The organism is Mycolicibacterium sp. 624, from assembly GCF_040548615.1.
In the GTDB taxonomy this organism is placed as follows: domain Bacteria; phylum Actinomycetota; class Actinomycetes; order Mycobacteriales; family Mycobacteriaceae; genus Mycobacterium.
On sequence record NZ_JBEPRZ010000004.1, the window covers coordinates 514,854 to 627,032 of the forward strand.

Below are 112,179 nucleotides of genomic sequence, written 5' to 3' on the forward strand. Positions count from 1 at the left end.
AGGACCACCGGGGCGGCATAGCCGTCGGCATGCGCCCGTAGCCAGTTCACCGCGGTGACGCACCACCGGTCGCCGGGGTTCAGCCCGGGGAATCGGTACTCGGGTCGCGGCGTCGACAGGTCGTTGCCGATGGAGCGCTGGTGGGCCAGGAACTCCGTGGTGACGACGGCGCAGATGGTGTGGCTGCCGGCATCCTCGGGGCCCGTGGAGCAGCAGCCGTCGCGGTAGAAGCCGGTGAGCGGGTCGGTACCGCAGGGCTGCAGTGGTTCGCCCAGGACGTTGCGGTCAGCCATCGGTTCAGTATCACAGAGCCCGCGCTGCGCCCTGTGATGACTTCCGTCGAACCGGCCACCTGCGCGGCGCGCTACCGCGACGATGTCAGCCATGGCCGATGAAGCGCTACCGACGCTCACCGACGACGACCGAATCGCATTGCAGGGCTGGGTGCGCGCAACCGGCCTCGGATCCCGCGTCACCGATGTGGCGCCGCTGGCAGGCGGAACCCAGAACATCGTGGTGCGGCTACGGATCGATGACCGTCCGATGGTGCTGCGCCGGCCACCGCTGCACCCCCGTCCGACGAGCGACAAGACGATGCTGCGCGAGATCGCCGTCCTGCGCACGCTCGCCGGAACGTCGGTGCCGCATCCGGGATTCATCGCCGGCTGTGAGGACCTCGACGTCCTGGGCGTGGTGTTCTACCTCATGGAGGAGGTGGACGGGTTCAACCCGGGCAACGAGATGGCACCGGCCTACGAGGACCCGCGGATGCGCCACGACGTCGGGCTGGCGTACGCCGCCAGCCTCGCCGAGTTGGGCAACGTGGCCTGGGCGGGCAGCCCCCTCGCCGCAATCCGCCGTCCGGGATCGTTTCTGGCGCGCCAGGTTCCGCAGTTTCTCGGGCTGCTGGAGAGCTACCGCCACGAATCGTATGACCCGGCGTCACTGCCCGCGGTGACCGAGCTGGCGGATTGGCTGGAGAGCAACCGGCCCGATGATGGCGAGCCCGGCATCATGCACGGCGACGCCCACCTCAACAACGTGCTGCTGCACCGGGAGCGACCCGAGCTGGCCGCGTTCATCGACTGGGAGATGTGCACCATCGGAGATCCGCTGCTCGATCTCGGCTGGATGATGGTGTGCTGGCCCACCGAGCCCGACACCATCAACGCGGGCTCGCAACTGTCGGCGCTGGGTGGGCTTGCTGATCGGAGCGAACTACTCGCCGCCTACACGGCCGCGGGCGGCCGTCCCACGTCACGCCTGGACTGGTACGAGGCGCTGGCGTGCTTCAAACTCGGCATCGTCATCGAGGGCACCTGGTCGCGCTATCTGGCCGGGCGGGCGAGTCGGGACGCGGGGGAGCGGCTGCACACCTCGGCGGCCTCGCTCATCGATTTGGGTATCGCGGTGGCCAAGGGCGACAACCCGTTCGCCTGACCTCAGCGGTACGCGTCGAATCCGAGTTTGACGGCAAGTGCCAGACCGGCCATCGCGATGAGCAGGCGTAGCGGTGTTGCGGGGGCGCGACGTACGACCACCGGTCCGAGCCGCGAGCCGATCAGGCAGCCAATGCCGAGCGGGACGACGGCCGCCCAGCTGACCGGACCGAACACCAGGAACACCAGCGCCGCAGCACCGTTGGCGGTGCCGAGGACCACGTTCTTGGTGGCGTTGGCACGCGCCAGCGACTCGCTGCCCATGGCCAGAAAGAGCGCGAGCAGCAGCACGCCCGCGGCGGCCCCGAAGAAGCCGCCGTAGACGCAGATCGTCAGGATCGTCGCGCCGAGCAGGACGGTGCGACCCGTGCTGCGGGGTCCGGTTCGCACGGTGCGACGACGAGGCAGCGCGATCACAATCGCGGCGCCGGCGAGCAGCACCGGCACAGCTCTCTCGAACCCCTCCGAGGGAATCGAAAGCAGAAGCACAGCGCCCGCCGCGCCCCCGGCCAGAGCGGTGGGCACCACCTTCTTCAGCCGTGCGCCCTGACCCTCGAGTTCGGGCAGTGATCCCGACACCGAGCCGACACCGTTGAACACCAGCGCGACGGTGTTCGTGACGTTGGCCGTCACAGGGGGCAGGCCCACCAACAGGAGAGCGGGATATGTCGACACCGAGGCCAGGCCGGCGATACTGCCGGCAAGACCGCCGCCGATGCCGGCGAGCGCCAGGAGTATCACGTCCCACCAACTCAGCGCCGCCATTGGCGATGAACACTAGGCGATCAGTTGCGGGTGGCGCGAGGCGGCGCAACGGCATGAGCGCGCGCGTGCGCGACGGCGTCGTCGAGGGAATCGATCAGATGGTTCTCGTGACGCAGGGACTCAAGGACGCCGACGGCGGTCAGCAACGGCAGATGGTCGGGCTGCACGCCCTTGACGATCACCGTGATCCCGCGCGCCTCGAGATCGTCCACTATCCGCGCGAGTGTGTGCGCGCCTGTGGCGTCGAGCATCCCCAGCTGCGACATCCGGATCACCACCACCCGTATGTCGTGGTGGTCGGCGTCGGTGATCACATTCGAGATCCGTTCTGCCGCACCGAAGAACATCGCGCCGTCCAGTCGCAGCAGCGCGATGTGCTGGTCGCCCGGCTGCGGTGGCGCGGGGAGTTCCTCTCGGTGCACGCTGCTGCGTCGAGCCACGGTACGGAGCGCGAAGAACGCCGCCACCAGCACGCCTATCTCGACCGCCTCGACTAGGTCGAAGCACACCGTCACGACTGCGGTGAGCACGAACGTCAGCGCATCCGACCGCGTGGACCGCATGATCTTGGAGATGGTGCCGGCCGAGATCATGCGAAACGACGTCACCATCAGCACGGCCGACAGCGCCGCCAGGGGAATGGCCGATACCGGCCCGGTCGCGAGGTAGACCACGCCGAGAAGCAGCACAGAGTGCACGATCGACGCCAGGCGGGTGCGCGCACCCGATCGCACGTTGACCGCTGTGCGCGCGATGGCCCCGGTGGCCGGCATGCCGCCGAAGACGCCCGAGGCGACCGACGCCAGTCCCTGGCCGACCAGCTCCCGGTCCGGGTCGTAGGGGCCGGTTGGTGACATGGTCGCGGCGACCCGTGCCGACAGCAACGATTCGATGGCAGCCAATGCGGCGATCGCCAGGGCCGCCCCGAGAAGGGGTTGTATCGCCCCGAGGTCGGCATGGGGAAGCACGGGCGTCGGCAGGTGCGACGGCAGTGCGCCGATCCGTGCCACCGGCACTGCCAGGACCCCGACCAGGATTGTTGCCGCAACCACGGCGAGGAGTGATCCAGGGATCGATCGATGCAGGCGGGGCAGCCCGATCATCAGCGCGGCCGCCAATGCGACCACCCCAAGCGACCATCCGGCAGTCGACCAGTCCGGGGACGTCGCGACACGCCACGCCGCGATGAGCGGCCGCTGACCCTCCTGGCCTGTCTGCCCAAAGGCGGCGGGCACCTGCTGTAGGAAGATGATCGTGGCGATCCCGAGGGTGAACCCCTCGATCACGGGCCAGGGGATGAATGTCACGGCGCGTCCCAAGCCAGTGATGCCGGCCGCGAGCACGATCAGTCCGGCCAGCACCGTCACCAGTGCGACGCTGCCGATCCCGTACGCAGCCACGATCGGTGCGAGCACAACGGCCATGGCTCCGGTGGGCCCGGAGACCTGGACGTGTGAGCCACCGAATACGGCTGCCACCACCCCGGCGACAACGGCTGTCACCAACCCGGCGGCCGCTCCGACGCCCGAACTGATGCCGAACGCCAGGGCCAGAGGCATGGCCACCACGCCCACGGTGACCCCTGCCAGCGCATCGCGTCGCCACGACCTGCCGACATCGGCGTAATCCGACCGCTGCGGTAGCAGGCGTGCGGCGCGCCGCGCCGTGATCATCGAGAGGTTGTTCCGATGGGCGGTAGCGACTGCACAGCGTCGAGGTGGTCGCGGCTGGCGGCGAGGGTGTCGGTGAGGAACGTCCGCGCGATCTGCAGCAGCTCGAAGATCTTGGGGTGTGCAAGGCGGTAGAAGACAGCGTTGCCGTTTCGTTCGGCCGTGACGACATGATGCCGGCGCAACACCGCGAGGTGCTGTGACAGCAGGGTCGGTTCGATGTCGGTGACCGCCAGGATCTCGCTGACCGGGGTGGGTTCAGTCGCGGCCGACAAGATCTCCAGCACCCGAATTCGCGCCGGGTGGGCCAGTGCCTTGAACAGGTTGGCCTTGATCTCGTACAGCGGCTGCTCTGCACCGGTGGGAAAGGGCACGAACCAGATCCTTCGTATGATGGATTGAACGAAATATCAATCCACTATATGGGACAGCCGCGGGAAACGGCACTCACGTCCGAAATCCGGTTGCGTCGTCGGTCGGCGAGCGCCTAGCATCGCGAACGTGCCGAAGCGACTCGTAGTAGCAACCCGCAGCGGGGTCTGATCCAGACCGACCCCCCGCTGTGGGTGGTCGCTACTTCGTCGGTCGTTTCCTCTGGCAAGAGAAGACCGGCACATGTACTCCACCTCATCGACACACACCGCAACCAGCGCAGCCCCTCTGTTCGCGGCGCAGTTCGACGCGCCGCTACCCCCGGACCTGCGCGAGGAGGCTCGAACGATGACCACAGAGGCCTTTCAAACCACCTACGCCCCGACGTCTGGACCCGTGCGGCTCGGCCACTGGCAGTGCACCGATGCCGAGCGTGGTGGCACCCATCTGGGGCCGCAGGCCCGTCACTATGAGGCCACCATCTGCGTCGGCGAGCGCATGGGCACGTCGACGGCGACCGCCTCGGGACCCGTCGCGGCGCTGACCGAGATGCTGCACCAGCGCGGTATTGCCGTCGAGATGCTGAAGTTTCATCAACTGCATGCCGACGGTGGCGTCGCGACGTTCATCCGCGGCACCGACGGCAGCCACGACGCCTGGGCGATGGGGCTGTCAGATGACCCGATTCAGTCGGCGTTGCGCGCGCTCGTCGCCTGCGCCAACCGGCTGCAGGACTAGCCGCCCGCAGCCTGCGCTGCGTTCCGCTCCTGTGCCTCTCGAACGGCGCCTCCGTACTGCGCCACCCATTGCGCAAGGGCCGTCAGCGGACCGTCGGCAAGGGAGGCGCCCAGCTCCGAGAGTCGGTACTCGACGCCGCGGGTGCCCGGGACGGTCGCCCGATCGATCAAACCGCTCATCGCCAGTCGTGTGATGGCCTGACTGAGCACCTTGTCGCTGATGCCTCCGATGCCGGCCAGCAGGTCCCGACGTCGACGAGGGCCGGAGCGCAACGCGGACAACACAACCGGGTCCCAGGCGTGGGCGACGAGATCGGTCGCCAGACGGAGCTGGCAGTCCGCCACGAAGGGTTCACAGTGACTGTCCACGATCGTTCGTCCGCTCCCGTCGTGCAGCCGCGGTTCTCGCCTACCAATTGGTAGGCGAGCGGTCCCTAGCGTAGTTCGCGCAACGTCATCGCAGCCACGATAGGAGATCGGCACCATGCGCATCGGAATTCTGGGAACGGGCGACTTGGCCGCCACACTTGGGCAGGCATGGGCACGTTCCGGTCATCACGTGATCATCGCCGGCCGGTCGCAAGCACGGGCTGAACTGACCGCCAATGTGATTGGTGATCAGGCGCGAGCCTTGGCTGCCGAGGATCTCGCCGCGCAATCGGACGTCATCGTGATCGCAGTGGCGTGGGAGGGTCTGGACAACGCACTCACGGTCGCGCAGGCCCCCGAGGGCGCGTTCGCCGGCAAGACCGTCATCGACTGCACCAACGCGCTCGACTTCACCACCGGGCTGCTGATCCTCTCGACAGGCTCAGCGGCACAACACATCTCCCATGTCGCCACGGGTGCACACGTCGTCAAGGCGCTGCACCTGTACGCCGGGCAGAGCTGGCTCGACCCGCACGTCAGCCAGCCGAGAACTGTGGCGATCTGCGGTGACGATCAGCGGTCACTGGACACCACGTCGGCCCTCATCGGGGACCTGGGGGCGTCCGCCGCTGTGATCGGCGGACTCGATCACGCCCGTCAACTCGAGGATGTCGCCGGGTTCGTCATTTCCGTTGTCGCCGCGGGACACAACCCCGCCACCGCGGTGCCGTCAGTACATCCGGCAGCGTGAGTCAGTGCAGCGGGCGAAGGACTATCGGCATGCCGTCCATCGGGATCGGCATGCCGCCGTAGTCCCAGTGCGCCTTGTAGCCGGGGCGAGCCAGCTCGAGGCGGTACTTGCGCAACAGCCGGTGCATGACGGTCTTGATCTCCAGCTGGCCGAAGACCATGCCGATGCACTTGTGCGCGCCACCGCCGAACGGGGCGAACGCATACCGGTGCTGCTTGTGCTCATTGCGGGGTTCGGCGAACCGGGCCGGGTCGAACTTCTCCGGATCCGTCCACAGCTCGGGGAGGTGGTGATTCATCGACGGCCACGTCACCACCGTCGTGTTGGCCGGGACGTGGTGACCGCACAGCTCGGTGTCGCGCACGGTGGAGCGCACATTGAACGGTAGTGGCGTGACCAGGCGCAGCGACTCGTTGATGACAAGGTCGAGTGTCTCGAGTTTGTCGAGCGCCTCGATGTCGAGCGGTCCGTCACCCAGGCGGTCGGACTCGTCGCGGACCCGGTCCTGCCACTCCTGGTTGGCGGCCAGGTAGTAGGCCATGGTCGTCAGGGTGGATGTCGAGGTGTCGTGCGCGGCCATCATCACGAAGATCATGTGGTTGACGATGTCCTGGTCGGAGAAGCTGTTGCCGTCCTCGTCCTCGGTCTGACAGAGCACCGTCAGCATGTCGGTGCCGTCGGACCCGCGCTTCTCCTTCACGCGAGCGGCGAAGTAGTCGTCCAGCACCTTGCGTGCCTGAAGCCCGCGCCACCACTTGAAGGGCGGTAGGCCCGTGCGGATGATCGCCCCGCCCGCGCGCGTGGTGGTGGTGAACGCGTGGTTGACCTTGGTCACCAACTCCGTGTCACCGCCGTGTTCGTGACCCATGAACACCACCGAGGCGATGTCGAGCGTCAACTCCTTGACGGCCGGATGGAACAGGAAACGCGGGTCGTTGGCGACCCAGTCGTTGGCGACGACGTCCGAGGCCACGCGGTCGATGTGCTCGACGTAGCCCGTCAGCCTGCTGCGCGTGAACGCCTCCTGCATGATGCGGCGGTGGTACATGTGCTCGTCGAAGTCGAGCAGCATCAGGCCGCGGTTGAAGAACGGGCCGATCACCGGATGCCAGCCACCCTGGCTGTAGTCCTTGTTGCGATTGGAGAACACCGTCTGCGTGGCGTCCGGCCCCAGGGCCAGGATCGACGGCAGGGCGGGCGAGTGTGCGTAGTGCACCGGGCCGTGCTCGCGGTAGACCTGCAGCATGTAGTCGGGGCCGCTGCGGAACGTCTCGATCATGTGGCCGAGCACCGGTAAGCCGGCGTCGCCCATCACGGGCTTGAGGTCGCTGCCTGCCGGCGGCTTGGCGAGTTCGAACTGCGGCCAGTCGCGTTTGCGGAGGCGCTTCTCGACCGCACCCATTCCGGGGAGGTTGTTGATCGACGGTGTGAGCCGTCGTTTCGCCTCGCCGAGGAGATACTCCGGGGTGTTGATGGTCGCCATGAAAGCTCCTGCGCGTCTGTGGGCTGGGTGGCCGGGCTGTGGTCGATCTCACTGAACCTGCGAACTAAGCCCATCCTGACCGTCACACTTGACGCATGTCAAGTTTTGAACTGGCGCGTCGCGGGTGCGAAGGTTGACGGGATGAGTGTCGAATCCGTACCCGGCGAGGCGCGTCGCAGCCGTGGTGACCGGCAGCGTGACGCGATCATGTCGGCTGTGCGCGAGCTGCTTGAGGTGAAGGCGTTCGCCGACCTCTCGGTCAGCATGATCAGCGAGCGCGCGGGTGTCGCGCGGTCGGGTTTCTACTTCTACTTCGACTCGAAGTACGCGGTGCTCGCGGTGATCGTGGCCGACGCCCTGGACGAACTCGACAAGCTCACCCACGACTTCGCGCCACGCGAACCCGGGGAGACCCCCGCCGAGTTCGCCAAGCGCATGGTGGGAAGCGCCGCGGCGGTGTTCGCGAGCAACGATCCGATCATGCAGGCCTGCACGCTGGCCCAGAACACCGACGCCCAGATCCGCGAGATCATGAACGACTTCGAGGACACGGTGATCGACAAGATCGTCGGACTGGTCCGCCAGGACTCAGGTGCGCGTCCCATCACCGACGATCTGCCCGCGCTGGTTCGCATGCTCACCGCGGCGACCGCCATGACGCTGTCGCACGACAGCGGTTTCGTCGGACGGGGGACCGATCCTGTCCGGGCCATCGACGTGGTCGAGCGGCTCTGGCTCAACGCACTCTGGGGCGGTAACGAGCATCCCCACCCGTAACCGCCGGTATCGTCTGCGCCATGACGGCGAAGTTTGCAGGTAAACGGTGCTTCCTGACGGGGGCCGCGAGCGGCATTGGGCGGGCGACGGCACTCAAACTCGCCGCTGAAGGTGCCGAGTTGTTCCTCACCGACCGCAACGAGGAGGGGCTCGCCGAGACCGTCGCCGATGCCCGTGCCCTCGGCGGACAGGTCAGTGCACACCGGGCCCTCGACATCTCCGACAACGACCAGGTGTCGGCGTTCGCCGCGGACATCCACGCGGCGAACCAGAGCATGGACGTCGTGATGAACATCGCCGGGATCTCGGCGTGGGGCACGGTGAGCCACTTGAGTCACCGCCACTGGGAGCAGATGGTGTCGGTCAACCTGATGGGGCCGATCCACGTCATCGAGGCGTTCGTGCCGCCGATGGTCGCGGCCGGTCGCGGCGGCAGCCTGGTGAACGTGTCCTCGGCGGCGGGAATTGTCGCGCTGCCATGGCACGCGGCCTACAGCGCCAGCAAGTACGGCCTGCGCGGCCTGAGCGAAGTCCTGCGCTTCGACCTCGCGCGGCACCGGATCGGGGTTTCCGTCGTGGTGCCCGGCGCCGTGAAGACGCCGCTGGTGCAGACCGTCGAGATCGCAGGTGTGGACCGTGACCACCCGCAGGTGGCGAAGTGGGTCGACCGGTTCGGCGGGCACGCCGTGTCGCCCGAGCGCGCGGCCGACAAGATCCTGGCGGGCGTCGCGCGCAACCGCTACCTGATCTACACGTCGTCTGACATCCGCGCGCTGTACGCCTTCAAGCGGTTCGCGTGGTGGCCCTACAGCGTCGCGATGCGTCGGGTCAACGTCATCTTCACCCGCGCACTGCGGCCCCCGCGGGCCGGCTAGCCCTCACCGCTTGCCCCAATCCCACGGCGGCGCGCTGAGGTTGGTCTGACCGGTGATCCGCGTCTCGCCCCAGTCCTTGTGCAGTTCGATCTCGGTGGAGCCGTCGTCGGCGAGGTGCTTGCGCATCGCGGCCGAGTGGGTGACCACCACGACCTGAGTGTTGGCGGCCGCCGCGCGGATCATCGCCGCCAGCGGTCCGACGAGATCGGGATGCAGCGAGGTCTCGGGCTCGTTGAGCACCATGAGCGACGGCGGAGCCGGGCTCAGCAGGGCAGCGCCCCACAGCAGGAATCGCAGTGTGCCGTCAGATAATTCGGCCGTCCGCAACGGCCGCAGCATGCCCTTCTGGTGCAACTGCAGCTCGAACAGCCCGTCGGTGACCGCGACCGACACCGTGGCGTCGTCGAACGCGTCGGCCACAGCCCGAGCCAGGTCGTCGAACCCGGCTTCGATGATGGTCTGCACGGCGGCCGCGAGGTCGGCACCGTCATCGCTCAGCACCGGTGTCCGGGTACCGATCCGCGGCTGTCGGGCGGGCGCGTCGGCGTCGACCCGGAAACCGTCGTAGAACCGCCAACCGCGCAACCGGTCCCGGACGGCCGCGAGTTCGGGTAGCGCCCCGGGGTGGGCGTACTCGGCGAGCACGCTGCGGTAGGCGGGCAGCGAGCGCGTGATCTCCTCGAAGCCGCGGCCCGACTCCGAGGCGGCCTCCGCGTAGTCCCGGCCGCGGCTGACCAACGTGGCGCTTGGCCGCAGCCGCGGACCGGCGAACACCACCTCGCGCTTGATCTCGGGGTCGCGCGCGAACGAGGAACCGGGGCCGGCGAACTGCGGCAACCCGAGGTCGATCAAATAGCCGAAGTCGTCGGAGGCGAAGCCGAGTTCCAGTGCGACGGGGCGGGTTCGGGTGGTGCCCTGCGCGCTACCCGTGCGGCGGGCGCCACCGAGGCCCTCGGGTCCCGCCCACAGCACCGACTCGAGGCCGCCTTCGCGCGCCAGAGAGCCGATCACCTCATTGCGGGCGCAGTCGGCGAGCAGACGCAACGACCGGTACACCGAGGACTTGCCGGTGCCGTTGGCGCCGGTGACGACTGTGAGACGGGTCAGGGGGATGACGACCTCGCGAAGTGAGCGGTAACCGCGTACGGCGACGGTGTGGAGCACTACTGCACCGTAGTTGGCTGCTCAGACATCGCTGGGTGACTCAGGGGCGTCGGGTGACTCAGAGGCGTCGGGCATTGCGAGTTCCAGCCGAACCCCGAGCAGGCGCACCGGTCGATCGAGGTCGAACTGGTCGAACACCGCCAGTGCGGTGTCCACGATCGTCGGCCCGTCGGTGGTCGGCGCCGCGAGCTTGCGGATCTTGGTCCGGGTGAAGAAGGTCTTGGTCCGCACCGTCACGGCGACTCGGGTCACGATGCGGCCCTGTTCGACGATCTCGGCGAGCGTCTGGATGGCCAGCTGCCTTATCGCGGAGTCCATCTCGGCGCGGTCGGTCAGGTCGGCGGGGAACGTCACGACGTGGCTGCGTGACCGCGGGACCCACGGTGCAGCGCTGACCGTCGTGTCACCGCCGCCCTTGGCCAGCAGCAGGATGCCCAGGCCGGTGGACGGACCGAACGTCGACGTCAACAGGGTGGGGTCGGTGGCGGCGAGATCGGCGACGGTGGTGATGCCAAGTCCCTCAAGGCGTTTGGCTGTTTTGGGGCCGACACCCCACAGGGCGTCGACGCCGCGGTCGCCCATCACCGTCATCCAGTTCTCGTCGGTGAGCGCGAAGATGCCTGCCGGCTTGCCGAACCCCGTTGCCACCTTGGCCCGCTGCTTGTTATCGCTGATGCCCACCGAGCAGGACAGGCCCGTCTCGGCCGATATCACCGTGCGGATCCGCTCGGCGAGGTCGAAGGGATCGGTGTCGGCACCGGCGTCGTCAGAAGAGTCCAGCCCGAGATAGGCCTCGTCCCAGCCCCACACCTCGACCGGATGGCCGAGATCGCGCAGCAGCCCCATGACCTCCTCGGACGCCTCGTCGTAGGCGGCCGAGTCGGACGGCAGGAACGTGGCGTCGGGACACTTGCGGGCCGCGATGCGCAACGGCATGCCTGCGTGAACCCCAAACTCGCGTGCCTCATACGACGCGCACGTGACGACCTTTCGGGGCTCGGTCGGGTCGCCGCTGCCGCCCACGATGACAGGCAGGCCCACCAGCTCGGGATGGCGACGCAGTTCCACCGACGCCAGAAACTGGTCGAGATCGACGTGCAGGACCCACTTGCTCATCGGAGCCCGTCGCTCTTCGCGCGAGCGCTCATGGGAGCCCGTCGCTCTTCGCGCGAGCGCTCATCGGCCGCACAGCTTGCGGGCCAGGTCCTCCCACGCATCGGCCTGCAGGTCCAGGTCGCGGTCGAGGTCGGTGATTTGATGGGCGACGTAGTCGGCGTCGAGGAGGGCCATCAGCGCATCGGCCTGCGCGTCGAGATCGCCCGTGGTGCCCGCCTTGCCCAGCAGCATCCTCACGTGCGTGCGATGCAGGGTGGCGGGGGAGTTGAACCGCATCGCGGGATCGCGGCTGACGTCGGACAGCAGTGCGAAATGGTTCCACACGAACTGCAGCCGCTCGCGCCCGTAGGCGATCAGGCGGTCCAGCGGCGGCGCGTCCGGGCCCAGCGGCGGGGGCCCGAACATGAAGGCCCGCTGCTCGGCCTGCTCGTCCTCGTCGAGTAGTACGAGCATCAGCCCGGAGCGGCTGCCGAAACGCCGGAACAGGGTGCCCTTGCCGACTCCCGCGGCCGTCGCGACGTCGTCCATGGTGACGGCGTCGGCACCGCGTTCGGCGACGAGGCGGCGGGCGGCGTCGAGGAGCAGAGTGCGATTACGGGCGGCGTCACCCCGCTCGGTCGGCGCTGCGTCAGTGACCGGCAGGTTGGTGAATCCGGCCGACTCGTCGATGGCACTCACGTTCGCACTTTAACTCAGCCGGAATAATTCGGACCGCGGTCCGGTTGGGCTGTGCGAGCATCGCAGTGGCCAAATGAGAGGAATCTGGGGATATGTCTGAAGGCAGCGACGTCAAGGTCTTGGTACTGCTGGGGAGTCTGCGGCGGGAGTCGGTCAACCGGCAGCTCGTCGAACTCGCCACCGAGGTCGCGCCCCCGGGCGTCACCCTGGAGTTCTTTGACCGCCTGGGTGAGCTTCCGCACTACAACGAGGACATCGACGGTGACGACGTCGCCGAGTCGGTGCAGGCCCTGCGGGCCGTTGCGGCCGACGCTGACGCCGCGCTGGTCGTGACCCCGGAGTACAACGGGAGCATTCCGGGCGTGCTGAAGAACGCGATCGACTGGCTGTCGAGGCCGTTCGGCAACAGCGCGCTGAAGGGCAAGCCCGCGGCAGTCGTCGGCGGGGCATACGGCCAGTACGGCGGGGTGTGGGCGCACGACGAGGCGCGCAAGTCATTCGCCATCGCCGGACCGCGGGTGATCGAGGACCTGAAGCTCTCCGTGCCGTTCAAGGCGCTAGATGGCAAACACCCGCGAGAGAACGCCGACGTGGCCGCCGACCTTCGTGACGTCGTCGCGAAGCTGGCCGCCGAGGTCGGCTGACACCGCAGCAACTCGCAGCAACTCAAAGGCCGCCGACACGCCCAAAAGGGACACGTCGGCGGCTTTGCTGTCGGGCGCGCAATCGTGTAGTTGTCAGTGCCCGGTGATAGACCTGTGGTCATGATCGGACACACGAGGGCGGTGTGACGTGCGACACGCCGGAGGAAAACCGCGTCGCGGCGTGTGCGACCTGGGAATTCCATCAATGTTGTTCAGAACATCTTGTATGTCTTCTGATTGTCGGACACTAGGTGTAGTGTCTTGACCACCGACAGGCCCCCACAGTTTCGAAGCGTTTCAGGGCCAGCCGGAGGCTCACGATCCGGCTGCGTCTGGTCCCAGACCCAGTCGGATTCGCAGTCTCCGACGGCTGGGATCGTGGGAATTTCGAGGGTCCGCGGCTCGCTGAAGTTCAGTGAGATGCAGGTCCCGGGTCAGTTGCCAGTCCAAGTTCAGATCACGTCGCAGTTCCGCGTCCCAGATTCCACAGAGGAGCCGTACCGAGATGACCGTCACCGTGTACACCAAGCCGGCATGTGTGCAGTGCAACGCCACCTACAAGGCGCTCGACAAGCAGGGCATCGCCTATGAGCTGGTCGATATCACCCTGGACACCGAGGCCCGTGACTACGTCATGGCGCTGGGTTACCTCCAGGCGCCCGTCGTGGTCGCAGGTGCCGAGCACTGGTCGGGCTTCCGCCCGGATCGCATCAAGGCACTGGCCGGTGCGGTCGCGGTTGCGGCATCGGACGCGGTCACGGCCTAGCGGACGCGCACACCACGGAGCGCAGAGGGCAGTCATCACGGCGGTAGAAGGGAGCGATCTCGTGAGCAATCTCGTCTACTTCTCCAGCGTCTCGGAGAACACTCACCGGTTCGTCGAGAAGCTGGGTCTGCCCGCCATCCGCATTCCGCTCCGCGAGCGCATCGAGGTCGCCGAGCCCTTCGTCCTGGTCTTGCCCACCTACGGCGGCGGGCATGCGAACGAGCCCGATCCCGACGCCGGGGGCTACGTCCCCAAACAGGTCATCGCATTCCTCAACAACAAACACAACCGGTCGCTGATTCGCGGTGTCATCGCTGCGGGCAACAACAACTTCGGCGCCGAGTTCGCCTACGCGGGTGAAGTGGTCTCCCGTAAGTGCGGCGTGCCTTACCTCTACCGATTCGAACTGATGGGAACCCCGGACGACGTGGAAGCCGTCCGTGCGGGTCTCGCCGACTTCTGGAAGGACCAGACATGCCACCAACCGTCACAGCTGCAGAGCCTGTAACCACCGGGGCTCACGCGTTGCCGGGCGAGACGGACTATCACGCCCTCAACGCGATGCTGAACCTGTACGACGCGGACGGCAACATTCAGTTCGACAAGGACCGGGAAGCTGCGAATCAGTACTTCCTGCAGCACGTCAACCAGAACACGGTGTTCTTCCACAACCAGGACGAGAAGCTCGACTACCTCGTCCAGAAGGACTACTACGAGCGCGAGGTCCTCGACCAGTACTCGCGCAACTTCGTCAAGTCGCTCCTGGATCGCGCGTACGCCAAGAAGTTCCGGTTCCCGACGTTCCTGGGCGCGTTCAAGTACTACACCTCCTACACGCTGAAGACGTTCGACGGGAAGCGCTACCTGGAGCGCTTCGAGGACCGTGTCGTCATGGTCGCCCTCACGCTGGCCGCCGGCGACACCGAGCTGGCCGAGAAACTCGTCGACGAGATCATCGACGGCCGGTTCCAGCCGGCCACCCCGACGTTCCTCAACTCGGGCAAGAAGCAACGCGGCGAGCCCGTGTCGTGCTTCCTGTTGCGCATCGAGGACAACATGGAGTCCATCGGTCGCTCCATCAACTCCGCGCTGCAGCTGTCCAAGCGCGGCGGTGGAGTCGCATTGCTGCTGAGCAACATTCGCGAGCATGGCGCACCGATCAAGAACATCGAGAACCAGAGCTCGGGTGTCATCCCGATCATGAAGCTGCTGGAGGACTCGTTCTCCTACGCCAATCAGCTCGGGGCCCGCCAGGGTGCCGGCGCGGTGTACCTGCAGGCGCATCACCCCGACATCTACCGGTTCCTCGACACCAAGCGCGAGAACGCCGACGAGAAGATCCGCATCAAGACGCTCTCGCTGGGCGTGGTCATCCCGGACATCACCTTCGAGCTCGCGAAGCGCAACGAGGACATGTACCTGTTCTCGCCGTACGACGTCGAGAAGGTCTACGGCGTGGCCTTCGCCGACATCTCGATCACCGAGAAGTACTACGAGATGGTCGACAACGCGCAGATCCGCAAGACGAAGATCAAGGCGCGCGAGTTCTTCCAGACGCTGGCCGAGCTGCAGTTCGAGTCCGGCTACCCGTACATCATGTACGAGGACACGGTGAACCGGTCGAACCCGATCGAGGGCAAGATCACGCACAGCAACCTGTGCTCGGAGATCCTGCAGGTGTCGACGCCGTCGCTGTTCAACGAGGACCTCACCTACGCCAAGGTTGGCAAGGACATCTCGTGCAACCTCGGCTCGCTGAACATCGCCAAGGCGATGGACTCGCCGGACTTCGCGCAGACCATCGAGGTGTCCATCCGCGCGTTGACCGCGGTGAGCGATCAGACGCACATCTGGTCGGTGCCGTCAATCGAGCAGGGCAACAACGACTCTCACGCCATCGGCCTGGGACAGATGAACCTGCACGGCTACCTGGCCCGCGAGCGGATCCACTACGGCTCCGAAGAGGGCATCGACTTCACCAACATTTACTTCTACACAGTGCTCTTCCACGCGCTGCGGGCGAGCAATAACATCGCGATAGAGCGCGGCAAGGCCTTCGGTGGCTTCGAGCGGTCGAAGTACAAGTCGGGTGAGTTCTTCGACAAGTACACCGATCAGGTGTGGGAGCCGGCCACCCCGCGGGTGCGCGAGCTGTTCGACAATGCGGGCATTCACATTCCGACGCAAGAGGATTGGGTGCGGTTGAAGGAGTCGGTGCAGAAGCACGGCATCTACAACCAGAACCTGCAGGCCGTCCCGCCGACGGGGTCGATCAGCTACATCAACCACTCGACCAGCTCGATCCACCCGGTGGCGTCGAAGATCGAGATCCGCAAGGAAGGCAAGATCGGCCGCGTCTACTACCCGGCTCCGTACCTGACGAACGACAACCTGGAGTACTACCAGGACGCGTACGAGATCGGCTTCGAGAAGATCATCGACACCTACGCCGCGGCCACCCAGCACGTCGATCAGGGATTGAGCTTGACGTTGTTCTTCAAGGACACCGCCAGCACACGCGACGTGAACAAGGCGCAGATCTACGCCTGGCGCAAGGGCATCAAGACGCTGTACTACATCCGGCTGCGCCAGATGGCGTTGGAGGGCACTGAGGTGGAGAATTGCGTCAGCTGCATGTTGTGACGATTGGTCGCTGACCGCGGAGATTCCGTGACCGCCGAACTGAAGGCCGGCGGCCTGATTTACGGGGTCCGGCTTCGATCGGAGTCTCACTACCGCTATGTCGGTCTCACGACAAAAACTGCGCAGGTGCGGCTTCGGCAGCACTTCAAGGTCGCTGCCGCCCGCAGGAAAACGCCGTTCTACGACTGGTTGCGCAAGCAGGATCGCCGCAACGTGATTGTGGTTCAGTTGGACTGGGCGGACGGGCTCGACGAGCTTGGCGAGGCCGAAATTGCATGGATAGCTCTCCTTCGATCTGAGGGGCATCCTTTGCTGAACCTTGCGGACGGCGGACTTGGACCGACGGGCGTGGAATGGACCAAGGAGATGCGCGCGGCAGCGAAGATCCGATCGACCGGCCGTAAGGTTCCTAGCCGATTCGGTGACGAGAACCCGTTCTATCAACGGGAGCACTCCGCCGAGCAACGGGCGAAGTGGTCAGTCGTACGTAAGGGCACAAACGTCGGCGCTGACAATCCGAATTACGGGAAGTTTGGCGCCGACCACCCCAGTTTCGGTCATGTGATGTCGGAAGACGCGAGGGCCAAGCTTTCCGAAAAGAGGAAAGGCGCTGGGAACCCCAATTTTGGGCGAAGTGCGAGCGAAGAAACGCGCGCCAAGATGTCGGCAGTTCGAAAAGGCCGCCCTATGCCGTCGAGTCGACGCAGTGCTCACACCCGCCATCACACGAACAACGGCGTGTTTAAGGACACCTGCCAATACTGCCGCGACGATCAGGCGGCTGGGCAGCCGCGGTCATCGGACTGAGGTTGGGAATGCCCGTGATTTTTTGGGGACTGCTTCGGCCCCTCCAGATACCTTTGCGCTCACGGTCTTTCGGCACGCACGTTTCCATTGCCTCCCGTACTGCCGAACCGTGCTGAGGGTGCACGGCGACGTAGGTCCGGGTATCGAGAGTGGCGGTTGACAAACCGACACCGCGGGCCAATTCGGCTTCTACACTTCGGCGCATGGCCACACTGCGTGATCTGAGCACCTGGTTGCCCGCACTGGAAGCGCAGCTGCGGCACGCGCCGACTGGTGTCGACGTCGTCGAGTTCAGGGGGAGCCTCGGGCCGGGCGGGGCCGGCGGGACGCTACTCATGGATGGCAAATCCCAACAGCACGGCGCACTGATCAACAACACGCCGAACGGCAACGGCACCACGGATCGGTCCCATCGCGACGTATTTCACGAGCTGTTCGCCATTGCCAAGCGGTTCGAGGTCGAGCGGGCAGGTGTGGTCCTGCGGTCCAGCCGATCGGGCCTTCGTGAAGTGGATCTGATAGAGCTGCCGGCCTGTGTCGAGGACCCAGATTCCGGTGCCTGGCCCCTGCCTGGCGTGCTCGTCTTGAAGGAGGGGGCTCTCCCCGGCCTCTATCGTCGCCAGCCCGACTTGACCATAACGGTTGCTCCCGCCCTCGGAGCTGATCCGGCCGCACTGAGCCGGCTGATCGCCCAGCAGATCCCCGACGCCACACCTGCTGATGCCAAACAGTTGGCGGCGGTGGAAGCGCAGCTCGGAGTTCCGCTGACCGACGAGGTCAGGGCCATCTACCTGACCGCTGGGAGTGGCAACATCAGGTGTAGCGACGGCTCCTACGGGATGGAGATTATTCCGCTCGACGACATCGATACCCGGCACTCGTTCAAGCCCGAGCCACGCAAGTCGGTCTGGTGGTATGCGGCAGCGATGTCACTCGGGCCTGATCCGGCGGGCCGGATCCAACCGTTGGGATGGTCACCGCTGTGGTTCCCCGTCGGGCACGACTCGGGTGGAAACATCTACGCCGCCGACCTCGCGCCCGCTCAGCGCGGGCATCGCGGTCAAGTCGTCTTCCTGGACCACGAGTGTCCTGCCGGGGCGACGTACTACAGCGAGTCATTCACCGAACTGCTTGTGCACGGCCGCACAGGCGACTTGAGCGGACCGGTCGAGGAGGGGACGACCGCGTCCATTGAAGACTGGAACGCGGACACCGAGGTGCTCGGTATCGGCGGGAGCGACTCTCCCGTCGACCTCGGTCCGCTGCTCGATCATCCCCGGATCCACGCCATCTACGCCGCCGCCGGGGCATTGGCCGACCCGCAGCAGCTCACTCGCTTTCCCGCGCTGGACTACGTGGCGATGGGAGCGGCCGAGTGGCGCATCCTGCTGGACGCCGGACTCGTCCCGCCGCAGTTGCTTGCCGCCGAAATCAGTGATGGTGACCACGACCTCGCGGCGACGGTCATGACGGCAAACGACCTGCTCGGGCTGTGCGGGCGTCCGCTCATCGAGATGACGCGGATGCGTGGGTGGCGAAAGAGGCCATTGGTGGACCGTCTGCGCGAAATGCGTTGGAATATCTAGAGATAAATTGTATCGGCAGTTCCGGTGGAAATCTGGGCTCAACCCTCTGGAAGAAATGACCTGTGCTCGGGACTGTGGGGTTCGTCTTGGCGCCACAGACGCCCGCACTGAGAGCAGACGACGTCGAGTCGTTGATGCGGGAGGAGATAGCTGTCCAGCAGGTCAGACAGCACGACTCTGTCCGACGCGTCAGGCAGATGCGAAAAGTGCTGGGCCATCCAGGAGTCGCGCCGGTCGTTCCGTATCGCCGCGACGTAGTCGGCAGCGGCGTCGGCCCAGGACTCCAGGGCTGTCTCCTCGTCGCTGCTACTGATTATCCAGAATTCGTCTGGCGGTGGGCTCGCATTCTGAGAGACGACTTTCCCGCAATGACACCTGAACTGCATTCGGCGAGTGTGGCACCCGGCGCACCGCTGAAGCGACCGATTAAGCGTGTCGCCCGAGGCCGACCCACACGATCAGATTTCCACCCAGGATGGTTCCGATCCCAGCGCGGCATTGAACTCCGTGATCTGCGCCGGGGTTGTGTATGTGATGTGCAGATCCTCGCTGTCCGATGAGACGTAGAAGCGTTCCGCGCGTTCGGGTGGGGCGAAGATGGGTGCGAGCTGTTCGATCAGCCCATCGGGCAGGTACTTGGCATACCTGGTGAAGGGCAGCGAGTATCGGGTGGTGCCCGTCTCGAATTCGATGACGGCATTGGATACCGGTTCCAAGCTGGGACGCTGTGGGTTGTCGTCGGTCATGTCACACCTGATCTGACGCAACGGTCCGTTGTATCCGCTGATGCGGGCGAACTCGCGCACGATCTCGAATGCATCGTCGTCGTAGAACTCCACCTGGTTGGTGAAGAACGCGAGGTGGCGAAGTGGTGGATCCCGATCGTCCCCCAGCATTTCCAGAACCCTCCCCACGGGGTGGAAGCCCATGTCCTCGAATATGTCAGTGTGTTCGGCGCACTCGACGACCTCGTCATCGTGTACTTCGCCGGGCTCGAGAACCCCGGCGGTTTCCAGCAACGCGAACGTGGACAGTAGTTGTTCCCGCAGTTCGGGCGCCAGTGGGTGCCGCCACCGGGGCGAATCCGCTTGGTGCGGTTCGGGTGGCCAGAATGGCGGCTCTTCGTTGCGAGCCTCGTGAAACGTCTTGTAGGCCTGCCGGACACACCAGAGACCAAACGCCAGAACTCCCCAACCGAGCAGCTGGTTCGGCATGGGGGTATTGGGAATCGATTGACTCGCGAGCCAGCCCATGTAGAGACCGATGCCCAGGTAAAGCGGCGGACCAATCCAGCGCAGCCGGTACAGCATTAGGTTGAACAGTCTCATCCCCCGCGAGTTCACCGCGCAATCATGCCCGACCAACGGACACGTCAGTACGCATATTCGGGATGCAGCGGCTGTCGCTGGGAGTTCGCGCGGCGGCGTCGGTCAGCCGCACCACGGCGTACCTTCGGTAGCCGCTCATCGCGTCCATCTGCGCGGGCACTACGGCACCGTGGATGTGGTGGTGGCGCAGCATACGAACGGAGATACGGAGGACCCGCCGATCGGTGTCACGGACGGGTGTCGTTCATAGCAATGACGTGCCGTCTGGGTCCGGTTCAGATCAATCCGACGGCGCGGGTGGAGTTTCCCCCGTTTGCGCCATGTCGTGCAATGCGTCGGCCACCAGAGACTTGATCCCTGCCAGTGCCTTGTATGGGGTGGGGGCCAGGAACGACAGGGACGGGAATTCGGCTGACAGCCCGACGAACTCACAGTCCCCGTCCGACCACTGCGCCTCGTACTGGTAATGCTCCGGTCTTCGTCCGTCGGGGCCGTGCACATCCGGGCAATCGGCGAGACAGCATCCGCAGACGGGGGTGTTGCCATCTCCGACGAGGAGGTTGGTGGTGTTGACGCACTCGCAGTCCGGACACTGGCACGGCATCAGCGGCTCACTGTCGTCGAGCACCTTCATGGCGTCGAGGATATTGGGGGGGGACCGACACGGAGCAGACGGTTGGTGTTCACACCACGGTGTCAGAGACCATGTTCGGATGTCGACAACCGTTGAGGTAATCCTCATCACCGCTCTGGTCCTCGGCATCGTTGTCGCGATGTTCGGCTTGATCTACGCCTGGGAGAGGTGGGTCAAAGGCACTCGACTGGAGCAGCGCATCGATCGCTTCTTCGATCGCGTCAGCGACATGTTCGACCGGTAGCGTCACGCCGCGATGATCCTGGCGTTCGGTCAGGACATGGTGCGATCGGTCGCGGGTCCTGCAGATGGCATCACATCGGTGCGCCGACAAGGGCGAACAAGTTTCGGATTGTGGCCGCCGATAGTCCATCTCGCCTGTCGCGCGACACGCTATGGTCGCTCAACCGGGTCGGTATTGGCGCCCGCGTCAGGGAGGAGCAGTCGGTGACCCAGACGCCCGCCGGTTGGTACAACGACCCCGAGGGATCGCGAGGCCAGAGGTGGTGGGATGGCCAGCGGTGGACCGCTCACCATCTTCCATCGCCGCCGATGCCGCAGCACATCCAGACGGCCGGGTCGAACCCCGCCACCGGAATGAGCTCGGGTACGAAAGCGGTGATCGCCCTGTTTGTCGCCGCTGGAGTGGGGCTCATCAGCGTGGGAGCGAGTGAGGTTGTGAAATCCGAGAGCCGCAAGTGGCACGACTACGGCTACGAGGTCGGTGAGAGCGCCGGGAGCCTCGTCAAAGAAGGACATGGCAACGCGATGGTCTGCAAGGCAGCTATCGACACACGCCTCCGACTCCAAGATGACGGAGACGGCATAGATTACCCGGCCGCCATGGGCGGCTGTCTCGACGCCATCCACGATGCGGGATACAACTGAGGCTCTCGACTGCGGGGTGAACCCGTTGCTGGACAACATTCGATGGCTCAATCTCTTAGCGCTTGAACCCAATTCGTGGCCACAAGGTGCCTACGCTCACCCGTATCAGTCGATGAGAGAGTGCAGAATCAGTTCTCGCGAGTCTGCTCCGCACGCAGTGACTTAAGGCGGCGCTCCTCGCGCAGCACCTCTTGGAAGCTCTCGCGTTCCGCGACGAGCCACTCGGGCTTCTCCTCGAGCAGCGCATTGATCTGCTCGGTGGTGAGCGCATCTGTGACTCCGCTGCGCGCGAGCCCGGCGATCGAGACACCGAGCTTGGCTGCCACCAGGTTCTTCGGGTGCGGCCCGTTCTTGCGGAGGTCCTTGAGCCACTGCGGCGGGTCCGCCTGCAGGGCGGTGAGCTCGGCGCGGGTGATCGGGTTCTCCTGGAACTCGGCAGGCGTCGCCGGCAAGTACACGTCCAGCTTCTTCGCCGCTGTGGCGGGTTTCATGGACTGCGCGTTAGGCCTGCTCATGGCACAAGCGTATCGGTAGCCTGATGCGGTGACCTCGCTCCGCCTCACCGTCGGGTACGTACCCGGCGTGACACCCGCGAAGTGGGCTCGGACCTGGGCGGAGCGCCACCCTTCGGTGCCGCTGCAGTTGCGGGCCGTCGCCGCGGCAGACGCTGCCGACGGCGTGCGGGCCGGCACCGTCGACGTGGCTTTGCTCCGGCTGCCGGCTGACACGTCCGGGCTGGCCGTCATCCCGCTCTATGAGGAGACGACGGTGGCCGTGGTGCCGGCCGATCACATTCTCACCGCCGTCGACGAGATCGCCGCCGCAGATCTAGACGGCGAGCCGATGCTGCTCCCACTTGACGACGTCGTCGACTGGGTGGGCGCTCGCGGCACCCCGGTCGATGATCGGCCCGAGACCACCGAGGACGCAATAGAACTCGCTGCCGCGGGGATCGGTGCGCTCGTCGTCCCGCAGTCGCTGGCGCGGCTGTATCACCGCAAGGACCTCACGTACCGCCCGATCACCGATGCGCCCACCTGCCCTGTGGCGCTCGCCTTCCCGGACGGGCCGCAGGCGGAACTGGTCGAGGAGTTCATCGGGATCGTGCGGGGCCGCAAACCGAGCTCGTCGCGTGGTCAGACCGAGCCGGTGCCGAAACGCACGGCACGGGAGAAGACGCTCGCGAAGCAGGCCGCCCGCGCCGCCGCGGGCAAGGTCGCCCGCAAGTCGAGTCCGGCCAAGCGCGGTCGACGCTAACGCAACGACGCGGCAGCGGAGTGCGTCTAGCTGGCGCACCGGACGATTCGGGAATTGCGGGCCTGCGCGCACGGTTCGTGCACATATGACAACTGGTGGTGATGTTGCGTCCTTCGGTCCTAACGCGCCTGGATATGTGTGGAAGTCGACCGCAGACGTCGCACCGATCGAAGTGTTTCCCGGAATCACCGTCCAACCGCTCTGGAAGGGCGCCAACGGTGCCCATGCCGCTGTCACAACGATCTCTCCAGGCGCGGTCTGGGTCGGCGAAGACCTCCATGACCCAGGCCCCGAAGAGGTCTACGTGGTCTCCGGTGTGCTCAACGACGGCGTCAACGACTACGCCGCAGGCACGTTCCTGCACGCGCCGGCCGGATCGTGGCACGTACCGCAATCCACGGAGGGTTGCGTGTTGTTCCTCTTCTACCCGGAAGGCTGACGTTTCCCGGGTCAGGCGTCAGCGCTATGGCGCTGGGGGCGCCGGTGGGGCTGGCAGTTCCGCTGGAGCCGGCGGTGCCGGTGCCGGATCCGGCATGTGCCCTGGCTCGTCGGGGAGAACGGTGTCCGCGCGCACCTCGTACGTGTCCAGACTCGTGATCTTGTCGTCGACCCAGCCGCCCGGGTAGTACGTGCAGTTGGTGCCCCAATAGGAGTCGGAGCAGCTGCTGGTTGCGTTCTTATAGTGGCGGGGAACCCCGATGACCCGGCGGCGCGTCCACGACCCGTCCGCTCGGATCGGGTCGTCGCAGATGAAACGGTTCTCCGAGCCCAGGAAGCCCCACGGACGGCTCTCGCAGTTCGCCGGCATCTCGGCATTGGCGGCGGGCGCGAGGATGGTCGCTGCGCCGATGAACGTTCCGAGTCCGAGCAAGAGAAGCGTACGGCCGGTGCCGATGACGGTCATGGCGATCCTTTTCGAGTGTCGAGAATTGAAGGCGTGCGATGTAACTGCGACGTCAGCATTAGGGGGCTGGCGGGGCCGCCGGTGCCGGTGCCGGATCCGGCATGTGCCCTGGCTCGTCGGGAAGGACGGTCTCCGCACGCACCTCGTAGGTGTCGTGGCTCGTGTACTTGTCGTTGACCCAGCCGCCCGGGTAGTGGGTGCAGTTGGTGCCCCAGTAGCCGCGCGAGCAGCTGCTGGTTGCGTTCTGATAGTGGGCGGGAACCCCGATGAGTCGTGTCCGCGTCCACGACCCGTCCGGTCGGATCGGGTCGTCGCAGATCTGACGCGTCTCTGAGCCCAGGAAGCCCCACGGGCGATACTCGCAGTTCGGACGAGGTTCGGCATTGGCAGCGGGCGCGAGGATGGTCGCCGCGCCGATGACGGTTCCTAGTCCGAGCAAGAGAAGCGTACGGCCGGTGCCGTTGACGGTCATAGCGGTCCTTTTCACGTGTCCAAAAATTTAAGGCAGCGTTAATTTACCTGATCGTGATGTTTGCTGTTTGCGAATCGACACGCGAATTAGTGACTTAGGTCGCTTGTGGCGCCTGGGTTGGCGTTGGCTCGACGGAGAAATTCGCCAGTTGATTCTTCGTCGGCCGCACGATTGGCGCTCCCGGGAAAGCGCCTTCGGACGACGGGAGGAGACTCTTGCGATGTCGGGCCGAGCCCAATGTCAGGCGGTGCCAATTGTGAATCTGGCGACGCCCCACCTGTGCTTTGCGTCGTCAGATTCACACTCGGCGAGCCGAACTCGGCTAGGTGTGCTGCGGGCCCTGTTCCTTCTTGTACATCGCCCGCAGCAGCCGGTCACGGAACGCGGCGTTGTCGATCAGCTTCACGCCGGCTCTGGCCAGCGTCGGCTGCCCAATCAGCTTGTGCATGTAGCGGCCGCGCCGGTACTCCCGGCCCCACGCCGCCTCCATCCGCTGCGCGTAGTTCGTGAAGTCGTTGGGACCACCGTTGGTCAGCGCCGCGATCGCGCATTCGCCTGCGGCCAGCCCGGATTCGAGTGCCTTGGAAATGCCCGCGCCCGACGCCGGCTTGCCCGCGCCCAACGCGTCACCGGTGAACAGCACACCCGGCCGCCACGGCGGCCATGCGGTGAAGCCCATCGGCAGACGCCACGCCCGCACGCTCTTGTTCTTCTTGAGTTCCTCGATGGCAGGCAGCTCCCAGTCGCGCGGCAGCGAGCGCAGAAACTCGCCGAGGAACTGCGTGGCGTTGATCGACTGCCAGTTCTTGTAGCTGTTGACGTAGCCCAGGCCGATGTTGAACAGGCCGTTGCCCATCGGGAACACCCAGCCGTAGCCGGGCAACTGGTCACCCTCGAAGACGAGCTTCAGATAGATGTCCAGGGAATCGGAGTCGGCCCGGTTGGCGTGCATCTCCGAGCGGATCGCGATCGCCGAGTAGCCGTTGTACTCCGAGTCGACCTTCAGGGCTCGCTTGATGGGGGAGTAGGCACCGTCGGCGGCGATGACCGCATCGCCGTGGATCTTCTCGCCGCTCTTGAGCACGACGCCGATCACGCGACCGCTCGCGTCGAACTCCGGGCCGGCGACCTCCGCTCCCTGGCGGACCTCGGCACCTGCGGACTCGGCGTGCTTGAGCAGCACGGTGTCCAGGTGGGTGCGGCTCACGGTGTGCCCGTGATCGGGCATACCGGGGCGCTTCGGGAATGACAGCTCCCAGGCGCTGGGGCTGAACACCGTCACCCGGTTGACCCGGTGATAGGTGGCGACCTCGTCGGCCAACCCCATCTTCTGCAGGTAACTCACTGCGCGTGCGGTGAGCCCGTCGCCACAGGGCTTGTCCCGTGGGAACTCGGCCTTGTCGAGGACGATCACCCTCGCACCGGTTCGCGCCGCCTGCCACGCCGCGGCAGAGCCAGAAGGCCCTCCGCCGGCGATTACCAGGTCGTATCGCTGGGTCATGCGCCTCTCTCTTTTGCTCGTCGGCCCTGGATCAATGTTACTCGGCGGTATTGATCCGGGTCCGGGCGAGCGGCGCGGTCTTGGCAGGTCAGGCGGTACCAGCGGGTACAGTAAACGCGTGCGTCGACCGTCGATCCCTCGTCCGGGTGCCCAACCCGGTGTGAAGGTCGATGCGCGCAGCGAGCGGTGGCGTGAGCACCGCAAGAAGGTCCGCAGCGAGATCGTGGACGCCGCTTTCCGTGCGATCGACCGCCTCGGGCCCGAGCTGAGCCTGCGTGAGATCGCCGAGGAGGCCGGCACCGCCAAGCCGAAGATCTACCGGCACTTCACCGACAAGTCGGACCTGTTCCAGGCGATCGGCGAGCGGTTGCGCGACATGCTCGGAGCGGCCATCTTCCCGCAGATCGACCTCGCCTCGGATTCGGCACGCGAGGTGATCCGCCGCAGCGTCGAGCAGTACGTCCTGCTGGTCGACCAGCATCCCAACGTCTGCCGCTTCCTGATTCAGGGCCGGTTCGCCGAGCAGAGCGAGTCGACCATGCGCGCGCTCAACGAGGGTCGCGGCGTCACGCTGGCGCTGGCCGCCATGTTCAGCAATGAACTGCGTGAGATGGAACTCGACCGCGCCGCCATCGAGCTCGCCGCGTTCACCACATACGGTTCGGCCGCGGCCGCGACGGACTGGTGGCTGGGCCCCGAAGTCGACAGCCCCCGGCGGATGCCCGCCGAGGAGTTCATCGGCTACATGACGACGATCATGCTCGGCGCGATCAAGAGCACCTGCGAGCTGCTGGGCATCAAGATCGATCCCGAGCTGCCAGTGCACGAGGGTGTCCGCCGCCGCGAGTCCGTCGCTTGACCCGGTCGCTGCGCTGACCCGCTGACTCGCGACTGCGCACTCGCTATTTGAGGCGTTCGCCTCATGCGGTGATCACGGTGCCCCGGCGAGCATCGGAGTATGACAAACACAACACCCGCCGCCATCGTCGCGGCGCTCAACGAACAACCTGAACTCCCCGCGGGGGCAGACGAACGCTTCGCCGGATTCGGCATCATGGGGCTGCCCTTCGCCAATGGCCACTACCTGGGTTTGCGTCAGTTCCCGACCGCGACGTTCGCGCCTGCCTACGCCTCGGTGTGGCACCGCGACCCCGCCGGCACCTGGACGTTCTATGCGACGACGCCGGGTCAGCAGAGCTGCGCGCGGTACTTCAGTTCCTCGACGTCGACCGACGCGGTGCAGTGCGATATCGACGTCACCTGGGTGACGGCGTGGGCCCTTCGCATCCGGATCGACGGATTGTTGGACTGGACCGTTCAGCTCGGCGAGACCCCGGCCACCCGGTTGATCAGCCGAGTGGGGCGACGCCTGCCGGAGCGGGCGTGGACCAATCGCACGGCACTCGGTGTCATCAGCCGGGTCGCGGGCCGCGCCCTCGGCGTCGGTGAGATGCGCCTGGCAGGGTCGGCCTCCAACGGCCAGTCCTTCATGGTCGCGCCGCGGACGGTGTGGGCCGTGACCGCGTCCCACGCGACGCTGCGGGGCGAGCCGCTCGGTCCCACCGGACCGCTTCAGACTCAGGCGCGGTTGGGGGACTTCCGGCTACCCCAGCGGGGGATCGCGGTGGTCGCCAACGGGCACTTCGAGAACTTCGACCCGGACCGCCACCGGAGTTCTGAGCGCACAGTCGAATTGGGCTGATCAGGCTGAGTCGATGCGCACTACCAGTCACAATCGGCTGATGGTCCCGCTCGCCGCCCGGCCTGCGACGCCCAGCCGCGCCGAGATACTGGCCGCCTTGTCGGTGGCGGTGGATCTGGGGCTGGGCCAGCCTGCTGAGCACATGCTGCGGTCGGCGCTCATCGCCACCCGCATCGCCGATCGGCTCGGGCTCAGCCGTGCGGACCGCGACACCGCGTACTACACGACGCTCATCATGTGGATCGGCTGTCACGCCGACTCGCATGAGTACGCGCAGTGGTTCGGTGATGACATCGCGGTTCGGCACGACTCGTACCTGGTCGACTGGTCGGGGCTTCCGTACCTGCGCTTCCTGATGGGCAACGTGGGTCGCGGGCGACCGCTGCTGGCCCGCGTCAACGCGATGGCGGCGCTGGTCGCGAACGCGCGCGGCCAGCTGTCTGCGCTCATCCATTCGCACTGCACGTCGGCGGGCGCGCTGGCCGACCGGCTTGGTGTCGAGGGCGCGGTGCGCGACGCGCTGGCGTACGCGTTCGAGCGTTTCGACGGCGGCGGGCTACCGGGCGGGGTAGGCGGTGAGGCCATCCCGATCGCGATGCGGGTCGCCCAGCTCGCCGAGATGGTGGAGGTGCACGCGCGGTCCTACGGTGTGGACGGTGCCCTCGTCATGGCCAAGAGCCGACGCGGCGGCCAGTTCGATCCCGAGGTCGTGGACGCGTTCGTCGACGACGCACAGCAGATCCTGGCGAGCCCGCCGGGCGGTGACACCTGGGCGGCCGCGCTTGGCGAGGCGCCGGACCGCCGAGAGCCGCTCGGGCCGTCCGAACTCGACATGTTGCTCGTCGCGCTCGGTGACTTCGTGGACCTGAAGTGCCCCTTCACCCTCGGGCACTCTCAGGCCGTCGCGGCGCTGGCCGCCGACGCCGCAACTGCCGCCGGCCTCGACGCCGACTCCGTCACGACGGTCCGTCGGGCCGGTCACGTCCATGACCTGGGCCGGATCGGCGTCTCGAACCAGATCTGGTCCAAGCCAGGCAGTTTGACGTCGGCCGAGACCGAACGCGTGCGGCTGCACCCGTACTTGACGGTGCGCATCCTGTCCCAGGTCGCCGGACTGGAGAGGGTGGCCGAACTCGCGGGCAACCACCACGAGTGCATCGACGGCTCGGGATATCCGCGCGGCCTGGCAGGCGCCGGCCTTACGCTGGCCGACCGCGTGCTCGCCGCCGCGGTGGCCTACCAGTCGGCACGTGAGCCCAGGCCGTACCGAGAGGCGCTGTCCGCCGATGCCGCCGCGCACCGTCTGCGTGACCGGGTCCGGGCGGGCACGCTCGACCCCGTCGCCGTCGATGCGGTCCTGCATGCGGCGGGGCATCCCACGGGGCGAAGGGCGGCGCGGCCGGACAAGCTGTCTCCCCGCGAGGTCGAGGTATTGGGGCTGGTGGCCCGCGGGGCGTCGAACAAGGAGATCGCCGCGAGGTTGGTGATCTCGGAGAAGACGGCCCGCAATCACGTCGAGCGGATCTACGCGAAGATCGGCGTCTCGAACCGGATCGGCGCGAGCATGTATGCGCTGGACCACGGGTTGGCTCACCCCGTCACACCCTGAGCAGAACCCGGTACCAGCGTTCCCAGGTATCGTTGATGTCATGACGATTGCCGAACAGGCCGACGACGCCGTCCTCCACAGCGCCCCCGTCCGGACCCGAGCGTTGATCATCGGCTCGGGGTTCTCCGGGCTCGGCATGGCCATTGCCCTGCAGCGCCAGGGCGTCGACTTCCTCATCCTGGAGAAGGCCGACGAGATAGGCGGCACCTGGCGGGACAACACCTACCCCGGCTGCGCCTGCGACATCCCGTCGCACATGTACTCGTTCTCCTTCGAGCCAAAGCCCGACTGGCAGCACATGTGGTCCTACCAGCCGGAGATCTTCGACTACCTCAAGGGAGTGGCGGACAAGTACGGGTTGCGGCGCCACGTGCGCTTTGGCTCCTGCGTGGACCGCGCCCACTGGGATGACGAGGAGAAGTGCTGGCACGTCTTCACCACCACCGGCCAGGAGTACGTTGCGCAGTTTCTGATCTCGGGGGCCGGTGGCCTGCACATCCCGTCGATTCCCGATATCGAGGGCATCGACACCTTCGAGGGCGCGACGTTCCACTCCGCCCAGTGGGACCACTCCGTCGACATCACCGGCAAGCGCGTGGCGGTCATCGGAACCGGTGCCAGCGCCATCCAGATCGTCCCGGAGATCGTCGGCGACGTCACGGAACTGCAGGTCTACCAACGGACTCCGCCCTGGGTGATGCCGCGCGTCAACAACGCCTTCCCGGAGTGGATGCGCGATATGTTCAGCAATGTGCCGGGCACTCGAGCACTGATGCGGGCCGGGATCTATTGGCTGCACGAGGCGGTCGGCTTCGCGATGACCAAGCAGCCCCGACTGCTCAAGATCGGCGACCTGCTGGGCACGTGGAACATTCGGCACAGCGTGAAGGACCGCGAACTGCGTCGCAAGCTCACCCCGAACTACCGCGCGGGGTGCAAGCGAATCCTCAACTCCAACACCTACTACCGCGCTATCGCCGATCCCAGGACCAAGGTCATCACCGACGGCATCGCGCGGATGACACCCACCGGCATCGTGACCGCCGACGGCGTCGAACATCCGGTGGACGTGGTGGTCTTCGCGACCGGGTTCCACGTCACCGACTCCTACACCTACGTCGACATCAAGGGCGCAGGCGGTGAGGATTTGGTGGACCGCTGGAGCCGCGAGGGCATCCAGGCGCACCGCGGCATCGCCGTGGCTGGCATGCCCAACCTCTTCTTCCTCCTGGGCCCCAACACCGCGCTCGGCCACAACTCGGTGGTGTTCATGATCGAGTCGCAGATCCGCTACGTCGCCAAGGCGATCGCCGCCGTCGACAGGGCCAGGGCGAAGGCGCTGGCGCCGAGCAGGGCCGCCCAGGACGAGTTCAATCGCGGCTTGCAAGGTGAACTCGCGGACACGGTGTGGAACACCGGCGGTTGCCGCAGCTGGTACCTCGACGAGCACGGTGTCAACCGCACCCTGTGGAGCGGAATGACCTGGCAGTACTGGCTGTCGACACGACGATTTCGAAGGTCGGAATATGACGTTCTACGATGACACTCCACGACACGCCAACACCAGTGGTTGTGCTGGCGTTCGATGGGGGACACCAGGGGTAGTGTCATCAATGCCGCTCCGGCAAACAGACTTTCGCAGGTGAAATGAGGTTCGGCGTGTCCGATGGAATGAAGCTGGTCGACCGGGTCTCGGCCATCAACTGGAATCGCCTGCAGGACGATAAGGACGCCGAGGTGTGGGAGCGCCTCACGGGCAACTTCTGGTTGCCGGAGAAGGTGCCGGTGTCCAACGACATCCCGTCCTGGGGCACGCTCAACGCCAACGAGAAGCAGCTCACGATGCGGGTCTTCACCGGTCTGACGCTGCTCGACACCATCCAGGGCACCGTCGGCGCCGTCAGTCTGATCCCGGACGCGCTCACACCCCACGAGGAGGCGGTGTACACCAACATCGCGTTCATGGAGTCGGTCCACGCCAAGAGCTACAGCAACATCTTCTCCACGCTGTGCTCGACGTCCGAGATCGACGAGGCGTTCCGCTGGTCGGAGGAGAATCCGAACCTGCAGCGCAAGGCGCAGATCGTCATGAACTTCTACAAGGGCGATGACCCGCTCAAGCGCAAGGTGGCCAGCACGCTGCTGGAGAGCTTCCTGTTCTACTCGGGCTTCTACCTGCCGATGTACTGGAGCAGCCGCGCCAAGCTGACCAACACCGCCGACATGATCCGGCTGATCATTCGTGACGAGGCCGTGCACGGTTACTACATCGGCTACAAGTTCCAGAAGGGTCTGGCGCTCGAGAGCGAGGCCCGCAAGGCCGAACTCAAGGAGTACACCTACGAGCTGCTGTTCGAGCTGTACGAGAACGAGACCGAGTACACCCAGGATCTCTACGACGAGGTCGGCCTCACCGAGGACGTCAAGAAGTTCCTGCGCTACAACGCCAACAAGGCGCTGATGAATCTCGGCTACGAGGCACTGTTCCCGCGCGACGAGACCGACGTCAACCCCGCCATCCTGTCGGCGCTGAGCCCCAACGCCGACGAGAATCACGATTTCTTCTCCGGCTCCGGGTCGTCGTATGTGATCGGCAAGGCCGTCGTCACCGAGGACGAGGACTGGGACTTCTAGAGTCACCTGATCAGAAGTGGCCCAGGCGCTTTCGTTGTAATCGGTCCCCGCTCCTGGAAACGCACACCACTGCGCCCTAATCTGTTCGCGAGGAGTCCCTCCGCAATCGGCTGAGGGCTCAAATGCGAACGGAAGAAACACAATGTCTCCAGTGCTGCCCGCAGCGTTCGATCTGACCGGTCAGGTGGCACTCGTCACCGGATCGAGCAGCGAGCGCGGTATCGGGTTCGCCTCAGCCCGACTGTTGGGTCAGCTGGGCGCGTCAGTGATGGTCACCGGGACCACCGGCCGTGCATCCGAACGAGCCGACGAGTTGCGCGCCGAGGGCATCGCCGCGACAGCCCATATCGCCGACCTCATGGACCCCGATGCCGCGCGTGGACTGGTGGCGGCCACCGAGGCGGCCTTCGGCAAGGTCGACATCGTGGTCAACAACGCCGGACTGGCTTCAGTCAACATCCCCGAACGACCCAACCTCGTGACCGTCATGACCGACGACGAGTGGGCGCTGGCGCTGCGACGCAACCTGGACAGTGCCTTCTTCGTCACCCGGGCGGCGCTGCCAGGGATGGCCGAACGTGGTTACGGCCGAATCATCAACGTGGGCTCGACCGCCGGGGTGCTCACCGCCTACACCGGTGATGTCGGATATCACACCGCCAAGGCCGCAATGTTGGGGATGACGCGGTCTGTCGCCGTCGACTTCGCCAAGGACGGGGTGACGATCAACCTCGTGATACCCGGCTGGATCGCCACGGCTGCCCAGTACCCCTCCGAGGTCGAGGCGGGCAACGCGACTCCGATAGGCCGGTCGGCGACGGCGGCCGAGGTCGCTGCCGGTGTCGCCTTCCTCGCTGCACCGGGTGCCTCATACGTCACCGGCACCACCCTGGTGATCGATGGCGGTAACTCCCTCGGTGGATGAGGCCCGACCGAGGTCTCGAATTCGACCGTGAGGCCGGGTCGTGCTGGCGTGCCCGATACCGTGCCGCCACACTGGTCGGATGAACGCCAAGACGCTCTTCGCGTCCGTCATCGACTGGCTGCGCGCCGGCTACCCCGAGGGAGTGCCGGGACCCGACCGCGTGCCGCTGCTGGCGCTGCTGCGGGCCACGCCACTGACCGAGGACCAGGTCAGAGAGATCATCCGCAACATCACCGCCGCGGACTCGCCCGCGATCGTGGACGGCGCGATCAACACCGATGAGATCGAGACCTTCATCTCCGAGGTGACCCAGCACGACGCAGGCCCGGAGAACGTCGAGCGGGTGGCGGCCAAGCTCGCCGCGGCGGGATGGTCGGTGGAGGGTTTCGAGGCGGCAGAGGAAGACACCGCCCCGGCTGCCGCGAAGACGGCTGCTGCCGACACGACTGCTGCCGACACGAAAACGGGCGAGGCCCCCGAGGGGACCCCGCCCGCGTGAGATCGGGATCGACTACAGCGTCGAGTTGTCGATGACGAAGCGGTACCGCACGTCGCTCGCGAGCATCCGCTCGTAGGCCTCGTTGACGTAGGACGCCTCGATGACCTCGATGTCGGGGGTCACGTCGTGTTCGGCGCAGAAGTCCAGCATCTCCTGGGTCTCGCGAATGCCGCCGATCAACGAGCCAGAGATGCTCTTGCGCCCGAAGATCAGTGCCCCGGCCGGGATCGGCATCGGGTTCTCGGGCATGCCGAGTTCGACCAGCGTGCCGTCGAGGTTCAGTAGCCCGAGGTAGGCGGCCATGTCGAGGTTCGCCGACACCGTGTTGATGATCAGGTCGAAGCTGCCCCGCAGCTTCTTGAAGGTATCGGGGTCGCTGGTGGCGTAGTACTCGCCTGCGCCGAGCCGCAGCCCGTCCTCCATCTTCTTGAGCGACTGGCTCAGCACGGCGACCTCTGCGCCCATCGCGACGGCCAGCTTCACGGCGAGGTGGCCGAGGCCGCCCAGCCCGATGACGGCGACACGCTTGCCCGGGCCCGCATTCCAGTGCCGCAGCGGTGAGTAGGTGGTGATGCCGGCACACAGCAGAGGTGCGGCCTTGTCCAGCGGAATGGCGTCGGGGATGCGCAGCACATAGTTCTCGTCGACGACGATGGCCTGGCTGTATCCGCCCTGGGTGGGCTTGCCGTCGCGGCCCTTGCCGTTGTAGGTGCCGACCATGCCCGGTTTGGTGCAGTACTGCTCCTCACCGGCGCGGCAGTTGTCGCACTCGCGACAGGAGTCAACGAAACAGCCGACGCCAACGCGGTCGCCGACCTTGTACTTGGTCACCTCCGAGCCGACCTCGGTGACGACGCCCGCGATCTCGTGGCCCGGTACCAGCGGGAACGTCACGTCGCCCCACTCCTCGCGCACGGTGTGCAGGTCGGAGTGACAGATGCCCGCGAACGCAATGTCGAACGCGACATCGTGCGGGCCGACATCACGGCGCTCGATGGTGGTCTTGGTGAGTGGTTCGGTGGCCGACGTCGCGGCGTAGGCGGTAACGGTCGTGGTCATAGCTCTAACTGCCTCTTCATATCGTGTTGCAATTCAAACCCCCACCAAAAAGCTTAGCGAAGGTAACGGAATCGGGCGCAGCAGCGGGCCCTGCGACCTAGTTCAACGGTCGTCGGCGCGGGTTTAGTCCCGCGGATACATGATCGCGCGGATCTACAGACCTGGCGCGCGGAAACCGGCGTTGAAGCCGACGCGCTCGTAGCTCACGAGTCCGGCCACCTGATAGGGGTCGGTGGCGATGAGGTCCTCGGCGTCCTCGGTGCTGATATCACCGGTCACCAGCACGCCGCCCTTCTGCGATTCCTGGCGCCCGGCCAAGATCAGGCGGCCTGCGGCCACCTCGCGGGTGATCCACTCGAGGTGGGCGGGGCGCGTCTGGTCGACGACATCGAGGGGCTGCACGTAGGTCAGCGTGAGGACGTGAAACACGCCACGAAGACTACGGCACCACCGTTGGTGCGATACCTGTCACACGACAGACACATGCGACGCGTGTTGTTAACGAACGCCCCGTGATCGGTTACACCGGGGCAACCACGGACCCCGCGTTCTCCCGAAAACTGTCAATCGACAGAAATATTCGCTGAAGCGATATCGCGATACCGGGGAGAGTTGTGACGAGCGACACCGCCACCACCGCGGGGGCCAGGGCCCACGCCCGCGCACAGCACGGGCGCGCCACCGACTTCATGCGCCACGTGCCAGCATCGAGCAGCTCGACGGCACCCGAGGACGTCTCGACCGACCGCCTGGTGTGGTCGGAAACCATTGCACCAGGCGGATACACGGCCGCGGTGATGGCCCGCGGCACGCGCATCCGCCTCGCCGACCCCGACGGTGACGCGTGCGCGCACCTACTGCTGCACCGCGCCGACGGACCGCACGAGCGGCTCAACGTCGCCGACACCGTCAAGGTGCCGTGGCAGGCATACCTCGGCGTGGGCCATCCGCTGCTGAGCGGTTTCGGCCGCGTGCTCGCGACCGTGGTCGCCGACACGTCGACGGCCCACGACGCGCTCACCGGCACCACGACGCGGGCCGGCAACGACGCGAAGTACGGTGCGTCGGCACCGGAGTCCGCATCGCCTGCGGGACGAGATCTGCTGCTGCTGGGAGCGCTCAAACACGGTCTCGGACAACGTGATCTGCCGCCATCGGTGTCGTTATTCAAGGGTGTCCGGGTCGCCCATGACGGCTCCCTGCAGTGGCGGGGATCGGCGGGCCCTGGCGGCACCGTCGATCTCCTGCTGCACGTCGACGCGATAGTCCTCCTCGCGAACACCGCGCATCCCCTGGACCCGAGACCCGACTTCACCTGCTCTCCGCTGCTCGTGCACGCCTGGCCCGCCACCGGCGATCTCGACCGACTGGTTGCGGGTGAGCTCGTCGGCCCGCTCGGACCGGAACACCGCCAGGCAATCGCCAACACCGACGCCGATCTTCACGCCAGAGGAGTCCTGTGAGCATCACCGCCCTCGTCCCCGGCACGGTCGTGCTCGATCAGGGCGTCGCCGCGCGTGGCCCCTGGTCGGCCGTCGTTGCCGCCGGTGACGTTCTCACGATCGTCGATCTGGCCGGAAACCAGGCTGTCGACTGCCTGCTGTATGACGCCTCCGACACCGCGGTGCGCTACTCGGCATCGGAAACGGTTGCGCGGCAGGGCAGGATCGCCCTGAGCACCGGGTCGGTCCTGCGTGCCGACACCGGCGCGGCGCTCATGACGGTCGTCGACGACGAGGTCGGCGTGCACGACACCCTCGGCGGCGCCTGTTCGAAGGAGTCGAACACACTGCGCTACGGGCAACACACCCGCGCACAACACGGATGTATGGAGAACTTCCTCATCGAGGGCGCCAGATACGGGCTCGGTGCGCGCGATCTGGCCAGCAACATCAACTGGTTCATGAACGTGCCGGTCGATCCCGATGGCGCGTTGGGAATCGTCGACGGCTTGTCCGCACCGGGTAAGCGCGTGGCGCTGCGGGCCGAGGTCGACACCCTCGTCCTGGTGTCCAACTGCCCGCAGATCAACAACCCGTGCAATGCCTTCGACCCGACCCCCGTGCGCATGATCGTCACCCGGCCGGAGGGAGTCGCATGAGCGAGACAGCGAGAAGCGAAGCGGGATCGCGCATCGAGACTGTCCTGATCACCAACCGCGGTGAGATCGCCGTCAGGTTGTTGCGTGCCGCACAAACCCTCGGTCTTCGCACCGTGGCGGTGTTCTCCGAGGCCGACCGTGGCGCACCGCACGTCCGTCTCGCCGACGAGGCCGTGCTGCTGGGCCCGGCCGCGCCGAGCGAGAGCTACCTGCGGGCGGATGCCATCGTCGCTGCCGCACTGGCGAATGGCGCCGACATGGTGCACCCCGGATACGGCTTCCTCTCCGAGGACGCCGAATTCGCCGAGGCGGTCGAACGCGCGGGCCTGGTGTTCGTGGGTCCGACGCCGCATCAACTACGCGTCTTCGGTACCAAGCACACCGCACGGTCGGCGGCCGTCACCGCGGGTGTTCCGGTGTTCCCCGGATCCGGTCTGCTCGACTCCGCCGATGAGGCCGTCGCCGCAGCGGAGACGATCGGCTATCCGGTGATGCTCAAGGCCACCGGTGGCGGTGGTGGGATAGGCATGCAGGTCTGTCGCAGCGCTGACGACATGCGTGCGGCCTTCGACCGCGTGACACGCCTTGCCGCCCGAAGCTTCGGAGCGGCAGGTGTCTTCGTCGAGCGGTTCGTCGAACACGCGCGCCACGTCGAAGTCCAGATCTTCGGCGACGGTGCGGGTGGCGTCGTCTCCCTCGGTGACCGCGACTGCTCGCTGCAACGCCGCAACCAGAAGGTGATGGAGGAGGCGCCGGCGCCCGCATTGCCCGATGCCATTCGAAGCCAACTGCATTCGTCGTCTCGGAGGTTGGCGGGGTCGGTTGACTACCGGTCCGCGGGCACCGTCGAGTTCGTCTACGATCCGCGGCGGCAGGAGGCGTCCTTTCTCGAGGTCAACGCGCGTCTGCAGGTCGAGCATCCCGTCACCGAGGCCGTGACGGGAGTCGACCTGGCGGGCTGGATGTTTCGGCTGGCGCGCGGTGAGGGTGACGTCCTTGCCCCGTACCTGCGCCCGGGAGTGACCAGCGGCGAGGTGACCGTTCGGGGACACGCCGTCGAGGCGCGGGTATACGCCGAGGACCCCTCGCGTGACTACCGCCCGAGCACGGGAACCCTGACCGCCGTGACCCTCCCGACCAGCGACGACGTGCGCGTTGACACCTGGATCGAGCAGGGCACCGAGGTCTCGGCATCGTATGATCCGCTGCTGGCCAAGGTGATCACCGCAGGTGCCGACCGCGACGAGGCGCTCGATCGGTTGGGTCGTGCGTTGGACGGGACGGTCCTGCACGGTATCGAGGTCAACGTCGGACTGCTCCGCGCGGCCGTGGACAGTGCCGACGTTCGGGCAGCGGCGCACAGTACGTCCACCCTCGCCGAGGTCGCCGATCCACGGCCGCGGATAACCGTCGAACGGCCGGGCCTGCTGACGACGGTGCAGGATCTGCCCGGCCGGCTCGGGCTCTGGGGCGTCGGGGTTCCGCCGAGCGGGCCGATGGACGATCTGTCGTTTCGGCTCGGCAACCTGGCGTTGGGCAACGCCGAGGGGGCACCCGGCCTGGAGTGCACCGCCTCGGGTCCGGCGCTGCGCGTCACTCACCCGACCACGGTGTGTGTCACGGGCGCCGAATGCGCCGTGACCGTCGACGGTTCGGCTGTCCCGATGTGGGAGCCGATCGAGGTCGCAGCAGGCGCACTGCTCGACATCGGCGCGGCCGAGACGACTGGACTGCGGACCTACCTGCTGGTCGCGGGTGGTTTGGATGTGCCCGAATATCTGGGCAGCGCATCGACGTTCACGCTGGGACGGTTCGGTGGCCACGGCGGCCGCCAACTGGTGGTCGGTGATGTCCTGCGCGCCGCGCCGCGGTCGCGAGACGCCGAACCAACGGGGCCGATCGGACCCGAGGTGCGCCCTGCGATTCCGTCGGACTGGGACCTCGCGGTCACCGAGGGTCCGCACGGCGCACCGGAGTTCTTCACCCGCGCCGATATGCAGACACTGTTCGACGCCAGTTACCGCGTGCACTTCAACTCGGCGCGCACCGGGGTCCGACTCGAGGGACCACGGCCGCAGTGGGCCCGACCCGATGGCGGGAACGCGGGACTGCACCCGTCCAACATCCACGACACCGCGTACTCCATCGGTGCCCTGGACTTCACCGGAGACACCCCGATCCTGCTCGGACCCGACGGGCCCAGCCTGGGCGGCTTCGTGTGCCCGGTGACCGTCGTCACCGCCGACAGATGGAAGCTCGGTCAGCTGCGCCCCGGTGACACCGTGCGGTTCGTGCCCATCCGCGCAGCGGAGGCGCCGTCCCGCAGTGACCTCGGAATCACCCGTGGTGCAACGTCATCGGTGGTGCGGACCGGCGGCGACGGGGATGACGGCGTGCTGGCCCGGCGTGCGGACGACGGCGCGCCGAGCGTCACCTACCGCCGCAACGGGGATGACAACGTGCTCGTCGAGTATGGCGACATGGTTCTCGATCTCGCGCTGCGGGCGCGCGTGCACGCGCTGCACGGCCGGCTTCAGGCGGAGATCGCGGGCGGATCCGTGCACGGCATCGTCGACCTGACGCCGGGCATCCGGTCGCTGCAGGTGCACGTCGACCCCGACGTGCTACCGATCGACCGTCTGCTTGGCCTGCTGTTCGAGTTGGAGGACGATCTCCCCGGGACATCGGAGCTCGTCGTGCCCAGCCGTTCGGTGCGGCTGCCCCTGTCATGGGATGACCCGGCGACGCGGGAGGCCATCGCCCGCTACACCTCCGGCGTGCGCGACGACGCGCCGTGGTGCCCGTCGAACATCGAGTTCATCCGCCGTGTCAACGGTCTGGCATCGCAGGCCGACGTCATGGACGTCGTCTTCTCGGCGGAGTACCTGACACTCGGACTCGGGGACGTGTACCTGGGGGCGCCCGTCGCCACCCCACTGGATCCCCGACATCGGCTGGTCACCACCAAGTACAACCCGGCCCGCACATGGACTGCGGAGAACTCCGTCGGCATCGGCGGCGCCTATCTGTGCATCTACGGCATGGAGGGGCCCGGCGGCTACCAGTTCGTGGGACGCACCACGCAGGTCTGGAGCCGCTATCGGCACACGACACCGTTCGAGCCGGGCAGCCCCTGGCTACTGCGCTTCTTCGACCGCATCTCCTGGTACCCGGTGTCGCCCGACGAACTGCTCGACATTCGTGCGGATCTCGCGGCTGGGCGGGGTTCGATCGATATCACCGAGGGCACCTTCTCGCTGGCCGAACACGAACGGTTCCTGGACGAGCACGCGGCGTCGATCGCGGACTTCCGTGAGCGCCAGGGTGCGGCATTCGCCACCGAACGTGCCGCATGGGCCGCGGCCGGCGAGTTCGACCGTGCCGAAAGGGCGGAGTCGCACGCCGAGCCGCCGACCGCCGATCTCGTCCTCGATGACGGTGAACAACGGGTCGATGCGCCGTTCGCGTCGAGTGTGTGGAAGGTCGACGTCGAGGTGGGTGAGTGTGTGGTGGCCGGACAGTCGCTGCTGGCATTGGAGGCGATGAAGATGGAGACCGTGTTGAGGGCGCCGACTGACGGCATCGTGACGCAGATCCTCGTTCAGGCGGGCCATCAGGTGGACCCGGGCGCGCCGTTGGTGGTGGTCGGTCCGCCCTCGGCGGGACGCGACGCGGCGGGCATCCCGGCATGACGGCGGTCGAGCGGGTTCGCGCGGCGTATGCCGCGATCGAGGCCGGGCAACGTCCCGAAGTCTGGATCTTCCTGCGCCCCATGGCGGAATCGCTTGCCGATGCCGAGGCGGTCGACGTCTTGGTCGCCGCGGGTGGTGAACTCCCACTGGCTGGACTGGTGGCGGCGGTCAAGAACAACGTCGACGTCGCCGGCCTGCCCACCACCGCGGGCTGTCCGACCTACTCGTCGACGCCCGCGACGAAGGACGCGGCCGCGGTCGCTCGTCTGCGAGCAGCGGGTGCGGTCGTGATCGGCGCAACCAACCTCGATCAGTTCGCCACAGGTCTGGTCGGAACGCGCAGCCCGCACGGCGCCGTCCGCGATGCCCGCAGGCCCGACCGGATATCGGGTGGGTCCAGCGCGGGATCCGCTGTCGCGGTGGCCCTTGGCCTCGTCGACGTGGCGGTCGGCACGGACACGGCGGGATCGGGGCGGGTGCCCGCAGCACTGCAGGGGATCGTCGGCATCAAGCCCACCTACGGTGTGGTGCCGACCGACGGCGTCGTGCCGGCCTGTCGGTCCTATGACTGCGTGACAGTCTTCGCGCGTGACCTCGACACGGCATCTGCCGCGATGGGTGTGATGGCCGGCGCGGACGAGACGAGCGGTGCACGGCCGTTCCCGCCCGACGCGCCGCTTGCCGCACCTGACGCCCCGGTCGTGGCGGTGCCGCGGGAGCTTCCGGCGCTGTCCGCCCAGTGGCAGGCCGCATTCCGGGCGGCATGCGAACGTCTGGTCAATCACGGTGTGGCACTGAAGGAGATCGACCTCGGCCCATTCCTGTCCGCCGCGAGACTGCTGTACGACGGCGGGCTGGTTGCCGAACGGCACGAGGCCGTCGGCGCGTTCGTCGACGCCCACCGCGACGAGGTCGACACCACCGTCGGCGCGATCGTGGCGGCGGCCGGTGAGGTCACCGCGAGCACCCTGCTTGCCGACCGTGCCCGCCTCGCGACGCTGACGGCAAGGGCGATGGCAGAACTCGAGGGCTGCGATGCGCTGCTGGTCCCGACCACCACGGAGCATCCGACGATCGCCGAGGTCAACGCCGAACCGGTCACCGTGAACGCGCGGCTGGGCACCTACACCAATTTCTGCAACCTGATGGATCTGTGCGCCGTCGCCGTGCCGTCGGGCACCGCGGGGGAGGACCAGTTCGGGGTGTCGGTCATCGCGCGGCCTGGTGCCGACGCCGTCGCCCTCGATATCGCGCGGCTGGTCATCGAGCGGCGGGAGTCGGTGGCCGCTCCGGGCACCGCAGCCGCACCAGCCGCTGCCCTCGCACCAGCCGCTGCACCGCCGCCCTGGCCGACGAGCGCCGGATTGACTGCGGTAAAGCTTCTCGTGGTGGGCGCGCACCTGCGCGGTCAACCACTGGCGTGGCAGCTGACCGACCGCGGTGCGCGCTGGATCGGGCCGGCCCGCACCGCGCCGCTGTACCGACTCGCGGCGCTGGACACCACACCGCCCAAGCCTGGGCTGGCGCGCGTGGGCCACGAAGACGGCACCGCGATAGGCGGCGAGCTGTGGCTCATCGGCACGGCCATGTTGGGTGACTTCCTGGCTGCGCTGCCCGCCCCGATGTCACTCGGTGCCGTCACGCTCGCCGACGGCACCGAGGTGGTCGGGTTCGGCTGTGCCCTGCAGGCATGGCGTGAAGGCGAAGACATAACGCGCCACGGCGACTGGCCGACCTACCTGGGGTACGTCGACGCCGGGTCGCCGTCCACGTCGCCGTCAACGTCGTCGACGTCGGACGCGGCGCGGGTGTAGCGCTCCATCTCGTCGAGGCTGCGTGCCCGTATCCCCGTCGCCGCGACGTCGGGGATGCCCAAAACCCGCAAGCAGGCGTCGGCGACGTGGACGGGCAGCTCCGCACGCTCTGGTCCTGCGGGCACCGACCACATGTTGACCAGCGATTCGACGAGTCGGAATGGCAGGTCCGCGGCGGCCTCGTGGACGCCGGTCTGATCGATCACCGCACGGCTGAGCGCCAAGTAGTGAAGTCGTAGCCGTTCGCGGTCCGACCAGAACGGCTCCAGCCTGGCGTCACGAAGCTCTGGCAGCAGGTACAGCGCACCCAGATTCCAACGGCCGCTGAGTAATTGGTTGCCGTCGAACGCGGCCAGCGCATGCAGGTGTTCAGCGGCTGTGAGTGCTGGATCGGCACCGAGGAGGCTCGGGATGAAGCCCAGCGTTGGTGCGACGGTCTGGCTCAACAGCGCACAGAGAATGTCGTCCTTGGTCTTGAAGTAGTGGTAGAGCGATGCCTGGCGGATGCCGACCGAGTCGGCGATGGTCCTGGTCGACGTGCCGGTGTAGCCCATGGTGGTGAACAATTCACCTGCGGCATCGAGGATTTCGTCACGCGCGGTGGTTCCTGGACGCCGCTGGTCATGCAGGCGTGGGCGTCCGGCCTTGGCGAGTGGCATGCCCCCATGGTGGACCATGGGGGACCACCTTCGGTAGCCCTCCGAATTCTGTCACACGATAGAAACGCGCGATACGCAGCGGTTACGTACGGCGTCAATTGGTTACGCCAGCGACACCCGTCGGGGTCACGCGCCGTGAAAACTGTCAACTGACAGGCCAGCAGCACGACGTGGTGCCGCAGCCAACCAACCGCCTCACACCGGGAGTGCTTCGATGGGAATCGCCGTCTCCACAGTCGACGCGCCTGCCGTGCGTGCTGCGGTCCCGCCGACGGCGGATCCCGTCGCGACGGTCGACGGCCTTCGGGTCACGTTCCGCCGCAACGGCCGTGATGTGTGTGCGCTCCGCGGTGTGTCGCTGGCGATCGCCCCCGGTGAGATTCTCGGGCTGGTCGGCGAGTCGGGTTCCGGCAAGAGCGTGTTGGGTTTCACCCTGCTGGGTCTGCTGCCCAAGCACGCGAAGATCGACGGCACTGCCTCCGTGACCGGTTCGGACATGGTCTCCGGTGACGCGAAGGCGCTGCGAAAGGTCAGACGGCTCGATCTCGGTGCGGTGTTCCAGGACCCGATGACGTCGCTGAACCCCACCATGCGCATCGGAAAGCAGGTCGCCGAGGCCGCGGGCAGCGACGCGGAGGCCCTTCGCCTGCTCACCGCAGTCGGCATACCGGAGCCCAAGCGCCGGATGCGCGCGTTTCCCCACGAACTCTCCGGCGGACTGCGCCAGCGCGTCATGATCGCGATGGCCATCGCGGGTGATCCCGAACTGATCATCGCCGATGAACCGACAACCGCACTCGATGTCACGGTGCAGGCCCAGGTTCTGCGGCTGCTCCAGCGGCTGCGCGACGAGATCGGCTGCAGCATTGTGCTGATCACCCACGACCTCGGAGTGGCCGCTGCGATCTCCGACCGCATCGCCGTCCTGTACGCGGGTCGCATCGCCGAGATCGGTCCGACCGCCGACGTGCTCGGCGCACCGAGTCATCCCTACACCCACGGCTTGCTGCGCTCGCGACTGACGCTGGACACACCGAGGGACCGACGGCTCACCGCGCTCGCCGGCTCGGTGCCCAGCCCGACCGACCCGCTACCGGGATGCGCGTTCGTGCCGCGCTGCACGATCGCCACCGACGCCTGCGGGCAAACGCCACCGGAACCCGTCGCGATCGCGCCGGATCGGGTCAGCGCGTGCATCGTGGCGCTCGGCCACGCCGACGGTGTCGCCGTCGTCGAGCACCTCGAGGCGACCCCGGCCGCAGCGCCCTCGACGGATACGCCTGAGCCGTTCGCCGCGCCATCCTCCGACCGCGCCGCGCAACCGCCGTCAGTGGTGTGCCATGGCGTGACCAAGACGTTCACGGTGGCCAGGCGCTGGCTGGACCGCTCCCCGGGCGACCACGGCAAACTGCATGCGCTGCGCGGAGTCTCGTTGACGGTTGGGCACGGCGAGTCGGTGGCACTGGTGGGTGAGAGCGGGTCGGGCAAGTCGACGCTGCTGCGGGTGATCGCAGGACTCGAGACGGCCACGTCCGGTTCGGTCGAGCTGGCAGGCCGCAGGCCGCAGATGGTGTTCCAGGATGCCGGCGCCTCGCTGACCCCGTGGCTGTCGGTGGGCGAGCTCATCGCCGAACGTCTGCGCGGCACGTCCATGTCGCGTGCGCAGCGCCGGGACGCGGTGACCGAGGTGCTGACGCGCGTCGGGCTGCCCGCCGACGTCGCGAAGTCGCGTGCCGGCCAGCTGTCGGGTGGTCAGCGCCAGCGAGTGTCGTTGGCACGGGCCACCGTCGTCCCCCCGTCCGTCCTGCTGTGCGACGAGCCGACCAGTGCGCTCGACGTGTCGCTGGCGGCCTCGGTGCTCAACCTCATCGGTGACCTTCGTCGAAGCCTGGACATGTCAGTGGTGTTCGTGACCCACGACCTGTCTGTGGCCCGCGTGGTCGCCGACCGGATCGCGGTGATGTACCTCGGCCGCATCGTCGAGATCGGACCTGCGGACAGGGTGATACGGGACCCCGCTCATCCGTACACGCAGGCGCTCGTCGACTCGATCCCGGATCTCGGTCGTGAATCCCGGGCGCTGGCAGGTGAACCCGCGAGCCCGTTGTCACCTCCTGCCGGCTGCGCATTCCATCCGCGCTGCCCGATCGCCGTCGACGCGTGCAGCGGCGCCGAACTCGACGTCCGCCTCGAGGGCATACCGGGCAATCCGCATCAGGTGGCATGTATCGAGAGGCGGGCGATCTGATGGCGATTGCACTGTCCGATGTGCCTCTGGCGCGTCAGCCCGGGCGCCGGATCCCGGCACTTCCACGGGTCAACCCGATGGTGGTGAACTGGATCGGCTTCTCACTCGTCATCGTCGTGACGCTGATAGTCCTGGCGGTGCCGATCCTTGCGCCATACGACCCGTTGACACCGGTCGGTATGCCGCTGCAGTCGCCAGGGAGGAACGGCTTCCTGCTCGGCACCGACAGCATCGGACGCGACATCCTGTCCCGAGTGCTCTACGGGGCCCGCTCGAGCTGGTTCGCCGCACTGGTGGTGGTCGCCGTCGGGTTGTTCATCGGTGGCCTGGTCGGTCTGATCGCCGGCGCGACCGGGGGCTGGGTGGACACCGTGCTGATGCGCGTCACCGACGCGTTCCTGTCACTACCCGCACCGGTGCTGGCGATCGCTGTGGTGGCCGCACTCGGACCCGGGTTCGCCCACACGCTGATCGCCGTGTCCATTGTGTGGTGGCCGTTCTATGCACGGCTGGTGCGAGGCGAGGTGGCCAGGCTGGCCGCGCGCCCGCACGTCGAGGCCGCGAAACTCGCTGGCGTGAGCCCATTTCGGCTCGCGGGAAGGCACCTCCTTCCCGGTGCGGTGCCCAACGCGATTGTGGCTGCCAGCCTGGACATCGGGACGCTGATCCTCACGCTGGCAGCACTGTCGTTCCTGGGGCTGGGGCAGTCCGCTCCCGCACCGGAGTTGGGTGCTGACTCCGCTCGCAACCTCAGTTACTTCCTGCAGCAGTGGTGGATTCCGGTGATGCCCGGTCTCGGTGTGCTCGTTCTGGCGCTGGTGGGAAACATCGCCGGGGACTGTCTGCGCAATCTGATGAAGAGCAGAGGAGAGCGGTGAAGACATTCGTGGCGGCCCGGCTGGGCGCGATGATCGCGATCTTGGTCGCACTCACGGGAGTGATGTTCATCCTGCAGCACATCTCGCCGCTGGACCCCGTCAAGGCGCAGCTGGGTGCGCAGGCCTCGGCCGATGCCGTGGCCGCCCGCCGGGAGGCACTTGGACTCAACGAGCCCGTGCTGGTGCAGTTCTGGCACTACCTCACCGGCGCGGCGAGCGGCGACCTCGGTACGTCCTACCGCACCCGTCACCCGGTGCTGTCCGATCTCGGGGACTTTCTGCCCGCCACACTGGAACTCGCGATGTTCGGACTGGTCATCGCGATCCTGCTCGCGGTGCTGCTGGCCTTCAGCACGACACTGCGGTGGCGCGGTGCGAGCCTGCTGCGCGCGGTGCTGTTCACCGGATCATCGGCGCCGATGTTCCTGCTCGGGATCCTCGGGCTCATCGTCTTCTATCAGAGCTTCGGCTGGCTTCCGGCCAACGGGCGCACCGGGTTGCCGAATCCGCCCGACGGGCCCACCGGCCTGCTGACGGTCGACGGCCTGCTGCACGCACGGTTCGACGTCGTGGCCGACGCACTGCACCACCTGATCCTGCCCGCTCTCGTCATCGCGATCGGACCTGCCGTGGCGATCGGCCGGGTGCTGCGCAGCAGCCTGCTCGGCGACATCGACAGCGACTACGCCAGAACCGCGCGCGCCAAGGGACTCTCGGAGGGCGCAATCATGGCACGACACGTGCTGCGGAACTCCGTTGGTGCCGCGCTCTCCATGACAGGTCTGCAGGTGGGTCTGATGTTCTCGGGCGTTCTCGTCGTCGAGCAGGTCTTCGGGTGGCCCGGCATCGGCCAGTACATCGCGCAGAGCATTCCGGTCGCCGACTTCCCGGCGATCGCCGGCGTCACCATCATGCTCGGCGCCATCTACGTCTTCATCAACACCGCCGTGGACCTACTCCAGGCGGCCGCCGACCCACGTATCGCAATCACAGGAGGATAGGTGCCGAAACAGCCACTCATCGTGGACAACCCCGTTCTGGTCGTCGTCGACATGCAGGAGGCCGGTGACATGCCGGCCGACGAGGTGGGTATCGCCCACATGCCCGGCTACGACGGCCGAATCGAACGTGCACAGCGCCTGATCGCCGCGGCGCGGGCCGCCAGCATTCCGATCGTGTTCTTTCAGGAAGTCCACCGCCCCAGCGGAATCGACTTCGGTCGCGAACTGGACGGCACCGAGGGTGTGCACTGCGTCGACGGCAGACCCGGCACGGCGTTGCACCCGTCACTGCTACCCGATCTGGACGGACCGAACCTGGAGTTCCACATCGTCAAGCGTCGCTACTCGGGCTTCATCGGCACCGAGTTCGAGATCGTGCTGTCAGGTTTGAAGGCCTCCACGCTGATCCTGGTGGGCGGTCTCACCGACGTGTGCGTCCACTACACGTTCGCCGACGCCCATCAGCGCGACTTCCACGTCAGGGTGGTCGCCGACTGCGTGGGTGGCTCGTCGCAGTACCGCCACGACGCCGCGCTCGACGCGATGGAGTACCTGCAGGCAGGTGCTGTGCGCAGCACTGAGGAGATCCTGGACGCGTTCGCGACGCTGCACCCGACCACCCCCGTTCTCGAAGGAGCCACCCGATGACGTTGAAGCGTATGAGATTTCGCGCCCTCTCGGCACTCGGCTTCGCAGCCGTGCTGACACTGAGCGGATGCGGGGGTTCGGACTCCGGTGGTGGCACTCCGAGCGCCGCGCCGACCGACAAGGTGCTGCACGTGTCGTTCCTGCAGGACCCCGGCCAGCCGCCGGACCCCGACATCTTCTACGCCAGTCAGGGTCTGCTCCTGACCACGAACACCTACGAGGGCCTGCTGCAGTACAAGGGCGGCACAGCCAAGCCCGAGATCGAGCCGCTGCTCGCGACCGAGTGGACCGAGTCACCCGACCACAGAGTTTTCACCTTCAAGCTGCGCGAGGGTGTCACGTTCCATGACGGGACCCCGTTCACGTCAGCGGCCATCAAGGCGTCGTTCGACCGGCGCGCGGCGGTGAACCAGGGCCCGGCCTACATGGTCAAGGACGTTGAATCGGTGACGACACAGGGTGATTACGCCGCCACCATCACCCTCAAGGCGCCCAACTCGGCATTCCTCGACTATCTCGCGTCGCCCTACGGGCCCCGCATGGTCAGCCCCGAGGGCTTGGCGAAGAACGCCGGCGGTGACAACGCACAGACCTACCTCACCAACCACGATCTGGGCACCGGCCCGTACACGCTGACCGCCGCGGAGGTCGGGTCCCGTTACGCGCTGGCCGCCTATCCCGAATACTGGGGCGAGAAGCCGTATTTCGAGAAGGTCGAGATCCCCGTCATCACCGACGTCTCGGCACAACAGCTGCAGTTCAACAACGGTCAGATCGCCGCGATCATGCACGACCTGCCGTCATCGGCCGTCGAGCAGTATCTCGACGACGACACCTACGCGCACTACTCGCTGCCCTCGATGATGTCGAACTACCTCTACCTGAACCCGCGCAAGGGGATGTTCACCGACGTCGCGAACCGAAACGCAGTGGTGGCGGCGATCGACGTCGACGCCCTGGTCAAGCAGACCTACTTCGGCCGCGGCAAGAAGGCCGAGCAGGTCTACCCGCCGAACATGATGGCACCGGAGTTCGCCAAGCAGTCCGTGACGCACGATCCGTCGATACTGACCAACATCGCGGCGAGCCTGCCCGCCGACCAGAAGTCGATCACCATCGGGTACGACTCGTCGAACCCGGACAACCAGCTGATCAGCAACCTGATTCAGACTCAGCTCGCCGCGGCAGGGCTGACCGCGAAGGTGCAGAGCTATCCGACCTCGGAGATCTACGGCTGGATCGGCACCGACGGGCAGTCAGCCCCGGAGATCTTCTCGGCCACCGCATGGCCGGACGCCCCCTCGCCGTACACGTGGGGACACATCACCTTCGACCCCGACGGCGGGCTGAACTATCTGGGGTGCTCCGCACCGCCCATCACGGCAGCTCTGGGAGAGGGTTTGAACAGTGGTGCACCACAACCGTTCTCGACCGCCGCCGAGGAGGCGATCAAGACGGGTTGCTGGCTCAACATGGCCGACGTCGATGACTTCATGGTCGCCCAGCCCTGGCTGAAGGGCGTGGAGCAGGCGCACGTCGTGACGAACCCGAACTCGCTGCGACTGTTCAACCTGTCGGTGGGCTGATGGCGACACTCATCCGCCGCAGCGGTGTCCGCAGGATCATCCTGCTGACGCTGGGCTGGGAGGAACTGCCGAAGTCGGTGTCGGTGTACGGGGCGCCGGCCGAGGAGCGTATGCGCGAGCCGGTGCCGGGTGTGCTGCTGCAGACCGACGGCGGTTGGGTGCTGCTCGACACCGGGTTCAACACCGCGCTGGTACGGGATCCCGCGCTGTATCGGCGGTTCTTCCCGACCGTTGAGTACCGGCCGGTGCTGCCCGGTCCCGGCGAACCCATCGAGCAGCGGTTGGCCGAGGTCGGGGTCGACTTCGACGATATCCACACCGTCGCGGTCAGCCATCTGCACCACGACCATGCCGGCGGACTGAAGCTGTTCGCGGGCAAGGTGCCGGTGCACGCTCAGCGCCGCGAACTCGAGTACGGGCTGTCCAACCACCCCGAGCCGGAGCGCAACGCCATAGTCCGGGTCGACTTTGATGACCCGAACATCGAGTGGCGCCTCGCCGACGGGGAGGCGCAGGTCGCGCCGGGTATCACGGCGGTGCCGACGTACGGCCACACCCCGGGCCACCAGAGCTTCGTGGTCGAACTCGATGAGTCGGTTACCGGCGGCGAGGGCGTGGAAGGGTATGTGTTCGCTTTCGACGCAGCGGATCTGACCGAGAACATCGAACAGGAACTGGCGATCGGTGGGTTCATCGACGTTGAGCCCGAGGAGACGATAGAGCCGATCCGCAGACTCAAGAAGTTGGCTAGTGACAAGGGCTATCAGTTGATCCCGGGCCACGACCCGCACGTGTGGCCGGAGCTGACACAGCACTTCCACGATCGGTTCGCAAACCCGTGACGGTTCTGGTGGCAGCCGACTACGCGGGCTTGTGGCGGCGGACGCTTCTGGTGAACGTCGATGGCTCCCGCGACACGGGAACCGACGTCACCTGGTTGCAGGGCCCAACCGCTTACGTCGACTCGCGTGGTTTCGCGGGCACGCTGGGTGTGGGTGGCGACGTCTTCGAATGGCACCGCGATATCGATCTCGAACCGCAGGGCCCGCTTCCCGACGCGGGCAGGATGGCCTGGGACGGTGACACTTTGGTGGAGACGGGCATACACGAGAACTACGTCGAGCACTGGGTCCGCGACGGCGGACCGTCGTCACCGTGCGGCGCCAGGTTTCTGCGCGCACCCGATGGTTCCCCTGGGCTACTGGTCCGGGTGGGCACGCTCTTCGGCTGGGCCGGCGGCGGTGTGGTGGTGATCGACACGGTGGGCGAGGCGAGATGGCAGGCCCTCGGCATCGGGTGCTTTGAGAATCAGGTCCAGGCCAACGGTGCGCGGTGGGCCATCGATCGAACTGAAGGAGACATCGATACATGAGTGGCACAACAGCATTCACATCCGTGCCGATCGTTGACATCAGCGGGCTTCGGTCACGGGACCGGGCCGAGCGCGAACGCGTCGCCGCCGAGATCGGCAGGGCGGCACGCGATGTCGGCTTCCTCTACATCAGCGGCACCGGTATCGACGAGTCACTGTTCGATCGCTTGCTCGAGGCCACCAAGGCCTTCTTCGCGCTGCCGGTCGAGGAGAAGATGCGCACCTACATCGGGTTATCGCGCTGTCACCGCGGCTACGTACCGGTTGGGGAGGAGGGTATGGAGACCGGCCCGCCCGACTTCAAGGAGGCGTTCGACACGGCGTTGGACCTGCCCGAGGACGACCCCGACTACGTTGCAGGCAACCCGATGCTCGGCCCGAATGCGTGGCCGGACGTGCCGGGCTTCGCCACCGCGGTCACGGCGTATTACGGCGCGGTTCTCGAGGTGGGGCAGCAGCTGCTGTGGGCGTTCGCGGTCGCGCTTGGCGAGGACCCCGATGTGTTCTCCCGACATGCATCCAAGACACCGAGTCAGTTGCGCCTCGTGCACTATCCGTACAACCCCGATGCCACTGACGGCCTGGGCATCGGTGCCCACACCGACTACGAGTGCTTCACGCTCCTGAAGCCGACCGCGCCCGGTCTGGAGGTGATGAACGGCGAGGGGGAGTGGATCGACGTGCCCCCGGTGGACGGAACCCTCGTCGTCAACATCGGAGACCTGCTCGAACTGTGGACCAACGGCGCGTTCGTCGCCACCAGCCATCGCGTGCGCAGGGTGCGCGAGGAGCGGTACTCGTTTCCGCTGTTCTTCAACGTCGACTACGACACCGAGGTCAAGCCGCTACCTCAGTTCGCGACGTCGGATGGCACGCAGCGTCCCACGCTGCGCGCTGGCGAGCACCTCTTCGCGCAGACCGCGCAAACCTTCGCCTACCTGCGCAATCGCATCGACAGTGGTGATCTGGTGCTGCCAGAGGATGCGCTGGCGCTCGGCCAGTTCGGCCAGCAGGCGCTGCACGAGGTCGGGCACGGCGGCTAGCGCGCCCTCAGTCATCGGACCGCGCGCCGCGATCGGGTGCGCTCATGTCTCCCGTCCCCGGCGTGCCATCGGCGAGCCCGTAGCGCAGGTACACCGTGCCCTTGGGGCTGGCTGCCGGCGGCTCGAGGAGTGTGAGGTTGGTGGGCACCGCGCCACCGTCGAACACCTTCTTGCCGACGCCGAGCACGATCGGGTGCACCCAGAGGTCGAGACGGTCGAAGAGCCTCTCGCGCAGCAGGGTCTGCACCAGGTTCAGGCTCCCGACGACCTTCACATGCTCGTGTCGGTCACCGATCTCGCGCACCGCGTCGGCGAGATCCGGGCCGAGCTGCGAGGACCCGGACCACGACAGGTCGGGTCTGCCGCGGGAGGCCACGTACTTCGGGACGCTGTTGAAGAGGGTGGCGATCGCCCCGTCCTCACCGTCTGCCTGCTGGTGTGGCCAGTAGGCGGCGAAGATGTCATAGGTCCGCCTGCCGAGCAGCAGGGCGTCGGTGCCCTCATACGCGGCGCCGATCTGCGCCCCGGCGACCTCGTCAATCAGGGGTGCCTGCCAGCCGCCGAACGGGAACCCCACGGGGTCCTCGTCGGGGCCGCCGGGCGCCTGCCCGACGAGGTCGAGGGTTGCGAACAGTTCGATGTGGATGAGGCCCATGCCCACTCCCGAGGTATTGATGGTTCCGGTCGGAAGATAGACCTGCGGGCGCCGCCAGACTCATCGCTGAGCCGGGTCCTAGGTGAAGCTGGGTCCTAGTTGATCGGTGTGTTGAGCGAGCGAAGGTCGTCGAGTATCCCGCGGGCCGCGATGATGCCCTGGCCGGTATGCCACACCTCGTCGTTGACGGCGAACACGCGGTTGTCGTTGGCCGCCGACAACCGTCGCCAAGCGGCACTCTCGAGCACCTCGGGCGCGTGAGCCCGCGCGGTGGGGGAGTCGAACGACAGATAGACGATGTCGCCGTCGGCGGCCGAGAAGTCGGCGTCGGACAGGTTGGAGATGGAGATCTCGAGGTACGGCTTGTCGGTGAACCGCTGGGCAGCGGGGCGATCGGCGCCCGCCGCGGTCAGCACGCTGCCCGCGAAGTCCTCTCGGCCATAGACCTGCAGCGTCTTGTCGGTGAGTCGCACCACCGACGCCTGGAAGTGGGTGGCGTCGTTCTGGTTGCCCGTGTCGGTGGCGGCGGTGTCGAAGCCCTCGATCAGGCGACTCGCCGCGCCGCCACGCCCGGTGGCCTCGGCCACCGTCCGCAGCGTGTCCCGCCACGCCGAACCTGGCGGGCCGGTGAACACCGTCGGTGCGATCTCCGACAACGGACCGAAGTCCTGCGGGGTCAGCGACTCGGAACCCAGGATGAGATCGGGTGTCGCGGCCCTGATCGCGTCCAGGTCGGGCGCGGTGCGCTCACCCACGGCGGGTACCTCGTGCACGACGGTGCCCAGGTAGGACGGTTGGCTCTGTATCCCGTCGGGCACGGCGGCAGCCACGATGCGCGACTGCAACCCCAGCGCGCACAGGGCGTCGAGTTGGTCGCCGGACAGCACGACGATGCGCTGCGGGTCAGCGGGGACCTCGGTACTACCCGCCGCGTGCCGGACCTCGCGCCGGTCGGGCCCGTCGTCCAGCGGCGCGGGGTCGGGTGCGCAGGACTCGTCGGGTCTGCGCTGGTTGCCCAGGACGTTGGCGCCCGCGATTCTGGTGGTACTGGTGACGGGTGCGTCGGCGGCGTTGAGCGTGGGTGGATTCTGGTCACCTTCGGCGCCGCCGCAGCCACTCACCAGTGTGATCGTGACGGCCGTCGCGACAGCGGCCGTCGCGGCGATCAAACCCGTCCGGCGTCGGAATAACTGCACGTCGCCGACGGTAACATTCAGCGACATCGCAGTCGGTTAGGCGTCGTCGATCGACGCGACGGCACGAAATACGACAGTTCGTAGGACCCATGGTGTCGGGCGGGGGTTCGGGGGATAAGATTCACACCAGCATCCCTGGGCACGACGGCATCGGGCCGTCGAAACTTATTGGAGGATCTGTTGGTAGCCGAAGCGCCCCCAATCGGAGAACTCGAGGCACGGCGTCCGTTTCCGGCACGGATGGGTCCCAAGGGCAACCTGATCTACAAGCTGGTGACGACGACCGATCACAAGGTGATCGGCATGATGTACTGCGTCGCCTGCTTCATCTTCTTCTTCATCGGTGGACTGATGGCGCTGTTCATGCGCACCGAACTCGCCCTGCCGGGGCTGCAGTTCCTGTCCAACGAGCAGTTCAACCAGCTCTTCACCATGCACGGCACGGTGATGCTGCTGTTCTACGCGACGCCCATCGTGTTCGGCTTCGCCAACCTGGTGCTGCCGCTGCAGATCGGCGCGCCCGACGTGGCGTTCCCGCGGCTCAACGCGTTCTCGTTCTGGCTGTTCCTGTTCGGTGCGCTCATCGCCCTCGGCGGGTTCATCACGCCCGGCGGCGCCGCTGACTTCGGCTGGACCGCCTACTCGCCGCTGACCGACGCCATCCACTCCCCGGGAGCGGGCGGTGACCTGTGGATCATGGGCCTGGCGGTCGGTGGTCTCGGCACCATCCTCGGCGCGGTCAACATGATCACCACGTGTGTCTGCATGCGCGCCCCGGGTATGACGATGTTCCGGATGCCGATCTTCACCTGGAACATCCTGGTGACGTCGATCCTGGTGCTGCTGGCCTTCCCGCTGCTCACCGCGGCGCTGTTCGGCCTGGCCGCCGACCGACACCTGGGCGCTCACATCTATGACCCCGCCAACGGCGGCGTTCTGCTGTGGCAACACCTGTTCTGGTTCTTCGGGCACCCCGAGGTGTACATCATCGCGCTGCCGTTCTTCGGCATCGTCAGTGAGATCTTCCCGGTGTTCAGCCGCAAGCCGATCTTCGGCTACACCACGCTGATCTACGCGACGCTGGCCATCGCTGCGCTGTCCATCGCCGTGTGGGCGCACCACATGTACGCCACCGGCGCGGTGCTGCTGCCGTTCTTCTCCTTCATGACGTTCCTGATCGCCGTACCTACGGGCATCAAGTTCTTCAACTGGATAGGCACGATGTGGAAGGGCCAGTTGACGTTTGAGACACCCATGTTGTTCTCGGTCGGCTTCCTGATCACGTTCCTGCTGGGTGGTCTTTCGGGTGTGCTGCTGGCCAGCCCACCGCTGGACTTCCACGTCACCGACAGCTACTTCGTCATCGCGCACTTCCACTACGTGCTCTTCGGCACCATCGTGTTCGCCACCTACGCGGGCATCTACTTCTGGTTCCCGAAGATGACCGGCCGACTGCTCGACGAGCGCCTCGGCAAGCTGCACTTCTGGCTGACGTTCATCGGCTTCCACACCACGTTCCTCGTGCAGCACTGGGTCGGTGACGAGGGCATGCCGCGTCGCTATGCGGACTACCTGCCCACCGACGGGTTCACCACACTGAACGTGATCTCGACTGCCGGTGCGTTCATCCTCGGCGTCTCGACGCTGCCGTTCGTGTGGAACGTGTTCAAGAGCTGGCGCTACGGCGAGCCCGTGGTCGTCGACGATCCGTGGGGTTACGGCAACTCGCTGGAGTGGGCGACGTCCTGCCCGCCGCCGCGGCACAACTTCACCGAGCTGCCCCGGATCCGTTCGGAGCGCCCGGCGTTCGAGCTGCACTACCCGCACATGGTCGAACGGATGCGTGCCGAGGCACACGTCGGTCGCTCGCACGGGCCCGATGACGGGGACGTCACGCGGCTCGACGACGAGCACGTTCGCACCTGAGCGGGCAGTCGGGGCGGTTCGCAGGGGTGAACACGTCAAAGGTGTCGGTATTGATCACCGTCACCGGAGTCGATCAACCAGGTGTGACCTCAGCACTCTTTGAGGTGCTGTCGGGCCATTCCGTCGAACTGCTCAATGTCGAACAGGTTGTCGTCAGGGGACGCCTCACGCTGGCCGTGCTGGTCGCTGGCGCAGCTGATATCGCGGGTGGCGCCGAGCTGCGCGACGCGGTGACCAACGCCATCCACAGCGTCGGCCTGGACGTCACCATCGAACGCAGTGACGACCTCGCTGTGCTGCGCGAGCCGTCGACCCACACGATCGTGGTGCTGGGCCGGCCCATCAGCGCCGAGGCGTTCGGCGTTGTCGCCCGTGAGGTGGCCGCACTCGGGGTCAATATCGACACCATCCGCGGCGTCTCCGACTATCCGGTCACGGGGTTAGAACTGCGCGTGTCGGTGCCGACCGGAGCCGCCTACGCCCAGCTGCAGACCGCACTGGCACGGGTGGGTGTCGACGAGGGTGTCGACATCGCACTCGAGGACTACAGCCTGTCGCGACGAGCCAAGCGGCTCATCGTGTTCGACGTCGACTCGACGCTGATCCAGGGCGAGGTGATCGAGATGCTGGCCGCCCGTGTGGGTGCGGAGGCCGCGGTCGCCGAGGTCACCGAGGCGGCCATGCGCGGTGAGCTCGACTTCGCCGAGTCACTGCACCGCAGGGTGGCGACACTCGCGGGCCTGCCCGCTGAAGTGCTCGACGACGTCGCCGAGCAGATTGAGCTGACCCCCGGCGCGCGTACCACCATTCGGACGTTGCGCCGTCTGGGCTTTCACTGTGGCATCGTCTCCGGTGGCTTTCGGCAGGTGATCGAGCCGCTGGCGCACGAGTTGATGATGGACTTCGTCGCTGCGAACGAACTCGAGATCGTTGACGGCAAGCTCACCGGCCGGGTGATCGGACAGGTCATCGACCGGCCCGGAAAGGCCAAGGCGCTGAGGGATTTCGCGCAGCAGGCTGGTGTGCCGATGGAGCAGACCGTGGCCGTCGGCGATGGTGCGAACGATATCGACATGCTCGCCGCGGCAGGGTTGGGCGTCGCGTTCAACGCCAAACCGGCGCTGCGCGAGGTCGCCGACGCCTCGCTGAGTCACCCGTATCTGGACACCGTGCTGTTCCTGCTGGGTGTGACGCGCGGTGAGATCGAGGCCGCCGACGCCACCGACGGGACACTGCGCCGCGTCGACATCCCCGAGTAGCGCTGGTTAGACGACCACGGCGCCGTGGTCGGTGCCGACGCTTCCGGTGACCGAACGCCATGCGTGCGCGAGCAGTTCGATCGCCTCGGTCAGCTGGGGTTCGGGTAACGCGTACGGGACTCGGATGAACCGCTCCAGCGTGCCGTCCACGCCGAAACGTGGACCCGGCGGAATCTCCAGCCCCATCCGCGACGCCGCCGCCGACAGCGCGGAACTCATCGGCGCGGGCAGCCGCACCCACAGCGACAGGCCGCCGGTGCCGGGCAGGGGCTGCCAGTCGGGCAGAAGGTCGTTCAGCATCGACAACAGCAGCGCGCGACGCCGACGCAGAATGTCGCGGCGTTCCGGCAGAACCTCGTCCTCGGCGGCGAGAAGCCTTGCCGCGGCGAGTTGTTCGAAGATGGGCGTGCCCATGTCGATCGACGGGCGCTGCGCTGCGATGGTGGCCAGCGTGGCGCGGTCGGCGCGGATCCAGCCGATCCGCAAGCCACCCCAGAACGACTTCGACATCGACCCCACGGTCAGCACCAGCTCGCGTCGGGCGGTCATCGAAGCCGCCAACGGAGCGGGGACGGCCTCGTCGAGCCACATGTCGGTGATCGTCTCGTCAACGATGGTGCGGGTTCGCGTGTCGGCGATGACGCGGGCCAGATGCTCGCGGCTCGGCACGGGCAGCGTCAGTCCGGTCGGGTTCTGGTTGTCGGGGATCAAATAGGCCAGATTGGGGGCCAGTTGCCGCATGGCGGCGTCGATGGCGTCGACCTCCCAGCCGTCGCTGGTCACCGCGACGGGGATCGGTCGCAGCCCGCGGGTCGCCATGGCGGACAGCGCGCCGTGATAGGTGGGTTGTTCGACGAGCACCCGATCACCGGGCTGGGTGTAGGTGGCCAGGATGAGGCCGATCGCGTGCAGGGCGCCGGTGGTCACCATGATCTCGTCGGGATCGGTGGGAAGCCCACGCGCACTGTATCTTTCGGCCAACGCGATCCGCAGCGGCGCGACGCCGGCCAACTCGATGCCGATATCGTGCAGATACGGCGTGACCTGCTCGGCGGCCTCCGCGAAGGCCTGTGCCGCGATGGCCGCGGGCGCGGCGAGGGTGGCCGCGGCGAGCGTCACCGTCGCCTGCGTCGGGACCACGGCACCACCCCGGCTGATCGGCAACGCCGTGACGCTGCGCGCCCCCCGGCGGCCGCTGAGGTAGCCGTCGTCGCGCATCTCGGAGTAGGCGGCGGTGACGGTGGTGCGGGACACGCGAAGGGCATCGGCCAGGGCACGCTCGCTGGGGAGTTGGGCGCCGACCGGCAGCTGGCCGTCGACGATCAGCATGCGCAGGCCATTGGAGAGGCCCTGATAGGCCGGGCCGCTGGCATTGGAGGTGCGCCAGTTTCCCAGCTCGCGAACCAAGAGGTCCACATCCAGCTTTCGGCCCGCTAGATCCTCGATCATTCCAGCCAGTTTGCCTCAACTGGCTATTGATGGCAAGGAAATCGGTAGCCAGTATTGAGCCATGGCACTCAACTGGACCTCTCGGGTTACGCGATCGGCTCGGCAATTGGGCCGGGTCTTCCGCACCACTCCCCGCATGGCCGGTTCGGCCGGCTGCTCCGACGACGCCGACGCCCGACGGATGAGTGCCGACCTCGACGCGATCCGCGCCCGCTTCCCGGACCATGCGTGACGCGCGCCGCTGCCCGTGGGGTGGCCCTGCTGGTCGGCTTGACCGGCTACGGCCTCTCGATGGCGATGATGGTGCGGGCAGGCCTCGGACTGGATCCCTGGGACGTCTTCCATCAGGGCCTGGCTGAGCGCACCGGCATGACCATCGGCGTGGCCTCGGCCGCGGTCGGCGTGGTCGTCCTGTTGGCGTGGATCCCGCTGCGCAACCGGCCGGGCATCGGCACGGTGGCCAACGTCATCGTCATCGCTGTGACCGTGGACGCGAGCCTGGCGATCCTGCCCGAACCATCGAACCTCGCGGTGCGGGTCACGATGATGCTGGGGGCCGTCATCCTCAACGCCGTGAGCACCGCGCTCTACATCGGTGCCGGCCTGGGCCCGGGGCCAAGGGACGGGCTGATGACCGGCCTGGTCGCGCGGACCGGACTGTCGGTGCGTCTGGTGCGCACAACGATCGAGGCGACCGTTCTGGCCGTCGGCTGGCTGCTCGGCGGCACGGTGGGAATCGGCACCGTCATCTACGCGCTCGGCATCGGCCCGCTGGTTCAACTGGTGCTGCATCTGACGCCGAAGAGGTGGCTTGCCGCCAGTGGGTGGGCGATCGTCACACCGCGCCTGACTACGATGAGCGAGTGCCCACGGCAGGAGACGATGGATCCGAGACAGTCGACCCAGACCTGCTGATCGACTTCGCGAGGGTCACGCTGCGACGCGGCGGCAAGACACTCGTCGGACCCATCACCTGGGCGGTCGAACTCGACGAACGCTGGGTTGTGGTGGGTCCCAACGGCGCGGGCAAGACGTCACTGCTGCGGATCGCCGCCGCCATGGAGCACCCCACGTCGGGAACCGCCTACGTGCTGGGTGAGCGGCTCGGCAAGACCGACATGTCAGAACTGCGCGCCAGGGTCGGCCTCAGCAGTTCCGCACTGAGCCAGCGCGTGCCCGACGGCGAGGTGGTGCGCGACGTCGTGGTCTCCGCCGGCTACGCGGTCATGGGTCGCTGGCGCGAGCAGTACGACGACGTCGACTACGAGCAGGCCGTCGACATGCTGGAGAGCGTCGGTGCCGAGCACCTCGCCGAGCGCACTTACGGAACGTTGTCCGAGGGGGAGCGCAAGCGCGTGCTGATCGCGCGGTCGATGATGACCGACCCCGAACTGCTGCTCCTCGACGAACCCGCCGCGGGCCTGGACCTGGGTGGCCGCGAGGAACTCGTGGCGCGCCTCGCCGACCTCGCCGCGGACCCGGACGCACCGGCCACCGTGCTGGTCACCCACCACGTCGAGGAGATCCCGCAGGGCTTCACCCACTGCCTGCTGCTGTCGGAGGGCGCCGCCGTGGCGTCCGGGCTGCTCACCGACGTCCTCACCTCGGAGAACCTGTCGAAGGCATTCGGCCAGTCGATCGCCCTGGACATGATCGACGGTCGCTATTTCGCGCGGCGCACTCGTACCCGCGCGGCCCATAGGAGGCGTGCATGACACTCAGCGAGGAGCCGAAGGCGGATCGCGCATCGGAAAAGTCCGATCCGACCGATCCGCTGGTGCCACGGCCGGCCTCGACCGTGATGCTGATCCGGGACCAGGGCAAGGGCCTCGCCAGTCAGATTGAGGTGTTCCTCATGCGGCGGCACTCCGAGATGGACTTCGTCGCCGGCGTGATGGTGTTCCCCGGTGGCGGCGTCGACGACCGTGACCGGAACGCCGACATCGCCTGGTACGGCCCCGAGCCGTCATGGTGGGCCGAGCGACTCGGCGTGGACACCGACCTCGCCGAGGCGTTGGTATGCGCGGCGGCACGGGAGACGTTCGAGGAGTCCGGTGTGCTGTTCGCCGGGCCCGCCGACGACGCCGATCTGCTGGTGGACGACGCCTCGGTGTACTCCGCGGAGCGCGCGGCGCTGGCCAACCACTCGCTGTCCTTCGCCGACTTCCTGCGTACCGAGAAACTGGTCCTGCGCGCCGACCTGCTGCGCCCCTGGGCGAACTGGGTCACACCGAAGGAGGAGCGCACCCGCCGGTATGACACCTACTTCTTCGTCGGCGCCATGCCGGAGGGCCAGCGTGCCGACGGTGAGAACACCGAGACCGACCGGGCGTTCTGGAGCACGCCACAGGCCGGTCTCGACGAGTTCGCCGAGGGCCGCTCGTTCCTGCTCCCGCCGACCTGGACCCAGCTGGACTCGTTGAACGGTCGGACCGTCGCCGAGGTGCTCGCCGTCGAACGCAAGATCGTCGCCGTCGAACCCCACCTGACCGCCAACAAGGACACCGGCAACTGGGAGATCGAGTTCTTCAACAGCGACCGCTACAACGAGGCACGCAACCGTCGCGCGCCGCAGGGCTACAGCGCCGACACTCCACTGGTATGAGCGAGACCCCCAGGGAGTTCGTGGGCGTCCACGTCGGTGACGGGATCGGCACGCTGATGCTGTCGCGCCCGCCGACCAATGCGCTTACCCGCCAGGTGTGCCGTGAGATCGCGTCTGCGGCGACCGAACTCGGTGCGCGTGACGACGCCACCGTCGTCATAGTGTTCGGTGGGCACGAGATCTTCTCCATAGGCGATGACCTGCCCGAGCTGCAGACCCTGAACCCCGCCGAGGCCCGGGTCGCGGGTGAGGTGTGCCGGCACGCGGTCGACGCCGTCGCGGCGATTCCCAAACCCACGGCGGCCGCCGTCACCGGCTACGCGCTGGGCAGCGGTCTGACCCTGGCACTGGCAGCCGACTGGCGGATCAGCGGTGACAACGTCAAGGTCGGCGCCACCGAGATCCTCGACGGCCGGGCTCCCGTCGAGGGCGCGACGCGCCGGTTGGCCCGCGCGGTGGGGGAGAGCAAGGCCAAGGATCTGGTGTTCAGCGGACGCTTCGTCGGCGCCGAGGAGGCGTTGGCGATGGGACTCGTTGACGAGACCGTGGCACCCGATCACGTGTTTGACGCCGCACTGGCCTGGGCCCGTCGGTTCGCTGACTCCTCACCCGCGGCGTTGGCTGCCGCCAAAGCTTCCTTCGCGGCCCGTTAGGCTGCCCTTCATGACCAGTTTCGACCCGGCTCCTAACCCCCACGCCACAGCAGAGGAGGTGGAGGCCGCGCGGCACGACACCAAGCTGGCGCAGGTGCTCTACCACGACTGGGAGGCCGAGAGCTACGACGACAAGTGGTCGATCAGCTACGACCAGCGCTGCATCGACTACGCGCGTGGCCGGTTCGACGCCATCGTGCCCGACGAGGTCCAGCGTGAGGTGCCCTACGACCGGGCGCTGGAGCTGGGCTGCGGTACCGGCTTCTTCCTGCTCAACCTCATCCAGTCGGGTGTGGCCCGTCGCGGCTCGGTCACCGACCTGTCCCCGGGCATGGTCAAGGTGGCGACCCGCAACGGTCAGTCGCTGGGCCTTGACGTCGACGGACGGGTCGCCGACGCCGAGGGCATCCCGTACGAGGACAACACCTTCGATCTGGTCGTCGGCCACGCGGTCCTGCACCACATCCCCGACGTCGAGCTGTCGCTGCGCGAGGTCGTGCGCGTGCTCAAGCCCGGTGGCCGCTTCGTGTTCGCCGGCGAGCCGACCACCAAGGGCAACGTCTACGCGCGCAACCTGTCCACGCTGACGTGGCACGTGTCGACCAACGTCACGAAGCTGCCCTTCCTCGAGGGCTGGCGACGCTCGCAGACCGAACTCGACGAGTCCTCGCGCGCCGCCGCGCTCGAGGCGATCGTCGACCTGCACACCTTCGAGCCGGGCGATCTCGAGCGGATGGCCCGCAATGCCGGCGCCACCGAGGTCGAGACCGCCAGCGAGGAGTTCACCGCCGCGATGCTGGGCTGGCCGGTGCGCACGTTCGAGGCGTCGGTACCCCCGGGCCGCTTGGGCTGGGGCTGGGCGAGGTTCGCGTTCAAGAGCTGGACCACCCTGAGTTGGGTGGACGCAAATCTGTGGCGTCGTGTCGTGCCGAAGGGCTGGTTCTACAACGTCATGGTCACCGGAGTCAAACCCTCCTGACTCTGCAGTTCACCCTCGACGACGTCGCGTACCTGCGCAGCGAGCAGGGACGCAGGGCGATCGACGAGGTTGCCGCATACCCGTTGACCGATGCCACGCGCATCGCCGACATTGGTTCGGCGCGAAAGAGTTTCGGCGACCGCGCGGCCGTCCTGATCGAGACCGCGCTGCTGCGGCGGCGGGCGGCCGGCAAGTTCGGCACCGCGCAGACGTGGCTTTTCACCGATGAGGCGTTACAGCAGGCGACCCCGGAACCCGTTGCGGCACACCGTGCCCGGCGGCTGGCCGGAGCGGTGGTGCACGATGTCACGTGCTCGATCGGTGCGGAACTCGACGCGCTGAGCAGATCTGCGGCTCAGGTCGTCGGCAGCGATGTCGATCCCGTGCGCCTGGCGATGGCCGCCAACAACGTCGCGGGCGTGGACCTGCTGTTGGCCGATGCACTGCGCCCCGTCACGCGTGACACGGTCATAGTCGCCGATCCTGCCCGGCGCAGCGGTGGACGGCGCCGGTTCGATCCGCGGGCCTATACGCCCGCGCTCGATGCGCTGCTCGAGGTGTATGCCGGGCGAGACATCGTCGTGAAGTGCGCTCCCGGAATCGATTTCGCGGCCATCGGTCAGCTCGGGTTCATCGGCGAGATCGAGGTGACATCACTCGCGGGCGGTGTCCGTGAGGCCTGCCTGTGGTCGGCGGGCCTCGCCGATCCAAGCGTCACGCGGCGCGCGACCGTCCTCGACCGTGCCGAACAGATCACCGACGCCGATCCCGACGACTGCGCTGTCGCTGCCGCGGGCCGATGGATCATCGACCCCGACGGAGCTGTCGTGCGTGCCGGTCTGGTGCGCCATTACGCCGCGCGACACGGACTGTGGCAGCTCGACCCCGAGATCGCTTACCTGTCCGGTGATCAGCTGCCTGACGGTGTCCGTGGGTTCGAGGTCCTCGACGAGATCACCTACAGCGAACGGGGCCTGCGGCAACTGCTCTCGACCCGCGAGGTCGGGGCGGTCGAGATCCTGGTGCGTGGCGTCGACGTCGACCCCGATGTGCTGCGCCCGCGCCTGCGGTTGCGCGGAACCCAGCGGCTTTCGGTGGTCATCACCAGGATCGGCGCAGGCCGGGCGAGCCGGGCGGTGGCATATCTTTGCCGACCCACGCACTGATGTCGCAGGTATTGTGTCGAGTGCGGCGCCGGTGCCGCCCGGTGGCTGGAGGGCTTGAAATGCGCGTTGCGACACTTGCGCTGGCGGTGGCGGCCACCACGGCGCTCGGCTGGTCGACTGTGGCCGTCGCATCGGCGGCTCCACCCAAGTGCGCTGACTTCTCTGGCGTGCTGGACGGTGACCAGATGTGCCGCATCGCCGCGACCGATCCCGCCTACACCCTCGACGTCACCTATCCGGTCGACTTTCCCGACCAACAGAACGTCGCCGACTACGTCAAGCAGACCCGCGACGGCTTCCTCAACGTGGCCAAGATGCCCGGGCCACGCGATATGCCTTACCAACTGGACACCGTGGCAACGGAGTACAACTCCGCGGTCCCGCCGCGCGGCACGCAGACCGTGGTGTTCAAGACATTCCAGGACGTCGGTGGTGCGCACCCCCAGACCTTCTACAAGTCGTTCAACTGGGATCAGGGCATGCGCAAGCCCATCACGATCGGCAACCTCTTCCGCGAGGGCACCGAGCCCTTCCCGGTGATCGCACCCCTCGTGGCCGCCGAGCTGGAGAAGCAGTCGGGCCAGGCGGTGGCGATCGCCCCAGGGGTCGGGCTGGACCCGACGAATTACGAGAACTTCGCCATCACCAACGACTCGCTGATCTTCTTCTTCAGCCAGGGCGAGATGATGCCGGAGTCGGTCGGGGCGCTCGAGGTCACCGTGCCGCGGGCACCCATCGACGCCATGATCGCCTGAGGAAGATCACCTGACTCGTCAGGCGGGAGCGAACGCGTACACCTGACCGTCGCTGGTTGCCGTCACCACGCGCCGGTCATGGCCCACCGACACACCAACGGGATACCCCGTCGCGTGCGGTAGCGGGTAGGCGTTGAGCGTGTGGCCGTCGGCGGGATCGAACACCAGCAGTGTCATACCGTTCTCGCCGTCGCGCGCGACGGTGTAACCGACGTCGGTGCCCGCCCGAGAAGATGTCGAGAGGGGTTCGACGTCATCGCGGGTCCAAACCACCTCGCCGCCGTCCCCGTCATCGCGCACGGCCGTCAGCCGCGCATCCGGGCCGCCGCCCGCCACGATCAAACCGTCCGGTGTCACCGAAGGCGGGGTCTGCGGCTGGAACCCGAGGTCAACCGACCACCTGGCCTCGCCATTGGCGGTGTCGAGCGCCCACAGCCGGTCATCGCGGCCGTTGACGTAGACCGTCTGACCATCGGCGGACATCACGGGGCTCGACAGCGGCCCACCGCCGACGGCCGTGCTGGTCCACTCCCGGTTGAGCAGCGGCTTCTGGCCCTGGCGGTACCGCATCCCGATCAGGATCGGCGCGTCGGCATCGGGTTCCCACAACCCGAGCACCACCATCTGCGTCTCGGGTGAGAACGCGGGTGCCGCAGCCACCGGACAGCGCGCCCTGGCGGGCTGGCAGTCGTCGAGCCCACGTTGGGAATCCGTGGGATCGAGCCCGCTGACGAGATCGACCGGGGTACCGACGACGACGCCTCGGTGCGCGTCGAACACCAGGACCTGCCCGAGGTGCGTCGTCACCAACAGCTGGCCGGGAGCCAGGACGCGTGGTGTGAGCGGCAGGCCGATCACCGGCTGGCGCCACCGGATCCACTGCGTCGGCGGGTAGGACAGCATCGCGCCCGGCTGCCCCACGTACAGGTTGTCGAAGCCGTCGAACAGTGGTCCGGACAACCCGCCGCCCTGCCACAGCCGGCCACACCAACGCTGCCTGCCCTCATTGTCGGTCTCCCACACCATCAGCGAGCACCCGCCGGCGGTCTGGGCGTTGGCGGCGAGGTAGTTCCCCGAGCCCAACGCCACCTGCGCGGCGAGCTCGCCCTTGACCGAGCGGGTCCAGTCCAGCGCGAGCGACTCGGCGCCGGAGACCGTGGTGGAGCTGCTGTTGGCCGCGTCGGCGTACTGGGCGGCCCATCCCGTTGCGGGGACCGCCTCGACCCACGAGCTGGTATCGGCGCCGCACGCGCTCATCAGCAGCGCCACCAGCGTTGTGGCCGTCACGGCAGTCATTCGGCGCGCGGTCGTTCGTCGAGCAGACATCGAGTCCCGAGACTAGCCCGCGGTGCCGGGACGCTGGGGGACCTCCCACCCGTGGAGCGCCCGGGGCGAGCGAAGCGACGGGTGAGAGTCCTGCAGCGACCGGGAAAACCCACGATCGGGCTCGCGTAGGCTTTCCCGCCATGACGACGATGTGGGGCTCTCCGTTGCACGTTCGCTGGCGGGGCTCCCGACTGCGCGACCCCCGGCAGGCCCGGTTCCTCACGCTGGCCTCATTGAAGTGGGTGCTGGCCAACAAGGCCTACACGCCGTGGTACCTGGTGCGGTACTTCCGCCTGCTGAAGTTCAAGCTGGCGAATCCCCACATCGTCACGCGCGGCATGGTGTTCCTCGGCAAGAACGTGGAGATCCAGTCCACCCCGGAGCTGTCCACCATGGAGATTGGCCGCTGGGTCCACATCGGTGACAAGAACACCATCCGCGCGCACGAGGGTTCGCTACGCATCGGGGACAAGGTCGTTCTCGGCCGTGACAACGTCATCAACACCTACCTCGACATCGAACTCGGCGACTCGGTTCTGATGGCCGACTGGTGCTACGTCTGCGACTTCGACCACAGGATGGACAGCGTCGAGCTGCCCATCAAGGACCAGGGCATCGTCAAGGCGCCGGTGCGGATCGGTCCCGACACGTGGGTGGCCGCCAAGGTCACAGTGCTGCGGGGCACCTCGGTCGGGCGCGGATGCGTGCTCGGGGCACACGCGGTGGTCAAGGGCGAGGTGCCCGACTACTCCATCGCCGTCGGTGCGCCGGCGAAGGTGGTCAAGAACCGCAAGCTGGCATGGGAGACCTCGGCCGCCGAGCGTGCCGAACTCGCGGCCGCACTCGCCGATATCGAGCGCAAGAAGGCGTCCCACTAGCCCGCCGCTGATTCGGCTGCGACGGGCCTGCGGCTAGCGGTCGGGCAGCGCGTGCTCGACGATCATGCGGCGCCGGTGCGGTTCGCGCTCACCGCGTTTGGCGGCTAGATAGACCTGTGCGGTCTCGGCCGCCACGGTGTGCCAGTCGAACTCCGAGGTGAGCCGGTCACGCGCCGCGACGGCCATGGTCTGCGCCGTCTCCGGGTCGTCGAGCACCGACCGCACCGCCGTCGCCAGTGCCGCGACGTCGCGGGGCGGGAAGGACACCCCGGTCTGCCCGTCGATGACGGCCTCGCCAAGGCCACCGACATTGGCCGCGACCAACGGGGCGCCGGTGGCGGCCGCCTCGAGCGCGACGATGCCGAACGGTTCGTAGTGGCTCGGCAGGACGGCGGCATCGGTGTCGTGCAGCAGGGTGACGAGTTGCTCGTGGTCGATCTGCCCGACGAACGTGATCGCCTTGAGCACCTTGTGCTTTCGGGCCTGCTCGATGAGCCACTCATGCTGCGTGCCGCTACCCGCGATGGTCAGCGTGGTGCCGGGATGGGTCCGGCGGATGCGCGGCAGGGCGGCGATAGCGTCGTGCACACCCTTCTCGTACTCCAGGCGGCCGAGATAGAGCAGCCGGGGCGGGCCCACGTGGGCCGTGCGGCGGGCGAACGGCCACAGGTTGGCATCGATACCGTTGGGGATCACTCGGTTCTCGGCCAATCCGGGACCGAACAGTTCGGTGATCTCGTCGCGCATCGACGCCGAACACGTGATGAGCGAATCGGATTCGTGCACGAGCCAGGACTCGACGGCATGGACCTGGCGGCTGATGCGGCCCGACACCCAGCCCGAGTGCCGACCGGCCTCGGTGGCATGGATGGTGGAAACCAGTGGGACGTCGAAGTACTCGGCGAGGGTTATCGCCGGATGGGCCACCAGCCAGTCATGGGCGTGGACGACGTCGGGCCGCCACGGCTTGTCCGCGTGACGGCCAGTCGACTTGATCGCCAGCCCGGCGCGGACCAGGGCATGCCCCATCGCCATCGTCCAGGCCATCATGTCGGTGCCGAACTCGAACTCGTGCGGATCCTGGGCTGCGGCGATAACCCGGACGCCCTCGCTCATCTCGTCGGTGGAGGGGTGCGTGCTGGGGTCGGTGCCTGACGGGCGACGGCTGAGCACCACCACCTCGTGTCCGGCGTCGGCCAGCGCGGTGGCCAGATGGTGGACGTGGCGACCGAGTCCGCCGACCACCACCGGCGGATACTCCCAGGACACCAGCAGGATTCTCATCGGGGTAGCCGCCTCGCGTCCAGAGCGCCGAACAGCCCGTCGGCGCGATTCCAGTCCTGTGCCAACCGCTCGGCGTTGTCTCGTCGTCCCGACGCGTAGGCGCTCGAGATCTCACGGGCGGCGTGCGCGTGCAGATGTGCGCGGTAGCGCGCGTACTCCGCTGCGGTGTCCTTGCTGACCATGAACGGCCAGTCGCTCGACACCGTCAGGAGCGTCTCCCGCAGGATCTGGTCGGCGACGATATCGCGCGGCGCCCATGTCGACGCAGTCGAACCGCCAGATGCGTTGTGGGCCAGCGCCTTGTCGACCGTGGCGAGCGCGGTGTCGACCACTTCGGCGTTCAGCGCGACGAGGTCGGCGACCTGTTCGCCCGACCACACCTGCCAGTTCTTGCCCGATCCCCATGAGCTGGGTGGAAGCTCAACGGGGGAGCCGACGTAACCGTCGGCGATGGCGTCGGACAGCGTGCCGACGCGGACGCCTGCCTCGGGCAGAGCCCGCAGCACGCGCTCCAGCCAGACCGGACCCTCATACCACCAGTGCCCGAACAGTTCGGTGTCGAATGCGGCGATCACATGGGCGGGTCGTCCGATGCGGTCGGACTCGGCGATGAGCCGCGAGCGCACCACGTCCACGAAGTCGGCGACGTGGCTGTCGATGGCGGCATCCGCGCGGGCCGGATCGTAGGGCGCCTTCTCCTCCGACGGCACGTTGCGCCCCGTCACCCGGGCCGGCTTGAGACCCGTGACGTGGTCGTAGGTGTGGAAGTCGCGGTAGGCGGCGTTCCCCGGGTAGCCCGACTTGGGTGACCAGACCCGGTAACTGACCTGTAGATCGCGGCCGAAGGCGATCACGTCCGAGTCGGCGACGGGACGGCCCAGGGTGGTGTCGCCGTGCAGCGATGGCCCGTCGACCATGAAATGCGTCACACCCGCGGCGGCGTAACCGGTCTCCATTCCCGGTGCATACGCGCACTCCGGCGCCCAGATGCCGCGCGGGGTGTGGGCGAAGCGCGCGCCCGCATCGGCGAGGCCCTCGCGCAGGGCGAACTCGCGCAGTCGGGGGTTGAGCAGCGGTTGGAACGGGTGCGCCAGCGGTCCGCCGAGCAGCTCGATGGTGCCGGCGTCAATGAGCGAGCGCAGCAGCGGACTGCCGCCGTGTCGCCACGCCACCGCGAAGTCCTCGAGCGCGCGCTCGGCCTCGGCACGCTCACGAACACCGAATGCGCGCAAGGCCTCCGGTGCGGCGTAGCCGGTGCCGTCGCCGGTGCGCGCTGTCGTGGCCTCGGTTGCGCGCAGCTGCCAGTTCGTCAGCCAGTGATCCATGCCGGTCAGGCAGTACGGGTCGTCGAGTTGGGCGGTGACCACCGGCGTCATGCCGAGTGTGACCAGGCCACGGCGATTCTCGGCGGCCAGCGTGCTCAGCACACGCATCAGCGGCAGATAGGACGCCGCCCAGGACTGGTAGAGCCACTCCTCGCCGACGGGCCAGCGCCCGTGATGGGCAAGCCATGGCAGGTGGGTGTGCAGGACCAGGGTGAAGAGTCCGGGTACTGGATCCGGCGGGCTGGAGCGCAGCGACCGGGGATGTGATCCTTCGGAATCAGTCACGCCGCACCGCGATCGCCACCAGATCGAGGCTCTCGTCGATGTCCCGGACCCCGGCGTCCAGCAGCTCGAAGTCGGCGGTGGAGATAGAAGCCACGTCCGCCAGCAGATCGGCGGGCCACGGCGCATTCGCGACAGCGCGGTCGATCTGGGCGCCGATGATCGAACCGCCGTGTCGCGCGTCTCGCTCGAGAAGACCCGGTCCGTGGAAGACGCCGAGCATCGCCTCGAGTTCAAATCCGTTGTCGGTCAACAGTTCGGTGAGTTCGAGAGCGTTGAGTTCGCGGGTGTGGAACGGGTTGAGTGGGGTGTCCAGACCGGGGGAGAACGTGATCCGGTTCGGGGTGGACATGAGCAACGCTCCACCCGGCCGCAGCACGCGAGCGCACTCCGTCACGAACTGCCCCTGATCCCAGAGGTGTTCGATGACCTGGAAGTTGACCACGACGTCGACCTCACCGTCAGCCAGGGGGAGCTCCGCCAGGTTGCCGTGCCGCATGTCCACCCGCGGGTACCGAGACCGCACGTGCGCCACTGCTGACTCGTCGTAGTCGAGGCCGACCACGCGGTGTGCGACGTCGGCGAGGAGATCGGCGCCGTAACCCTCGCCGCAGCCAGCCTCGAGGACATCGCGTTGCGCGCAGCGCGCCGCAAGGAATTCGTAGACCACCTCGTGTCGGCGGAACCAGTAATTCTCCTCGGCCAGGCCGGGGATCGTGCGTTCACCGGTGAGGGGAAGCACGTCGGAGGTCGGCTCAGCCGACGGCTGCCGAGGAGAAATTGCGCTCATTGGAAGGCAGGCTAACGCAGCGGGGGAGTCGTGAGGGCTTCGCGGACGGTTCGCTCCGAGTTAACCGGAGTTAAGGGGAGGTCAGAAGGTCAACTTCGGTCGGGTTATGGTGTTCCTGCGCGTCTACCTAAGTTACCGTCGAGTAACATGTAGGCGAAAGCGTAATCGTGGTAATGCAGGCCGGTCAACGGCCTCATCGAGGAGGACGAACCAGACTCATGACGAACATCGTGGTCCTGATCAAGCAGGTCCCTGACTACGAGGATCGCAAGCTCGCGGACGACCACACGCTGGATCGCGCAGGTAGCGACTCCGTGTTGGACGAGATCAACGAGCGGGCGGTCGAAGTAGCTCTGCAGCTCAAGGAGAAGCACGCCGACGCGAACTACAACGTCGTTGTGCTCACCGCGGGACCCGCAGGTGCCGAGACGGCGATCCGCAAGGCGCTCTCCATGGGCGCCGACGAGGCCTACCACCTCTCGGATGAGGGCCTGCACGGCTCCGATGTCGTCCAGACCGGCTACGCGCTGGCGAGTGCCCTGGGACAGATCGAGGACATCGAACTCGTCATCGCGGGCAATGAGTCCAGCGACGGCGTCGGTGGCGCCGTTCCGGCCATCTTGAGCTACTACCTCGGCGTACCGCAGCTGACGCACATGCGCAGCCTCGACGTCGCCGACGGCAAGGTGACCGGTGAGCGCGAGACCGACGACGGCGTCTTCGAACTCGAGGCGACTCTGCCCGCAGTGGTCAGCGTCAGCGAGAAGATCGTCGAGGATCCTCGGTTCCCGTCCTTCAAGGGCATCATGGCCGCCAAGAAGAAGACGGTCACCCCGCTGACGCTCGAGGGCATCGGTATCGAGAGCGGCGTCGTGGGCGGCGATGTGGCCGAGACGCAGGTGAAGCTGGTTACCCCCAAGCCGCCGAAGTCCGCAGGCGAGAAGATCACGGACGAGGGCGAGGGTGGTCAGAAGATCGCCGAGTACCTGGTCGCGCAGAAGCTCATCTAACCCCCACCCCCAGACGCAGAGAGCGAACAAGAGGCAATGGCAGAAGTACTCGTGCTCGTCGAGCACGCAGAAGGCAATCTGAAGAGCATCACCGCCGAGTTGATCACCGCGGCGCGTGCGCTGGGTGAGCCGTCGGCCGTCGTCGTCGGTGCCCCGGGCACCGCGGCGCCGCTGACCGACGCACTCAAGGCAGCCGGTGCGGCCAAGATCTACGCGGCCGAGTCCGACACCGCCGACCAGTTCCTGGTCACCCCCAAGGTCGGCGTGCTGGTCGCGCTGACCGAGTCCGCCAGCCCGGCAGCCGTGCTGGTGGCCTCCACCGCCGAGGGCAGGGAGGTCGCTGGGCGGCTTGCCGCTGAGGCCGGTCTTGGCGTGCTGTGGGACGTCGTCGGCATCAAGGAGGGTGGAGTCGCGGTGCACTCCGTGTTCGGCGGTGCTTACACCGTTGAGGCGACCGCCGGCGACACCCCGATCATCGCGCTGCGCCCCGGTGCAGTCGAGGCCGAGCCCGTCGCCGGTGCCGGTGAAGTGGTCAGCGCCGAGGTGCCCGCACCCGCGGAGAACGCCACCAAGATCATCTCCCGTCAGCCCGCTGCGAAGAGCGCGCGTCCGGAGCTGACCGAGGCGAAGGTCGTCGTGTCCGGCGGCCGCGGTGTCGGCAGCAAGGAGAACTTCAGCGTCGTCGAGGATCTCGCAGACGCACTCGGTGGCGCCGTGGGCGCCTCGCGTGCGGCCGTCGACTCGGGCTTCTACGAGGGCCAGTTCCAGATCGGTCAGACCGGCAAGACGGTGGCACCGCAGCTGTACATCGCGTTGGGCATCTCCGGCGCGATCCAGCACCGTGCAGGCATGCAGACGTCCAAGACGATCGTCGTCGTCAACAAGGACGAAGAGGCGCCGATCTTCGAGATCGCCGACTTGGGCATCGTGGGTGACCTGTTCAAGGTGACCCCGCAGCTGACGGACGCGGTCAAGGCTCGCAAGGGCTGACCCACCCGCAGATCCACCGCAGAACCCCGGCGCCCTCTTGGCGTCGGGGTTCTGTGTTTTTCGTCCATCGGCTCGCCGAGGACTACGGACTTTCCAGGGTGCCGCGATGGCCTGCGCGGTGGGAGAGTTTTCCCTATGAGAATCGCAGTTATCGGGGCCAGTGGCCTCATCGGTACAAAGGTCGTCGAACTGCTCACCGCGCAGGGCCACGATGTCGTCGCGGCGTCACGCGGCAGCGGTGCCGATGTGGTGACCGGTGACGGCCTGGCCGAGGCCGTCGCGGGCGCACAGGTACTCGTCGACGTCGTCAACTCGCCGTCGTTCGCAGACGATGCGGTGCTGGCCTTCTTCACCGCGTCCGCGGCCAACCTGGTCGCCGCGGCCAAGGCCGCCGGTGTCGGGCACTATGTGGCGCTGTCGATCGTCGGTGTCGACGGGCTGCCCGAGAGCGGCTACCTGCGGGCCAAGGTCGTGCAGGAGCGCACGATCTCGGAGTCGGGCCTGCCCCACACCATCGTGCGCGCCACCCAGTTCCACGAGTTCGCCGATTCGATCACGCAGACGCTGCAGGTTGGCGACGAGGTGCATGCACCCGATGCGCTGATCCAACCGGTCGCCGCGGCCGAGGTGTCCGCCGAGGTGGCCCGCGCCGCGACGGCGGAGCCCATCAACGGCACCAGGGACTTCGGGGGTCCCGACAAGATGCCGTTCGCCGATATGGCGCGCGCGGTGCTCGCCGCCAAGGGCGCTGACACGCCAGTCTCCGTCGACCCCGCCGCCACGTACTTCGGTACGCCGCTCACACAGAACAGCCTCGTCACCGGGGACGGCGCGACGCTGGCGAGCACCCACTTCACCGACTGGCTGGCGACGCGCGCGTGACCGCGCGGGAGTTGGCGGGCCGGCGGGCGCTGGTCACCGGCGGAACGGCGGGCATAGGCCTCGAGGCGGCACGGCTGCTGGCCGCGGCCGGTGCCGACGTGGTCATCACCGGCCGCGACCGTGACCGCGGTGCCGCCGCGGCGGCGCAGCTCGGCGTGCGTTTCGTCGCCGCCGACCTGTCCGACGTCGAGTCGGTGAGTGCGCTCGTCGCGCAGTGCGGCGACGTCGACGTCATCGTCAACAACGCGGCCTCGTTCCCGGGTGCGTTGACGGTGGATCAGGATCTCGCGTCGTTCGAGCGGACGTTCGACACCAACGTGCGCGGGACGTACTTCCTGGTGGCGGCGCTGGTGCCGGGGATGCTGGAACGCGGGGGTGGCAGCATCGTCAACGTCACCTCGATGGTGGCGTTCAAGGGTGTCGCCGGGGCGTCGACCTACAGCGCCTCCAAGGCGGCGGTGGAATCGCTGACCCGCACCTGGGCTGCCGAGTTCGGGCCCCGCGGCGTCCGCGTGAACAGCGTCGCGCCCGGTCCGACCGCGACCGAGGGCGTCGTCGCCGAATGGGGCGACACCAACGAGGAACTGGGACGCGCGCTGCCGCTGGGACGCACCGCGAAGCCGGCGGAGATCGCCGAGGCGATCCTCTTCCTGGCCTCACCCCGGTCCAGTTTCATCACCGGGTCGACGCTGCACGCCGACGGCGGTGGTGCGGCGGCATGACCGAGATGGGACTCGACGAGGCGATCCTGGCGCGCCGGTCATCGCGGATGTTCCTGCCGGACAAGCCCGTTCCCCGTGAGCTGCTCGATGAGGCGTTGGCGTTGGCGATGCGGGCACCGTCGAACTCCAACACCCAGCCGTGGCATGTCTTCCTGGCCACGGGCCAGCGGCGCGCGCGGTTGGTCGACGCGCTGCTCGCCGCCGTCGACGCGAATCCGCCTGCGATCGGATCGGCCGGCTTGCCGCCGCGCTTCGCTGATCGGCGCAGGCAGAGCGGCGCCCTGATCTATGGCGCGATGGGCATCGAGCGCAGCGACGCCGAGGGCCGGTGGAACGCGCAGCTGCGCAACTGGGAGTTCTTCCACGCCCCGGTGGCCGGGGTGGTGTGCATGCATCGGGAGTTCGGGAACGTGGACGCGGTGGGGGTCGGCATGTTCCTGCAAACCCTGTTGCTGGCGCTCACCGAGCGCGGGATCGGCAGCTGCGTGCAGGTGTCGATAGCCCTGTATCCCGACGTGCTGCGCGAACAGCTCGGCATCCCCGAGGAGCTGACAGTTCTGTGTGGCATGTCGATCGGCTACGCCGATCCGCAGTTCGCCGCCAACAACCTGGACATTCCGCGCAACCCGGTGGCTGAGCACGTGGTGTTTCTCGACCACTGAGGAAGCGGTGACCGCACACAACTCGTCACCAAGCGTGCACGGACGCGTCACGTAGCCGTTGGCATCCGGTCCGACGGCTGGGCGACCGTTCAGGCCATGAGCACTGCATCCGTACTCATCGCCGCCGACGCTGCCGCCCCCGGCGGCCCGACCAGCCCGACAACGCCGCGCTACACCCTGCTGCTGTCCACCGATCCGGATCTGATCGACGCCGCTCAGCGGCTGCGCCACGAGGTGTTCACCTCCGAACCCGGGTTCGGCCTGGCCGCCTCGGCCGACGGTCGCGACGCCGACCGGTTCGACGAGTACTGCGATCACCTGCTGGTCCGCGAGGACGGATCCGGCGAGCTGGTCGGCTGCTACCGCATGCTGCCGCCACCGGGCGCCATCGCCGCCGGCGGGCTCTACACCGCCACCGAGTTCGACGTCACGTCTCTGGACCCGCTGCGGCCGTCACTGGTCGAGATGGGTCGTGCCGTGGTGCGCGAGGACCATCGCAACGGCGCCGTGGTGCTGCTGATGTGGGCCGGCATCCTGGCCTACCTCGACCGCTGCGGATACGACTACGTCACCGGATGCGTCTCGGTACCGGTCCAGGGGGCACCCGACGAGCCGCCGGGCAGCCAACTGCGGGGCGTGCGTGACTTCGTCCGCCAGCGGCACCCCGCGAAGTACGAGGTGCGCCCGTACCGGCCTGTGCTTCTCGACGGCAGGGGACTGGACGATATCGAGGCCCCGGCCCGCGTGAGTATTCCGCCGTTGATGCGGGGCTACCTGCGCCTGGGCGCCAAGGTGTGCGGCGAACCGGCCCACGACCCGGACTTCGGCGTCGGCGACTTCCCGGCGCTGATGGACAAGGCCGACGCCGACGTGCGTTACCTGAAACGCCTGCGTTCGGTGGGGCAGGCCGAGGCTCTGGGCGACAGGTCGGCCCGATGAGCAGCCACGGGCTCACCGCGAGTCCCTGGCTGCCGCGCGCGTCGTGTGACGCGTCATGCATCGGGGTCGACGTCGCCACCGCCTCTCGTCCGGCGATCGTCGTGCTGAGGACCGCCGCGCGCATCGCGTGTGCGCTGCTGCTGCTTCCCGCGCTACCACTGTTGGCGGTCCCGCTGCCCGGTCGCTCCAGGGTGCAGCGCGTCTACTGCCGCCTGATGCTGCGCTGCCTCGGCGTGCGAATCACCACCTCGGGAGGTCCGATCCGCAACCTGAGCGGTGTGCTGGTGGTCAGCGGTCACGTGTCGTGGGTGGACATCTTCATCATCGGGGCGGTGCTGCCGGGGTCGTTCGTCGCGCGCGCCGACCTCATCGACTGGCCCGCGCTCGGACTGGTCGCGCGCCTGCTCAAGGTCATTCCGATCGAGCGGGCCAACCTCCGTCGGCTGCCGGACGTGGTGCGCACCGTGGCCGCGCGGCTGGCCGCGGGGCAGACCGTCGTCGCGTTCCCGGAGGGCACGACGTGGTGTGGCCTGGGATACGGACGGTTCCGGCCGGCGATGTTCCAGGGGGCGATCGACGCGGGCAGGCCTGTGCAGCCGCTGCGGATGACCTACCACCACCGCGATGGTCGACCATCGACGATTCCGGCGTTCATCGGCGACGACTCGCTGCTGGCGTCGGTGCGGCGCGTCATCACCGCCCGGATGACGGTATGCCACGTTCAGGTGCAGTCACTGCAGCTCCCTGGCACCGACCGCCGCGACCTCGCGGCACGGTGTGAGGCCGCTGTGCGGGGGGTGTCCGACGCCCCCGCGCCGGCCCGTGGTGCTCACGGGCATGCGCTGGTCGCCTGAGGTCATCCGGCCTGCCGGTATCCTGGTTGGGCTATGCGCTCCGTCTACCTGGATCATGCCGCCACCACACCGATGCACCCCACTGCGATCGAGGCAATGGCGGGTGCTCTGGCGACGGTGGGCAATGCCTCGTCGCTGCACACCACGGGCCGCGCCGCGCGCCGCCGCATGGAGGAGGCGCGCGAGGAGCTGGCCGGTCTGCTCGGGGCCCGGCCGTCGGAGATCATCTTCACCGCAGGCGGGACCGAGAGCGACAACCTGGCGATCAAGGGTATCTACTGGGCCCGGCGCGACGCGGCGCCGCAGCGGCGCAGGATCGTGACCACCCCGGTCGAGCACCACGCGGTGCTGGACGCGGTGGAGTGGCTGGTTGAGCACGAGGGTGCCGAGGTGACGTGGCTGCCGGTCGGTGCCGACGGCATGGTGACGGCCGCCGCGCTGCGCGAGGCGCTCAGCGATCACGATGACGTCGCCCTGGTGACGGTGATGTGGGCCAACAACGAGGTCGGCACCATTCTGCCGATTGCCGAACTTGCTGCCGTGGCAGCCGAATTCGATATCCCGATGCACAGTGATGCCATCCAGGCGGTGGGGCAGATTCCGGTGGACTTCACCGCAAGCGGCCTGTCTGCGATGAGCATCGCCGCCCACAAGTTCGGTGGTCCCACCGGTGTGGGCGCGCTGCTGCTGCGCCGCGACACCGCCTGCGTGCCGCTACTGCATGGTGGTGGCCAAGAGCGTGACGTGCGTTCGGGCACACCGGATGTCGCCGGTGTCGTCGCGATGGCGGCAGCGGCGAGGGTGGCGGTCGAGGGTCTCGACGCCCAGCGCGCGCGGATTTCCGCGCTGCGGGACAAGCTGATCGACGGTGTGCTCGCGGCTATCGACGATGTCGATGTCAACGGCTCCACCGGAGTCGACCGTCTGCCGGGCAACACGCACTTCACCTTTCGCGGATGCGAGGGTGACGCGCTGTTGATGTTGTTGGACGCCAAGGGAATCGAGTGCTCCACAGGCTCGGCCTGCACCGCGGGTGTGGCGCAGCCGTCGCACGTGTTGATCGCCATGGGTGCTGACCCGGCGAGCGCGCGCGGATCGCTGCGTCTGTCCTTGGGGCACACCAGCACCGATGCCGACGTCGAGGCGGCATTGGAGGTTCTGCCCACAGCTGTCGAGCGGGCCCGGCAGGCCGCCCTCGCGAGCGCAGGGTACGGGAAGTAGTCATGCGTGTTCTGGTCGCGATGAGCGGTGGGGTGGACTCATCGGTCGCCGCCGCGCGGATGGTCGACGCCGGCCATGACGTCGTCGGTGTGCACCTGGCGCTGTCGTCGGCACCCGGCACGCTGCGGACGGGCTCGCGCGGATGCTGCTCCAAGGAGGACGCCGGTGATGCCCGCCGGGTCGCGGACATCCTCGAGATTCCCTTTTACGTCTGGGATTTCGCCGACCGCTTCAAGGCCGACGTGATCGACGACTTCGTGTCGTCCTACGCCCGCGGTGAGACGCCCAATCCGTGCGTCCGGTGCAATGAGCGGATCAAGTTCTCAGCGCTCGCCGCGCGCGCCCTGGCGCTGGGCTTCGACGCTATCGCGACCGGCCACTACGCCCGCCTGTCGGATGGCCGGCTGCGGCGCGCCGTCGACCACGACAAGGATCAGTCCTATGTGCTCGGAGTGCTGACCGCCGAGCAGCTGGAGCACTCGCTGTTCCCGATCGGCGACACCCCCAAGGCGCAGATCCGCAGCGAGGCCGCCGACCGTGGACTCGCGGTCGCCGACAAGCCCGACTCACACGACATCTGCTTCATCCCGTCCGGTGACACCCAGGCATTCCTCGGCGCCCGAATCGGCGTCCGCCGCGGCAACGTCGTCGATTCAGGCGGGACGGTGCTTGCCGAGCACGACGGCGTGCACGGCTTCACGATCGGCCAACGCAAGGGGCTTGGCATCGAGGGCCCCGGACCAGACGGTCAGCCCCGCTATGTGACCGCGATCGACGCCGACACCGCGACGGTGCACGTCGGTGCCGTCGCCGACCTCGAGGTGCGGACGCTGACCGGCGAGCGGCCCGTGCTCGCCACGGGCACCGTCCTGAGCGGCCCCGTCGAGTGCGAGGTGCAGGTTCGCGCGCACGGTGGCCTCATGCGCGCTGTCGCGCAGCTGCGCGACGGTCACCTGGTCGCTGAGCTGACCCGCCCGCTTCGCGGTGTGGCGCCCGGCCAGACGATGGTGCTCTATGACCCGGACCCCGACGGCGACGTGGTCCTGGCCAGCGCGACCATCAGCGCTGCGACACCCTGAGCGGTGTGAGTCAGGACGTCGTCGGCGCCGCTTGAGTGATATCTGCGATCACGTCGGAATACCATCGGAACAACCGGATCGGTTGTGCGGGATCGGATTTCAACAACTCCGCCCAACAGGCCGCGACCGCCGCGCGCGCCGCGGTGCCGACCCAGGGCTGCGGAAGAAGCTCCGGCGGCAGCAACGGATCGGGTTCGACGGCCAGCGTGAACTCGGCAGCGAGGTCGATCGCGATGGTCAGACGCTCGACCGGTGAGGCCTTCACCAGCGCAGACAGTGTCCGTTCGGCGACCGCGAGCAGTCGCCGATGCCTCTCGGCGATCTGATCAAGCGGCCACAGGCGGTCGGCAAGCGCGCGGGGCGCCTCGATGCCGCCCACCGACAAGTCGGCCGCGGTCAGCGTGGTGACGTGTTCATCAATCGCCAATTCTGTTGCTGCCGAGGATATCCTGTTCTCCCACCTGTTCGGAGAGACGTACAGTCCGCCCTGAATGGGTGCGCCGCCGAGACCCACGATGGCATCGCGCATCGCGTCGCGCGCTGACCGAGTCGACTCGGGGACCCCGAACGCCACGAGGTGCCACACCCCGTCCCACGGCGCGTCACCCCGATCCTGGGCGTACATGTATCGCACGTACTCGCGGTCGGGCGTGATGGTGCTGCGCACTTGATCCGTCGCTCGCAGCACCGCCTTGCGCCCACGCCCCTCGTGAGTGAACTGCCCGTCGGCGACTAGCCGTTTGATGCACAGCCGCACTTGCTGATCGGTCATGCCGAGCGCGTTGGCGACGTCGTACAACGCGCCGCTGTCGATCGTGGCGTCTTCGCGGATCATGCTCTCGACGAGCGTGCGGGTGGGGATGTCCAACGGTTGACTCCTGTCCGCCAGCCGCGGCGAGTGCGATACGACGATTCTAGGCAACCGGCTCGGATTCGACGATGAGCAGCGAGGTGTCGGCAGACCTGCCGAGGTGACGGGAGAGGTCGGTGAAGAACCGCTTCGGGTCGATGACGGCGTCCGGCGGATGCACACCCGGACGCCGGGCCGTACCGTCGATGATCTGTGACATGCCGACGGCGAGTGGAATTCCCGTCGCGCGGGCCATATCGCCGAACAAGCCGCCGGTTGGGCCCGCCAGGTTCAGGTGAGCCAACACCATGTGCTCGTGCCCCTTGCTGGGACCGGACACCGCGGCGAAGAACGGCGGCAGCGTTCCCGGCCCCTTGCATCGCAGTGCGGTTGGCAGGGATCGGATGACGCGCAGAGGGTTTGGCGTCGCGAACTGCGCGGCGGCCGTCTCGTTGGTCAGCCGGCCGCGGTCGATATCGCGGCGCAGCACGTCGAGGTAGGCAAGCGTCTGCGGCGCGATCACCATCAGGTTGACGGCCTCGCCGGTCAGGCCGAGGGTGCGGTGCAGCGTGATCGGCTCGGGATGGCCGATCGAGTACGCGGTGCCCGAGCGGCCGCCGGGGAGCGTCAGTGCGACCGGCCGCAGCGGGCGTTGCATCGCGAGCCGACCCCCACTCACGGTCGAGATCGTCCCGCTACTCTGCTGCATCCAGTGCACGGCGGCGGCGGAGGGTTGTCCGTCGGGACCCAGCAACACCTCGGCACCGTCATCCGAATTACCCTCGCCGACAACGTCGACGGGCCACGCGGTGTACGCGTCGCGCACCGAGTCGAGTTCGGCGGCCGCGGTCGCGGCGAGCAGATTGCTCACGCCGGGGCTCGCCCCCATGCCGATGACCGCGCACACACCTGCGCTGCGGGCGGCGTCGTCGAGTTCGAGCATCTGCACCGTTGGTTCCCAGTCGTCGCAGATGTCGATGTAGTGCGTTTCGGTTGCGATCGCCGTCCGCAACACCGTGAGACCGAAACGGTAGTACGGGCCAACGGTGTTGACGACCAGGTCCGCCGATCCGAGCGCGTCGCGCAGCTCGGTGTCGTCGGTGACGTCCACCGTGATGGCACGGACGGGCACCGGTGCGTCGGCGAGCTGACGGGACAGCAGTTCGGCGGCGGCGCCGTCGCGGTCGGCGATGACGATCTCGTCGACGCCGGGCAGTTGCGTGGCGACGCGAACGGCGACGGCGCCCATCGCGCCGGGCCCACCCAGGGCAAGAATCCTCATGGTGTGCTCCTCGCTGGTTGTTGTTCGACATATCGACGCAGGTTGTCGAGATAGCCCGGCGCATAGATCTGTCGCGGCGCGAACACGGCAACCAGGAACGACGCCACACTGTCGCGGCCGTTGTCCAGGTTCTCCCTGGCGATGTTGTGCGATGCGCGTGGATACGTCTGGACCGTCAGCAGATCGGGGCGCACCAGCTCGCGGTAGACGGTCTCGGTCTCGGCCACGTCGACGTTGAGATCGGCCTCGCCGAGTTCCAGCAGCACTGGAATCTGGATCTGGGGAAGGGTGGGGCTGATATCGGACAGGTAGTTGCGCGCGACGAATCCCCACCGGTCGGCCGACATCGGTGACTCCTCGATGCCCGTCGCGAGGTATCGGTCGTATCCGGCGTTGTCGCGCAGCAGCTGGTTCGTCCGGTCGCGGCGCGCGAGGGCGGTCGCGAGATCGGACTCCGGGGCGTTGCGGGCCCGCAGTTCCGCGCGCAGGTTGTACTCGCCTTGGCGCAGCCAGTTGACGGCCACCCCGACCAGGATCACGAACTGCATGTCGGGCCTGCGCGCGGCGACCTCGGGCAGCACCCACCCGGCCTGGCTGATGCCCCATCCGCCGATGCGATCAGGGTCGATATCGGAGCGTCCGCGCGCCCAGTCGATGGCGGCGGTCACCTCCTCCGCGCGGTCCTGCATGCTCTGGTTCAGCCAGTTGCCCGGCGCGCCGTCGACACCCGGCTTGTTCCAGGACAGCGACGCGTAGCCGGCGCGGGCGAACGTCTCCCAGATGGGCCGATAGAACGAATCGCGGCTGGCGTCGGCGGGTCCGTCGCCGTGGACGAACACGACCAGCCCATACGGCCCGTTGCCCGATTTCGGTAGCGCCAGCACTCCGTCGAGAGGCTGTTGCGGGCCGGGAATCGTGACGCGTTGTTCGCGGATCGCGAAGTCATTCTGGTAGGTCATCCACGCCCCGGCCGACAGCGTCAACGCGACGACACAGCCCAGGGCGATACCCGTGCGGCGCAGCCAGCGTGCCGTGGGCCCTCGCTCAGACAATCTATTGAACATGAAACGATCGTATGTGAATCAATAGATATCCGCCATCCGGGCATGGCGAACGTCCCCCCGTGCGAGGCGACCAACGGCATTCTTTGAGAGGGTTCATTGACAATTGACTGCCGAGCCCCGATTGTTGACGCGGTCGCTACCGCGCCAGCCTGCACACCACCGCCGGCGTCAACGAATTGGGAATGGTGACTCCATGACTGACCAACTGAACGAACTCGGCTACTACGCCGTGACCCGGCATCCGGCCGATGCGAAGGTCGTCTTCACCGAGGCGCGCGACGCCGAGGAACTCGGCCTGGGCTCCTGCCACGTCGGCGAGCGCTTCACGGTGAAGGACGCGGGAGTGCTGTCCGGGGCGCTGGCGGGCTGCACCACGGATTTGGGCATTGCGCCGTCCACCAACCACCACACCCGGCATCCCACGGTCACCGCGACGATCGGATCGACCATGCACGCGCTGACCGACGGCCGCTTCGCGATGGCCTTCGGTCGCGGTATGGGCGCGTACTGGCAGGCGATCGGTCTGCCCGTGGTGACCGAGGCCCGGTTGCGCGATTTCATCGGCATTCTGCGCCGCCTGTGGGATGGCGAGATCATCCTCGATCACGATGGGCCAGCCGGGAAATGGCCGATGCTGCGGCATGTGAACGGGCTGGAGGACGCGCCGCCCATCGGCATGGTCGCCGTGGGACCCAAGACGATGGAGCTGGCGGGTGAGATCTGCGATTTCGTTGTGCTGCATACCTTCTTCTCCGACGAGGCGACCGAGAAGTCTGTTGCGGCGGTACGCCGCGGCGCCGAGCGGGCAGGCAAGGACCCCGACGGCGTCCGGATCTGGGCGTGCCTGGCGACGGTCAGCGACACCCTGCCCGAGGAGGACCGGCTGCGCCGCCGGGCCGGACGGCTCGCGACCTATCTGCAGGCCTACGCGGATGTGCTGATCAACGCCAATGGCTGGGATCCGGTGGTATGGGAGCGGATGCGGGCGACCGAGTTGTTCGCCAACGCGGCGGCCGCCGGACCGATCGATGCAAGCGCCTCGGTCGAAACCCTCGAACAACTCGACGCGATGATCCCCACCGAATGGCTGGCCGCCGCGGCCTCGGGATCGCCGAAGGAGTGCGCGTCAACCGTGGCGCGTCAGTTCGAGCTGGGCGTGGACTCGGTCATCATGCACGGAGCCACCCCGCACGAACTCGCCCCGGTGGTGGCCGCCTATCGCGCCGATCGGCCCACGCTGCGCCGGGCCGTCGCGGTGAATCCCGGGCGATTCGCCTGAACATGACCGAGTCGCCGCACGCCGCCCGCGCCCTCGCGCAGTGGCTGGTGGCGGTCCCGCCCCCGGTCACGGAGTCGGCAGCGGGGACAAAACTGAACAAGCGTGGTCGCGAAACCCGAGCACGTCTGCTCGACATCGCCATCCACTGCCTTGCAGACAGCAGCAGCGAACCCATCTCCGCGAACCGCATCGCCAAGGAGGCGGGAGTCACCTGGGGCACAGTGCAACACCAGTTCGGCGACATGGACGGCCTGTGGGTTGCCGTGGTCACCGAGATCCATGCCCGCAGCTGGGCTCAGAACCCCGGTCCATGGCCCACCCTGACCGGGTCGCTGCGCGAACGGGTCGAGGCCGCCGTCGACTCCGTGTGGATCTACCTCGCGACAACGGAGGGGCGGGCGCTCACCGCATTGCGCACTCTGCTGCCACCGCAACGCTGCGATATCGTCGCCGAATATCCCCGCACGGCAGCGGCTCTCACCGCTCGCGAACACGACTGGATTGAGGGCTTCGGCTACCTGATGGACGGTCTGGACCTCGCCGCAGACAAGCTGTATCAGGTTCGGTGTCTGCTCCCGGCTGCGGTGCGAGGCCTCAGCAATGAGCGGGAGATCGGCTTCACGACAGAGCTTGACGTCGCCCGTCGCACACTCGCCGAAGTGCTAGTGGCATACCTGAGCTGAGCCCGTACCTAGCCGGGCACCTTGGCCAGGATGTTGGTCGCCACGATGTCGGACACGTTGTCCCCGAAGCCGCAGAACGTGACCTCAACGAGCACGACTGACTTGAGCCGGTAGTCGCGTCCGCAGCCGTCGGTGCGGGTCGAGACGGCATCTGAACTGACCGTCCAATCACCCACATAGACCGCGCCCGAGGCCGTGGACCCGCAGTCGTCGATGAAACCGACCAGACCGTCGAAGGCCCGGCGCGCGGTCTGCGGATCGCGGTAGGCCGCCGCACCCTGGGAGATCAGCGCGGCGCCCGGCGGGTACTGATATGTCGTCTTGTGAAACTCCTCGACGTCGACCCCGAAGGTCTGCGACTCGGTGAAGTACCACCGGCACTGCGGGGGAGCGGCCTTGGCGAGTTGGTCGATGTCGACGGGCAGTTTGCCGTCCATGCTCGGGACGATCGTCAGGTCGTCGCCCGCACCGGTGATGGCGCGCAACTGAGACTGCTCGAGCAGGACGGTGTCGACATCGATCGGGGACCGGGAGTCGTCGTCGATACCCGGCACCGAGCGCACCGCCGTACCCGCCGTCGTGTGTGCGCACGCCGTCATGCACACCGCCGCGGCCAGGCCGAGCAGCACCTGTCTGACGGTTCCGGGCATGCCTGAGATTAACGCTTTTACCCGGTGCATCGAATAGTGTTGGCCGCGTGAGTATTTTCGCTACGGCGACCGGCATCGGCTCCTGGCCGGGTATCTCCCCACGCGACGCGGCCGAAGTGGTGGTGGGTCAGCTGACAACCTTGCCCCACCTGGTCGAGCTGCCGGCCCGTGGGGTGGGCGCGGACATGATCGGCCGTGCGGCGGCACTGCTCGTCGACATTGGAGTGGACACGGTGCCTCGCGGCTACCGGATCGCGTCGCGGCGCAGTGCCGCGGCGCGCCGGGCCGTCAGCCTGCTCGACGAGGACACCGACGCGCTGGAGGAGGCGTGGGAGAGGGCCGGGCTGCGGGGCAGCGGCAGAACGGTGAAGGTGCAGGCTTGCGGGCCGATCACCTTGGCGGCCCAGCTCGAGCGGACGGGTGGCCACCGGGCCATCACCGACTCTGGTGCGGTTCGGGATCTGGCCGCCTCGCTGACCGAGGGGTTGGCGGTGTACCGCGCACAGCTGGCCCGACGTCTTGACGCGCAGGTGGTGGTGCAGTTCGACGAGCCGCTGCTGCCCGTCGCGTTGGCCGGCCGCTTGACGGGCGTCACCGGACTGTCGGCGGTGCACCCCGTCGACGAGGCCGTCGCGACGAGCCTTCTCGACGATTGCATCGAGGGTGTGGGCGGCGAGGTGGCACTGCACTGCTGTGCCGAGGGCCTGCCGTGGAGATTGTTGCAGCGCAGCAAATTCCATGCGGTCAGCGTGGACGCATCGCGTCTGGTCGCCGCGGATCTGGACGGGATCGGGGAGTTCATCGAGTCCGGCAGGGTGGTGATGCTCGGCGTGGTGCCCGCGACCGAGCCCGCGCAGCGGCCCGTCCCCGAACAGATCGCAACTAGTGCCGCGTCGATCACCGATCGCCTGGGTTTCGCCCGCACGGTGCTGCGCGAGCGTGTCGGCATCACCCCGGCCTGTGGGTTGGTGGGCGCGACGACCGAGTGGGCCCGCACCGCGATCGATCTGGCTCAGAAGGTGGCCGATGAAATCGCTCTTGACCCCGATTCGGTGTAGTGCGCGGCATTTGCCCAGCTAAAATCGACGCAGCCGATAATATTTCGAGATTCGGGGTTCCCGAGAGGTTTCACGCATGCGAACATGGGTGCAACCCGCGAAGGCATGTGCAGATGCTGGGTGAGGGAGGACAGTGACCGGCTCGACACTCAGCTCGGCCGTATTGGCTGGGGCACTGGCTGCCATGGTGGCAATCGGGGGCCCCGGCGTGGTGGTCGCCGTCGCTGACCCCGGCTCACACTCCTCGCAGTCTCGCGACGGATCTCAGCGCAACAATTCCAATGACCGCCGTGGCGATCGCGGCGAGTCTCGGCGGGACCGCGATGACGACGGCCAGCGCAGTGGCCAGCGCGACGGCCGCACCGGCAAGCGCGAGGAAGCCCGAGGGTCCAGCACGGGACGGGGCTGGCGAGACACCGACTCACGCGACACCGATTCGAAGGACAACGGCTCCAAGAGCACTGGCTCGATGGGCCCCGTCTCGAACGGCACCGTCTCGAAGGGCACCGTCTCGAAGGGCCCCGCGGGCGACGAGCCCGTCTTCCTCGTGCCCGAGGCCCGCCCCGAAACCAGCGGGCAGGGCAGCGCATCGGTCGAGCTGGTTGAGCCGGCGATAGCGGTGCCCGAAATCCAGCCTGCCGCAGAGGGCGGAGGAGGTGGTGGCGTCGACGTGGCTGCCGCAGTGCCGTCCGCGGACCCGCCGCGCGTGGTCTTCGGCAACGGGCGCACACCGGGGTCGCTCGCCGAACCAGCAGAGACGCCGTCGCTGGGCACTGCACCGATCATGGGGCCCACGAATGAGGCACCAGTTCCCGCTGCGGTGAGCGCGCCACCACCGCCCGCACCACCGCGCGAGGCGGCGTCGACGATCGTTGAGCGCATGATGGCTCCGCCGCTGGCTCCGGTGGGGCCGACCTCGAGCCTCACCTCGCTGTGGGGTCTGGCCGGGTTACTCCTGGCGCCGCTGGGCGGGATCCTGCTGGGTTATCGCCAGGCCCGCGCGAATAAGGCTGCGGCGGAACTGAAGTCCTCGCTGTCTCGCTGACTCGAGCGTCGAACGTGAAGTAGATGGCGAGAAGTTCGCGAAACCTCGCCATCTAGTTCACGTTCGGGGGGTTACTTCAGGTCCTTACGCAGGATCTTGCCCGACGCCGACTTCGGGATCGCGTCGATGAACGCCACCTGGCGGACCTTCTTGTACGCGGCCACCTGGCCGGCCACGAAGTCCATCACCGCGGTCTCAGTGAGTTCGGCAGCGCCGTCGGACTGCTTGACCACGAACGCCTTCGGCACCTCCTCGCCCGACTCGGGATCCTGCACGCCGATCACGGCGGCGTCGGCGATCTGCGGGTGGCTGAGCAGCACGGCCTCGAGTTCGGCGGGCGGCACCTGGTAGCCCTTGTACTTGATGAGCTCCTTGAGCCGGTCGACGATGTACACGCAGCCTGTCGAGTCGACGCGCGCGATGTCGCCGGTGTGCAGGAACCCGTCGCCATCGATGGTCTCGTCGGTGGCCGCAGCGTTGTTGAGGTAACCGGCCATCACGTTGGGGCCCTTGAACCACAGTTCACCCGCGTCGCTGAGACCTGATGCGGGAGGGTCGATCTCGGCGCCGGTCTCGGAGTCGACGATCCTGCTGACGGCATTCGGCACGGTCCACCCGCACGAGCTGAGCGGGGCAGTGGTGCCCAGCAGTTCGCGTCCGCCGTCGAAGGGTGCCACGTGGCTGACGGGGCTCAGCTCACTCATGCCGTATCCCTGGACCAGCGCGCAGCCGATCCGGTCGGCCACCGCCCGTCCGAGGTCCTCGTCGAGCGGCGCCGCACCCGACATGATGCCGCGCAGGCTGGACAGGTCGTAGCGCTCGACCAGGGGATGCTTGGCCAGCGCGACGGCCACAGGTGGCGCGATGTACGCGTGCGTGCACTTGTGTTCGGCGATATTGCCGAGGAACTCGGCGAGGTCGAAGCTGGGCATGATGACGAGCGTCGCGCGCGCATGCAGTGCGGCGTTGAGCAGGACCGTCATGCCGTAGATGTGGAAGAACGGCAGGACCGCCAGGATCCGGTCATCGGTGGTCATGCCCTGCAGCGGCCTGATCTGTGCCACGTTCGCGACGAGGTTCCGGTGAGTCAGCATGACGCCCTTGGGATTTCCCGTGGTTCCCGAGCTGTAGGGCAGGGCCGCCAGATGCGTCGCGGGGTCGAATGTCACGTTTGGTGGAGGCAGCGCGGAGGCCAGCAGATCCGCGGCATTGGGGTGCCCGTCGGCGTCGAGGCCGGGCCCGTCCAGCACGATGAGTCGCTCATCGTCCAGCCCGATCTCGGCGGCGGCCTCGGCGGCCTGGGGCAGCAGCGGTGTCACCGTGACGAGCATGGTGGCCCGTGAATCGGTCAGCTGTTTGACGATGTCCTTGGCGGTGAACAGCGCATTGATGGTGGTGGCCGTCGCACCCGCCCGCAGGATGCCGTGGAAGGCGACGGCGAACGCCGAACTGTTCGGGGCCAGTAGCCCCACGACGTCGCCGACCCCGACGCCGCGCGATGCGAGCGCACCGGCGAAGGCGTCGATGCGGGCGATCATGTCGCGATAGGTGGTCTGCGCGCCGGACTTCGTGTCGACGAGGGCGACGCGGTCGGCGTCGTCGTCGGAGAGGTCGGCGAACAGATAGTCGTACAAGCTCGTTGGCGGAATCTGGACCTGGGGGAATGGGCTCGCGAAACTCATGGCGCCTCTGATCGAACCATGCCGGGGCGGCGTTGGGTCAGCGTTCGTCGAGCTGTCTGAGCAGTTTCGCCGGCGCGACGAGCCGGTAGGACGCGTCGACGAGTTCGGCAACCTCATCCCAGTCCACGGTGGCGGCGGTGAAGTCCAGGCCCAACCACCCCGACGGGCCCATATAGGCGGGGTAGTAGAAGCGGGCGTCGCTCTCGAGTGCCCTGCGTTCGGATTCGTCGACCTTGACCAGCAGCGAATGGGGGTAGGCGACCATCTCGCCTGCCGCGACGGTGACTCCCGGCGGGCGGGTCACCTTCGAGTTGCCGCCGTAGCTCGCGAACATCTTGGCTGCGAAGAACCCCGGCCGTCCGTGCGTGACCTTCTCGTATGCCTCGGGGAGGCCGAGCGCGATCTTGCGCAACTCTGCCAGCCCGGGGTCGTCGTCGCGGAACATGATCGGGTGCGGCATGGGTGCAACACTAACGAGCCCGATATTCCATTAGGCTAGGCTTACCTAATTCTAGGAGGAGCGCATGCCCACTACATGGCTGGACACCGTTCTCCGGCAGACGCGACGCGCCGGTGAGTTCCCGTATCCGCACTGGGCGGCGGTGTTTCTGAACAACCCGATCAGGCGTCGCCTCGGCAGGCCAGGCGGCGTGGTCGAGGGACTAGGTCTCGCCGGTGACGAGAGGGTGCTCGAAATCGGTCCGGGTCCGGGCTACTTCAGTGTCGAACTCGCTCGTCGACTGGGCAACGGGAGTCTCGATCTGTTCGACCTGCAGCCCGAGATGCTCCAGAAGGCGCGCCGCGCGCTCGATGCCGCAGGTTTCCATCGCGTGGGCTTTCACGTCGGCGACGCCGGTGCCGAATTGCCCTTCCCAGAGGCTCGTTTCGACGTGGCGTTCCTCGCCGCGGTACTCGGTGAGGTGCCGGACAAGCCAGCCTGTATCCGCGCGCTGGCACGCGTGCTGCGCCCCGGTGGCCTGCTGATCTTCGTGGAGGCGTTCCCCGACCCCGACCGCCTGAGTGTGTCGGTGCTGCGTGATCTCGTCGAGGCCGAGGGGTTCGCCTTCGAGGGCCACGCCGGCACGTCGTGGCGCGATGTCGTGCGGTTCCGCAGGTTGCCGGTCGATGGGGTCCCTGGGTGACGACGACATGGGCTGACCGGCTGCGACCCCCGCGGACGGTCGAACTCATTCCGTACTGGTCGGCGTTCATGCTGGACAACCCTGTGCGCCGGTTCGTCACCAACCCCCGTCGGACGGTGCAACACCTGGCGCTCACCGTCGCAGACAACTGGCACGACGTCGTGCGGTTCCGGCGTCCGCCGACGCCCGTGTAGGTGCACCGGGGTGTCGGCGCACTCCGATAATCTGCCAAAGTGAACTCCGCCGATTCCGACGCGCCCACCGACCCCGTTCCACCGGACGTTCGGCGTGAGTGGCAGGAACTGGCCGAGGAAGTCCGCGGCCACCAGTTCCGCTACTACGTCAAGGACGCTCCGATCGTCTCCGACGGCGAGTTCGACGAGCTGCTCGGCCAGCTGACCGCGCTCGAGGAGGCACACCCCGAGCTGCGCGCGCCCGATTCGCCGACGCAGCTGGTCGGTGGCGCCGGATTCGCCACCGACTTCGCCTCCGCCGATCACCTCGAGCGGATGCTCAGCCTGGACAACGTGTTCGACGCCGACGAGCTGGTGGCGTGGGCGGACCGGTTGACCAGTGAGGTCGGCGATGACCCGGAGTTCCTGTGCGAGTTGAAGATCGACGGCGTCGCGCTGGCCCTGGTCTACCGCGACGGCAAGCTGGATCGCGCGGCGACACGCGGCGACGGGCGCACTGGCGAGGACGTCACACTCAACGCCCGCACCATCGAGGGCATCCCCGAAAGGCTCACTGTGAGTGACGAGTACCCCGTGCCGCGGGTGCTCGAGGTGCGTGGCGAGGTGTTCTTCCGGCTGACCGACTTCGAGGATCTCAACGCCGGACTGGTCGCCGAGGGCAAGCCTCCGTTCGCCAACCCGCGCAACAGTGCTGCGGGTTCACTGCGCCAGAAGAACCCGGCGGTCACCGCGCGCCGGCGGCTCCGGATGATCTGCCACGGCCTGGGTCACGCCGAGGGTTTCACCCCGCCGACGCTCCACGACGCCTACCTGGCGCTGAAGGCGTGGGGTCTGCCGGTGTCCGATCACACGACGCGTGTCACGGGTATCGCAGCGGTCGCCGAGCGCGTCACCTACTGGGGTGAGCACCGCCACGACGTCGAGCACGAGATCGACGGTCTGGTGGTCAAGGTCGACTCCGTTGCGCTGCAACGCCGGCTCGGCGCCACCTCGCGCGCGCCGCGCTGGGCGATCGCCTACAAGTACCCACCCGAGGAGGCCACCACCAAGCTCCTCGACATCAAGGTCGGCGTCGGCCGCACCGGCCGTGTCACGCCGTACGCGTTCATGGAACCCGTGAAGATCGCCGGTTCAACGGTCAGCCAGGCAACGCTGCACAACGCATCAGAGGTCAAACGCAAGGGCGTGCTGATCGGCGACACCGTGGTGATCCGCAAGGCGGGCGACGTGATCCCCGAGGTGCTCGGCCCCGTCGTCGACGTGCGGGACGGCACCGAGCGCGAGTTCGTCATGCCCACGCAGTGCCCCGAGTGCGGTACCACGCTGGCACCCGCCAAGGAGGGTGACGCCGACATTCGCTGCCCCAACTCGCGTACCTGCCCGGCGCAGTTGCGCGAGCGCGTCTTTCACGTCGCGGGCCGCGGCGCGTTCGACATCGAGGGACTGGGCTACGAGGCAGGCATCGCGCTCCTGCAGGCGGGTGTCATCACCGACGAGGGCGACCTGTTCACCCTCAGCGAGGACGACCTGCTGCGTACGGAGCTCTTCACCACGAAGAGCGGCACGCTGTCGGCCAACGGCAAGCGGCTGTTGGCCAACCTGGGCAAGGCCAAGTCGCAGGCACTCTGGCGGGTGCTGGTCGCGCTGTCGATTCGCCACGTCGGGCCCACCGCTGCGCGGGCGCTCGCAAGTGAGTTCGGCAGCCTCGATGCCGTCGAAGCCGCCTCCGAGGAACAGTTGGCGGCCACCGAGGGTGTCGGGCCGACGATCGCCGCCGCCGTCATCGAGTGGTTCACCGTCGACTGGCACCGCGCCATCGTCGACAAGTGGCGTGCTGCGGGCGTGCGAATGGCCGACGAGCGTGACGTGTCGATCGAACGGACCCTGGAGGGCATGTCGATCGTGGTGACCGGGTCGCTGACGGGGTTCTCCCGGGACCAGGCCAAGGAGGCGATCCTGGTTCGGGGTGGCAAGGCCGCGAGTTCGGTGTCGAAGAAGACGGCCTATGTGGTGGCGGGCGACGCGCCGGGATCGAAGTACGACAAGGCTGTTGAACTCGGGGTACCGGTGCTCGACGAGGACGGTTTCAGGCGGCTGCTCGGCGGCGGCCCGGACGCCGTCTGAGGTCTGAGTCTCAGCGATAGCCGAGGCGCATGTCCTCCACGACCCGCGGGTGGTCCAGGGTGGACGGCTCGAGTGTCATCGGGCCGATGTCGCTGGAGAATACCGTCGCGGCATCGAGCACGTGTTGATCCAGAAATCTCAGTGGGGGAGTGTCACTCGGCATGGTCGGCGCCGGAGGCTCGGTACCGCGTCGGGCCAGAGCGAAGCCCCAGTCGCCGAACGTCGGCACATCCACGTGATAGGGCGTGACCGCGAAACCGGCCGACCCGATGGTCGACACCGTGCGCCAGAATGCCGTCGGAGTCGAGTAGGGACTGCCGGCCTGCACCACCATCAACCCGTCGGGTGCGAGCGCCCGGGCGACCAGCGCGTAGAACTCCGTCGAGTAGAGCCGACCCAACACGGGATTGTCGGGGTCGGGCATGTCAACGATCACCGCGTCGAAGCCGTTGGCCGGCATCACGCCCGGAGTGGGTTCCCGAAGCCAGGTCATCGCATCGTCGACGATCACGCGTACGCGCGGGTCCTCGAGGGCCCCTGCGTTGGCGCCGCTCATGACGGTGCGGGCCAGGTTGATCACCGCCGGGTCGAGTTCGACCTGGACGATAGTGTCGATTCCCTTCGCGTGGAGCAGCTCCCGTGCAGCCAGACCGTCCCCGCCGCCGAGGATCAGGGCTGAGCGTGCACCAGCGCCAATCGCCGGATAGACCAGGCTCTCGGTGTAGCGGTACTCGTCACGGGTCGAGAACTGAAGCCCGCCATCGAGATACAGGCGGGTGTCGTCTCCACGACGTGTGACGACGATCTCCTGATAGGCCGAGTGCTGGTAGGCGATGATCGGGTCGGCGTAGAGCCGTTGTCGGCTGGTGGTCTCGATACCCGCCGCGCTCGCGAGCAGGGCGGCCAGCGTGGCGAATGCGACCGTCAGAACGCACAGTGCCCCAAGGAGTTCGCGGGTACTGACCACGGCGCGCAGCACGAACACCGCCACCACCGCCGCGGCGACGAGGTTGATCATGCCCGTCACGGCGGCGCCGCGGATCATGCCGAGCTGCGGTAGGACCAGGAACGGCCAGGCCAGTCCGCCGAGCAGTGCGCCCAGGTAGTCGGCGGCGTTGAGGTTGGCCAGCACCCGGCCCGCGTCCGTGGCTCCCGTGGTCCGTCCGCGCTGCAGCAGCGTCATCAGCAGCGGGACCTCGGCGCCCACCAGGGTGCCGATCACCGCGGTGGCCGCCGCGAGCACCCAGGGCGAGCCGCCGATGAAGGCGAATGAGACATACAGCGCCGCCGCGGAGAGGCCGCCGATGATCCCGAGAAGTGTCTCGACCCCGATGAAGGTGATCGCCGCACGGCCCAGCAGGGGTTTGACCAGCAGCCCGCCCACGCCCAGCGCGGCCACGTAGCCTGCGACGATCAACGATGTCGAGACGATTCCGCCGCCGTGCAGGCTGGCGGAAAGCGTCAGCAGGGCAAGCTCGTAGACGATTCCGCACGCCGCACACGCGGCCACCGCGGCGAGCAGCAGCGCCCTCCACCGGGTGGAACCCGACGGCACGGGCATCGCGGTCGCGGTGTGCGGGTCAGTCGTCGTCATGACAGCGCGGCGGCGTTGACCCCTCCCACGGCCAGCAGCACCACTGCGGTGGCGATCGCCGAGGGGTGCAGCCGGTCGGAGTCGATGAGATCGCGGAACCGGCCGGGCACCACCGCTTCGAGAACCACGAGCGCCACACCCTGCAGGACCACGCCCACTAGTCCGTAAACCAGCGCGTCGACGAGGCCCTGGCCGAGTTCGGTGGAGCTGGCGATGATGGCCGACACCACGACCAGGGCCAGTGCGGCGTACATGGCCGAAGCCACCGCGACGGCGTTGGGGCGGTGCTCGACAAACACCAGGTGTCGCAGGCTGCCGGGGGTCAGCACGTCGACCATCACGAATCCGAGGGTCAACACCGCCACTCCGACGATGAAGTACAGCACCGCGGCGACGACGTTCTGCAGCACGGAATCGGCACTGACGGAACCGAACTCCACGAGGGCCAGGTACATGGTGTGTCTCCTAGGGTTTGGGGTCTGTGGTGATCACTTGCTGCCGCCGGGACCGCCGGAGCTGCCTCCGGATCCGCCTGCCGGTGATCCGGGAGTGAAGCCGGGGCCGAGGAATACGTAGCTGCCCCCGCTGTATCCGGCGTCGATGTCCTCGATGTGGATGGTGCAGGGGCGCCTGCCGTCCGGCCCCACCGTCACGACGTCGTCGTCATAGCGCAGGTACTCCATGCCGCGGTCGGAGGCCCGGGCCTCCGGCTTGGCCGCACCCGCCAGTTCGTCGGCCACGGCCTTGGTCGACCCGCTGCACTCGTAGCGGTCGCTGTCAGACGTCGTATCGTAAAGCGGGTAGCGGTCGGCCACATAGGATTTGAGGCTCGAGAGCATCGAGACCCCGATGATCAGACACAGCACGGCCCCGCTGCCGAGGATCGCCGCCAGCAGGAAGAGGCCACCGCGCGTCACGGGTGCCACCGGCTCTCGGTGTGCACGACGGTTCCGCCTGCATCCGACGGATACAGATGCCACGTCTGCCAGTGCCAGCCGGGGCCGTCGGGGCAGGCGCGGATCGCCGTCAGCGCGGCGTCATCGCCGGGGAACGAGCCGCCGAGCCAGCCCTGATCCCGTGCGCAGTGGCCGCGAAGGTCGGCGGCCAGGGCGCGGAACGTAGCCTGGTCGTGGTCGACCGTGCTCGATTTGAGCCGATAGCCCGGTGCATCGGCTTCGGTGGGCAGCGTCGAACGGTCGGTGTGCGCGGTGCACGAGATCTGCTCGGAGAACGAGATCTGTTCGGAGGACACCGTGCCGGGGTGTTCGACGGCGATGACGTGGGATGCCCCCAGGACGCCCAACATCAGTGTGCCGCCGTCGGGATGGCGCAGCTGATGGCTGGCCAGCGGCTCGGGCGCGGGGGCATTGAGCGAGAGACGCAGTCGCGCACCGCTGGTGTCGGCGGGGATCACCGCGAGTTCGTGCAGTGGCACCGCCGTGTCCTAGGTGCCCGCCGGCGGCGCCGGGTAGACCGTGAGCTCACCCGGTAGCACTGTCCGGCCGAGGGAGATCTCCCATGGCATTCCGTCGGCCCAGCGCTCGAAGCCCAGCAGGAGGGTCTCGTCGTCTCCTGCGTAGTCGACGAAGTCGACATCACCACCTGCGGGCAGCCCCGTCGTGCCCTCGGTGGTGTAGGAGGCCCGGCCGCGTTCGGACTCGCGGAACCGCACCCCGTCGACGAGGTGCTCGCCGCCCGGTTCGAGGCGGAGGTCGCTGCGGCGGGTCCAGGTGGCCAGTTCGAGTCGGCCCTCGTCCTCCTCGACGCTGAACCAGAGGGGTTCGCCGCCGCCGCCCTCGAGCAGGTGCTCCCACCAGACGAACGGTCCCTGGCGCAGGGTGACGCTGCCGCGGACCACGTAGTCGACTCCGCCGTGGCTGACAATCGCGCCCGGGCCGAGTTCGCGGGGGCCGAAGCGCGGCATCTCGCCGAACTTGAGCGGGTCCTGACGTTGCACGGGGGCCTTGGGTGTCGTTGGGCGCCGGAATGCGATGACGGCGACGCCGACGGCGGCCACCAACAGCACAATGGCCACGATGATCAGGAGTTCTCCCACGTGGTAACCCCCTGCTACGTGGCCAATGGATTCAGCACCACCGTAACAGCCTTGTGCGTGAGCGAAGTTCAGCGAATGAGCGTCGCGCTCAGCGAATGATCGTCGCCACGATGCCCGCCAGATAGCCCAACCGCGCCACTTCCGACGGCCGGAACTGAGGCCCACCCGGGCGGCCCAGCACCACTGCGGTGTGGTGATCGCCCAGCGGTGCGGCCGCCAGTGTGGTGTCCATATCGCGCAACACCTGAGGCAGCCAGTCGCCGGTGCCGTCGAGTGCCTCGGCGTGCTCCAGCGGGAGCCAGGGGGCCGACGTCGGCTGCGTCTCGGGCGCTCCGGCGCTGCCCGCCAGGCGTTGCAGACCCGAATCGGTGAGTCGGAGCACCGTGCACCAGCCGACCCGCAACACCTTGGGCGCCTCGTCGACGAGGACCTGTAGCTTGCGGTCTTTGCCCCGCGCGGCGGCGATGTGGTCGATCAGCTCGAGTTCGCGGTGAGCCTCGAGCAGTCCGGTGTGGGGTCTGATGCTGTCGACGTAGACGCCGTTGAGGTTCTCCGCGGCGGTGATGAGCATGTCGGGCATGGCGCCGGCGGGCAGATCCACCACCAGGTCATCGATGGCGTAGCCGGGCGCACGCTCGACGACGTCGAGAGACAGGATGTCGGCGCCGACGGACCCGAGCGCCACGGCGAGCGACCCGAGGCTGCCTGGTCGGTCATCCAGCTGGACCCGCAGCAGATATGACGGCACGCGCATTACTGTTTCACACGCTGGCGGGGCCAGCACTTTCTCACAGCGACGCGGCCAGCACTCCGGCGCAGCCCGCACTCGACGCGGTGACTAGGCTTGCCAGTCGTGTCGCAGATATCCCGGGATGACATCGCCCACTTGGCGCGTCTTGCCCGGCTCTCCCTGACCGACGGCGAGCTGACTAGTTTCGCCGGCCAACTCGATGCCATCCTGGCCCACGTCGGCCAGATCCAGGCGGTGGACGTGACGGGCGTCGAGGCGACGGATAACCCGTTGTCCCGACGGGCAGAGCAGCATCCCGGGGAGACCTCCGGGATCGTCAACGTCACGCGCCCCGACACCGTCGAACCGAGCCTGACCCAGGACGAGGCGCTATCGGGTGCCCCCAATGCGGTCGACGGTCGATTCGCGGTGCCGAGAATCCTGGGAGAGGCCGAATGAGCGAGTTGATCCGCACCGACGCCGCGACGCTGGCGGCCCGGATAGCGGCCAAGGAGGTGTCCTCGACCGAGGTCACCCAGGCCCACCTGGACCAGATCGCCGCGACTGACGACAGCTACCACGCGTTCCTGCACGTCGCGGGCGAGCAGGCGTTGGCCGCGGCCGGCCGCGTCGACGCGGCGCTGGCCGCCGGTGAGGCGCTCGCGTCGCCGCTGGCCGGAGTGCCGCTGGCGCTCAAGGACGTCTTCACCACGACCGACATGCCCACGACGGCGGGGTCGAAGATCCTGGAGGGCTGGCGTTCGCCGTACGACGCGACCGTCACGGCGCGGCTGCGTGCGGCGGGTATCCCGATCCTGGGCAAGACCAATATGGACGAGTTCGCGATGGGCAGCTCGACGGAGAACTCCGCCTACGGCCCCACCCGCAACCCGTGGAACGTCGAGCGTGTCCCCGGCGGTTCGGGCGGCGGCAGTGCGGCGGCCCTGGCGGCGTTCCAGGCGCCACTGGCCATCGGCACGGACACCGGCGGCTCCATCCGTCAGCCCGCGGCGCTGACCGCGACGGTCGGCGTGAAACCCACCTACGGCACGGTGTCGCGGTACGGGCTGATCGCCTGTGCGTCATCACTGGACCAGGGTGGACCGTGCGCCCGCACGGTGCTCGACACGGCTCTGCTGCACCAGGTGATCGCGGGCCACGACCCGCGGGACTCGACATCGGTCGACGCCCCGGTGCCCGACGTCGTCGCCGCGGCGCGCGCCGGTGCCGGCGGTGACCTCAAGGGTGTCCGGGTCGGCGTGGTCAAGCAGCTGCGCAGCGGTGAGGGCTACCAGCCCGGTGTGCTGTCCTCGTTCGACGCCGCCGTTCACCAGCTCACCGCGCTGGGCGCCGAGGTGGTCGAGGTCGACTGCCCGCACTTTGACTACTCGATGGCCGCTTACTATCTGATCCTGCCCTCGGAGGTGTCCTCCAACCTGGCGCGGTTCGACGCGATGCGATTCGGTCTGCGCGTCGGCGACGACGGCACGCATAGCGCCGAGGAGGTGATGGCGCTGACGCGGGATGCCGGCTTCGGTCCAGAAGTCAAGCGCCGCATCATGATTGGTACCTACGCGCTGTCTGCTGGGTACTACGACGCGTACTACAACCAGGCGCAGAAGGTGCGCACGCTGATCGCGCGCGACCTTGACGCCGCCTACGAGCGCGTCGATGTCCTGGTCTCACCCGCCACGCCCACCACGGCGTTCCCGTTGGGGGAGAAGGTCGACGACCCGCTGGCGATGTACCTCTTCGACCTGTGCACGTTGCCGCTGAACCTCGCCGGGCACTGCGGAATGTCGGTGCCGTCGGGGCTTTCGCAGGACGACGGGCTGCCTGTCGGACTTCAGATCATGGCCCCCGCGTTGGCCGATGATCGGCTCTACCGCGTGGGTGCGGCATACGAGGCGGCGCGCGGTGCGCTGCCGACGGCGCTGTAGTACCTCGGCGCATTCATCGACGGCTGTAACCATCCCCGGACGCGCGGGGTTAGTTCGTTGTTGGTGGGGGTTGTGGTTGGAAGGGTGTGTACCACCACCAGTCGGCGCGTTCGCCGGTCGGCCCGGGGTATGACGGCACGTCGGGCGGGGTCGTGGTTGGTGGGCGGGCCAGTGATGCGCCGTTCAGGGTGTGTCCCTCGCTGTCGGTGATCACGAGCCGGTGTGCGGGTCCGGCGGGAACTGCTCGAGGCGCTGGGCGACGGCGGCGATGGTGTGGGCATTTCGCAGTGAGGTGCCGGTCTTCCAGGCCACCAGCGCCGGGACGGACTTCGCACCGGTGGAACCGCACAAGTCGTCGCGGTCCAACTCGGCCACGATCTCCACGACACGGCTGTCGATGGCGTTGCGCTGACCGCACAGCTGCGCCAACTCCTCGAACAACACCTCGAGACGCTCATCGGGACGCACCTCACCGGCCAAAGAGGCTGCGGCTGAGGACATAACACCATTATCGCAACGGGGTCCGACAAATCCTGGGCCCACAACCCAGCTGCCCAGCGGCAGTTGTTGACAGTGCAAGAAAGTTGGGACCGGTAGGCGGCCGCGCTCGGACAGGATGACCACTGAACCGAACACCCAGGAGGTGATGTGCTGATGATCGATCAGATGATCGAGATGTCCACTCGCGCAATCGCAGAGGGATACGGGTATCTAGCCGTGTTGGCCGGGACGGCGGTCTTCGCGGTGGTCTGGCGGATCGTGATGACGCCCCGTCGGCGCGCGGTGACCGAACCGATCAGCGCGACCGAGTTGGCGTTCCTGCGGTCGGACATCGCTGCGGTGGTGACAGCGTTGGCGAGTCTGCGCGCCAGTGGGCGGATCACCCAGAACAGGCGGGTGGACCGTGCGGTGCGGTCTGGTCCGGAGATCGACCCTTTCACCGACCAGGTGCTGGAGCACGCCGCCGCCAATCCAAATCACACCGTGTCGGGCGTGTTCGATGCCGCCCGCGGCGATCTGCTCGTCATGGAGCGACGGCTGAGCGAGCGCGGGCTGTTGCGGACCCGAGCCGAGCGGGTACGGATGCGCCGGGGAGCGGCACTGTCGGTGCTGGTGCTGCTGTTCGGCGTCGGCTACTGCGTATACCTGGGAATTCAGCTGTTCGATAACTCCGACAACGCGGTGCGGTTCGCGGTGAACTGCGTCGCCACGGTCCTGTATGCGGCGGTGGTGCTTCCCGTGCTGCTCACGGTGAACCGGCTGACCCGGGCGGGTCGCCGTCTGCTGGAGACCGAGCAGGAACGCCTGAGTTATCTGAAGCCAGCCGAGCGCCCGGCATTCGCCACCTACGGTCCGGCGGCGGTGGCACTGTCGGTGGCGCTGTTCGGCACCGGCGCACTGTGGGCGATCGACACCGACTACTCGACCTCGGTGGAGGTGGCCGGGGACTCTTCGGGCGGGACCGACGGGGCCGGGTGCGGTGCGTCCTGCGGAGGCGATGGCGGTGGTGGCAGCGGCTGCGGTGGTGGCTGCGGCGGCGGGTGCGGCGGCGGGTGTGGCGGATGACGATCGCGACCCGCGCCGTGCCAGCGCTGGGCGACATAGGCCTGGGCTGGCGCCGCGAGATCGCCGGAGTCATCACCGATCTGCGGCCCGGCTTCTGCGAGGTGATCGTCGAGTCGGTGCCGATGCGCCGCCGTCGGGTACGACCAGATCCTGCCCTGGCAGAGCTGGTGGCACGCGGGGTGCCGGTCATCCCGCACGGCGTCGCACTGTCACTTGGCGGTGTGGAACCGGTGCAGCCCGCACGGGTGCGACGGCTGGCGGCGTGTGCGGAGACACTCGACGCCCCGATGGTCAGCGAGCACATCGCGTTCGTCCGGGCAGGAGGGATCGAGGCAGGCCATCTGCTGCCTGTGCCTCGCACCCGGGAGGCACTGGACGTGCTGGTGCGCAACATCGAACGCACCCGCAAGGAGCTGGATGTGCCGCTGGCCGTGGAGAACATCGCGGCGTTCGTGGAGTGGCCGGAATCCGATCTCAGCGAATCGGAGTTCCTCACCGAGTTGGTGCAGCGCACCGGGGTACTGCTGGTGCTGGATGTGGCGAACGTCTACGCCAACGCACGCAACCGCGGGCTCGATCCGCAACGGGAGCTGGCGCGGCTACCGGTTGAGCGGGTGGCCTACAGCCACGTCGCGGGCGGATACCAGCGCGATGGCATCTACCACGACACCCACACCGACCGGACTCCGCCGGAGGTGTTGGAACTGGTCACGGCGTTGCGTGAGCGGGTGGACACGCCGTTCATGCTGGAGCGCGACGGACGATACCCGCCAGCCGCGGAACTGTTCGACGAGTTGGACGCGATCGCCGCGGCTGCGGGGGCCGCCCCGATCACAGCCGGGGCGCGGAAGGTGTGGAGATGACCGAGCACGACACCTTGGCGCGACGCCAGGAGGCTCTGGTGCGGGCGCTGGTCGCGGGGGGCCCGGTGCCGCACGGCTTCGATCTAGCGGCCGTGGCCGCGGCCGGCGAGGTGTGCCGCCACAAGCGGGATGCGCATGCGCGTACCGCCGTTCGTCGGCCCCGGTGGTGGGCCCGGCTGCGGAGGTGGCCATTGACCGGTTCGGTTCTCGGGCTAGCTCTGGCGAGCTAGCCGGTAAATCACCCCGTAGGGGGAGTGCTGCGGGGTGAATCCGTCCTACATTTGGTCCGTGGACAAGCCCAGGGGATTCAAGAATTGGATGCGGAGCGGGCACTGGACGGCGTGGTTTCTCTTCGCCGTCACCGGGATTCTCTACGCGGTGGCCTGGCCGACGCTGTTCCTGACACACCAGGTACCGGCGGAGCTGGCCCCGATCGTGGCGGCATTCGCCGCGTTCCCGCTTCTGCTCATTCTGGTCAATCCGCTTCTGGGATGGTCGATTTCGGCCGCATCGGCGGTGCTGATACCGCTGACATTCGATAGGCTGCCGGGCTGGAGCTATCCGTGGCAGGTGGTGCACCTCATCGAACTGCTGGTGCTGATCGTCGCGGTGGCCTGGACCCGTTCGCTGCCGACTGTGCTCAAGGTGTGGCTGGCGTCTGCGGTGTTGTTCCTCATCGCGATGCCTGCTGACGCGGACGCCGGCTGGGCGTTCGGTGTCACCGCCATCGTGTTCGCGGTTCTGCTGGTGCGCTGGTTGGTGCTATCGCGACGGCAGGTCGCCGCCCTGGAGGAGGTCAGCGAGCTGGAGCGGGCCAAGCGGACGGTGTTACAGGAGCGGACCAGAATTGCGCGCGACCTCCACGACATCGTCGCTCATCACATGTCGATGGTGGTGGTGTCGGCTCAGACCGCGCCGTATCGCCATACCGATGTGCCGCCGAGTCTGCAGGCCGAGTTCGAGACGATTGCCGCGACCGGTCGCCAGGCGCTCAATGAGATCCGCGGCCTGCTCGGGGTGCTGCGCAGCGACGCCGAACTGGCCGAGCTGGCACCCGCGCCGACGCTGGCCGACCTGCCCGATCTGTTCACCTCGACGCAGCGTGCCGGCGTTCCCCTGACGTGGCAGTTCGACGGCTCGACGGCTTTGGTGGGGGAGCTGATCGGGGCGACCGCGTACCGGATCGTGCAGGAGTGCCTGGCGAACGCGTCGCGGCACGCGCCGGGGTCTCCGGTGGTCGCCGAGGTCATCGTCACCACCGACGGCGTGGGTATCGAGGTCCGCAACAGGATGGTGACGGAGTCGTCGGCGTCGGCGGAACCCGGTCTGGGCATCGCCGGAATGCGGGAACGGGCCGCTGCGGTCGGCGGCACGGTCGCCGTGCACGATGCCGACGGGGAGTTCGTGGTCTGGACATATCTGCCAAGCGTCCCAGCCGCGTTGATCGCCGGTTAGCGTTACGGGGTGTCCGGCCCGATCGATCCTGCGATGTCCGGCGCGCCGATGATCACCGCCTTCATCGCCGATGACCAGGCGATGGTTCGTCAGGGGTTCGGTGCGCTGCTCAACGCGCAACCCGATATCCGCGTGCTCGGCGACGCGGCCAACGGACGCGACGCGGTGACGGGCGTGTGTGAGCTGCTGCCCGACGTGGTGTTGATGGACGTGCGCATGCCCGAGCTGAACGGTCTGGACGCCGCGCGCGAGATTCTGGCGCAGACCACCTCGAAAGTGCTCATGCTGACCACGTTCGACATCGACGACTACGTCTATGCTGCGTTACGCGCGGGTGCCAGTGGATTCCTGCTGAAGGACGCGCCGGCCGAGGAACTCATCCGCGCCGTGCGAGTCGTCCACGCCGGGGAGGCATTGCTCGCGCCGTCGGTCACCCGCAGGCTCATCACCGACCTGGTGAGTCGGCGTGCCGCCCCGCGCCGCTGCACCGACGAGCTGGCGCGGCTGACCCCGAGGGAGACCGAGGTTCTTGAACTGATGGCCCGCGGATTGTCCAACGCGGAGATCGCCACCGAGTTGTTCGTGTCCGAGGAGACTGTGAAAACCCATGTCGGCAAGGTGTTTTCGAAACTCGGTCTACGCGATCGGGCGCAGGCCGTGGTGATCGCCTACGAATCCGGTCTGGTGTCCCCGTTCGCTCATTGAGCGGCTGTCGAGCCGCGACTGGACGAAGCTGGCAAGATCGAGGTTCAGCGATACGAGGAGCGGAATAGACATGCGGATCGGCATACTCACCGGTGGTGGTGACTGTCCTGGCCTGAACGCGGTCATCCGGGCAGTGGTGCGGACATGTGACGTGCGCTACGGATCGACCGTGGTGGGATTCCAAGACGGCTGGCGCGGTCTGCTGGAGGACCGTCGCATCCAGCTCCGCAACGATGACCGCAACGACCGGCTGCTGAGCAAGGGCGGCACCATGCTCGGCACCGCGCGGGTCAACCCCGACAAGCTGCGGGCAGGTCTGGAGCAGATCAAGCGGACGCTCGAGGACAACGGCATCGACGTGCTGATCCCCATCGGCGGCGAGGGCACACTGACCGCGGCGCACTGGCTGTCCGAGGAGAACGTTCCCGTCGTCGGCGTGCCCAAGACCATCGACAACGACATCGACTGCACCGACGTCACTTTCGGCCACGACACCGCGCTGGAGGTGGCCACTGAGGCCATCGATCGGCTGCACAGCACCGCCGAATCCCATCAGCGCGTGATGCTGGTTGAGGTGATGGGCCGGCACGCCGGCTGGATCGCGCTGAACGCCGGGTTGGCCTCGGGCGCGCATATGACGCTGATCCCCGAGCAGCCGTTCGACGTCGAGGAGGTCTGCCGACTGGTCAAGCAGCGCTTCATCCGTGGCGACTCGCACTTCATCTGCGTCGTGGCCGAGGGTGCGAAACCCGCCCAGGGCTCGATGCAGCTACGTGACGGCGGTATCGACGAGTTCGGTCATGTCCGCTTCACCGGTGTGGCCCAGCAGCTCGCCGTCGAGATCGAGAAGCGGATCAACAAGGAGGTCCGCACCACGGTGCTCGGTCACGTGCAGCGCGGCGGAACTCCCACCGCCTATGACCGGGTGCTGGCGACGCGGTTCGGGGTGAACGCCGCCGACGCCGCGCATGCGGGCGAGTACGGGATGATGGTGTCGCTGCGTGGACAGGACATCGGCCGCGTCCCGCTTGCCGACGCCGTGCGACAGCTCAAGCTGGTGCCGCAGAGCCGCTACGACGACGCCGCGGAGTTCTTCGGCTGAGTCCCTCCCGCGAGCAGTCGCAAAAGCGCCTCCTTCGGGCCGTTTCAGGGGACTTTGCTGGAGCCGCGCAGCGGTCTGCTGGCGAGGGGAAGTGCGCCACTCATTAGGATTGGCAGCATGACTGCCGCCCCCGCCGAGCTCCTCACCTACGACGAGGTCATCTCGCGCTATGACCCGGTGATGGGGATGGAGGTCCACGTCGAGCTGTCGACCGCGACCAAGATGTTCTGTGGCTGCGCCAATGAGTTCGGCGGCGAGCCCAACACGCAGGTGTGCCCCGTGTGCCTTGGCCTGCCAGGCGCGCTGCCCGTGCTGAACAACGCCGCGGTCGAATCGGCCATTCGGATCGGGCTGGCGCTGAACTGTCGGATCGCCCCGTGGGGCCGGTTCGCCCGCAAGAACTACTTCTACCCGGACCAGCCGAAGAACTACCAGATCAGTCAGTACGACGAGCCGATCGCCATCGACGGCTACCTCGACGTCCCGCTCGAGGACGGCACGACGTGGCGAGTGGAGATCGAGCGCGCCCACATGGAGGAGGACACCGGCAAGCTGACCCACCTGGGCAGTGACACCGGCCGCATCGAGGGTGCGACGACGTCGCTGCTGGACTTCAACCGGTCCGGTGTTCCCCTGGTCGAGATCGTCACCAAGCCGATCGAGGGCACCGGGGAACGCGCACCGGAGATCGCCCGTGCGTACGTCACCGCGCTGCGGGACCTGCTGCGTGCGCTGGGCGTCTCGGACGTGCGGATGGATCAGGGCTCGATGCGCTGTGACTCCAACCTGAGCCTGCGCCCCGTCGGCACGACCGAGTTCGGTACCCGCACCGAAACCAAGAACGTCAACTCGCTCAAGAGCGTCGAGGTGGCTGTCCGCTACGAGATGCGGCGTCAGGCGGCAATTCTCGAGTCCGGCGGCCGGATCGTGCAGGAGACGCGGCACTTCCACGAGGACGGCTACACCTCGGCCGGGCGCAGCAAGGAGACCGCGGAGGACTACCGCTACTTCCCGGAGCCCGACCTCGAACCGGTCGCGCCCACCGATGAATGGGTCGAACGGCTTCGAGCGACCATCCCGGAGCTTCCCTGGTTGTCGCGCAAGCGAATTCAGGACGACTGGGGCATCTCCGATGAGGTGATGCGCGACCTCGTGAACAACGGTGCCATCGATCTGGTCGCGGCAACCGTCGAACAGGGCGCCTCCAGCGAGTCCGCCCGCGCCTGGTGGGGAAACTTCCTGGTGCAGAAGGCCAACGAGGGACAGGTGGAACTCGACGCGCTGGCGATCACTCCCGCGCAGGTTGCCGCGGTGGTCAAACTCGTCGATGAGGGCAAGCTGTCGAACAAGTTGGCCCGACAGGTCATCGAGGGTGTGCTCGCAGGCGAGGGCGAGCCCGAGCAGGTGATGGCCGACCGGGGGCTGGCAGTGGTCCGCGACGACTCGGTGATCCAGGCCGCCGTCGACGAGGCGCTGGCAGCCAATCCCGATGTGGCGGAGAAGATCCGCGGCGGCAAGGTCCAGGCGGCCGGTGCGATAGTCGGCGCAGTCATGAAAGCCACCAAGGGACAGGCAGACGCGGCGCGGGTGCGCGAGCTGGTCCTAGCGGCCTGTGGCTAGGCATGACGTCTCCAGCCACCCTGCCCACGGCGCCGGCTGAACTCGCCGTTCTCTACGCGTATCCGGCCGAACCGCCGGGCCGGTGTCTGGTCCGCGCGAACATGGTGTCGTCGTTGGATGGGGCGTCGGCGCTGAAGGGCACCTCAACCGCGCTGGGATCGCCGGGTGACAAGGCAGTCTTCGATGTGCTGCGCGGGCTCGCCGATGTGGTGCTGGTGGCTTCGGGCACAGTGGCCGCCGAGCACTATGGCGCCGCGCAACCGAACGCCGCCCTCGCCGCGCAAAGGGAGGCCTGTGGGCAGCGGCCCGCACCGGTTCTCGCGGTCGTCACGGGCAGGTTGAGTCTGGACCCCGAGTCGCCGGTGGCCCGAGCCCCGGGCACCCTGGTTCTCACGTGCGCCACCGCACCCGAGGATCGCCGACGTGCCCTGGTGGCGGCCGGCGCCGACGTCATCGACTGCGGTGCGGACACGGTCGATCTGAATGAGGCGCTGCGGATTCTCGCCGAACGCGGACTGTGGCGCGTGCTGTGCGAGGGCGGCCCGTCCCTGTTGGGCTCGATGGTGGTCGCTGACCTGCTGGACGAGATCTGCCTGACCTACAGCCCCCACCTGGTGGGCGGCGAGGGCGGCCGGATACTGCACTCATCGGTCGAGAACGACGGGCCGCCAATGCAACCGGTCCACGTCCTCGCCGACGACCAGGGATTCCTCTACACCCGCTGGCGGCGCAGCACACTGAAGACGGGGTGATGGTGCGATGAAGGTCGCTGATCTGGTGTACCGCCTGCTGGCGAAGCCGCTGCGGCTGTTATCGCTGCGGTCGATCGTCATCGTGGGGCAGCTCAGCGTCATCATCCTGGTGCTGGTTCTCGGCGTCTGGGTGTGGGTCGGTGTCACCAACGACCAGTACAACCAGCTCGATCGGCGGCTGGACTCGTTGAGCAGCCTCGGTGATGTCAACACATTGATTCGCAGCGCACAGGACCCCGGCCAGGGGCCGGAGCCGACAGAGAGCGGTCTGGTGCGCACGGCGCGTATCGGTCCCACCACGGTGTCCATCCCCGCCGACGTCGTCCTGCCGGAGCTGCCCAACGGCTACGCCTTCACCACAATCGACGGCGTTGAGTACCGGGTGCGCACCATCACGACGGGCATCGCGTCGATCGCGCTCGGGGCGCCGACGGCCGAGACCCAGGCTGCCGTCGACGCGCTGCACTGGCGCGTCTTCTGGATCTGTGCAGGCGTGATCGTCGGGACGCTGCTGGTGGGCTGGGTGATCGCGCTGATCATGGTCAACCCGTTCCGCATGCTGGCGCGGCAGGCGCGGGCCATCAACGCGCAGTCCAACCCCGACGAGGTGCAGGTGCGCGGGGTATGGGAGGCCGTGGAGATCTCCGAGGCCGTCGAGGGCATGCTGGCCCGCATCGGTGACGAGCAGCAGCGCACCCGCGCCGCGCTCGAATCAGCGCGCGATTTCTCCGCCGTCGCGTCGCACGAACTCCGGACGCCGCTGACCGCCATGCGAACCAACCTCGAGGTGCTCGCGACGCTGGATCTGGGTGCTGAGCAGCGCAACGAGGTGATCGGCGACGTCATGCGCACGCAGGGCCGGATCGAGGCGATGCTGACCGCGCTGGAACGGCTGGCCCAGGGTGAACTGACCACGGCGGACGACTTCGTCCCTGTGGACGTCACCGATCTGCTCGACCGGGCCGCACATGACGCGATGCACAACTTCCCTGGTGTGGACGTCGCGCTGGCGTCCTCGACGACGGTGCTGATGCTGGGGCTGCCCGCGGGGCTGCGCCTGGTCATCGACAACGCCATCGCCAACGCCGTCAAACACGGTGACGCCAGCCAGGTCCGGCTCAGTGTGCTCAGTTCAGCGCACGGCGTCGAGATCACCGTCGACGACGACGGTTCCGGAGTTCCGGAGGAGGAACGCACCGAGGTCTTCGAGCGGTTCCACCGCGGCACCACGGCCTCACGTTCGGGGTCGGGCCTGGGGCTGGCCTTGGTCGCGCAGCAGGCCGAACTACACGGCGGAACGGCATCGCTGGAGGTCAGCCCTATGGGCGGAACCCGGTTGATGCTGCGCCTGCCCGGGCCGCAACAGCAGCAGCAACCGCCGCGCTGACTGGGCCTGCTCGGTCTTCTCGGTCTTCTGGGACTTCTAGGTCTTCTCGTCGCTGCTGCGCGGGAAGCCGCCCTGCGGGAACAGTGGGAACACGACGTCGTCGAAGTTCTCGGCGTCACCGACGGTCTTGTTGATGGTTGCGCCCCACACGTTGCCGTCGGGTGACAGCTGCAGCGCCCACACGTGTCCGCGCAGGTCCTGACGGACCACCTCGGGATCGCCCGTCACCGCTCCGGTGTCGGGGGCCAGCCGGACCGCGACGGTCTGCTTTGTGTTGACAAGGTTGACCAGCACGGTGCCGTCCTGCGCGGCGCAGCCCGCCACACCGGGACGGTCGGACCACGACCAGACCGTCGAGACCTTGGAGTCCTTGGTGATGCGCTGCAACCGGTCACCGGTGGGTGTGCGGTCGGTGACGTACAGCGATCCGTCGGAGGGGTCGGTGCACAGCCCGCCGGCGCCGCCCAGGCCGCTCAGCGCGGTGGTCTGGGGCGCCTGGTTGACGGTGGTGGGCTGCTCGATGCGGAGGAGCTTGCCTGCCAGCGAAGCCGGGTCGCCGCCAGCGGCGGGGTCGCCCGCGTCGCCGGTGAGCACCGTCAGGGTGGTGGGGCTGGTGAAGATCAGTGCACCGCTGTTGCCGACCACGCCCTTCGGAATGCCGGTCAGGATCGGCTTGGGCACGTCACCGTCGGCGATGCGGATCACCCGGTTGTCGGTCGGGGTGCTGACGTAGGCGTACATCAGGCGGTCCTGCGTGTAGGTCGGCGACAGCACGATGTCCAGCAGTCCGCCGTCGCCCGCGGGGTCGACTGGGATAACCAGCTTGACCTTGGGTTCGGCGTTCACGGCGACTTCCTTGACCGCACCGGTCACCCGCTCGGCGACCAGGGCGGACTTGCTGTCCTTGCCCATGATCAGCCCGCTGGTGCTCTCCAGGCAGCCCTGCATCACGCCCGGCGCGGGACACGCCTTCGGGAACGGCTCGCCCGGCAGCGGCGGTGGCGGCGGAGGGGTCGTGCTCGACCCCGGCGCCATCTCCGGATCGGTGGTGAAGGGCTCGGACTGTGCGGCGTCGAAGCGCGCACATCCGGACCCGACCAGCAACGCGGTGCACACCAGCACCAGCACACCAAGCATCTGCCGGCGCAATGTCATGCTGGCCAGGTTACGGATCGTCATGCAGTCCTCGCCACGTCGGGCGGCGCGAACCGGCGTGTCACGGCTGTGCAACGCCAACCGAACGCGCCGCGCCAATCCACGATTCGCGGGTAACTAGCACTTACGCTGAGTTTCGTGACCAGTACCTCTCACGACCCGCGCGCTTGGCAGAGACCAGAAGGTCTCGAAGGCTCGGCCGTTCGGCCCGCGTCGGCACGCCTGGTCGACCCCGAAGACGACGTCCCCTCGACCTACGGTGGTGGCGACACCTCGTCCACCTATGGTGAGACCCCGCCTGCCTACAGTGAGGCCCCGTCCACTTACGGCGAGGGCGAGACCACCGCGATACCGCGCTACGACTCCACACCGCAGCAGTCCGCATACGGCCTGCTCGGCGAGCCCGAGCCGCTGCCATACGTCCAGCCCGGCGCCAGGCACTCCACTCACCAGGCCGAACCCACAGAGGTTGGCACCGATCCCGTGCTCGACGACCGCGTGCGCGCGGCGGGGCGACGTGGCACCCAGGACCTCGGCCTGATGCTGCTGCGCGTCGGTCTTGGCGCACTGTTCATCGCGCACGGCCTGCAGAAGGCGTTCGGCTGGTGGGGCGGCGCGGGCCTGAACGGTTTCGAGCAGTCGCTGGCCGACCTGGGCTACCAGCACGCCGGACTTCTGACCTACGCGGGCGTTGGTGCCCAGGTCGCCGTCGGCGTTCTTTTGGTACTCGGGCTCTTCACACCGCTGGCCGCCGCGGGCGCGCTGGCCTACCTGGTCAACTCCCTGCTGGCCGCCGTCGTCGCACAGCAGGAGTCGGGGTACTTCCCGTTCTTCCTGCCCGAGGGGCACGAATACCAGGTCACGCTGATCGTCGTGGCCGCCGCGTTGTGCCTGACCGGTCCTGGCCGCTACGGGTTCGACGCCGGGCGCGGCTGGGCCCGCAGGCCGTTCATCGGATCGTTGGCGGCGCTGCTGCTCGGTCTCGGCCTTGGCATCGCCGTGTGGGCGCTGCTCAACGGTGCCAACCCGCTGGCGTAGCGCTCACCGGCCTACTCGTAGGGGTTGGGTACGCGGCCGCCGCTGGCGGCGGTCAATTCCGGCAGTGTCGCGAAGGTCACCGCGGGCAACCGGAACTCAGAGCCGTCCTTGAGGCACGCGAGTGCCCAGGATCGCCTGTCGAAACGCAGGCCGTCGATATCCGTCCACGGCACTGTGCGGCTGCCGAACAGGGTGCGGGCGGTGACGGTGTTGCGGTCGGCGATGGTGCGGTAGCGGACGATCGCGAAGGACACGAGCACCGGCACGATCAGGATCGCGGTGAACCATTTCGGCTCGGCCAGCACCAGGCTCAGCGACGCGAGGGTGAGGAACCCAACGCCCAGGTGGGCCATCGGCGAGATCTTGATGACGAGCGGCTGGCTGGTGGAAGGACCGGACCCGTCATTCGCTGCATTCACCCGACCATCCTTGCACTCCTGGGGAATTTGACCATTGACCTGTGCGAGGACTACCGTCGTCAGCTATGTACTCGATCGGCATTCTCGTAGTAATTGGTTCGCGCGTTGGTGCGTAACCCGGCCTGAGTGATCAGTCAGGAGGCCTACGAGCACCGACGCGCACCCTCGTACAGCGGAAGCTGACGGGGGTTTTTTGTTGCCCCAGAACACGACCAGCACGCCCGACCAGACAACGAAGAGACTGAAGAGGACACCGTGAGCGCACCGACCACGCGATCGCCGGAACCCACGCACCAGAGCAATGGCACACCGACCGTTGCGTCAGCGCCTGTTTCTCAGCCGAGAACGGTTGCCCCGCAACAGATGACCGGAGCACAGGCGGTGATCAGATCGCTCGAGGAACTCGATGTCGACGTGATCTTCGGCATCCCCGGTGGCGCAGTTCTGCCGGTGTACGACCCGCTGTTCGACTCGGAGAAGCTGCGCCACGTGTTGGTCCGCCACGAGCAGGGCGCCGGACACGCCGCCAGCGGGTACGCGCACGCGACCGGCAAGGTCGGCGTGATGATGGCGACGTCGGGTCCCGGCGCCACCAACCTGGTCACGCCGCTGGCCGACGCGCAGATGGACTCGATCCCCGTGGTCGCCATCACCGGTCAGGTCGGCCGCGGTCTCATCGGCACGGATGCCTTCCAGGAAGCCGACATCTCCGGCATCACCATGCCAATCACGAAGCACAACTTCCTGGTCCGCAACGGTGACGACATCGCCCAGATGATCGCCGAGGCCTTCCACATCGCGCGCTCCGGTCGGCCCGGCGCCGTGCTCGTCGACATCCCGAAGGACGTGCTGCAGGCACAGTGCACGTTCAGCTGGCCCCCGGTGTTCGATCTGCCGGGGTACAAGCCCAACACCAAGCCCCACAGCAGGCAGATCCGTGAGGCCGCCAAGCTGATCGCCGCGGCCAGCAAGCCCGTGCTGTACGTCGGCGGTGGCATCATCCGCGGCGAGGCCAGCGAGGAACTGCGCAAGCTGGCCGAGCTGACCGGCATCCCCGTTGTCACCACCTTGATGGCGCGGGGTGCGTTCCCGGACTCCCATCCCCAGAACCTCGGCATGCCCGGTATGCACGGCACTGTGTCCGCTGTCGGCGCCCTGCAGCGCAGCGACCTGCTGATCGCGCTGGGTACTCGGTTCGACGACCGAGTGACCGGCCAGCTGTCGTCGTTCGCACCCGAGGCCAAGGTCATCCACGCCGATATCGACCCGGCCGAGATCGGCAAGAACCGACACGCCGACGTCCCGATCGTGGGTGACGTCAAGGCCGTCATCACCGATCTGATCGAGGTGTTGGCCAAGAACGGCACGTCCGAGGCCACGCTGGACATCGGTGGATGGTGGGAGTACCTGCGCGACATGCAGGCCACCTACCCGCTGAGCTACGGGCCGCAGAGCGACGGCAGCCTGAGTCCCGAGTACGTCATCGAGACGCTGGGCCGGATCGTCGGACCGGATGCGGTGTACGCGGCGGGCGTTGGCCAGCACCAGATGTGGGCCGCCCAGTTCATCAAGTACGAGAATCCGAAGACCTGGCTGAACTCGGGTGGACTCGGCACCATGGGCTACGCGGTGCCCGCGGCGATGGGTGCCAAGTTCGGCCGCCCCGAGGCCGAGGTGTGGGCGATCGACGGCGACGGCTGCTTCCAGATGACCAACCAGGAACTCGCCACGTGCGCGGTCGAGGGTGCACCCATCAAGGTGGCGCTGATCAACAACGGCAACCTGGGCATGGTGCGGCAGTGGCAGACCCTCTTCTACGAGGAGCGCTACAGCCAGACGAATCTGTCCACGCACAGCCACCGCATCCCCGACTTCGTCAAGCTGGCAGAGGCGCTTGGCTGCGTCGGGTTGCGTTGCGAGCGTGCCGAAGACGTCGAGGACGTGATCAACCAGGCGCGAGCCATCAACGACCGTCCGGTGGTCATCGACTTCATCGTGGGCGCCGATGCGCAGGTGTGGCCGATGGTCGCCGCAGGCACCAGTAACGACGAGATCATGGCGGCGCTCAACATCCGGCCGCTGTTCGACAACGAGGAACAGGTCTAATGACAACGACGACGCACACTCTGTCGGTGCTGGTCGAGGACAAGCCCGGCGTGCTCGCGCGCGTCGCGTCGCTGTTCTCGCGGCGCGGCTTCAACATCCAGAGCCTCGCCGTTGGTGCCACCGACCAGAAGCACTTGTCCCGCATGACGATCGTGGTGGCCGTCGAGGACTCCGCGCTCGAACAGATCACCAAACAGCTCAACAAGCTCATCAACGTGATCAAGATCGTCGAGCAGGACGAGGACAACTCGGTGTCGCGCGAGCTGGCACTGATCAAGGTGCGCGCCGATGCCACCACCCGCGGTCAGATCATCGAGACGGTGAACCTGTTCCGCGCCAAGGTGGTCGACGTGTCGGCGGAGTCGTTGGTCGTGGAGGCCACCGGCACGCCGGGCAAGCTGGAGGCGCTGTTGAACCTCCTCGAGCCGTACGGTATTCGCGAGATCGCACAGTCCGGCATGGTGACGCTCTCCCGCGGTCCCCGCGGCATGGGCGCCAAGTAACGCACTTTTTCATCGCAACGTTCCAATGCAACACGAAACAGAGAAGGAATATCGAAGTGGCAGTTGAGATGTTTTACGACGACGACGCGGACCTGTCGATCATCGCGGGCCGCAAGGTCGGCGTCATCGGCTACGGCAGCCAGGGTCACGCG

Annotated in this window: 116 protein-coding genes and 1 pseudogene (2 of these 117 running past the window's edge); 76 read left to right on the forward strand and 41 right to left on the reverse strand. The window is 67.4% G+C overall.

Features of this window, described 5'->3' with window-relative positions; translation table 11 throughout:
• Positions 1-293 carry the 5' portion of a DUF2237 family protein gene (locus ABIA65_RS18990; RefSeq protein WP_241400019.1) on the reverse strand. 94 nt of this gene lie to the left of the window's left edge, so the window shows 293 of its 387 coding nt (coding positions 1-293); its start codon is at positions 291-293; the stop codon falls past the left edge of the window.
• 91 nt (positions 294-384) lie between these two features.
• Between ABIA65_RS18990 and ABIA65_RS18995 the strand changes: the two genes are divergently transcribed.
• The gene (locus tag ABIA65_RS18995; protein ID WP_354524553.1) at positions 385-1,440 is read left to right on the forward strand and encodes a phosphotransferase family protein; all 1,056 of its coding nucleotides are present in this window, start codon (positions 385-387) and stop codon (positions 1,438-1,440) included.
• A 2-nt stretch (positions 1,441-1,442) separates the two neighbouring features.
• Here ABIA65_RS18995 and ABIA65_RS19000 read toward each other — a convergent pair whose 3' ends face one another.
• Genes ABIA65_RS19000 through ABIA65_RS19010 form a run of 3 tightly spaced genes read right to left on the reverse strand, consistent with a single transcriptional unit; the run spans position 1,443 to position 4,248 of the window.
• Positions 1,443-2,195, reverse strand: coding sequence for a sulfite exporter TauE/SafE family protein (locus ABIA65_RS19000; protein ID WP_241405754.1), 753 nt, complete (start codon positions 2,193-2,195; stop codon positions 1,443-1,445).
• Positions 2,196-2,224: 29 nt separating this feature from the next.
• Positions 2,225-3,877, reverse strand: coding sequence for a SulP family inorganic anion transporter (locus ABIA65_RS19005; protein ID WP_354524554.1), 1,653 nt, complete (start codon positions 3,875-3,877; stop codon positions 2,225-2,227).
• Positions 3,874-4,248, reverse strand: coding sequence for an ArsR/SmtB family transcription factor (locus tag ABIA65_RS19010; protein WP_241400013.1), 375 nt, complete (start codon positions 4,246-4,248; stop codon positions 3,874-3,876). The genes ABIA65_RS19005 and ABIA65_RS19010 overlap by 4 nt, the downstream gene beginning before the upstream one ends.
• A 241-nt stretch (positions 4,249-4,489) precedes the next feature.
• On the opposite strand from ABIA65_RS19010, the gene ABIA65_RS19015 reads away from it, so the two are divergent.
• Positions 4,490-4,984, forward strand: a complete 495-nt coding sequence (locus tag ABIA65_RS19015; RefSeq protein ID WP_241400011.1) for an alpha-isopropylmalate synthase regulatory domain-containing protein — start codon at positions 4,490-4,492, stop codon at positions 4,982-4,984.
• Here the strand turns inward: ABIA65_RS19015 and ABIA65_RS19020 are convergent.
• On the reverse strand, positions 4,981-5,352 hold the full coding sequence (locus ABIA65_RS19020; protein WP_241400009.1) for a winged helix-turn-helix transcriptional regulator: 372 nt from the start codon (positions 5,350-5,352) through the stop codon (positions 4,981-4,983). The two genes, ABIA65_RS19015 and ABIA65_RS19020, sit on opposite strands and share 4 nt — an antisense overlap.
• 115 nt (positions 5,353-5,467) lie before the next feature.
• On the opposite strand from ABIA65_RS19020, the gene ABIA65_RS19025 reads away from it, so the two are divergent.
• Entirely contained in the window at positions 5,468-6,103 is a 636-nt protein-coding gene (locus tag ABIA65_RS19025; protein ID WP_354524555.1) for an NADPH-dependent F420 reductase, read from the forward strand.
• 1 nt (position 6,104) lies between these two features.
• Here the strand turns inward: ABIA65_RS19025 and ABIA65_RS19030 are convergent, their stop codons facing one another.
• The gene (locus ABIA65_RS19030) at positions 6,105-7,586 is read right to left on the reverse strand and encodes a cytochrome P450 (protein ID WP_354524556.1); all 1,482 of its coding nucleotides are present in this window, start codon (positions 7,584-7,586) and stop codon (positions 6,105-6,107) included.
• Between the two features lie 141 nt (positions 7,587-7,727).
• Here ABIA65_RS19030 and ABIA65_RS19035 point away from each other — a divergent pair, with 141 nt between their 5' ends.
• Together ABIA65_RS19035 and ABIA65_RS19040 are read left to right on the forward strand one after the other, a co-directional pair.
• Positions 7,728-8,363, forward strand: coding sequence for a TetR/AcrR family transcriptional regulator (locus ABIA65_RS19035; protein WP_354524557.1), 636 nt, complete (start codon positions 7,728-7,730; stop codon positions 8,361-8,363).
• Between the two features lie 20 nt (positions 8,364-8,383).
• Entirely contained in the window at positions 8,384-9,238 is an 855-nt protein-coding gene (locus ABIA65_RS19040; protein WP_354524558.1) for an SDR family oxidoreductase, read from the forward strand.
• A gap of 3 nt (positions 9,239-9,241) precedes the next feature.
• Here the strand turns inward: ABIA65_RS19040 and ABIA65_RS19045 are convergent, their stop codons facing one another.
• Genes ABIA65_RS19045 through ABIA65_RS19055 form a run of 3 tightly spaced genes read right to left on the reverse strand, consistent with a single transcriptional unit; the run spans position 9,242 to position 12,187 of the window.
• Positions 9,242-10,402, reverse strand: coding sequence for an AAA family ATPase (locus tag ABIA65_RS19045; RefSeq protein WP_354524559.1), 1,161 nt, complete (start codon positions 10,400-10,402; stop codon positions 9,242-9,244).
• Positions 10,403-10,423: 21 nt separating this feature from the next.
• Entirely contained in the window at positions 10,424-11,518 is a 1,095-nt protein-coding gene (locus tag ABIA65_RS19050) for a DNA polymerase IV (protein WP_241400002.1), read from the reverse strand.
• A 60-nt stretch (positions 11,519-11,578) separates the two neighbouring features.
• Positions 11,579-12,187, reverse strand: a complete 609-nt coding sequence (locus ABIA65_RS19055) for a TetR/AcrR family transcriptional regulator (RefSeq protein WP_241405753.1) — start codon at positions 12,185-12,187, stop codon at positions 11,579-11,581.
• A 101-nt stretch (positions 12,188-12,288) separates the two neighbouring features.
• Between ABIA65_RS19055 and ABIA65_RS19060 the strand changes: the two genes are divergently transcribed.
• The 6 genes from ABIA65_RS19060 to ABIA65_RS19085 all read left to right on the forward strand — a co-directional run bounded on the left by ABIA65_RS19060 (position 12,289) and on the right by ABIA65_RS19085 (position 18,642).
• Positions 12,289-12,840, forward strand: coding sequence for an NAD(P)H-dependent oxidoreductase (locus ABIA65_RS19060; protein ID WP_354524560.1), 552 nt, complete (start codon positions 12,289-12,291; stop codon positions 12,838-12,840).
• Between the two features lie 505 nt (positions 12,841-13,345).
• Complete coding sequence (gene nrdH / locus ABIA65_RS19065) at positions 13,346-13,606, forward strand: glutaredoxin-like protein NrdH (RefSeq protein ID WP_354524561.1); 261 nt, start codon at positions 13,346-13,348, stop codon at positions 13,604-13,606.
• Positions 13,607-13,667: 61 nt separating this feature from the next.
• Positions 13,668-14,114 (forward strand): class Ib ribonucleoside-diphosphate reductase assembly flavoprotein NrdI, encoded by a 447-nt coding sequence (gene nrdI, locus ABIA65_RS19070; RefSeq protein WP_354524562.1) that lies wholly within the window; start codon positions 13,668-13,670, stop codon positions 14,112-14,114.
• Entirely contained in the window at positions 14,081-16,249 is a 2,169-nt protein-coding gene (nrdE, locus tag ABIA65_RS19075) for a class 1b ribonucleoside-diphosphate reductase subunit alpha (protein ID WP_354524563.1), read from the forward strand. Before nrdI ends, nrdE begins: the two co-directional genes overlap by 34 nt.
• Before the next feature lie 27 nt (positions 16,250-16,276).
• Positions 16,277-17,056, forward strand: a complete 780-nt coding sequence (locus ABIA65_RS19080) for an NUMOD3 domain-containing DNA-binding protein (protein ID WP_354524564.1) — start codon at positions 16,277-16,279, stop codon at positions 17,054-17,056.
• A gap of 203 nt (positions 17,057-17,259) precedes the next feature.
• A complete protein-coding gene (locus ABIA65_RS19085; RefSeq protein WP_354524565.1) occupies positions 17,260-18,642 on the forward strand; it encodes an SMI1/KNR4 family protein in 1,383 nt (460 codons plus the stop codon).
• Between the two features lie 38 nt (positions 18,643-18,680).
• Here ABIA65_RS19085 and ABIA65_RS33505 read toward each other — a convergent pair whose 3' ends face one another.
• From ABIA65_RS33505 to ABIA65_RS19095, 3 genes are all read right to left on the reverse strand, one after another.
• Positions 18,681-19,028, reverse strand: coding sequence for a DUF8617 domain-containing protein (locus tag ABIA65_RS33505; RefSeq protein WP_502919585.1), 348 nt, complete (start codon positions 19,026-19,028; stop codon positions 18,681-18,683).
• Positions 19,029-19,100: 72 nt separating this feature from the next.
• Complete coding sequence (locus ABIA65_RS19090) at positions 19,101-19,970, reverse strand: hypothetical protein (protein ID WP_354524566.1); 870 nt, start codon at positions 19,968-19,970, stop codon at positions 19,101-19,103.
• A 280-nt stretch (positions 19,971-20,250) separates the two neighbouring features.
• Positions 20,251-20,604 (reverse strand): hypothetical protein, encoded by a 354-nt coding sequence (locus ABIA65_RS19095; RefSeq protein WP_354524567.1) that lies wholly within the window; start codon positions 20,602-20,604, stop codon positions 20,251-20,253.
• A gap of 79 nt (positions 20,605-20,683) precedes the next feature.
• On the opposite strand from ABIA65_RS19095, the gene ABIA65_RS19100 reads away from it, so the two are divergent.
• Positions 20,684-20,848: a hypothetical protein gene (locus tag ABIA65_RS19100; RefSeq protein ID WP_354524568.1), complete on the forward strand. Its 165-nt coding sequence runs from the start codon at positions 20,684-20,686 to the stop codon at positions 20,846-20,848.
• A gap of 203 nt (positions 20,849-21,051) precedes the next feature.
• Entirely contained in the window at positions 21,052-21,492 is a 441-nt protein-coding gene (locus ABIA65_RS33510) for a DUF2510 domain-containing protein (protein ID WP_502919586.1), read from the forward strand.
• A 128-nt stretch (positions 21,493-21,620) separates the two neighbouring features.
• Here the strand turns inward: ABIA65_RS33510 and ABIA65_RS19110 are convergent, their stop codons facing one another.
• Positions 21,621-22,007, reverse strand: coding sequence for a DUF5997 family protein (locus tag ABIA65_RS19110; RefSeq protein WP_354524569.1), 387 nt, complete (start codon positions 22,005-22,007; stop codon positions 21,621-21,623).
• A 28-nt stretch (positions 22,008-22,035) separates the two neighbouring features.
• Between ABIA65_RS19110 and ABIA65_RS19115 the strand changes: the two genes are divergently transcribed.
• Together ABIA65_RS19115 and ABIA65_RS19120 are read left to right on the forward strand one after the other, a co-directional pair.
• Positions 22,036-22,749, forward strand: coding sequence for a LysR family substrate-binding domain-containing protein (locus ABIA65_RS19115; RefSeq protein ID WP_354524570.1), 714 nt, complete (start codon positions 22,036-22,038; stop codon positions 22,747-22,749).
• 85 nt (positions 22,750-22,834) lie between these two features.
• Positions 22,835-23,188 (forward strand): cupin domain-containing protein, encoded by a 354-nt coding sequence (locus tag ABIA65_RS19120; protein WP_354524571.1) that lies wholly within the window; start codon positions 22,835-22,837, stop codon positions 23,186-23,188.
• Positions 23,189-23,212: 24 nt separating this feature from the next.
• On the opposite strand, the gene ABIA65_RS19125 is transcribed toward ABIA65_RS19120, so the two are convergent.
• From ABIA65_RS19125 to ABIA65_RS19135, 3 genes are all read right to left on the reverse strand, one after another.
• Positions 23,213-23,653 carry a CDGP domain-containing protein gene (locus ABIA65_RS19125; RefSeq protein WP_354524572.1) on the reverse strand — a complete coding sequence of 147 codons (441 nt, stop codon included), beginning with the start codon at positions 23,651-23,653 and terminating at the stop codon, positions 23,213-23,215.
• A gap of 58 nt (positions 23,654-23,711) precedes the next feature.
• Positions 23,712-24,125, reverse strand: coding sequence for a CDGP domain-containing protein (locus tag ABIA65_RS19130; protein ID WP_354524573.1), 414 nt, complete (start codon positions 24,123-24,125; stop codon positions 23,712-23,714).
• A 322-nt stretch (positions 24,126-24,447) separates the two neighbouring features.
• The gene (locus ABIA65_RS19135; RefSeq protein WP_354524574.1) at positions 24,448-25,626 is read right to left on the reverse strand and encodes a geranylgeranyl reductase family protein; all 1,179 of its coding nucleotides are present in this window, start codon (positions 25,624-25,626) and stop codon (positions 24,448-24,450) included.
• A gap of 118 nt (positions 25,627-25,744) precedes the next feature.
• Between ABIA65_RS19135 and ABIA65_RS19140 the strand changes: the two genes are divergently transcribed.
• From ABIA65_RS19140 to ABIA65_RS19170, 7 genes are all read left to right on the forward strand, one after another.
• Entirely contained in the window at positions 25,745-26,485 is a 741-nt protein-coding gene (locus tag ABIA65_RS19140; RefSeq protein ID WP_241399987.1) for a TetR/AcrR family transcriptional regulator, read from the forward strand.
• A gap of 99 nt (positions 26,486-26,584) precedes the next feature.
• Positions 26,585-27,328 (forward strand): hypothetical protein, encoded by a 744-nt coding sequence (locus tag ABIA65_RS19145; protein WP_354524575.1) that lies wholly within the window; start codon positions 26,585-26,587, stop codon positions 27,326-27,328.
• Positions 27,329-27,368: 40 nt separating this feature from the next.
• Positions 27,369-28,937, forward strand: a complete 1,569-nt coding sequence (locus tag ABIA65_RS19150; protein ID WP_502919593.1) for an HD domain-containing phosphohydrolase — start codon at positions 27,369-27,371, stop codon at positions 28,935-28,937.
• A gap of 40 nt (positions 28,938-28,977) precedes the next feature.
• On the forward strand, positions 28,978-30,480 hold the full coding sequence (locus ABIA65_RS19155) for a flavin-containing monooxygenase (protein ID WP_354524577.1): 1,503 nt from the start codon (positions 28,978-28,980) through the stop codon (positions 30,478-30,480).
• Between the two features lie 128 nt (positions 30,481-30,608).
• Entirely contained in the window at positions 30,609-31,571 is a 963-nt protein-coding gene (gene nrdF / locus ABIA65_RS19160; RefSeq protein ID WP_502919594.1) for a class 1b ribonucleoside-diphosphate reductase subunit beta, read from the forward strand.
• A gap of 151 nt (positions 31,572-31,722) precedes the next feature.
• Positions 31,723-32,496, forward strand: a complete 774-nt coding sequence (locus tag ABIA65_RS19165; protein ID WP_371746822.1) for an SDR family NAD(P)-dependent oxidoreductase — start codon at positions 31,723-31,725, stop codon at positions 32,494-32,496.
• Positions 32,497-32,575: 79 nt separating this feature from the next.
• Positions 32,576-32,995: a DUF3349 domain-containing protein gene (locus ABIA65_RS19170; protein ID WP_354524579.1), complete on the forward strand. Its 420-nt coding sequence runs from the start codon at positions 32,576-32,578 to the stop codon at positions 32,993-32,995.
• A 12-nt stretch (positions 32,996-33,007) separates the two neighbouring features.
• Here the strand turns inward: ABIA65_RS19170 and ABIA65_RS19175 are convergent, their stop codons facing one another.
• Both ABIA65_RS19175 and ABIA65_RS19180 read right to left on the reverse strand, forming a co-directional pair.
• A complete protein-coding gene (locus ABIA65_RS19175) occupies positions 33,008-34,054 on the reverse strand; it encodes an NAD(P)-dependent alcohol dehydrogenase (protein WP_354524580.1) in 1,047 nt (348 codons plus the stop codon).
• Between the two features lie 153 nt (positions 34,055-34,207).
• Positions 34,208-34,483, reverse strand: coding sequence for a YciI family protein (locus ABIA65_RS19180; RefSeq protein ID WP_241399978.1), 276 nt, complete (start codon positions 34,481-34,483; stop codon positions 34,208-34,210).
• 185 nt (positions 34,484-34,668) lie between these two features.
• Here ABIA65_RS19180 and ABIA65_RS19185 point away from each other — a divergent pair, with 185 nt between their 5' ends.
• Genes ABIA65_RS19185 through atzF form a run of 4 tightly spaced genes read left to right on the forward strand, consistent with a single transcriptional unit; the run spans position 34,669 to position 41,661 of the window.
• Positions 34,669-35,517: an urea amidolyase associated protein UAAP1 gene (locus tag ABIA65_RS19185; protein ID WP_354524581.1), complete on the forward strand. Its 849-nt coding sequence runs from the start codon at positions 34,669-34,671 to the stop codon at positions 35,515-35,517.
• A 2-nt stretch (positions 35,518-35,519) separates the two neighbouring features.
• Positions 35,520-36,155 (forward strand): urea amidolyase associated protein UAAP2, encoded by a 636-nt coding sequence (locus ABIA65_RS19190; RefSeq protein ID WP_354524645.1) that lies wholly within the window; start codon positions 35,520-35,522, stop codon positions 36,153-36,155.
• Complete coding sequence (gene uca / locus ABIA65_RS19195) at positions 36,152-39,847, forward strand: urea carboxylase (RefSeq protein ID WP_354524582.1); 3,696 nt, start codon at positions 36,152-36,154, stop codon at positions 39,845-39,847. Before ABIA65_RS19190 ends, uca begins: the two co-directional genes overlap by 4 nt.
• On the forward strand, positions 39,844-41,661 hold the full coding sequence (atzF, locus tag ABIA65_RS19200; RefSeq protein ID WP_354524583.1) for an allophanate hydrolase: 1,818 nt from the start codon (positions 39,844-39,846) through the stop codon (positions 41,659-41,661). The genes uca and atzF overlap by 4 nt, the downstream gene beginning before the upstream one ends.
• Here the strand turns inward: atzF and ABIA65_RS19205 are convergent.
• Positions 41,583-42,320, reverse strand: a complete 738-nt coding sequence (locus tag ABIA65_RS19205; RefSeq protein ID WP_354524584.1) for a TetR/AcrR family transcriptional regulator — start codon at positions 42,318-42,320, stop codon at positions 41,583-41,585. The two genes, atzF and ABIA65_RS19205, sit on opposite strands and share 79 nt — an antisense overlap.
• Positions 42,321-42,534: 214 nt before the next feature.
• On the opposite strand from ABIA65_RS19205, the gene ABIA65_RS19210 reads away from it, so the two are divergent.
• Genes ABIA65_RS19210 through ABIA65_RS19245 form a run of 8 tightly spaced genes read left to right on the forward strand, consistent with a single transcriptional unit; the run spans position 42,535 to position 51,096 of the window.
• Complete coding sequence (locus ABIA65_RS19210; protein ID WP_354524585.1) at positions 42,535-44,568, forward strand: dipeptide ABC transporter ATP-binding protein; 2,034 nt, start codon at positions 42,535-42,537, stop codon at positions 44,566-44,568.
• Positions 44,568-45,446, forward strand: a complete 879-nt coding sequence (locus ABIA65_RS19215; protein WP_354524586.1) for an ABC transporter permease — start codon at positions 44,568-44,570, stop codon at positions 45,444-45,446. The genes ABIA65_RS19210 and ABIA65_RS19215 overlap by 1 nt, the downstream gene beginning before the upstream one ends.
• The gene (locus tag ABIA65_RS19220; RefSeq protein ID WP_354524587.1) at positions 45,443-46,447 is read left to right on the forward strand and encodes an ABC transporter permease; all 1,005 of its coding nucleotides are present in this window, start codon (positions 45,443-45,445) and stop codon (positions 46,445-46,447) included. Before ABIA65_RS19215 ends, ABIA65_RS19220 begins: the two co-directional genes overlap by 4 nt.
• Entirely contained in the window at positions 46,448-47,095 is a 648-nt protein-coding gene (locus ABIA65_RS19225) for a cysteine hydrolase family protein (protein ID WP_241399968.1), read from the forward strand.
• Complete coding sequence (locus ABIA65_RS19230; protein WP_354524588.1) at positions 47,092-48,681, forward strand: ABC transporter substrate-binding protein; 1,590 nt, start codon at positions 47,092-47,094, stop codon at positions 48,679-48,681. The genes ABIA65_RS19225 and ABIA65_RS19230 overlap by 4 nt, the downstream gene beginning before the upstream one ends.
• Entirely contained in the window at positions 48,681-49,523 is an 843-nt protein-coding gene (locus ABIA65_RS19235) for an N-acyl homoserine lactonase family protein (RefSeq protein ID WP_241399965.1), read from the forward strand. Before ABIA65_RS19230 ends, ABIA65_RS19235 begins: the two co-directional genes overlap by 1 nt.
• The gene (locus tag ABIA65_RS19240) at positions 49,520-50,053 is read left to right on the forward strand and encodes a hypothetical protein (protein WP_354524589.1); all 534 of its coding nucleotides are present in this window, start codon (positions 49,520-49,522) and stop codon (positions 50,051-50,053) included. The genes ABIA65_RS19235 and ABIA65_RS19240 overlap by 4 nt, the downstream gene beginning before the upstream one ends.
• Positions 50,050-51,096: an isopenicillin N synthase family dioxygenase gene (locus tag ABIA65_RS19245; RefSeq protein ID WP_354524591.1), complete on the forward strand. Its 1,047-nt coding sequence runs from the start codon at positions 50,050-50,052 to the stop codon at positions 51,094-51,096. The genes ABIA65_RS19240 and ABIA65_RS19245 overlap by 4 nt, the downstream gene beginning before the upstream one ends.
• Before the next feature lie 7 nt (positions 51,097-51,103).
• On the opposite strand, the gene ABIA65_RS19250 is transcribed toward ABIA65_RS19245, so the two are convergent.
• Both ABIA65_RS19250 and ABIA65_RS19255 read right to left on the reverse strand, forming a co-directional pair.
• Entirely contained in the window at positions 51,104-51,751 is a 648-nt protein-coding gene (locus ABIA65_RS19250) for a dihydrofolate reductase family protein (protein ID WP_354524593.1), read from the reverse strand.
• A gap of 95 nt (positions 51,752-51,846) precedes the next feature.
• Positions 51,847-52,947 (reverse strand): iron-siderophore ABC transporter substrate-binding protein, encoded by a 1,101-nt coding sequence (locus tag ABIA65_RS19255; RefSeq protein WP_354524594.1) that lies wholly within the window; start codon positions 52,945-52,947, stop codon positions 51,847-51,849.
• 180 nt (positions 52,948-53,127) lie between these two features.
• Here ABIA65_RS19255 and ctaD point away from each other — a divergent pair, with 180 nt between their 5' ends.
• A complete protein-coding gene (gene ctaD / locus ABIA65_RS19260) occupies positions 53,128-54,873 on the forward strand; it encodes an aa3-type cytochrome oxidase subunit I (protein ID WP_241399956.1) in 1,746 nt (581 codons plus the stop codon).
• 26 nt (positions 54,874-54,899) lie between these two features.
• Complete coding sequence (gene serB, locus ABIA65_RS19265; RefSeq protein ID WP_241399954.1) at positions 54,900-56,132, forward strand: phosphoserine phosphatase SerB; 1,233 nt, start codon at positions 54,900-54,902, stop codon at positions 56,130-56,132.
• Positions 56,133-56,138: 6 nt separating this feature from the next.
• On the opposite strand, the gene yczR is transcribed toward serB, so the two are convergent.
• Complete coding sequence (yczR, locus tag ABIA65_RS19270) at positions 56,139-57,581, reverse strand: MocR-like transcription factor YczR (protein ID WP_354524595.1); 1,443 nt, start codon at positions 57,579-57,581, stop codon at positions 56,139-56,141.
• Positions 57,582-57,642: 61 nt separating this feature from the next.
• Here yczR and ABIA65_RS19275 point away from each other — a divergent pair, with 61 nt between their 5' ends.
• From ABIA65_RS19275 to ABIA65_RS19310, 8 genes are read left to right on the forward strand one after another with little or no spacing between them, the layout of a single operon-like run.
• Positions 57,643-57,813, forward strand: coding sequence for a hypothetical protein (locus tag ABIA65_RS19275; protein ID WP_241399950.1), 171 nt, complete (start codon positions 57,643-57,645; stop codon positions 57,811-57,813).
• Positions 57,810-58,496, forward strand: coding sequence for a membrane protein YczE (gene yczE / locus ABIA65_RS19280; RefSeq protein WP_502919587.1), 687 nt, complete (start codon positions 57,810-57,812; stop codon positions 58,494-58,496). The genes ABIA65_RS19275 and yczE overlap by 4 nt, the downstream gene beginning before the upstream one ends.
• Entirely contained in the window at positions 58,445-59,296 is an 852-nt protein-coding gene (locus ABIA65_RS19285; protein ID WP_241399949.1) for an ABC transporter ATP-binding protein, read from the forward strand. The genes yczE and ABIA65_RS19285 overlap by 52 nt, the downstream gene beginning before the upstream one ends.
• Positions 59,293-60,186: an NUDIX hydrolase gene (locus ABIA65_RS19290; RefSeq protein ID WP_241399947.1), complete on the forward strand. Its 894-nt coding sequence runs from the start codon at positions 59,293-59,295 to the stop codon at positions 60,184-60,186. The genes ABIA65_RS19285 and ABIA65_RS19290 overlap by 4 nt, the downstream gene beginning before the upstream one ends.
• The gene (locus ABIA65_RS19295; RefSeq protein WP_241399945.1) at positions 60,183-60,839 is read left to right on the forward strand and encodes an enoyl-CoA hydratase; all 657 of its coding nucleotides are present in this window, start codon (positions 60,183-60,185) and stop codon (positions 60,837-60,839) included. The genes ABIA65_RS19290 and ABIA65_RS19295 overlap by 4 nt, the downstream gene beginning before the upstream one ends.
• A gap of 10 nt (positions 60,840-60,849) precedes the next feature.
• Entirely contained in the window at positions 60,850-61,818 is a 969-nt protein-coding gene (locus ABIA65_RS19300; RefSeq protein WP_354524596.1) for a class I SAM-dependent methyltransferase, read from the forward strand.
• Positions 61,815-62,984: a THUMP-like domain-containing protein gene (locus tag ABIA65_RS19305; RefSeq protein WP_502919595.1), complete on the forward strand. Its 1,170-nt coding sequence runs from the start codon at positions 61,815-61,817 to the stop codon at positions 62,982-62,984. Before ABIA65_RS19300 ends, ABIA65_RS19305 begins: the two co-directional genes overlap by 4 nt.
• 59 nt (positions 62,985-63,043) lie before the next feature.
• Entirely contained in the window at positions 63,044-63,739 is a 696-nt protein-coding gene (locus ABIA65_RS19310; protein WP_241399941.1) for an esterase, read from the forward strand.
• Positions 63,740-63,757: 18 nt separating this feature from the next.
• Here the strand turns inward: ABIA65_RS19310 and ABIA65_RS19315 are convergent, their stop codons facing one another.
• The gene (locus ABIA65_RS19315; RefSeq protein ID WP_354524598.1) at positions 63,758-65,035 is read right to left on the reverse strand and encodes a BamB-related PQQ repeat family beta-propellar protein; all 1,278 of its coding nucleotides are present in this window, start codon (positions 65,033-65,035) and stop codon (positions 63,758-63,760) included.
• Between the two features lie 170 nt (positions 65,036-65,205).
• On the opposite strand from ABIA65_RS19315, the gene ABIA65_RS19320 reads away from it, so the two are divergent.
• Complete coding sequence (locus ABIA65_RS19320) at positions 65,206-65,943, forward strand: acyltransferase (RefSeq protein ID WP_241399937.1); 738 nt, start codon at positions 65,206-65,208, stop codon at positions 65,941-65,943.
• A 33-nt stretch (positions 65,944-65,976) separates the two neighbouring features.
• Here the strand turns inward: ABIA65_RS19320 and ABIA65_RS19325 are convergent, their stop codons facing one another.
• From ABIA65_RS19325 to ABIA65_RS19335, 3 genes are read right to left on the reverse strand one after another with little or no spacing between them, the layout of a single operon-like run.
• Positions 65,977-67,227 carry a glycosyltransferase family 4 protein gene (locus ABIA65_RS19325; RefSeq protein WP_241399935.1) on the reverse strand — a complete coding sequence of 417 codons (1,251 nt, stop codon included), beginning with the start codon at positions 67,225-67,227 and terminating at the stop codon, positions 65,977-65,979.
• The gene (locus ABIA65_RS19330) at positions 67,224-68,837 is read right to left on the reverse strand and encodes a 1,4-alpha-glucan branching protein domain-containing protein (RefSeq protein ID WP_241399933.1); all 1,614 of its coding nucleotides are present in this window, start codon (positions 68,835-68,837) and stop codon (positions 67,224-67,226) included. Before ABIA65_RS19330 ends, ABIA65_RS19325 begins: the two co-directional genes overlap by 4 nt.
• Positions 68,830-69,624 carry a class I SAM-dependent methyltransferase gene (locus ABIA65_RS19335; RefSeq protein ID WP_354524599.1) on the reverse strand — a complete coding sequence of 265 codons (795 nt, stop codon included), beginning with the start codon at positions 69,622-69,624 and terminating at the stop codon, positions 68,830-68,832. The genes ABIA65_RS19330 and ABIA65_RS19335 overlap by 8 nt, the downstream gene beginning before the upstream one ends.
• A gap of 218 nt (positions 69,625-69,842) precedes the next feature.
• Between ABIA65_RS19335 and ABIA65_RS19340 the strand changes: the two genes are divergently transcribed.
• From ABIA65_RS19340 to mnmA, 9 genes are all read left to right on the forward strand, one after another.
• Entirely contained in the window at positions 69,843-70,634 is a 792-nt protein-coding gene (locus tag ABIA65_RS19340; protein ID WP_241399930.1) for an electron transfer flavoprotein subunit beta/FixA family protein, read from the forward strand.
• A gap of 36 nt (positions 70,635-70,670) precedes the next feature.
• On the forward strand, positions 70,671-71,624 hold the full coding sequence (locus tag ABIA65_RS19345) for an electron transfer flavoprotein subunit alpha/FixB family protein (RefSeq protein WP_354524600.1): 954 nt from the start codon (positions 70,671-70,673) through the stop codon (positions 71,622-71,624).
• 135 nt (positions 71,625-71,759) lie between these two features.
• The gene (locus ABIA65_RS19350; RefSeq protein WP_354524601.1) at positions 71,760-72,506 is read left to right on the forward strand and encodes an SDR family oxidoreductase; all 747 of its coding nucleotides are present in this window, start codon (positions 71,760-71,762) and stop codon (positions 72,504-72,506) included.
• Positions 72,503-73,228, forward strand: coding sequence for an SDR family NAD(P)-dependent oxidoreductase (locus ABIA65_RS19355; RefSeq protein ID WP_241399926.1), 726 nt, complete (start codon positions 72,503-72,505; stop codon positions 73,226-73,228). Before ABIA65_RS19350 ends, ABIA65_RS19355 begins: the two co-directional genes overlap by 4 nt.
• Before the next feature lie 5 nt (positions 73,229-73,233).
• Positions 73,234-73,890 (forward strand): nitroreductase, encoded by a 657-nt coding sequence (locus ABIA65_RS19360; RefSeq protein WP_354524647.1) that lies wholly within the window; start codon positions 73,234-73,236, stop codon positions 73,888-73,890.
• 96 nt (positions 73,891-73,986) lie between these two features.
• Positions 73,987-74,829 carry a GNAT family N-acetyltransferase gene (locus tag ABIA65_RS19365; protein WP_354524602.1) on the forward strand — a complete coding sequence of 281 codons (843 nt, stop codon included), beginning with the start codon at positions 73,987-73,989 and terminating at the stop codon, positions 74,827-74,829.
• The gene (locus ABIA65_RS19370) at positions 74,826-75,683 is read left to right on the forward strand and encodes a lysophospholipid acyltransferase family protein (protein WP_241399923.1); all 858 of its coding nucleotides are present in this window, start codon (positions 74,826-74,828) and stop codon (positions 75,681-75,683) included. Before ABIA65_RS19365 ends, ABIA65_RS19370 begins: the two co-directional genes overlap by 4 nt.
• Positions 75,684-75,716: 33 nt before the next feature.
• Entirely contained in the window at positions 75,717-76,904 is a 1,188-nt protein-coding gene (locus ABIA65_RS19375) for a cysteine desulfurase family protein (RefSeq protein WP_354524603.1), read from the forward strand.
• 2 nt (positions 76,905-76,906) lie between these two features.
• Positions 76,907-77,983, forward strand: a complete 1,077-nt coding sequence (gene mnmA, locus ABIA65_RS19380) for a tRNA 2-thiouridine(34) synthase MnmA (RefSeq protein WP_241399920.1) — start codon at positions 76,907-76,909, stop codon at positions 77,981-77,983.
• A 10-nt stretch (positions 77,984-77,993) separates the two neighbouring features.
• On the opposite strand, the gene ABIA65_RS19385 is transcribed toward mnmA, so the two are convergent.
• From ABIA65_RS19385 to ABIA65_RS19395, 3 genes are all read right to left on the reverse strand, one after another.
• Positions 77,994-78,818 carry a PaaX family transcriptional regulator C-terminal domain-containing protein gene (locus tag ABIA65_RS19385; protein WP_354524648.1) on the reverse strand — a complete coding sequence of 275 codons (825 nt, stop codon included), beginning with the start codon at positions 78,816-78,818 and terminating at the stop codon, positions 77,994-77,996.
• Between the two features lie 79 nt (positions 78,819-78,897).
• Complete coding sequence (locus tag ABIA65_RS19390; RefSeq protein WP_354524604.1) at positions 78,898-80,115, reverse strand: saccharopine dehydrogenase family protein; 1,218 nt, start codon at positions 80,113-80,115, stop codon at positions 78,898-78,900.
• Positions 80,112-81,179: an alpha/beta hydrolase family protein gene (locus tag ABIA65_RS19395; protein WP_354524605.1), complete on the reverse strand. Its 1,068-nt coding sequence runs from the start codon at positions 81,177-81,179 to the stop codon at positions 80,112-80,114. The genes ABIA65_RS19390 and ABIA65_RS19395 overlap by 4 nt, the downstream gene beginning before the upstream one ends.
• 193 nt (positions 81,180-81,372) lie before the next feature.
• On the opposite strand from ABIA65_RS19395, the gene ABIA65_RS19400 reads away from it, so the two are divergent.
• Positions 81,373-82,458, forward strand: coding sequence for a TIGR03857 family LLM class F420-dependent oxidoreductase (locus ABIA65_RS19400; protein WP_354524606.1), 1,086 nt, complete (start codon positions 81,373-81,375; stop codon positions 82,456-82,458).
• Between the two features lie 2 nt (positions 82,459-82,460).
• Entirely contained in the window at positions 82,461-83,141 is a 681-nt protein-coding gene (locus ABIA65_RS19405; RefSeq protein WP_241399913.1) for a TetR/AcrR family transcriptional regulator, read from the forward strand.
• An 8-nt stretch (positions 83,142-83,149) separates the two neighbouring features.
• Here ABIA65_RS19405 and ABIA65_RS19410 read toward each other — a convergent pair whose 3' ends face one another.
• Positions 83,150-83,791 carry a sensor domain-containing protein gene (locus ABIA65_RS19410; protein ID WP_354524607.1) on the reverse strand — a complete coding sequence of 214 codons (642 nt, stop codon included), beginning with the start codon at positions 83,789-83,791 and terminating at the stop codon, positions 83,150-83,152.
• Between the two features lie 47 nt (positions 83,792-83,838).
• Here ABIA65_RS19410 and ABIA65_RS19415 point away from each other — a divergent pair, with 47 nt between their 5' ends.
• Entirely contained in the window at positions 83,839-84,849 is a 1,011-nt protein-coding gene (locus ABIA65_RS19415; RefSeq protein ID WP_354524608.1) for a uroporphyrinogen decarboxylase/cobalamine-independent methonine synthase family protein, read from the forward strand.
• A gap of 133 nt (positions 84,850-84,982) precedes the next feature.
• Positions 84,983-85,894 carry a hypothetical protein gene (locus tag ABIA65_RS19420; RefSeq protein WP_354524609.1) on the forward strand — a complete coding sequence of 304 codons (912 nt, stop codon included), beginning with the start codon at positions 84,983-84,985 and terminating at the stop codon, positions 85,892-85,894.
• A 71-nt stretch (positions 85,895-85,965) separates the two neighbouring features.
• Here ABIA65_RS19420 and ABIA65_RS19425 read toward each other — a convergent pair whose 3' ends face one another.
• Both ABIA65_RS19425 and ABIA65_RS19430 read right to left on the reverse strand, forming a co-directional pair.
• The gene (locus ABIA65_RS19425) at positions 85,966-87,576 is read right to left on the reverse strand and encodes a 4-coumarate--CoA ligase family protein (RefSeq protein WP_354524610.1); all 1,611 of its coding nucleotides are present in this window, start codon (positions 87,574-87,576) and stop codon (positions 85,966-85,968) included.
• 37 nt (positions 87,577-87,613) lie between these two features.
• On the reverse strand, positions 87,614-88,036 hold the full coding sequence (locus tag ABIA65_RS19430; protein ID WP_354524611.1) for an MmcQ/YjbR family DNA-binding protein: 423 nt from the start codon (positions 88,034-88,036) through the stop codon (positions 87,614-87,616).
• Positions 88,037-88,115: 79 nt separating this feature from the next.
• Here ABIA65_RS19430 and ABIA65_RS19435 point away from each other — a divergent pair, with 79 nt between their 5' ends.
• Genes ABIA65_RS19435 through ligA form a run of 3 tightly spaced genes read left to right on the forward strand, consistent with a single transcriptional unit; the run spans position 88,116 to position 91,036 of the window.
• On the forward strand, positions 88,116-88,718 hold the full coding sequence (locus ABIA65_RS19435; protein WP_354524649.1) for a class I SAM-dependent methyltransferase: 603 nt from the start codon (positions 88,116-88,118) through the stop codon (positions 88,716-88,718).
• A complete protein-coding gene (locus ABIA65_RS19440; RefSeq protein ID WP_354524612.1) occupies positions 88,715-88,912 on the forward strand; it encodes a hypothetical protein in 198 nt (65 codons plus the stop codon). Before ABIA65_RS19435 ends, ABIA65_RS19440 begins: the two co-directional genes overlap by 4 nt.
• A 39-nt stretch (positions 88,913-88,951) precedes the next feature.
• Positions 88,952-91,036 (forward strand): NAD-dependent DNA ligase LigA, encoded by a 2,085-nt coding sequence (gene ligA, locus ABIA65_RS19445; protein ID WP_354524613.1) that lies wholly within the window; start codon positions 88,952-88,954, stop codon positions 91,034-91,036.
• A 10-nt stretch (positions 91,037-91,046) separates the two neighbouring features.
• Here the strand turns inward: ligA and ABIA65_RS19450 are convergent, their stop codons facing one another.
• The 6 genes from ABIA65_RS19450 to ABIA65_RS19475 all read right to left on the reverse strand — a co-directional run bounded on the left by ABIA65_RS19450 (position 91,047) and on the right by ABIA65_RS19475 (position 95,440).
• Positions 91,047-92,630: a polyamine aminopropyltransferase gene (locus ABIA65_RS19450; RefSeq protein ID WP_241399901.1), complete on the reverse strand. Its 1,584-nt coding sequence runs from the start codon at positions 92,628-92,630 to the stop codon at positions 91,047-91,049.
• Positions 92,627-93,085, reverse strand: a complete 459-nt coding sequence (locus tag ABIA65_RS19455) for a DUF350 domain-containing protein (RefSeq protein ID WP_241399899.1) — start codon at positions 93,083-93,085, stop codon at positions 92,627-92,629. Before ABIA65_RS19455 ends, ABIA65_RS19450 begins: the two co-directional genes overlap by 4 nt.
• 33 nt (positions 93,086-93,118) lie before the next feature.
• The gene (locus ABIA65_RS19460; RefSeq protein WP_241405747.1) at positions 93,119-93,547 is read right to left on the reverse strand and encodes a DUF4247 domain-containing protein; all 429 of its coding nucleotides are present in this window, start codon (positions 93,545-93,547) and stop codon (positions 93,119-93,121) included.
• Positions 93,544-94,065: a DUF2617 family protein gene (locus tag ABIA65_RS19465; protein WP_241399898.1), complete on the reverse strand. Its 522-nt coding sequence runs from the start codon at positions 94,063-94,065 to the stop codon at positions 93,544-93,546. The genes ABIA65_RS19460 and ABIA65_RS19465 overlap by 4 nt, the downstream gene beginning before the upstream one ends.
• Positions 94,066-94,074: 9 nt before the next feature.
• A complete protein-coding gene (locus ABIA65_RS19470; RefSeq protein WP_354524614.1) occupies positions 94,075-94,686 on the reverse strand; it encodes a DUF4178 domain-containing protein in 612 nt (203 codons plus the stop codon).
• Positions 94,687-94,774: 88 nt separating this feature from the next.
• The gene (locus ABIA65_RS19475) at positions 94,775-95,440 is read right to left on the reverse strand and encodes an ACT domain-containing protein (protein ID WP_241399895.1); all 666 of its coding nucleotides are present in this window, start codon (positions 95,438-95,440) and stop codon (positions 94,775-94,777) included.
• 99 nt (positions 95,441-95,539) lie between these two features.
• Between ABIA65_RS19475 and gatC the strand changes: the two genes are divergently transcribed.
• Positions 95,540-95,875, forward strand: coding sequence for an Asp-tRNA(Asn)/Glu-tRNA(Gln) amidotransferase subunit GatC (gene gatC, locus ABIA65_RS19480; protein WP_354524615.1), 336 nt, complete (start codon positions 95,540-95,542; stop codon positions 95,873-95,875).
• Positions 95,872-97,356 carry an Asp-tRNA(Asn)/Glu-tRNA(Gln) amidotransferase subunit GatA gene (gene gatA / locus ABIA65_RS19485; protein ID WP_354524616.1) on the forward strand — a complete coding sequence of 495 codons (1,485 nt, stop codon included), beginning with the start codon at positions 95,872-95,874 and terminating at the stop codon, positions 97,354-97,356. Before gatC ends, gatA begins: the two co-directional genes overlap by 4 nt.
• Before the next feature lie 234 nt (positions 97,357-97,590).
• Here the strand turns inward: gatA and ABIA65_RS19495 are convergent.
• Positions 97,591-97,857: pseudogene (locus tag ABIA65_RS19495) on the reverse strand (DUF222 domain-containing protein); the annotation flags it as partial.
• A 153-nt stretch (positions 97,858-98,010) separates the two neighbouring features.
• On the opposite strand from ABIA65_RS19495, the gene ABIA65_RS19500 reads away from it, so the two are divergent.
• The 9 genes from ABIA65_RS19500 (at position 98,011) to ABIA65_RS19540 (ending at position 106,806) form a co-directional block, all read left to right on the forward strand.
• Positions 98,011-98,922 (forward strand): TIGR04222 domain-containing membrane protein, encoded by a 912-nt coding sequence (locus ABIA65_RS19500; RefSeq protein WP_354524650.1) that lies wholly within the window; start codon positions 98,011-98,013, stop codon positions 98,920-98,922.
• Positions 98,919-99,785 carry an MbnB/TglH/ChrH family RiPP precursor modification enzyme gene (locus ABIA65_RS19505; protein WP_354524617.1) on the forward strand — a complete coding sequence of 289 codons (867 nt, stop codon included), beginning with the start codon at positions 98,919-98,921 and terminating at the stop codon, positions 99,783-99,785. Before ABIA65_RS19500 ends, ABIA65_RS19505 begins: the two co-directional genes overlap by 4 nt.
• The gene (locus ABIA65_RS19510; RefSeq protein ID WP_354524618.1) at positions 99,782-100,015 is read left to right on the forward strand and encodes an SCO6045 C-terminal-like domain-containing protein; all 234 of its coding nucleotides are present in this window, start codon (positions 99,782-99,784) and stop codon (positions 100,013-100,015) included. The genes ABIA65_RS19505 and ABIA65_RS19510 overlap by 4 nt, the downstream gene beginning before the upstream one ends.
• A 58-nt stretch (positions 100,016-100,073) precedes the next feature.
• Positions 100,074-101,240, forward strand: coding sequence for a sensor histidine kinase (locus ABIA65_RS19515; protein ID WP_354524619.1), 1,167 nt, complete (start codon positions 100,074-100,076; stop codon positions 101,238-101,240).
• Between the two features lie 33 nt (positions 101,241-101,273).
• Positions 101,274-101,945, forward strand: a complete 672-nt coding sequence (locus tag ABIA65_RS19520; protein ID WP_241405745.1) for a response regulator — start codon at positions 101,274-101,276, stop codon at positions 101,943-101,945.
• Between the two features lie 70 nt (positions 101,946-102,015).
• The gene (locus tag ABIA65_RS19525) at positions 102,016-103,047 is read left to right on the forward strand and encodes an ATP-dependent 6-phosphofructokinase (RefSeq protein ID WP_241399889.1); all 1,032 of its coding nucleotides are present in this window, start codon (positions 102,016-102,018) and stop codon (positions 103,045-103,047) included.
• A gap of 117 nt (positions 103,048-103,164) precedes the next feature.
• The gene (gene gatB, locus ABIA65_RS19530) at positions 103,165-104,667 is read left to right on the forward strand and encodes an Asp-tRNA(Asn)/Glu-tRNA(Gln) amidotransferase subunit GatB (RefSeq protein WP_241399887.1); all 1,503 of its coding nucleotides are present in this window, start codon (positions 103,165-103,167) and stop codon (positions 104,665-104,667) included.
• 2 nt (positions 104,668-104,669) lie between these two features.
• Complete coding sequence (locus ABIA65_RS19535) at positions 104,670-105,419, forward strand: pyrimidine reductase family protein (RefSeq protein WP_241399886.1); 750 nt, start codon at positions 104,670-104,672, stop codon at positions 105,417-105,419.
• A gap of 7 nt (positions 105,420-105,426) precedes the next feature.
• A complete protein-coding gene (locus tag ABIA65_RS19540; RefSeq protein WP_241399885.1) occupies positions 105,427-106,806 on the forward strand; it encodes a sensor histidine kinase in 1,380 nt (459 codons plus the stop codon).
• 36 nt (positions 106,807-106,842) lie between these two features.
• On the opposite strand, the gene ABIA65_RS19545 is transcribed toward ABIA65_RS19540, so the two are convergent.
• Positions 106,843-107,961, reverse strand: a complete 1,119-nt coding sequence (locus tag ABIA65_RS19545) for a PQQ-dependent sugar dehydrogenase (RefSeq protein WP_241399884.1) — start codon at positions 107,959-107,961, stop codon at positions 106,843-106,845.
• A gap of 138 nt (positions 107,962-108,099) precedes the next feature.
• Between ABIA65_RS19545 and ABIA65_RS19550 the strand changes: the two genes are divergently transcribed.
• Complete coding sequence (locus tag ABIA65_RS19550; protein WP_354524620.1) at positions 108,100-108,999, forward strand: DoxX family protein; 900 nt, start codon at positions 108,100-108,102, stop codon at positions 108,997-108,999.
• Between the two features lie 11 nt (positions 109,000-109,010).
• On the opposite strand, the gene ABIA65_RS19555 is transcribed toward ABIA65_RS19550, so the two are convergent.
• Positions 109,011-109,352, reverse strand: coding sequence for a PH domain-containing protein (locus ABIA65_RS19555; RefSeq protein WP_241405744.1), 342 nt, complete (start codon positions 109,350-109,352; stop codon positions 109,011-109,013).
• A gap of 321 nt (positions 109,353-109,673) precedes the next feature.
• Between ABIA65_RS19555 and ABIA65_RS19560 the strand changes: the two genes are divergently transcribed.
• The 3 genes from ABIA65_RS19560 to ilvC form a co-directional block, all read left to right on the forward strand.
• Positions 109,674-111,524 (forward strand): acetolactate synthase large subunit, encoded by a 1,851-nt coding sequence (locus tag ABIA65_RS19560; protein WP_354524621.1) that lies wholly within the window; start codon positions 109,674-109,676, stop codon positions 111,522-111,524.
• Positions 111,524-112,027 (forward strand): acetolactate synthase small subunit, encoded by a 504-nt coding sequence (ilvN, locus tag ABIA65_RS19565; RefSeq protein WP_241399881.1) that lies wholly within the window; start codon positions 111,524-111,526, stop codon positions 112,025-112,027. The genes ABIA65_RS19560 and ilvN overlap by 1 nt, the downstream gene beginning before the upstream one ends.
• A gap of 68 nt (positions 112,028-112,095) precedes the next feature.
• On the forward strand, positions 112,096-112,179 hold the start of the coding sequence (ilvC, locus tag ABIA65_RS19570) for a ketol-acid reductoisomerase (RefSeq protein WP_354524651.1). It continues 918 nt past the right edge of the window; the window shows 84 of its 1,002 coding nt (coding positions 1-84); the start codon lies at positions 112,096-112,098; the stop codon falls past the right edge of the window.

Bases quoted from the DNA above. Each gene is read 5' to 3' on its own strand.
- ABIA65_RS18995 (WP_354524553.1), top strand. From the start codon at position 385: ATGGCCGATGAAGCGCTACCGACGCTCACCGACGACGACCGAATCGCA.
- ABIA65_RS19005 (WP_354524554.1), bottom strand. From the start codon at position 3,877: ATGATCACGGCGCGGCGCGCCGCACGCCTGCTACCGCAGCGGTCGGAT.
- ABIA65_RS19015 (WP_241400011.1), top strand. From the start codon at position 4,490: ATGTACTCCACCTCATCGACACACACCGCAACCAGCGCAGCCCCTCTG.
- ABIA65_RS19025 (WP_354524555.1), top strand. From the start codon at position 5,468: ATGCGCATCGGAATTCTGGGAACGGGCGACTTGGCCGCCACACTTGGG.
- ABIA65_RS19030 (WP_354524556.1), bottom strand. From the start codon at position 7,586: ATGGCGACCATCAACACCCCGGAGTATCTCCTCGGCGAGGCGAAACGA.
- ABIA65_RS19035 (WP_354524557.1), top strand. From the start codon at position 7,728: ATGAGTGTCGAATCCGTACCCGGCGAGGCGCGTCGCAGCCGTGGTGAC.
- ABIA65_RS19040 (WP_354524558.1), top strand. From the start codon at position 8,384: ATGACGGCGAAGTTTGCAGGTAAACGGTGCTTCCTGACGGGGGCCGCG.
- ABIA65_RS19050 (WP_241400002.1), bottom strand. From the start codon at position 11,518: ATGAGCAAGTGGGTCCTGCACGTCGATCTCGACCAGTTTCTGGCGTCG.
- ABIA65_RS19060 (WP_354524560.1), top strand. From the start codon at position 12,289: ATGTCTGAAGGCAGCGACGTCAAGGTCTTGGTACTGCTGGGGAGTCTG.
- nrdH (WP_354524561.1), top strand. From the start codon at position 13,346: ATGACCGTCACCGTGTACACCAAGCCGGCATGTGTGCAGTGCAACGCC.
- nrdE (WP_354524563.1), top strand. From the start codon at position 14,081: ATGCCACCAACCGTCACAGCTGCAGAGCCTGTAACCACCGGGGCTCAC.
- ABIA65_RS19085 (WP_354524565.1), top strand. From the start codon at position 17,260: ATGGCCACACTGCGTGATCTGAGCACCTGGTTGCCCGCACTGGAAGCG.
- ABIA65_RS33505 (WP_502919585.1), bottom strand. From the start codon at position 19,028: ATGCAGTTCAGGTGTCATTGCGGGAAAGTCGTCTCTCAGAATGCGAGC.
- ABIA65_RS19090 (WP_354524566.1), bottom strand. From the start codon at position 19,970: ATGAGACTGTTCAACCTAATGCTGTACCGGCTGCGCTGGATTGGTCCG.
- ABIA65_RS19095 (WP_354524567.1), bottom strand. From the start codon at position 20,604: ATGAAGGTGCTCGACGACAGTGAGCCGCTGATGCCGTGCCAGTGTCCG.
- ABIA65_RS19100 (WP_354524568.1), top strand. From the start codon at position 20,684: ATGTCGACAACCGTTGAGGTAATCCTCATCACCGCTCTGGTCCTCGGC.
- ABIA65_RS19110 (WP_354524569.1), bottom strand. From the start codon at position 22,007: ATGAGCAGGCCTAACGCGCAGTCCATGAAACCCGCCACAGCGGCGAAG.
- ABIA65_RS19120 (WP_354524571.1), top strand. From the start codon at position 22,835: ATGACAACTGGTGGTGATGTTGCGTCCTTCGGTCCTAACGCGCCTGGA.
- ABIA65_RS19125 (WP_354524572.1), bottom strand. From the start codon at position 23,653: ATGACCGTCATCGGCACCGGCCGTACGCTTCTCTTGCTCGGACTCGGA.
- ABIA65_RS19130 (WP_354524573.1), bottom strand. From the start codon at position 24,125: ATGACCGTCAACGGCACCGGCCGTACGCTTCTCTTGCTCGGACTAGGA.
- ABIA65_RS19135 (WP_354524574.1), bottom strand. From the start codon at position 25,626: ATGACCCAGCGATACGACCTGGTAATCGCCGGCGGAGGGCCTTCTGGC.
- ABIA65_RS19145 (WP_354524575.1), top strand. From the start codon at position 26,585: ATGACAAACACAACACCCGCCGCCATCGTCGCGGCGCTCAACGAACAA.
- ABIA65_RS19150 (WP_502919593.1), top strand. From the start codon at position 27,369: ATGGTCCCGCTCGCCGCCCGGCCTGCGACGCCCAGCCGCGCCGAGATA.
- ABIA65_RS19155 (WP_354524577.1), top strand. From the start codon at position 28,978: ATGACGATTGCCGAACAGGCCGACGACGCCGTCCTCCACAGCGCCCCC.
- nrdF (WP_502919594.1), top strand. From the start codon at position 30,609: ATGAAGCTGGTCGACCGGGTCTCGGCCATCAACTGGAATCGCCTGCAG.
- ABIA65_RS19170 (WP_354524579.1), top strand. From the start codon at position 32,576: ATGAACGCCAAGACGCTCTTCGCGTCCGTCATCGACTGGCTGCGCGCC.
- ABIA65_RS19175 (WP_354524580.1), bottom strand. From the start codon at position 34,054: ATGACCACGACCGTTACCGCCTACGCCGCGACGTCGGCCACCGAACCA.
- uca (WP_354524582.1), top strand. From the start codon at position 36,152: ATGAGCGAGACAGCGAGAAGCGAAGCGGGATCGCGCATCGAGACTGTC.
- atzF (WP_354524583.1), top strand. From the start codon at position 39,844: ATGACGGCGGTCGAGCGGGTTCGCGCGGCGTATGCCGCGATCGAGGCC.
- ABIA65_RS19205 (WP_354524584.1), bottom strand. From the start codon at position 42,320: ATGCCACTCGCCAAGGCCGGACGCCCACGCCTGCATGACCAGCGGCGT.
- ABIA65_RS19210 (WP_354524585.1), top strand. From the start codon at position 42,535: ATGGGAATCGCCGTCTCCACAGTCGACGCGCCTGCCGTGCGTGCTGCG.
- ABIA65_RS19215 (WP_354524586.1), top strand. From the start codon at position 44,568: ATGGCGATTGCACTGTCCGATGTGCCTCTGGCGCGTCAGCCCGGGCGC.
- ABIA65_RS19230 (WP_354524588.1), top strand. From the start codon at position 47,092: ATGACGTTGAAGCGTATGAGATTTCGCGCCCTCTCGGCACTCGGCTTC.
- ABIA65_RS19235 (WP_241399965.1), top strand. From the start codon at position 48,681: ATGGCGACACTCATCCGCCGCAGCGGTGTCCGCAGGATCATCCTGCTG.
- ABIA65_RS19245 (WP_354524591.1), top strand. From the start codon at position 50,050: ATGAGTGGCACAACAGCATTCACATCCGTGCCGATCGTTGACATCAGC.
- ABIA65_RS19250 (WP_354524593.1), bottom strand. From the start codon at position 51,751: ATGGGCCTCATCCACATCGAACTGTTCGCAACCCTCGACCTCGTCGGG.
- yczR (WP_354524595.1), bottom strand. From the start codon at position 57,581: ATGATCGAGGATCTAGCGGGCCGAAAGCTGGATGTGGACCTCTTGGTT.
- ABIA65_RS19275 (WP_241399950.1), top strand. From the start codon at position 57,643: ATGGCACTCAACTGGACCTCTCGGGTTACGCGATCGGCTCGGCAATTG.
- ABIA65_RS19290 (WP_241399947.1), top strand. From the start codon at position 59,293: ATGACACTCAGCGAGGAGCCGAAGGCGGATCGCGCATCGGAAAAGTCC.
- ABIA65_RS19295 (WP_241399945.1), top strand. From the start codon at position 60,183: ATGAGCGAGACCCCCAGGGAGTTCGTGGGCGTCCACGTCGGTGACGGG.
- ABIA65_RS19300 (WP_354524596.1), top strand. From the start codon at position 60,850: ATGACCAGTTTCGACCCGGCTCCTAACCCCCACGCCACAGCAGAGGAG.
- ABIA65_RS19310 (WP_241399941.1), top strand. From the start codon at position 63,044: ATGCGCGTTGCGACACTTGCGCTGGCGGTGGCGGCCACCACGGCGCTC.
- ABIA65_RS19315 (WP_354524598.1), bottom strand. From the start codon at position 65,035: ATGACTGCCGTGACGGCCACAACGCTGGTGGCGCTGCTGATGAGCGCG.
- ABIA65_RS19320 (WP_241399937.1), top strand. From the start codon at position 65,206: ATGACGACGATGTGGGGCTCTCCGTTGCACGTTCGCTGGCGGGGCTCC.
- ABIA65_RS19325 (WP_241399935.1), bottom strand. From the start codon at position 67,227: ATGAGAATCCTGCTGGTGTCCTGGGAGTATCCGCCGGTGGTGGTCGGC.
- ABIA65_RS19335 (WP_354524599.1), bottom strand. From the start codon at position 69,624: ATGAGCGCAATTTCTCCTCGGCAGCCGTCGGCTGAGCCGACCTCCGAC.
- ABIA65_RS19340 (WP_241399930.1), top strand. From the start codon at position 69,843: ATGACGAACATCGTGGTCCTGATCAAGCAGGTCCCTGACTACGAGGAT.
- ABIA65_RS19345 (WP_354524600.1), top strand. From the start codon at position 70,671: ATGGCAGAAGTACTCGTGCTCGTCGAGCACGCAGAAGGCAATCTGAAG.
- ABIA65_RS19350 (WP_354524601.1), top strand. From the start codon at position 71,760: ATGAGAATCGCAGTTATCGGGGCCAGTGGCCTCATCGGTACAAAGGTC.
- ABIA65_RS19360 (WP_354524647.1), top strand. From the start codon at position 73,234: ATGGGACTCGACGAGGCGATCCTGGCGCGCCGGTCATCGCGGATGTTC.
- ABIA65_RS19365 (WP_354524602.1), top strand. From the start codon at position 73,987: ATGAGCACTGCATCCGTACTCATCGCCGCCGACGCTGCCGCCCCCGGC.
- ABIA65_RS19370 (WP_241399923.1), top strand. From the start codon at position 74,826: ATGAGCAGCCACGGGCTCACCGCGAGTCCCTGGCTGCCGCGCGCGTCG.
- ABIA65_RS19375 (WP_354524603.1), top strand. From the start codon at position 75,717: ATGCGCTCCGTCTACCTGGATCATGCCGCCACCACACCGATGCACCCC.
- mnmA (WP_241399920.1), top strand. From the start codon at position 76,907: ATGCGTGTTCTGGTCGCGATGAGCGGTGGGGTGGACTCATCGGTCGCC.
- ABIA65_RS19385 (WP_354524648.1), bottom strand. From the start codon at position 78,818: ATGATCCGCGAAGACGCCACGATCGACAGCGGCGCGTTGTACGACGTC.
- ABIA65_RS19390 (WP_354524604.1), bottom strand. From the start codon at position 80,115: ATGAGGATTCTTGCCCTGGGTGGGCCCGGCGCGATGGGCGCCGTCGCC.
- ABIA65_RS19395 (WP_354524605.1), bottom strand. From the start codon at position 81,179: ATGTTCAATAGATTGTCTGAGCGAGGGCCCACGGCACGCTGGCTGCGC.
- ABIA65_RS19400 (WP_354524606.1), top strand. From the start codon at position 81,373: ATGACTGACCAACTGAACGAACTCGGCTACTACGCCGTGACCCGGCAT.
- ABIA65_RS19405 (WP_241399913.1), top strand. From the start codon at position 82,461: ATGACCGAGTCGCCGCACGCCGCCCGCGCCCTCGCGCAGTGGCTGGTG.
- ABIA65_RS19410 (WP_354524607.1), bottom strand. From the start codon at position 83,791: ATGCCCGGAACCGTCAGACAGGTGCTGCTCGGCCTGGCCGCGGCGGTG.
- ABIA65_RS19425 (WP_354524610.1), bottom strand. From the start codon at position 87,576: ATGAGTTTCGCGAGCCCATTCCCCCAGGTCCAGATTCCGCCAACGAGC.
- ABIA65_RS19430 (WP_354524611.1), bottom strand. From the start codon at position 88,036: ATGCCGCACCCGATCATGTTCCGCGACGACGACCCCGGGCTGGCAGAG.
- ABIA65_RS19450 (WP_241399901.1), bottom strand. From the start codon at position 92,630: ATGACGACGACTGACCCGCACACCGCGACCGCGATGCCCGTGCCGTCG.
- ABIA65_RS19455 (WP_241399899.1), bottom strand. From the start codon at position 93,085: ATGTACCTGGCCCTCGTGGAGTTCGGTTCCGTCAGTGCCGATTCCGTG.
- ABIA65_RS19475 (WP_241399895.1), bottom strand. From the start codon at position 95,440: ATGCGCGTGCCGTCATATCTGCTGCGGGTCCAGCTGGATGACCGACCA.
- gatA (WP_354524616.1), top strand. From the start codon at position 95,872: ATGAGCGAGTTGATCCGCACCGACGCCGCGACGCTGGCGGCCCGGATA.
- ABIA65_RS19500 (WP_354524650.1), top strand. From the start codon at position 98,011: ATGATCGATCAGATGATCGAGATGTCCACTCGCGCAATCGCAGAGGGA.
- ABIA65_RS19505 (WP_354524617.1), top strand. From the start codon at position 98,919: ATGACGATCGCGACCCGCGCCGTGCCAGCGCTGGGCGACATAGGCCTG.
- ABIA65_RS19510 (WP_354524618.1), top strand. From the start codon at position 99,782: ATGACCGAGCACGACACCTTGGCGCGACGCCAGGAGGCTCTGGTGCGG.
- ABIA65_RS19520 (WP_241405745.1), top strand. From the start codon at position 101,274: ATGTCCGGCGCGCCGATGATCACCGCCTTCATCGCCGATGACCAGGCG.
- ABIA65_RS19525 (WP_241399889.1), top strand. From the start codon at position 102,016: ATGCGGATCGGCATACTCACCGGTGGTGGTGACTGTCCTGGCCTGAAC.
- gatB (WP_241399887.1), top strand. From the start codon at position 103,165: ATGACTGCCGCCCCCGCCGAGCTCCTCACCTACGACGAGGTCATCTCG.
- ABIA65_RS19535 (WP_241399886.1), top strand. From the start codon at position 104,670: ATGACGTCTCCAGCCACCCTGCCCACGGCGCCGGCTGAACTCGCCGTT.
- ABIA65_RS19540 (WP_241399885.1), top strand. From the start codon at position 105,427: ATGAAGGTCGCTGATCTGGTGTACCGCCTGCTGGCGAAGCCGCTGCGG.
- ABIA65_RS19545 (WP_241399884.1), bottom strand. From the start codon at position 107,961: ATGACATTGCGCCGGCAGATGCTTGGTGTGCTGGTGCTGGTGTGCACC.
- ABIA65_RS19555 (WP_241405744.1), bottom strand. From the start codon at position 109,352: ATGGCCCACCTGGGCGTTGGGTTCCTCACCCTCGCGTCGCTGAGCCTG.
- ilvN (WP_241399881.1), top strand. From the start codon at position 111,524: ATGACAACGACGACGCACACTCTGTCGGTGCTGGTCGAGGACAAGCCC.